This window comes from Blautia sp. St.27G3 (assembly GCF_059728505.1).
This window is the reverse complement of the sequence record NZ_BAAGFO010000005.1, coordinates 1-115,343: the sequence shown is the minus strand read 5'-3', so window position 1 is coordinate 115,343 and position 115,343 is coordinate 1. Positions and strand designations below refer to the sequence as shown.

Genomic DNA, 115,343 nt, shown 5'->3' with positions numbered 1-115,343 from the left:
AAATTTCAGAGACGGAACCGGAAAATTTTCATGCTTATCTGCCACCGGAGGTCCAGTTTGTATTTTATCTGGATGTGGAGGATAACAATGCATTTTGTCGTATTTTCGCCAGATATGGGGAAGAAGAACTGTCTGTGATAGAAGCGTCGGCATGGGATTTTAAGGGAATCGAGCCGTACCGGGATCTGGGACGTGAACAGGAGATTGTTTATCTGGCGTCTAAATGGTTTCCGGCGGTTGACTGGGATAAGATGACCATGCACTGTGACGGCAATGAAGAACGGATCTATCAGGTAATGGAAAACGGCGTTTCGAAGCTGATGGAGATCGGAGAAGTGCAGTGTACAAAGCGTTTCCTGAATTACCGTGTCGTGAAACGTGTCCGGGTATCAGTCGGCGTTTCCGTGTCTTCGGGAATGCTGGACCTGAAGATACTGACGCAGGATGTTCCGCAGGAAGAGCTTCTTGAGATGCTTTCTATGTACCGTCAGAAGAAAAAATATTATCGGATGAAGGACGGTGCTTTTGTCAGTCTGGAGGATACGTCGTTTGGGATGCTTTCTGAGCTGATGGATACGATGCATTTAAAACCGAAGGAGCTGACCAAAGAAAATTTGCAGCTTCCCATGTACCGGACGCTGTATCTTGACAAACTGCTGGAGGAGAACGCAGGCGTTTACAGCCGCCGGGACAGTCATTTCCGCGAAATGGTCAAGGGATTTAAAACCGTGAAGGATGCAGACTTTGAAGAACCCGAGAAACTTTCCGAAATCATGCGGAATTATCAGAAAGACGGTTATAAATGGCTGCGCACGCTGGAAGTCTGGAAGTTTGGCGGCATTCTTGCGGATGATATGGGACTTGGAAAGACGTTGCAGATAATTGCCGTACTTCTGGCAAGGAAGCAGCAGGAGGCAGGCAAGGAAGCGTTAGCACCGTCGCTTGTCGTGTGTCCGGCATCGCTTGTTTTTAACTGGGGTGAGGAGCTCGCGCGGTTTGCGCCGGAGCTTTCTGTATCGCTCATTACAGGGACGCAGGAGGAACGGCGCAGGAAAATCGCAGCGGCCAGGACGGCGGATGTACTTGTGACTTCTTATGACTTACTGAAACGGGATATTGCAGAATATGAGGGTCTGCAATTTCATTATGAGATTATTGATGAGGCGCAGTATATCAAGAACCATACGACAGCGGCGGCAAAGGCTGTGAAGGTTATACAGAGCCAGACGCGTTTTGCGCTGACTGGTACGCCGATTGAAAATCGTTTAAGCGAGTTGTGGAGCATTTTTGATTATCTGATGCCAGGCTTTTTGTATAGCTATGAGGTGTTTAAACGGGAGATGGAACTGCCGATTGTGAAAAGCGGTGATGAGGATATTATGAAACGGCTGCAGAAAATGGTCGGTCCGTTTATTTTGCGCAGGCTTAAAGAGGATGTGCTGAAAGATCTGCCGGAAAAGATGGAGGAAATTCGCTATGTGCGTCTGGGAGATGAGCAGCAGAAACTGTACGACGGCCAGGTACTTCACATGAAGGAAGGACTTGTAGGACAGAGCGTAGAGGAATTCAACAAAAACAAGATAAAAATTCTGGCCGAGCTCACAAGACTGCGGCAGATCTGCTGTGACCCGGCGCTGTGTTTTGAAAATTACCGAGGCAAAGCGGCGAAACTGGAGGCAGCGCTTGAATTAATGAGAAGTGCCATTGACGGCGGTCACCGTGTTTTACTGTTTTCGCAGTTTACTTCCATGCTGGAAATTTTGCAGCGGGAAATGGATGAGGCCGGGATTGCTTATTATACGATTACAGGCAGTACCCCGAAGGAGAAACGGCTAAAGCTTGTGCGGGACTTCAATGAGGGCGACACACCGGTATTTCTGATCTCCCTGAAAGCCGGAGGGGTCGGGCTGAACCTGACCGGGGCAGATGTCGTGATTCACTATGACCCGTGGTGGAACCTGGCAGTACAGAATCAGGCTACGGATCGGGCGCACCGGATTGGTCAGCAGAGGAACGTGACCGTTTATAAGCTTCTCGTAAAACATTCAATAGAAGAAAAGATCCAGAACCTGCAGGAGACCAAAAAAGATCTGGCGGAGCAGGTAATCGGAGGCGAGACAGGACGGCTTGGCGCCATGAGCCGTGAGGAATTGCTGGAGCTGCTGGTGCCGTAACATATGCATGGTTTGCAAACTCTATCATGATATAAATCAGCGCCCCGCTTATATAAACTAGCGGGGCGCTGATTTTAAGAAGGCAACTATTGTTTTATTTTACAAGCTTTACGCCGTCAATGCGAACAAAGGTGTCGCTGCTTTCCGGGTTTTTGTCTTCCAGAATCGTGAGTTTGAAGGTATGCTCGCCCGGCTCAAGATCTCTGAGAGAGTAGATACAGCAGGTGATTTCTTCTACCGCATCGTAAGTGTCAACTTCGGCTACCTGCTGTCCGTCGATCTCTACGGTAAATTTACCCTGGTCAGGACCTTTGCCGCCATACAGATCAAGGCTTGTGCCTGTGAAGGTAAATTCCATGGTAGCGCCCGGAGCATTTGCAAAGTTCATATCATTGCCATTCCAGTTGCCCCAGTTTCTGTCGCCGCCGGCGTAGCTGATTCGGCAGTTGCAGTTATCCATAAAGGATACGTCTTTTCCGTTCGGATTGTTTTTCTTTGCTGCAAGCATCACTTCATCGAGTCTTGCGGTCACATCGGCCGGGTCCATTTTCTCTACAAGGAATGCTCTTGCACCAGTCTCTTCATTCTTTTCGAATGCATCTTTTCCGTCGTCAAATACGGTTACGTTTCCGCGCTCCAGAGTCCAGTAATCCCCAAGTCCTTCTACGGCATACATAACAGCGGTCAGATCCCAACTCGGACGTGTTCCTTCACCGGTCTCGTCGGTGAGATAAACGTCGTAGCTGATACGAACCGGGTTATCCAGTTCCATTTCGTAACGGCGGGAACCTGTGCCAAGCTTTGAGCCGATTTCTCCGCCCGTATATACGATTGGAGCAGGACATTTGTCAGCAACAAGCTGTGCGGAAGCCGGGTCACACATAAAATTAAATTCAGCGGTATCAAAATCCTGGAAATTTCCGCCCATGCAGCAAACCAGTTTTACCTTCTGACGCATCAGCTCTACGCCGTCAAGATCACTGTATTGATCCGGCTCGGAGTTCAGAAGTGCTGTCAGGTTTGAGAGGAAACCTACGGATACGATCGTTACACTGTTGTCCGGCTGTGCAGAGAGTACTTCACGATATACTTCTACGGCATCTCTTGCATCGGCTCCGTCGCGCAACGTAGTTTCATATTTCATGGTTACAGGCTTACAGTAATAATAGCTGTCCGGAGTCAGTACCGCGTCTCCCTTGTACGTTCCGACCGGGATATCTGGGCGGCCATAATAAATGTTGATTGCCTCAAGACAAGATGCTCCGTAAATACAGGTACTGTTACACAGGGTTGCCAGTATGTTTGCACGTCCCTCTTCTGCATAGGAATGCAACATGGCAAGTGCTCCGGCATCGTCTACGTCGTCCGCGATGTCTGTGTCATAAATAATATTTGCCACTTCGTTGCCGGGGGCAGGCCATTCCCCTTCGTACTGTACGAATGCGGGTGCCTCTGCAGCTGCTGCGGAAGCGGGCATTGTGTTTGCAAACATTCCGAAAACAGCTGTCCCTAATACTACTACTGCTAAATTTCTTTTTTTCATACTCTGATACCTCCGTGAATAGGAATACTTCACAACAAAACTGCTAAAACTAAGGCAGTTTGCAGCATAGTACTCATTAATATAATAATTTAATTCTAAATTCAAATATTTGATCTCACCGTGACAAGAATCACGGTGAGACATGTTTGTGTGTTATTTTTAATGAAAAAACAAAAAGGAAAATTAAGAAAATCCTATTAAATCAAATAAAAGAAGCGGTAAAATAGAACAAAATCTAACAAAAATACACAAATAATAAAAATCTCCAGCTATGTAAAAGAAACGATAAGTACTGATGAGGGCATTTCTATATTCTGAAAGAACTGTCTGATCAGAATGTATGTGAAAAAGGTATGTCAGGAAGGACTTGCGGGCAATCCGTCTGTAAACAGATCTATGATTGCTTCCATCTGGGGAGAAATCCATTTGTCTCTATGATAGAGAAGCTGCGCCCACAGATCAATTTCAAAGTTTTTTACATTCAGGTAAGCCAGCTTTCCCGCACGCACAGCAGATACAGTTGCGTAGTCCGGCAGAAGCGAGATGAAGTTACCTGCTTTTTCAAGAATCCGGCAGATCAGGTCAGTGTTTCCCATTTCAAAGACAGGCTTTATCTCAAGCGATTCGCTGGCCAGCCGTTCATCCATGATACGCCGGTAGCTCATCCCTTTTTCGGTCAGGATAAAGGGTTCATGCGTCAGATCTGCGGCACTTAGTGCGGCGGCAGTTCGAAGCGGATTACCGGCGCCTGTGACGAAATGGACATCTTCCTTTTCTTCCTTTACAATAATGTAATCTGTGTTGTAGATATGGTGGTCCAGCGTATAAACAAAATCCACCTCATTCTGGTCAAGGAGGCGGAACATTTCTTTTGTTCCTGCTGTAATGATTTTTATTGTGATGCCCGGGTAGTTTGTCCGCAGATATCCGAAGAGTTTATCAGCAATCACGCCGCAGAGGGAATCTGCCATGGCAAGCCGGATGTGGCCGTGGACTTCCTGATGTGGCTGTGTGGTTTCCTGCATTTTCTGAAGCAGCTGGTTCATCTGATGCGCATAGCGCAAAACTTCAGACCCTTTGTCCGTAAGTGAAACGGTATGGCCGATACGCTCAAACAAAGAGACACCAAGCTCATTTTCGAGCTGCTTGATCTGAAAGGATACGGTGGACTGAGAGTAGCCGAGTTTTTCAGCAGCCTGCGTGAAACTGGAAAGCTCCGCAGTATAAATAAATGTGTTCAGGTTTTTAAAATCCATGAGGAACCTCCATATTTTTGATTTATTTATATGCCATGTTTCCGGAAATCCAGGTAAAGTAAAAAGACAATGCGTTTTCCAGACATTGATTTCATGACACAAAATCAGTATAATATATAATGCAGCTTATGGAAAGCTGCAACGCAGGATTTCATAAAACGTATGGAACATGCATGAATGACAGAAAAACGGTATTGAGATAAAGAGAGGGAGATGTGGGATGAAGAGAAAGAATGGAATGTTTCATAGAAGGATGTTTTGTACGGCTGTAACCGGGGCAGCTATGCTTTCCGGTATGATGGTTGTTTGTGCAGGCGCGGCAGAAGTAAAGGCAGAAACAGATACATTTACTGTTGGGATTTGTCAGTATGTGCAGCATGAGGCGCTGGATGCAGCGACAGAGGGTTTTAAGACGGCTTTGCAGGAACGCTTGGGAGAAAAGGTGATTTTTGATGAACAGAATGCGCAGGGGGATTCCCATACGTGTCCGATTATCATGAATGGATTTATTGCAAAAGAGGTAGACCTGATTCTGGCGAATGCCACGCCTGCGCTTCAGTCAGCGGTAACGGCAACGAGTGAGATTCCGATTCTCGGCACCTCTGTTACGAATTATGCGGTGGCTCTGTCGCAGGAGGATTTTGATGGTGTTGTGGGAGGGAATGTTTCAGGGACCTCAGATCTTGCGCCTCTCGACGGGCAGGCGGATATGATACAGGAACTGTTTCCAGACTGTAAAATGATAGGACTGCTCTATTGTTCGGCTGAGCCTAATTCACAGTATCAGATAGATGTGATGACGCAGGAACTTGAGACACGGGGGTATGTGTGTACCGCATATGGATTTCTGGATTCTAATGATGTCAGTTCAGTTGTGAATAAGGCAGTCATAGAGAGTGATCTCATCTATGTTCCGACAGACAATACGGCTGCAGCGAATGCGGAACTGATTGCAAATATTTGTAGTCCGGCCGGCGTTCCGGTGGTGACGGGCGATGAGGGGTGTTGCAGAACGTGTGGCGTTGCGACTCTGGCGATCAGTTATTATGAGCTTGGCTATGTGACCGGAGAAATGGCAGCAGATATTTTGGAAAACGGAGCGGATATTTCTACGATGCCGATTCAGTATGCACCGAAGTTTACGAAAGAGTATAATAAAGCAGTCTGTGAATCGCTTGGAATAGAGATTCCGAGCGATTATACAGAGCTGAAGATGAGCGGGGAGTTCTAGGTTTTTGGGAGGAGGACGCCCCGGATAAAAGAAACAGGGCAATGGGAGCCAGACAAATAAGTCACCCATTGCCCTGTTTCTTTTATCCGGGGGCTAATTTGGTAATAAAATGGCTAGGTCTCTGTTTCATGTTAGTGCAAATGAATGTTAATGACAAACGACTGTAGTAGTGTGTTGACAAAGAGAAACTACTGTGGTAGTATGAAAACGTAAAAACTACTGCAGTAGTGTAATGCAAATGTAGTGTATTGGTATGGAGGCAGTGCGCTGATACCAATGTGCTGTAATGGTGTTAATAGCCGGCGCAGGGATATGGCGCAGAAATGAAGTGAGGTGTAGGGATGGATGTGAAATTGTTTGATTCAGAACTGAAGGTAATGGATGTGTTATGGCGGAACGGTGACTGTACGGCAAAATACATTTCGGATGTTTTGAAAGAAGAAGTGGGTTGGAACATGAATACGACGTATACGCTGATTAAACGGTGTATCAAAAAAGGTGCGATTGAGCGTTCTGAGCCGAATTTTATGTGTCATGCATTGATTGCCAAAGAGACAGTGCAGGAAGCGGAGACGAATGAGTTAATTGACAAGATCTACGATGGTTCTGCGGATAAGCTGTTCGCAGCTCTGCTGGGGCGCAGGAGGCTTTCAAAAGAACAGATTGATCGGCTGCGGGAGATTGTCGGAGAATTGGAATGAGGTGAGAACTGTGAATTTGATGCAGATGAGTTTTTGTGGCAGTGTGTTGATTCTGGTGACGGTCATTCTCCGTTCCCTGTTGATTCATCAGCTGCCGAAGAAAACATTTATGGTTTTGTGGATGGTGGCGCTGTTTCGTCTGCTGGTTCCGGTGGCCTTGCCCTCTCCGGCCAGTATTTATACCTTGGTTCAGAGAAACGAACCGATGCAGGAACGGATAGATAATCATTCGAAGACAGGTAATATGGTCTTAACGAATGGTTCCATTATAGAGGGGGTGTCTGGCCTGGCGAAGGGGGATCTGTCCGAAGTGCGTGATACCGACACAGTGTATCGGGCAGAGGCTGTGAGGGGCGATGTTTCCCAAAATAGTGGGTCGGTGCTGTTTTCTTTCGCGAGAATCCTTTATTTCGCCGGAGTACTAATATGCCTGGGGTTCTTTGGTTTTACGTATTTCAGATGCTATCGGGAATTTAGTACTTCTCTTCCGGCAGTGGAAGAAAGACTGCGCAAGTGGTACGCGGCACATCCGATGCTGCGTCCACTGTCTGTGCGCCAGTCTGACCGCATAGAGGCCCCACTGTCTTATGGGATTTTGCGTCCGGTGATTCTGATGCCGAAGCGGACGGACTGGGAAGATGGAGAGACGCTTGCCTATGTGCTGGAACATGAATATGTACATATTCGAAGATATGATGGGCTGATAAAGCTTGTTATGGTGGCAGCCCTGTGCCTGCACTGGTTTAATCCACTTGTCTGGGTCATGTACATTTTGGTAAACCGGGATATGGAATTATCGTGCGATGAAACAGTTGTCCACAGATTTGGCGAGAAAGCGAAGGCTTCTTATGCCATGACTCTGATCCAAATGGAAGAGAAAAAGAGCGGCCTGACACCGCTTTGCAACAGTTTTAGCAAAAACGCAATAGAAGAAAGGATAACAGCAATTATGAAAATCAAGAAAAATTCCGTGTCTGCACTATTGGTTGCAGCAATGCTGACCGTGGGTGTGGGCAGTACATTTGCAACGTCTGCAGCGCCAGAATCTACAAATAAGACAGATACGACCAGTCAGTTAAAGGAAAATGACAGAACAGATATCACCGGTGAATTACCAGAGAATGATTCTGAGATTCGCATGGAATCATTTACGGATTTTGATGATAGCCGGAACATGTGGGAGGAGATTTTAGCGCCGTATGAGCCTTTTGGACTGATCTGGGAATATCACCCGGATGAAAGCGGTAATGGACTGAAGATGTATTTTAATGGAAAAGAAGTCCGGGGCATTTTCGACGAAAACAATGGCGTTTGGATTACGGAACATACCGGGAATTCAACCTATGGTACAGATGCAATAGAGCTTTATACGATTTATACAAATGGGGTACTTTCCGGGCTTCGACAAGCTTCAGAGGAAGAGGAGAAGAAATGGAATGTCGGAAGAAGGGCAACGTCTGTTGTAGCAGATATTGTTTCTCAGATATTGCAGGATGTGGCAGACAAAACCGCTTACCGAAATGTAGAAGATTTTCTGGCCGAGGTGATAGGTGAAGTAAAAGACCGTGTACCGGAGGCACTCGCAGAAGAATTTGGCGGAGCTGTATCAGATGAATTGTTAAAGGAAGTAAGCAATCAGATCTGGGAGGAACTGGATTTAGATGAGCTGGCAAAGATTTGGGAAGAACTGGATGGCGAACTGGAAGACCAAATGGAAGAAGCGGAAGAAGTCTGGGATTATGATTTAGAAGTTGCAGAGGAGGATTGGCTTCCGGAATTGGAGACAGAGAATGGCAGCGATCAAAATGCGGATGAGGCAGATTATGAATCTTTGTTGGTACTGAAAACACCGGATTACGAAAAACAGTCTGTGCAAGAATTTAATCAGGCGCTTCTGGATTGGGGCAATGAAAATTTTGAGCGTCATGAACGGATTTTTGAAGATATTTTCAACAATGATTACAGCGATTATCTTTCCCAGGAAGAGCAGGATTTCCTGGAACTGACCTGTGTGCTTTCAAATGAAGAAAACTTTCGCATGATTGTGAGCAGTCTGGAAAAACCGAAAACATCCGGGGAATACGGAGGAATTTTTCTATCAAAAGCACTGGAAGGAGAGACGGAAGGACTTGCATGGTGTGATTTGTGGTATCTTCTGAATTATCATATTGCAGATAACAAACATCTGACAATAGGGGAACGGGATCGCTGTATCCGCGGTGTGATGGAGGAGATCAAGTCTTTCTGGGATCAGACAGACCTGGAGACGCTTATTGCGATGACAAAGGATGAAATGGCAGCCCGGATCGGTGAAATTGCGGAAAAACACAGCAACGATCTGATTAAAATTGTAATTCCTGCGGATCAGGTGAGTTTTGAGGTAATGGATGAACGGGAGGAACTACGAAGAGAAGCGGAGATACAGTAGGGATTTGTAAACTTGACTTCCCGGAAAAGCTGAATTAAGATAGGGAAAGGCCTGTATCAAACAGTTTCCTGTGCAGCTGCTAATTTATAATCCGGAGGAGTATGCATGAAAAAAGAAGAGTGGAAAAAAATCTTTTATCAGTCACTGACCATGTTTATGTCACTGGCATTGGCGATTGTTTTGTTCTTTGTTATCTGGAATTTTGACCAGATACGAAACTCTCTGTACTGGGTGACAGGTATTCTGACCCCGTTTGTATATGGAGGTGTTCTGGCGTATCTTCTGAAAACGCCCTGTAATTTTTTGCAAAGGAGAATAGAAGCGATCTTGCCTGATAAGAAAAAAAGCATGGCAAATAACCTGGCTGTTGTGCTCGTTATAGTTCTGGCAGGGCTGGTTCTGTATCTTCTGCTTATCATGGTGATTCCGGAGGTGGCAAGAAGCATTGCAGTTCTGGCCAATACAATTCCGCAGAGCATAGAGCAGCTTTCCAAATGGCTGGCTGTAGAGCTGGAAGGGAATGAGGTGATTCAGAGCTATGTAAACACAGCGCTTCTGGATGTGGAGAAAAGACTGGAAGCATGGATGAGCACAGATCTGATGCCGCTGTTGCAGGGCATCATGGGTGGATTTGCCAATACGGTGGGATCGGTTTTCACTCTTTTAAAAAATCTTGGAATCGGTGTGATTATCTGTATTTATCTCCTTGCAGGCAGGAAAATCTTTGCGAGACAGGGAAAAACAGTGTTATATGCGACGTTGCAGCCGGAATCAGCAGATAAGATTTTAAAAGAATTTGCATTTATTGATAAAACGTTTGTCGGTTTTTTTGCAGGAAAGATTTTGGACAGTGCTGTGGTAGGCCTGATTTGTTATGCATTTTGTCTGATTATGAGCTTTGTGACAGATTTTCCAAATGCAGTACTGATCAGTGTGATCATAGGCGTGACAAATATTATTCCGTATTTCGGCCCTTTTATCGGAGCAATTCCGTCTGCACTGCTGATTTTGATCACAAGCCCCGTGAATTGTGTGATCTTTCTTATTTTCATTATTATTCTGCAACAGTTTGATGGAAATATCCTGGGACCGAGGCTGCTGGCAGGTAGCGTAGGGCTGAGCGGCTTCTGGGTTCTGTTTTCGATCACATTGTTTGGCGGTGTGTTTGGTTTTGCCGGAGTTTTGATTGGCGTGCCAGTGTTTGCAGTGATATATGATTTTATCAAGAAGCTGGTGGCAAGAGGACTGAGGCGGCATGGGAAAGCGGCATAATTAGATGATGAGGTGATCATCACAGAAGAGCGTAGGGGTTAACAGATTCTTTTAAAGTGATTCCGGATAGAAAAAGCGTGAGTCATAGAAACAGGGCTTACGCTTTTTTTGCGCAAAACGCCCTTTTTTATTCTGTCATTATGACCGACGTTATGGAGGAAACAAAAAAGAATTTATGAAATAGTGAAAGATATAGTATCCGCTTGACTTGATGGGAAGCCAGGATTAATATAATTCTATAGCTTATAAGATGCAGCAGGGGGATTCCCACAAAGGCCAGTACTTGCGGTGATCCAGGATCTTGTGAAAAAACTGGCGACAGAAGGGTTGAGACGGAAGAGCGGAATACAAAAGAGAGAAAGAGGTTATGAGATGAGGTGTTTAAAGAAATTACTGCTGGTATTTTTGACGCTGGTCACATTATTGGGGCTTCCGGTGGCGGCAGAGGCCAAGGTCAAGACAACGAATGCGAAATCCTACAGTCTGAGAAATGTGACAAAAGCAGAGGAAGTGAACGGAACCTGGGTCAAAAAATCCGGAGGCTACAAATTCAGAAAAGAGAACGGAAAATATGTGACTAGCCGTTGGATTAAAGTAGAAGATAAGATTTTCTACATCAACAGTAAGGGCTATCGCACATCCGGATGGATCAAATACAGGAACCATATGTATTACACCAGCAGGAAGGGGCCATTGTGGATAGGCTGGTTGAACCATGGAAAGTATTATCTCAAACCGACCGGAGCAAGAGCAACAGGGTTCTACACGGTGGACGGCCAGAAATATTATTTTGATGAAAAGACCGGCGTTAAGGAGACAGGATGGGTAACGATTGGGAAAAGCCGGTACTATTTTGATAAAGAGACCGGCCAGATGCAGAAAGCAAGGTGGGTCAGAGAAGGAAAATCATACCGGTATGTGGGAAAGAACGGTAAGATGCAGAAATCCTGCTGGCTGACGATCGGAACAAATAAGTACTATGTGGATGCAACAGGCGCAAGAGTAACAGGCACCTATTATATCGAAGAGAAAGGCTATTACTTTAAACGTAACGGGGTTTATGATCCTTCCGTAAAGGTAAAACCAGAAGTAGATCCAAGTAAGCCTATGGTGGCACTGACCTTTGATGATGGTCCAGGAGCTTATACCAACCGGCTTTTGAACTGCCTGGAAGAGAATAAGGCGAAAGCCACGTTTTTCATGGTGGGGTGCAGTGTCTCCAGATATAAAAATGTGGTAAAACGTATGGCCAATATGGGATGCGAGCTTGGAAATCATTCTTATAGCCATCCGGCATTTACCACGCTGTCAGTTTCTTCTATGAAGAATCAGGTAAATACCACCAACAAAAAGATTCAGGAAGCCAGCGGGAAACTGCCGACGCTATTCAGACTTCCCTACGGAGATGGTCATAATAATCATACCGTATTAAACGCGCTGGGCCTTCCGTCGATCTACTGGTCTGTGGATACCAGAGATTGGGCGAATACAGGAAACAGCCAGCATACGGTGAATGCAGTATTAAACAGCGTAAAAAGTGGAGATATTATTCTGATGCATGACATCCATCTGTCCACCGTAAAAGCCTGTGAGATCATCATTCCGGCTTTGAAAAAGAGAGGCTACCAGCTGGTAACAGTGAGCCAGCTGGCGAAATATAAGGGAAAGACTACACTGAGAAAAGGAAAGACCTACACAGGGTTCCGGTAAAACGCACGTTAGCTCCCCTAATAGGATTGCGCCATACGATTTTCGAAGAAAATGCGACAGCCGCCACTAGTACAATCGTGACGGCTGTTTGAAAATTAATTGTAAATTTACAGGAAATGACACTTTTATACGAGGTAAGAATTATAAGAAACAGCTTCACAAATTCTTCACAAAGAAATTAGCACTCACCTCTTGACAGTGCTAACAATTAGGTCTATATTGAAAACTGGAAGGGAGGTTTGCTTATGAATATCAGCAAATTTACACAGAAATCCATCCAGGCAGTGAATGACCTGGAAAAGATCGCTTATGAGTTTGGCAATCAGGAGATTGAGCAGGAGCATCTGCTTTATGCGCTGTTGCATCAGGAGGACAGCCTGATCGGCAAGCTGATTGAGAAAATGGAAATACAGAAAGAGTACTTTGAAAACCGTCTTGAAGAGCTTTTGAATGCACGGGTGAAGGTCTCAGGCGGAAATGTTTATATTGGTCAATATCTGAACAAAGCGCTGGTCAGCGCGGAGGATGTGGCAAAACAGATGGGAGACGAATATGTGTCGGTGGAGCATCTGTTTTTATCACTGCTGAATCATCCGAGTCCTTCTATGAAACAGTTCTGGAAAGAATTTGGTATTACAAAGGAACGGTTTTTGCAGGCCCTTTCTACGGTGCGCGGTAATCAGCGGGTAACGACGGACAATCCGGAGGCGACCTATGATACATTAAACAAATACGGGCAGGATCTTGTGGAGCGGGCGAGAAACCAGAAACTTGACCCGGTTATTGGAAGGGATGCCGAGATTCGGAATGTGATTCGTATTCTGTCGAGAAAGACGAAAAATAATCCGGTTCTGATCGGCGAACCAGGTGTCGGCAAGACGGCAGCTGTGGAAGGGCTCGCGCAGAGGATTGTGCGGGGCGACGTTCCGGAAGGGCTGAAGAATAAAAAGATTTTTGCGCTGGATATGGGAGCTCTGGTAGCCGGAGCGAAGTATCGCGGTGAATTTGAGGAACGTCTGAAGGCGGTTCTGGAGGAAGTGCGAAAGAGCGAGGGCGAAATCATTCTGTTTATTGATGAACTGCATTTGATTGTAGGCGCAGGCAAGACAGACGGTGCCATGGATGCCGGAAATATGCTGAAGCCCATGCTGGCCCGCGGCGAGCTGCACTGCATCGGTGCGACGACGCTGGATGAATACCGTAAATATATCGAAAAGGACCCGGCGCTTGAGCGAAGATTTCAGCCGGTGCTTGTAGACGAACCGACGGTTGAGGATACCATCTCTATCCTGCGTGGGCTGAAGGAGCGTTATGAAGTATTCCACGGCGTAAAGATTACAGATAGTGCGCTGGTGGCTGCCGCTACACTGTCACATCGCTATATTTCAGACCGGTTCCTGCCGGATAAGGCAATTGACCTTGTAGACGAGGCGTGCGCGCTGATCAAAACGGAGCTTGATTCGCTTCCGACAGAGCTGGATGGGCTTCAGAGAAGAATTATGCAGATGGAAATCGAGGAGGCTGCGCTGAAAAAAGAGACGGACAAGCCAAGCCGGGACCGTCTTGAGGTATTACAAAAGGAACTTGCGGAGCTACGGGATGAGTTCAATTCTCAGAAAGCCCAGTGGGATAACGAGAAAAAAGCGGTAGAAAATCTTTCGGCATTGCGTGAACAGATTGAGGCAATGAATAAGGAGATTGAGCTGGCAAAACGCAACTATGATCTGAACAAGGCGGCAGAGCTGCAATACGGAGAACTGCCGAAGCTTCAGCAGCAGCTTGCAATCGAGGAAGAAAAGGTGAACAGCCGTGAGATGACTCTGGTGCATGAGAGTGTGACAGAGGAAGAGATTTCTAAAATTATTTCCCGGTGGACCGGAATTCCGGTATCGAAACTGACACAGGGCGAGCGGGCCAAGATTCTGGCGCTCGATGAGGAGCTTCACAGAAGAGTAGTGGGCCAGGATGACGGTGTGTCGAAGGTGACAGAGGCAATCCTGAGATCGAAAGCCGGAATCAAGGACCCGACCAAGCCGATTGGTTCATTCCTGTTCCTGGGACCGACGGGCGTCGGCAAAACTGAGCTTGCAAAGGCACTGGCCGAGAGTCTGTTTGACGATGAGCAGAATATTGTCCGTATAGACATGAGTGAATATATGGAGAAGCATTCTGTGTCGCGGCTGATTGGAGCGCCCCCCGGATACGTCGGATACGAGGAGGGTGGTCAGCTGACGGAAGCGGTGCGCAGAAAACCGTATTCAGTAGTTTTGTTTGATGAGGTGGAAAAGGCACATCCTGATGTGTTTAATGTACTTCTTCAGGTGCTCGACGATGGACGGATCACAGACTCTCAGGGACGGACAGTAGACTTTAAAAATACAATCCTGATTATGACTTCCAATATCGGTTCACAATTCCTGCTGGAGGGGATTGAACCAGACGGCAGCATCCGTGAGGAGGCGCAGAATATGGTGATGGAACAGCTGCGCGGCAGTTTCCGTCCGGAGTTCCTGAACCGTCTCGATGAGATTATTATGTTCAAGCCATTGACCAAAGAGAATATCGGAAATATCATTGATCTGATGGTTGCAGACCTGAACAGACGGCTTGCGGCGCAGGAGATTCGTCTGGAGCTGGATTCCGATGCAAAAGGGTATATCATTGAGGGTGGCTACGACCCGGTATATGGCGCGCGACCTCTGAAGCGTTATTTACAGAAGAACGTGGAAACGCTGGCTGCCCGTCTGATTCTTTCTGGTAAAGTGGGTATGGATGATACGATTGTATTCCATGTGGCTGACGGAAATTTGAGTGCAGATGTAAAGCAGGAAGGGCAGAAGTAATCCAAGTGAGGATATAAAATCAGAGGTGGAAGGCGAAGCCTGAAGTCATATGGACAATTAGTCAATAATTTGGAAAAGGAGATAGCTATGAATTTGCCGCAGGATCCGATTATGCTGCTGAGTTATGTGAACACACAGCTTCGCGACCACTATGTTTCTTTAGATGATTTTTGCGCGAGTGTGGATGTGGAACGAAAAGACCTGGAAGAAAGACTTGCAAAAGTGAATTATGAGTATGATGAAGCGTGTAATGCTTTTGTATAAGCTGGGAAAGCATATTTTTGGAATGAGAAGAGCTTTATATAAGAGCGGACGCACTCAGATAAGAGAGACACCCCCGGAGGTTCTGACGCAGAGAAGTCACCTCCGGGGGTGTCTCTCTTATCTGAGGCGGATTGCACTCCAAACATCGGAGTGGCTAAACCTCCGGATGTCGTGTCCTGTGGGCAGAGAAGAAAGGAGGGAGTGCCAGTGATTACATACGAGGAATTGTTTTCTTTTACATCTTGTGATAAGATAATCTGCAAATAACAGGCTGGAGGTCTGAATATGAGAAGGTTTAAACGGATTTTTGTGATTGTACTGGACTCGCTCGGAGCGGGAGCACTGGCGGATGCGGCGGATTACGGAGATGCAGGGACAGATACGCTTGGACATATTTCAGAGTGTGTCGAGGAGTTTCATATTCCGAATCTGCAAAGGCTGGGACTCGCCAATTTCCATCCGCTCAGGCACGTGGAGTCGGTCGGGCAGCCGCTGGCGTACTATACGGCGCTTCACGAGGCGAGTAAGGGAAAGGATACCATGACAGGACACTGGGAAATGATGGGGCTGCATATTACGGAGCCGTTTCAGACTTTTTCAGAGCATGGGTTTCCAAGAGAACTGATCGAAGAGCTATCCAGAAGAACCGGACATGTGATTATAGGAAATAAGAGCGCAAGCGGGACAGAGATTATTGACGAGCTTGGCGAGGAGGAAATCGCGACTGGCCATATGATCGTTTATACATCTGCGGATTCTGTGCTTCAGATCTGCGGCCAGGAGGAGACGTTTGACCTGAAAGAGCTCTATCGCTGCTGCGAGATTGCCCGTGAGCTGACCATGCGGGAAGAATGGAAGGTGGGACGGGTGATAGCAAGACCGTACGTCGGAAGAAAAAAAGGAGAGTTTCAGCGCACCAGCAACCGGCATGATTATGCATTGAAGCCTTTTGGAAAAACGGCGCTGAATGCGTTGAAGGATGCAGGACTGGATGTAATTTCCGTTGGAAAAATCTACGATATTTTTGATGGGGAAGGACTGACGGAATCAAACAAGTCGAAGAGTTCTGTTCATGGAATGGAACAGACGATCGAGATAGCGGGACGCGATTTTGAAGGGCTTTGCTTTACAAATCTGGTTGATTTTGATGCGCTGTGGGGACACCGCAGAGACCCCCAGGGATACGCGGAAGAGCTGGAACGTTTCGATGAAAATCTGGGAATTTTGATGCCACTTCTTGGGGATGATGATCTGCTGATTCTTACGGCAGACCACGGAAACGATCCGACGCATACAGGCACCGACCATACGAGAGAGCGCGTTCCGTTTCTTGCCTGGTCACCTTCTATGAAGGGAAGTGGCAGGCTGGAGGAAGCCGATACATTTGCAGTTGTCGGCGCTACGGTTGCGGATAATTTCGGCGTTGCAATGCCGGAGGGGACAATCGGTTATTCCTTGCTGGATAAGCTGGTATAAAACACGAAATATAAAAAAACAGAAATATACAAAATGAAAATGTGAGAGTGGAACGACAGAAGAACGCAAAAGTGGCGGCTGAACAGATATTGAATCTGAACAGCCGCCACTTTTTTTGCAGCGAAATATGCTCAGGTATGCTGCAGGATTTTGGTATAACAGACAGTATGGCCTGAAAACAAAGCACGGTTCTTCCTGTGTTTATTCCAACGGTCGAATTTTCTGTGCGTAGATTCTGCGGAACAGAAATACAGATACCGCGAAGGATACAATCTCTGCGATCGGGAAAGACCACCAGACTGCGTTCAGTCCGAAGGTCATTGCCAGAATCCAAGCAGAAGGAAGCAGCATAAGGAGCTGACGGCAGATCGATACGATCAGACTGTAAACACCATTGCCAAGCGCCTGGAATACAGACCCGAATACGATCCCAAATGCGGCGAGCGGGAAACTCAAGCTGATTGTACGAAGCGCCTGCCTGCCGATTGCGAGAAGCTCATCCGAGGCGTTGAACATTTTCAGGAGCAGGTCCGGAACTAAGTTGAACGCTGCGAGACCAAGTATCATCATACAAAACGCCGCGATACAGCCCAGTTTCATGGTGTCCATAATGCGCTTTTTGCTTCGAGCTCCGTAATTAAATGCGATAATCGGAACAATACCGTTGTTCATTCCGAAAACCGGCATAAAGAAGAAACTTTGCAATTTGAAATATACCCCAAATACGGCTGCGGCAGTGGATGAGAACATCAGCAGAATTTTATTCATACCAAAGGTCATGACAGAGCCGATGGACATCATTAGAATAGAAGGAACACCGACAATGTAGATCATCTTGACTGTGGGGCCGTGGAAACGCATTTTCTTGAGAGAAAACTGAATTTCTTTGTTTTTTCGGAGATTGAAATAGATACCAAGGCACATAGCGACAATCTGGCCGAACACGGTGGCTGCGGCAGCCCCGGCAACTCCCATTTTTGGAAATCCGAAATAACCGAAAATCAGAATCGGGTCGAAAATGATGTTCAGAATGGCACCGACTCCCTGTGTGATCATGTTGTAAAAAGTAAGTCCGGTTGACTGAAGCAGCCGTTCCATGGTGATTTGCATAAATACGCCGAAAGAACAGATGCAGACGATACTCATATACTGATAACCAAATTCACGAATTTGCGGGTCTGGAGTCTGCGAGTTGAAAAAAAGTCTGGAGCCAAAGAGGCCGATTAGAGCAAAGATGACATAGCTGCAGATCGTCAAAAGCACACTGGTATTAGCGGCCCTGTTTGCCTGCTCATAATTTTTTTCACCGAGACTTCTGGACAGAAGCGCATTGACGCCGACACCGGTACCAGAGGCAACCGCAATAATCAGATTCTGAATCGGGAACGCCAGGGAAACAGCGGTCAGTGCGTTTTCATTGATTTGTGATACGAAAATACTGTCCACTACATTATACAATGCTTGCACCAGCATGGAAATAATCATCGGCAGGGACATGGTTACCAGGAGTTTTGGAACCGGCATGGTACCCATTTTGTTTTCGTGAGGTGCGTTGTTTTTCTGATCCATTTGTTCCATAAAAATCCTCCTTTGCGTATTGATATATATAAAACATTCCGGCAAAATACAGTATACCGGATTTGCACACAGTATTAGCTATTGTATAAGGAATAAAAAAGGATGTCAATCGGAACTTTGTACTTAGGCAAAACTTTTGAAAGGAAAACAACAATGACTTCTTAACGCAAATATGGTAAGATAGATGCGACAGAATTGTATTTGACGGAGGATGGTATATGTCAGTTCGAAAGCTTTCCAGAATGCTGTTTTTGGTAAATACGTTGCAGTTTACGCTTGGGACAGTAATTCTGTTTGCACTTTGGGGAGAAGTTTTGGTATACAGGGAAGAAATTCTGGATCTGGCTGTTTTTCTCGTGATTTTTTCCAGTCTGCTTTCCATTGCAGGGTTGTTTTTCCTGACGAGATTTCAGCGCAGGAATTATGAGGAAAGCATGGAGAATCTGGAAAATCTGAACGCAAAGCTTCGCGAACAGCGCCATGATTATCTGAATCAGGTGCAGGTTGTACACGGCCTGCTGGAGTTGGAAGAGTATGAAAGTGCGAGGGAATATCTGAGGCCGGTGTTTAAAGACATTATGAAGGTGAACCGGGCGCTTAAGACAGCGCAGCCGGCAGTGAACGCACTTTTGCAGGCTAAGCTGGAAACAGCGGAGCGTCAGGGAATTGATTTTTATCTGGAAGTGGGTACACAGCTGAAGGAACTGAAAATAGAGGCATGGGAGCTGTGTAAAATCCTTGCCAACCTGCTTGATAATGCAATCACAGCAGTCAAACAGAAAGAAGGAGAAAAGCAGATTCGTTTGCAGATGGAGGAGAATAAGTCTGATTATATGTTTCGGATTGCAAATAATGGGCCTGAGATTCCGGCGGCGCAGCAGAAATTAATTTTCGGACGCGGCTATACGACGAAAAAAGGAGAGGGGCACGGAATAGGCCTGGCAATCGTTTCTTCCATATTAAAAGAGGCGGACGGCAGCATTGAGCTGCAAAGCAATGAGACGGAAACCATCTTTTTTGTTACGCTCCCACGGTCAGTGCAGGGAAAAATATCCGGGCGCAGACAAAACCGCAGATAAGGCAGGTGCTATTGCTATCAGACAAGGATGCCCGGGCAAAGGTGGAGCAGCCTGTTTACAGTATGCCTGCTGAAGTTTGAGAAGATGCGGTGTAAGTTTACGACCGACAGATGACAATTCAGAGGTAAAAGTGTATAGATCACAGGATATGTATTTTCATTTTTCAAAAAAGATATAAAATAATTTTAGACAGACAAAGAGGCATTTAAGAACCACATGTTTTGCAATTACCTATGAACAATGAAAGGGGGAAGGATTTTGGATGCAGTAAATTTAGCGGGAATTTTGCTTCTGGTTGCGGGCTTTGTTTTGGTGGCTGTGGAAATGGTGATGCCAGGATTTTCTGCGCCGGGTGTGAGCGGAATTGTCTGCCTGGTACTTGGCGTTTTTGCTCTTGCGGATTCGGTCATGGAGGGCGCTGTGATTACCATCGGCGTGCTGGCAGTGCTGGGTATCCTGGCGGCAATCATTTTGGGGCTGCTGTCACGCGGAAAGCTGAAGCCGCCGATTATCCTTGAAGAGGAACAGAATCGGGCAGGCGGATATTTAAGTTCCAGCGACCTGAAGTATCTGCTGGGCCGTCAGGGCATTGCAGCGACGGATCTGAGGCCTTCGGGGGTAGGCACCTTTGACGACATTCATTTTGATGTGATATCAGTGGGAAACTATATCTCAAAAGGCACTTCAATTAAGATCATCAAAGTAGAAGGCTCAAAGCTGGTTGTAAAAGAAAAGGGAGGAAAAGAGAATGGTTAATATGTTGGTTAATAATATTCACTGGATTGTATTGATAGGAATTATTGCACTTCTGATTGTGTTGTTTTTTGCAGTTGTTCCTGTAGGCCTTTGGGTTTCATCCTTGGCTGCAAATGTAAAGATCAGTATTTTCAATTTAATAGGAATGCGTCTTCGCCGTGTAAAGCCTGCAAAGATTGTGATGCCGTTGATTAAGGCGAGAAAAGCAGGTTTGAATCTGGGTGTGAATCAGCTGGAAGCGCATTATCTGGCTGGCGGTAATGTAGATAATGTTGTGAATGCACTGATTGCTTCAGAGCGTGCCGGCATTGAGCTGGAATTTGAAAAGGCAGCGGCGATCGACCTGGCTGGCCGCAACGTACTGGAAGCAGTGAAAATGAGTGTTAACCCGAAAGTGATTGAGACTGCAAATGTTTCCGCAGTGGCAAAAGACGGTATTGAGCTTCTGGTAAAAGCCAGAGTTACTGTGCGGGCGAATCTGGAACGTCTGGTCGGCGGTGCAGGGGAAGCGACCGTGCTTGCGCGAATCGGCGAGGGCATTGTTACGACAGTAGGTTCGGCAGTTTCCCATAAAGAGGTGTTGGAGAATCCGGATGATATTTCCAAACGTGTACTGAGCAAGGGCCTGGATTCCGGTACAGCGTTTGAAATTCTGTCAATTGATATTGCAGATATTGATGTTGGCAGAAATATCGGTGCACAGCTGCAAAGTCTCCAGGCAGAAGCGGATAAAAATATTGCACAGGCAAAAGCGGAAGAGCGCAGAGCAATGGCTGTTGCAAAAGAGCAGGAGATGCGCGCTTACGTAGTAGAGGCGGAAGCCGAGGTACCAAAGGCAATGGCATATGCGCTGCGGGAAGGAAAGCTTGGCGTTATGGATTATTATGAAATGCAGAATCTGAAAGCTGATACGGATATGAGAGAAACCATCGGCGGAAAGGGCCTGGATAATACGATCGTCGAGTAACATATTTGAAAATTCGGAAAGGAGCGAAGCATGAGCGGAAAACAGATAAAAGAGAGTCTGAATCTGATCAGTATGCAGATGAACGGGCTTCGCGGTGCCGGAGAGTTTGGAAAATTTGGCGCGGAGATGTTCCGAACCGTGTCACAGGAGTGGCAGAAGGCTGAAAAGAAAAAGAATAACAAGAAAAAATCGACAGATATAAATAAAAAAGATCTGAAGGGGAAAGGAAAAAAGAACGACAGGAAAAAAAGCGAGACGGAAAAGAATGGAACGTTTCAGGAGACATCCAGGGCGATGGTGGCGGGAAATATCGCCACCGCGCCGGATACCGGAAACAAAAACGGACGTCGGACGTCGGAGAACACTTTGCGTGTGAATGGCAAACAGTTGTCCGAGAAACGTTTACAGGAGGCATTTGTCTGGGCTGAGATTCTGGGAGAGCCGATGGCTCATAAAAGACGAACAAGAAGGGTGAATCAGAGGTATGGCAATCAGAGTAATGCTGATCGAAGATGAGGAAGGAATACGGCTTCTTTTGAGAAAAATCATTGAGAAGCACGGGGGCTTTGAGATCGTTGGCGAGTGTGATGAACTGACAGAGTCGGTGATTCTGTTTCAGCGGCAGAAGCCGGAGGTTGTATTTCTGGACATTGGGATTAAGGGACAAAACGGGATCGAATGTGCAAAGATTTTGACAGAACTTGATCCGAAGGTAAAGATTATTTTTGCGACAGCTCACGCTGAATATATGCCGGAAGCATTTGAACTGTATGCGTTTGATTATCTTGTGAAGCCGTTCGCAGTAGACCGAGTCAATAAAACACTGGACCGCATCGCACTGCTGGGGCAGAACAGTCAGAAGTTTGAACCAGAGGAAAAAATTGTCAGGCCGGAACATCGACATGACAGGTTGCTGGTAAAGGGAAAGGAAAGCATGAGCTTTATCTCAATTCCTGATATTATTCTGATTCAGCGTGAAAACAATGCGACTGTGATCTATACGGAAAAAGACAGCTATGTGACCTCGGCAAGTCTGGCAGAACTGGAACGCAGGCTGGACCCAGAACAGTTTCTGAGAAGTCATAAATCGTATATTATCAATCTTGGACGCGTCCGCAGGATAGAGCCGTATGGCCGCTGGACTTATGTCGTTCATTTTCAGGGACGAAAAGAAGACGCACTGCTGACCGCGGAGAAGTTTGAAGAAATTAAACGCAGATTTACGTAAAAGGAGACATCCCCCTCTGCATTAAAAGAAGGGGATGTCTTTTTCTTCGAAATACTTTGTCGCACCTGCATGATATGGTACAGTAAAAATCGAGGCCGCAAACTCGGGGTCAAGCATGGCTCCTTTTTGGTGAGCATCTGTGATGGTGTCCGTGTTTTCGAAAATGGAAGAGATGAAATTGTAAATATCATCTTCCGGTGTATCATTACGGGTGATGATAACAGCGCTGACTGCAACGGTATTTACATCCGTTTCAAGATCGTACATACCGGCATCAATGATGCTTCTGCTGTAATAGGGATATACTTCAAGCAGCGCCTCTGTGTGGTCGTCGTCAAGACTGATGAAACGGAAATGTTCCACAGTACTTAATGCGGTAATTGCGGGGAGAGGGGCGTCTGCTGTGACAAAAGCAGCGTCAAGACTGCCATCTCTTAGGCTGTCTGCACAGTCGTCAAAGGACTCGTAAACCGGTATGATATGTTCTTCGCTTAAACCGTAAACATCAAGGATATCAATCGCGTTGAAGCGGACATTTGACGAAAGGGTACCGATGGAAACCTTCTTTCCATTCAAATCCTGGATGGATTTAATGTCGGGATTGCAGGTGACGATCTGAACCGGCTCCATGTAGAGGCTTGCTACAGCGGAAAAATCCTGAGGCATCTCATTCTCAAAAAGAACACTTCCCTCATACGCATAAGTCATAATATCAGAAGGAACGAAAGCCAGATCCGCGCTGCCGTCTGCAATGGCCTGGAGATTTTCCATGGGATCGGCAGATGCAGCCACAGTGACTGAGGTGTCGGAACCATCATTTATCTCTCGGGCAAGCACATTTCCAAATTCATAATAAGCCCCTGCCTCCTCTCCCGTCATTAGTACGAGATTGCCGGCCGAAACAGTAGGTGCAAAAAAAGTGGTCATGGTAACAGACATTAAAAAAAGAGTTGTTTTTTTCACGACATGATTCTCCTTCTCTATTCTATTTCGTATCTTCTGCAAGTAATAAAGTTCAGATACGCTTGTAAAGATTTCGCTGTCATCCGTTTATTTTACAGAAAACATTTAAACTTTTTTTCATTTTATCACAGTTTCGGGACCATGAAAATAGGCACTTTTTATGCAGGTCTTTCATGCAAAAACGGAATAAAACGCATCCTTGACAAATCTTCAGGAACTGGGCTATACTAATCGGAAAGCAATGAAGGGAACAAGTAGAAAGCAGCCGAAGAGACAGAAAGTTGCCGGGTGATGAGAGGCGCGCACGGAAGCTGTTTTTGAATACCTCCCAGAGCTTCGCACCGAACAAATCTCCGGTTCTATGACAGGACGGATGAATTTTAATAGGCTGCGGCGGAGGACAACCGTTACTGTGTCAGGGTAGAGAATACCCACAGAGGCAGTCAGTGTGAGCTGGCTGTGAAATAAGGTGGTAACACGGGATTTATGGCTCTCGTCCTTATGTGAGAATAAGGCGGGAGCTTTTTGTCTTACGGAAATTTTTGAAATTGCCTGGTAAGATCATTGTTTTAAGAAAATGCGTACTGCACGCAAAAAATGGCTGCCCGCGAAATACAAGGAGGAAGAATGATGCAGATTTATGAGGAACTGGTTGCAAGAGGACTGATCGCACAGGTGACGGATGAAAAGGAGATCCGGGAACTTGTGAACAATGGTAAGGCTACGTTTTATATTGGATTTGATCCGACTGCGGACAGCCTTCACGTAGGGCATTTTATGGCGCTTTGCCTGATGAAGCGTTTGCAGATGGCGGGGAATAAGCCGATTGCATTAATTGGAGGCGGAACCGGTATGATCGGAGATCCGTCGGGTAGAACGGATATGCGCCAGATGATGACAAAAGAGACAATCCAGCATAACTGTGATTGTTTCAAAGAGCAGATGAGCCGTTTTATTGATTTTTCAGAGGGAAAAGCTTTGATGGTTAATAATGCAGAATGGCTTATGGATCTGAATTATGTGGAGCTTCTGCGTGAAGTAGGCCCGCATTTTTCTGTAAACCGTATGCTGACAGCAGAGTGCTACAAGCAGAGAATGGAGCGTGGTCTCAGTTTCCTTGAATTCAATTACATGATTATGCAGAGCTATGATTTCTATGCACTGTTTCAGAAATATGGCTGTAATATGCAGTTTGGCGGGGATGACCAGTGGAGCAATATGCTGGGCGGCACAGAGCTGATTCGCCGCAAACTGGGCAAGGACGCGTACGCGATGACCATTACGCTGCTGCTGAATTCCGAGGGCAAAAAGATGGGCAAGACGCAAAGTGGTGCAGTATGGCTTGATCCGAAGAAGACTTCTCCATTTGATTTTTATCAGTACTGGAGGAATGTGGGGGATGCCGATGTACTCAAGTGCCTGCGTATGCTGACCTTCCTGCCGCTGGAGCAGATTGATGAGATGGATCAGTGGGAAGGAAGCCAGTTGAATCAGGCTAAAGAGATTCTTGCTTATGAGCTGACCGCCCTTGTACACGGGGAAGAAGAGGCGAAAAAAGCGCAGGAGGGCGCACGCGCACTGTTTTCCAGTGGAAATGCAGCAAATATGCCGACCACAGAGCTGACAGAGGCAGATCTTGAGGATGGAGGTATTGATATCGTTTCTCTTCTTCAGAAGACCGGATTGGTACCATCTCGTTCAGAAGGCCGCCGTGCGGTAGAACAGGGCGGCGTGGCCGTGGATGGTGAAAAAGTGACTGATACCAAAACCGTGATTTCAGGTGAAAAACTGAGCGGAGACGGTATTGTATTGAAACGTGGGAAAAAGAATTTCCGCAAGGTGACGTTAGTCTGAAGACAGGAGGCGTGCTATGACAGACGAACAGAGAAGAAAAGTCCGGAACAGAGTGACGTATCTTTCAATCGCGTCACTTGTGGTGCTGCTAGCAGTATTGATTGTGCTTGGCGTGACCGACAGAGTGGAAACGATTCTTTTTCCGATTGCAATCAGCGTTTGTCTTGCAATTTTCTGGGTGGTGTCTGATGTGCTTGCTGTCATGTGGCTGAATGCCTTTGAAGGTAAGAATGATGCACAGAAAAGAGCTTACTATATCTATGCGGGGCTGGATTTCATTGGCCTTGGCGGACTCGTGTACTTTATGGTTGACTTGAAGGGCACGACAGGGATTCTGATTTATATCTGCTGCATTTTCCTGAAAAAGAGGTTCCGGGAGGAATTTAGCGGAACTGACGGCAACAGACAGGAAGAGGCAGAGGAGCCGATGGCTGATACGCAGCCAGAGATTGAAGGGCAGACGGAAAGCGAAGAAGTGGAGGAGACTGAAGCGGCGTTGGAAGTTGAAGAACCGTAGTGTCATGCTTCGCGAACCAGTATCATATAATAGAGCAAGAAAATATGGATATCTGGTAGAGCATGGAGAAGATAGTTTCTGACAGAGAAGAAAAAGAAAAGAGCGGATATCGGCGGTTATTTGTTGAGATAGGAGCCAGGATTGGAAAATCTCTGTTTTTTTGGGGAATGGCGGCAATCCTGGCATTCTCAGCTTATACGGATCTTGTGAAATTGGGGGATGCTGTGCCGATTACAGCTGCAGGAGAAGATAAGCGGATCGCGCTTACCTTTGACGATGGTCCGCATCCAGTTTATACGAAAATGCTTTTGGAAGGCCTGGCAGAGCGGAATGTACACGCGTCTTTTTTTGTGATTGGGAAAAATATTTCCGGCAGAGAGGATTTGATTGAGAAGATGTATGAGGGAGGTCATTTGATTGGGAATCATACATTTGATCATGTGAAAATCTGTGATCTGAGCGGTGAGGCAGCATGTGAGCAGATTGAAAAGACAAGTGCTCTGATAAGGGAAATCACGGGGGAAGACACCGAATTTGTCCGGCCGCCGTTTGGCGAGTGGAATAAATCAATGGAATGCTCTTTTCAGATGATTCCGGTCATGTGGGATGTAGATCCTCTGGACTGGACGACCAAAAATCAGGCGCTGGTCAAACAGCGTATTCTGGATAAAGTAAAGGCAGGAGATATCATCCTGATGCATGACTGTTATGAATCTTCTGTTACAGCGGCGCTTGAGGTTGTGGATCAGCTGCTGGCGGAAGGGTATGAATTTGTAACGGTTGAGGAACTGATACTTGAGTGAGATAATAGAACAGGCCATACTTCAAAAAGTAATAACATATGACGCAGTTTTGAGTGAACAGGAGCAGAAATGGATTTATTTGAGTATGCAAGAACAAAAACTATGAAAAGTGAGGCGCCTCTGGCGTCGCGTATTCGGCCAAGGACGCTGGAGGAGGTTGTCGGCCAGGCGCATATTATTGGGAAAGATAAGCTTTTGTACCGGGCAATCTCGGCGGATAAGCTGAGTTCGCTGATTTTCTATGGTCCTCCGGGAACCGGAAAAACCACGCTGGCGAGAGTCATTGCAAATACGACCAGTGCGGAGTTTACGCAGATTAATGCTACGGTGGCAGGCAAAAAAGATATGGAAGAGGTGGTGAAGGCCGCAAAGGATAATCTTGGCATGTACGGAAAAAAGACGATCCTGTTTGTGGACGAGATTCACCGTTTTAATAAAAGCCAGCAGGATTATCTGCTGCCATTTGTCGAGGACGGCACGTTGATTCTGATCGGAGCAACGACGGAAAATCCATATTTTGAGGTGAACAGTGCTCTGATTTCACGGTCTGTAGTTTTTGAACTGAGGCCTTTGGAAAAAGAGGATATTCGGGTATTGATTAACCGGGCCGTTTATGATACAGAACGCGGGATGGGAGCTTACAATGCGGCGATTGATGAAGATGCGGCGGATTTTCTTGCAGATATTTGCGGCGGGGATGCCAGAGCAGCTTTGAATGCGGTGGAGCTCGGCGTGCTGACGACGGCGCCGGGAGCGGACGGAACGATTCGTATTACCCTGGATGTGGCTTCTGAATGCATTCAGAAACGGGCTGTGCGTTACGATAAAAACGGCGACAGCCATTATGATACAGTTTCGGCGTTTATTAAAAGCATGCGCGGTTCCGATCCGGACGCCGCGGTTTATTACCTTGCGCGGATGCTGTATGCAGGCGAGAGTGTCACATTTATTGCGCGAAGGATTATGATCTGCGCTTCAGAGGATGTCGGGAATGCCGATCCTCAGGCGCTTCAGGTGGCAGTCGCTGCGGCGCAGGCCGTGGAACGGATCGGGATGCCGGAAGCACAGCTTATTTTGTCGCAGGCGGTATTGTATATGGCCTCTGCGCCGAAGAGCAATTCTGCGGATAAAGCGATTGCAGAGGCAATGAGAGCAGTGAGAGAGCGACCGGCTGCTGTTCCGGTGCATTTGTGTGACAGCCACTATAAAGGAGCGGCAAAGCTTGGCAGGGGAATCGGCTATGAATATGCGCATGATTACCCTAAGCATTTTTCCAAGCAGCAGTATTTGCCGGATGAGCTGGTTGGCAGACGGTTTTATGAGCCGTCAGAAAATGGTTATGAACGAACTATCCGTCGTTATCTCGAATGGCTTCATGAAGAATAGGGAAATATGTTTCAGAGGTATCTATGCAGGAGAAAGTAGAACCTGTTCGGAATAAGATAAGAAGTATAAAAACTAAGGAAAAGGGGATGAACAAAAATGGGTATTTTGGAATTGTTTATTCTGGCTGTGGGATTGTCGATGGATGCGTTTGCTGTTTCGGTTTGTAAGGGTCTTGCTATGGAAAAATGCAATTTCAAACATGCAGCCATTTGTGGTATATGGTTTGGAGGCTTTCAGGCGCTTATGCCTTTAATCGGATATTTGCTTGGCTATCAGTTCCGGGGGTATATTACGGCAGTGGATCACTGGATTACATTTGTGCTGCTGACGCTGATCGGCGGGAATATGATCCGGGAAGCCGTCAAGCAAGAAGAAGGGGAAACAAGCGGCTCCACGGATGTTAAGACTATGTGTTTACTTGCCGTTGCAACGAGTATTGATGCCTTGGCTGTCGGTATTACGTTTGCATTTCTGCCGGATACGAACATTGTGGCAGCCGTCCTTTTTATCGGTCTGGTCACGTTTATACTGTCCATGGCAGGAGCAAAGATTGGCAATGCATTCGGAGCAAGATATAAGGCAAAGGCAGAGTTTGCCGGAGGTCTGATTCTGATTTTGCTGGGACTGAAAATACTACTGGAGCATCTGGGCGTATTTTGAAATCAGGTTGTTGTTTGTCTGATTTTTGAGCCGGTTTATAAAGTAGACAGAGGTTATTCCACAAGATCGCAAAACGTTGCATGGCATACTTTCTCATAATCCTGTGGAGCAAGTTCCAGCTGCACGCCGATTTTGCCTCCGCTGACGATAATTTGCGGATGGGCAAGTGCAGATTCATGCAGATACACAGGATATTGTTTTTTCATGCCGATCGCGGTGCAGCCGCCCCGGACGTATCCGGTCACTTCGTTTATTTCTTTGACATGAATCATAGAAAGCGATTTGACGGATGCTGCCCGGGCGGCTTTTTTTAAATTTAGCTCGCAGTCAATGGGAATGACAAAGACAAAATAGGCTCTGGCCGGACTGACTGTAACGAGCGTTTTAAACATGATCTCATGCGGAAAACCGAGGAGGTCTGCGGTCTGCTGGCCGTCTGTAAATTCTGTACATTCATAGGTATGTGTATTATATGGAATTTTCATGCGATCGAGAATCCGCATGGCATTTGTCTTGATTTCTTTTCCCTTGGACATGGTTGCTCTCCTTTTACGTACGCTGAAATAATTACAAAATCTTATTTTACTACGGATGAACAGAAATGCAAATGAAAATTTATTTCCTTTTGCCTCTCTTGTCATATAATATAAGGAACAGAAAAATGAGAGGTCAGTTATGTATTATTACAATACAGGCAAAGGGCAAGGGCAGGACAGCAGACGGAGAAGAACCATGGCGGTACGAAGCGCATTTATGAGAGCGGAAGAGATTGATCAGGAGCGGGAAAGAAGCGGATGGAATCCTTACGAAGGCGAGGAAGAGCTTCCGCAGGAGCGCAATGAAAGAGCGGCGTGGGGAATGAATGGCGATACGGCATGGGGAATGCCGTCAACTGGAAGAGGTGTTACACGAGAGACGGCTCCAATGGCAAATGAGGGTGTGCAGGAGATGCCGTCCGGGATGAGCGGGAAAACAGGACAGGAGATGACAGTTCAGGGGGAAAGGCAGGAAGGACAATCAGAACTGCCTCCGTATTTTACAATGCCAGATTACGCGGGTGTGATGGAAGAGCAGAAAATGATGGAACGCGATCTGCGCAGACTGCAGTCCATGTATCCTGATACGGTAAAACGGATGCTCCCATATATAGAGGAGGAATGTGACAAGATGGAGTATGAGGGCAGCGCGATGTACGACGAGCATCCCGATCATACAACGGTACAGCAGATTGTACAGCGGATTCTGGAAGAGATGCGAGATGAACTTCCGCCGGAAATGCTGGAGACAACACAGAGCACAACAAAAGAAGTAGACGAGATGTTATCTATGCAGTACCGCGGACCAGGAAGAAGGCCGGGAAGAAACTGGGCGGATGATTTGATTCGTGTTTTGCTGTTGCAGGAAATGCATCACAGACGATGCAGGCATCGTGGATGCAAGAGAGCGGCACAGTATCGATAAAACGCCAGAAAAGCCTTGTTCAATCAGAACAGGAATAGTATACTGATAAAAAGCAGATGGAAAATAAGGGAATAAGGCAATAAATAAGGAAATAAGGGGATAAAGCATGGAAGAACTGAGAACATTACTGGAAACATGTCTGAATGAAGAGCTGCTGCATATTGTGATAAGCGGGCAAAAAGTGATGACGGATGCGATTCAGAAAATCAAAGTGCGGCCGCTGCAGGGCCGGGGCCAACTGATATTTCAGGCAGCTCTTTGGGATGGCAAAAAAGAATTTCATAAAAATTATGAAGAGAAAGAGATGATTTCCGCGCTGCTTGCCTGGATGAGCCGTGATTTCAAACAGATGCAGCTGGAGACAACGAAAGAAACGGTGACGGTTCTGGTCAGCAAAAAGGGGAAAGTGACCATTCGTTCCAAACGTTGCGCGCAGAGGCGGGAAAAAGCAGATTTGCGTCATAACCGTACAAAACAATATCTTTTGCAGGAAGGCATTCCAGTTCCTTTTCTTGTAAAGCTTGGCGTTATGACGCCGGAGGGAAAGGTGGTTCGGGCGAAATATGACAAGTTCCGGCAGATCAATCGTTTCCTGGAATTCATCGAGGACGTCTGCCCGGTTCTGGAAAACGGCCGGGAGCTTACGGTGATTGATTTTGGCTGTGGCAAATCGTATCTGACTTTTGCCGTTTACTATTATCTGCATGAGAAAAAGGGGTACGATCTGAAGATTATCGGGCTTGATCTGAAAGAAGATGTGATACGGAACTGTAATCATCTGGCAGAGGAATTTGGCTATGAAAAATTGCATTTTCAAACTGGCGATATTGCTGACTACGAGGGGCCAGATCAGGTAGATCTTGTCATTACACTGCACGCCTGTGATACGGCAACCGATTATGCGCTTGCAAAAGCCGTTCGCTGGAATGCAAAAGCAATCCTCTCCGTGCCGTGCTGCCAGCATGAGTTAAATGGGCAGATTGAAAATGAAATGCTAAAGCCGATTCTGAAATACGGGTTGCTGAAGGAACGGATATCCGCGCTGGTTACGGATGGTTTGCGGGCAGAGCTTCTTGAGCAGGCTGGGTATCACGTGCAGGTACTAGAGTTTATTGATATGGAACACACGCCCAAAAATATATTGCTCCGGGCAGTGTGGGAGGATAAGAAAAAGACAGAAAAATCAGGGGAGAGCCTTCGCGGCTGCATGGATTTTCTGCACGTGCAGCCGACGCTGGCTGCGCTGCTTTCGGACAGGCCAGGGATGCCGTCAACCAGTTTGTACAAAGAGATAGGAGACAGATAATATGCAGGATAGATTATCGACAGTAAAAAATATACTGGTTCACGTTGCTGTACTGACGGTGATTTTTATCATTTCCGTGATTGGGTTTGCGCGCTGGGTGAATCAGACGGCGCCGAGTACGGCACAGGCAATGGAATATTCTACGTTTCCGCTTGTTTATATGCAGAATAAGGGTGTGAATTATAATTGTCTTCATGGATATGCAAGGGAGATGGATGTAAACTATATTCGTGATACAGTGACGGTTCTTCCGGAGAGCCATAGCCTGAATGTGTCGATTCAGCCGTTTGACACAAATATCGAGAGCGTTTCTTATGAGGTGGTGAAACTGGATGGGAGCCAGTCTCTCGAGAATACGAATGTAATCCGATTTGAAGAAAAAGATAACTATCTGAATGCAACGCTGCAAATTCAGAATCATATGCTGCTGGAACAGGAATATATTTTAAAGATTCAAATTACGGCGGGCGGCCGGGAAATCTATTATTATACAAGGCTATTACTGGAAGATGGACTTCATCTGGAGGATTATCTCAATTTTGTGACAGGATTTTATGAAAAATGTGTCAATAAGACAGATCAGGAATCCCTGGGCGCGGTCGTAGAGCCGAATGAGAGGACGGGAAAATCGAAATCGCTGGCATATATGGATATTCATGACAGTGTTTACCAGCTCATGTGGGGGGATGTAAATCCGCAGATTTATTATAAACCTACGCCAAGCCTGGTGGATATCAATGGTACAACGGCTTCGTTTGTATTAAATTATCGCGTTTCAGCTGTAAATCAGGCAGGCGTGAGCGATATTTACAATATCGAAGAGTTTTATCGTCTCCGCTATACAGACACGCGTGTGTTCCTTCTCGATTTTACGCGGAGGACACAGGAAACATTTCGTCCGGATCAGGGGGTTCTGGAAACAGCCGGAATTAACCTTGGCATCTCAAATACGGATGTGGAGTTCAAATTTGATGAGAAGAAAAAGACCGTAGCCTTTGTACAGGAAAATGAACTGTGGGAGTATCGGATCAATGGAGGAAAGCTGACACGTATCTTTGGTTTCCCGCAGCAGGAAAATATGGATTACCGGGATTTTTATGATCAGAATAATATTAAGGTGCTGCGGGTAGAAGAATCAGGAAATATTCTGTTTGCAGTATCTGGTTATATGAACCGTGGCAAACGCGAGGGAGAGAACGGTATCGGTTTTTATTCTTATGAAGAGGCGTCCGCGACAGTAGAGGAAATTCTGTTTGTTCAGACAATGGAATCCTACGATATGCTGAAGCTGGATATTGACGCACTGGCATATGTCACGGACAATCGTGAGAACTGTTATATTCTTCTGGAAGGGATTATTTATCGCATTAATCTGAATACCCGGGAGTATGAACGTGTGGTAGACGGAATCCGAAATGGATGTTATGCAAGTTCTGAGAGTAACCGTTATTTCAGCTGGTTGAAGGAAGGGGAACGCTATGATTCCAGAACGCTGTATACGATGGATTTTGAGACAGGCTCCGTGAGAGAGATGACCTGTGGCGAGGATGAGAGAATTCGCCCGATTTGCTTTATGGGAGAGGATCTTGTTTACGGTAGCGCGCGTACCTCGGAGATTAACACTACGGATGTGGGAAATGAAGTATTTCCTATGTACCGGTTGGCAATTGTGAATAAAGAGGGCGAGGAAATCAAGAATTATCAGCCGAGTGGAATTTATGTCATGTCTACAGAGCAGACGAATAATATGCTGAGGCTGAAGCGCGCGACGGGACAGGCCGGTGTTTATACAGAGACAACGGAAGATCAGATTGTGAGCACAAGTATGGAAGAGGATGTCGTTTATGGTGTTGCGACAAAGGAGGACAGCATAAAACAGACGGAAATTCTCCTGCGGGTAGGTACAGAGATAAGAGACAAAAACCCACAGCAGGTGAACAGTAAGGTACTTGTTTACGATAATTCACGTACGGTTTTCATTCCTGGAAATTCAGACCGGGAAAATCTGTATTACGTCTATGCAGGCGGTAAGCTCGAGAGTCAATGGCCAACTGCGGCAGAGGCGGTCCGCAGAGCAGATGAGCAGGTAGGTGTTGTGATTAACAATGCGAAAGAGTTTGTCTGGGAGCGTGGAAACAAACCGGCTGTCAGCAAGATTAAGGTGGAGAATATTCCGGATATTGTGAAGACTGGTACAATGGATATAGAGGCACTGGAGGCATCGCTTGGCAGGGATGCAATCGGCCTGACCGGCTGTACGTTGGAGCAGGTACTGTACTTTGTAGGGCAGGGGCATCCGGTGATCGGAGCAATGCCGGGCAAAGTGGTAATCATCACAGGGTATGATGATTACGGAAATCTGATTTTACTCAATCCGGGAGAGACGGAGACATATTTCTGGGGACCGGAAGACAGTAAGAGAGATTTTGAGGCTGCGGGAAATCGGTTTGTGTCGTATCTGGATACTGAAATCAGATAGTTTGCATAATTGTCTGTGAATTGTATGGTTTTGTTTGTCAGAGGACTGGGAAAAAAGGAAATGTAAAGGAAATCTGCACAAAATTGGAGGAGATACTTTTGAAGAATCCGACAGAGACTGACAAAATATCCGCAAGTTATCCACAAGTATAAGCGTTGAAAAAAGCGATGAAATGGAATTATGCACCGACTTATCCACATTATCCACATTTTTGGTGGTGTATAAGTCGGTTTACATAGTTTTTTGAAAGAACGGACGTTTTGTGTAATGTGATAAATTGTTAAAATGTGAGGGGAAAATGAGGAAAAAGGTTGACAAGTGTGTTTTGAGCAAATTTGATATATTGTCAGAATAATCAGAATATACATGGGCATTTCTACTGGAATATTCTTCTAATACCTGAGAGTTCCTACGAAAAGGGGGATCATTCAATCACTAAATTAGATGATTGAATGATCCCCTTTTATAAACATAACTTACAAGAATCATTTTCGAACGAAGAGATCAGATTCAGCTCCAGTAACGTACGGCACGGATTGGAGTCTGGTAATTGTAGTTCGATACTTTAATGCCGCCCTGTGGATACGGCTGTGAATTGCTGGCATGAACGATTTTTCCATCACCCATATAGATTGCAACGTGCGATGCATAGTTTGCGGAGCCATAGAAGAGAAGATCTCCCGGCTGGATGCTGGAAATATCCACAACTGTTGCATATTTATATTTCATCTGGTCGTCTGCAACACGTGGTGTCGAGATGCCGAAGTATTTGAATACCTGCTGTACAAAACCAGAACAGTCCACTCCATCTGTCAGACTGTTTCCGCCATATACATAACGGTTGCCGACGAATTGAAGCGCGTAGTTTACAATCTGGACTCCCTTGGTGCTGCCGGATACTTTAATGCTTTCCTCCTTGGTGACTACGCCGTTTGCGTTCACTGTGTACTGTTTTGTACCGAATACGATCGTAGTGGAGGTGACAAGGCGTCCGTCGCTGTAGAAACAGTATTTCTGACTGCCGATCATCTGAATACCGGAAAACATTGCGCCGTTTGTATTGAAGTAATATGTGCTTCCGTTGATCGTCTGCCATCCGGTTAGCATAGTTCCATTGCTGTCAAAATAGTACTTTACACCGTTAAACGTGTTCCATCCGGTCTTGCGTACCTGATTGGTCCGCACTCCGTTTGCGTCGACGAAATACTGACCTACCCAGGTATTCTTCGCCATTTTGCCGTTGCTCTGGAAATAGTAGTATTTGGAACCGATTGTAATCCATTTATTTATAGCTGCAGTACCGTCGCTCTGAAAATAGTAGGAGTCGGTACCAATTTTTTTCAACGAACTGGTAAGCTTCTTACCGGTCGTTGTATCAAAGTAATAAATCGAACTGCCGACTGCGTTCAGGCCTTTTAAAACGGCTCCGGTAGTTGTAGCATAATACTTTCCGGACCACAGCCAGCGACCTTTCTGAAGGCGACCTTTTGAATTCAGATAGTACCGCTGCCCGTCTACGGTAATCCAGCCGGATTGCATCAGGCCATTTTTCGGATTGAAGTAGTAGGTGTTTTTACCAATATTTATCCATCCAAGTGCTCTCGTACCGTCTGCGGTTACATAATACTTTTTGGTCTTGGACTTATTTGTAACCCACTTCTTTTTCAGCATGACGCCTTTATTGTTAAAGTAGTAGTATTTTTTATTGATTTTAAGCCAGCAACTTTTTTTCTGTGTGCCGTCGGAGGTAAAGTAGTAAGTGTACTTTCCGATCTTTGTAACCCCGACTGCCATGGAACCATCCTCTGTCAGGTATTTACCGCTTTTCCATTGGGAGGTTAATATTGCGCCTGTACTGGAATGTGCGTAATATTTGCGGCCACCAACCGTAATCCATCCTTTCATCAGGACACCGGTACTGGGATTGAGGTAATATTTCTTGCCGCTTAGGATCAGCCAGCCTTTTACTGGTTGAAGATTCAAATCATAGTAGTATGTTTTACTTCCTTTTTTGACCCAGCCGTTATTGTAGACTCCGGTAAATTTTCCGTCAGGACCCACCCATTTGCCATTGACCCATGTATTAACAGCCATGGAGCCGTCGGCTTGCAGGTAGTATTTACCTACCCATTTTTTTGTGGCGACAACGCCATTTTTATTTGCGTAATATTTTTTGCCGTCGGGTGTCATGAACCATCCGGTCACCAACCTTCCATGCGATTCAAAATAGTAAAGCTTTTTTTTGATCTTCTGAAATCCTTTTTGTAAAATACCCTTCGAGTTGAAGTAATATGTGTATTTCTTGATGGTTTTCCAGCCGGTCACATAACCCGGTGATGCTTTCTGGGTATACATGGTATTTTTCCCAGCTGCGGTACTTTTCCATTTAGCGCTTACAGAAAGTGCGGGAGCGCCGATGGTTAAAAGTCCGGACAGCATCACGAGTGCAAGTACCTTATGCTTTTTCATGATATCATATCCCCTCAAAATATCTTCTATAATTATATTACCGACATAAGCATGCGGGTAGAATAAAGATTACAATTTTTTTACATGTTAGTTAAAATATTACTCGATATTTAATAAAAAGTCAATAAGTCCAGCTTGACTTTTTTCGAATTTCTGAGAAAATATCTAGGATAGAAACGTGTAATGTGAGAGAAATGTGAAGCAGTTAACAGAAAAGTAATTTTTCATAAATGGAGAGATGAGATGAGACTGAGAAATATACCAGGGTCACGGGAAACGATTGCAGCAAGCGAGTATGTTGTTCATGAAGATGTAATGAAAGAGAAAAGGGGAAAGTGGAATACTGTTTTTGGCAATGATCATCCGGTATATCTTGAAGTTGGGATGGGAAAAGGCCGCTTTATTACAGAGCTGGCTGCCTTGTATCCCGAGCGCAATTACATTGGCATCGAAAAATATTCCAGTGTACTTTTGCGTGCTTTAGAAAAACGTGAACAGCATGAGGAGCTTACCAATCTGTTCTTTTTGCGGATGGATGCGGAAGAATTGCCGGAGGTGTTCGGACCGAATGAGGTTTCCGGAATTTATCTGAATTTTTCAGATCCGTGGCCAAAGGACCGCCATGCGAAACGTCGTTTGCCGAGCAAGGAATTTCTCGCGCGATACAGCCAGATTTTGAAGCCAGAGGGCCGGGTGGAGTTTAAGACAGATAACCGCCCGCTGTTTGACTTTGCGCTCGATCAGGTGAAAGAGACGGACTGGAGGCTGGAGGCATGTACCTTTGATCTGCACCACGACAAAAAAATGATGCAGGGCAATATTATGACAGAATATGAAGAGCGTTTTTCCAGTCAGGGGAATCCTATTTTTAAAATGGTAATTTCCAGGTGTCATTCTGACAGAGCTGACCGGTAAAAAACGAAGAACCAGGGGAGTTGGTCTTTCATAATATATATTTATGAGAGACAATCAAAACTGGGGGGAATTGTTTGCGCTTGAATGGTATTCAGAGAAAGTTGTATCATATTACATACGATAAACCTGCTTTAAACAAAAAGGCATTGCAGTTGCGCACTTCGCTTGATGAGGTAAAAAAAATACTTGGGACCTCGAGTCCCAAAAAGAAATGAGGAGCTGGATTAATCATCCAGCTCCAAATTTTTTAATGCGCCGTCTATCATAGCGTCGGTAATGCTTTTCTTTCGGAGGCGGTGGTCAAGATAGCGATCCAGAAGATAGCTGAGGAAGGCAACCAGAGGAACTCCCAGAAACATACCGATCACGCCGGCAATACTGCCGCCAATCGAAATGGCAAAGATAATCCAAAGAGGCTTCATGCCAGTGGAATCCCCCAGAATTTTGGGCCCGAGAATCAGACCGTCAAACTGCTGCAATGCCAGGATTAAAATGGCAAAACCTACGGCGCGCAGGGGGCTGATGAACAGTATAATGAGGATTCCAGGAATTGCACCGATAAATGGGCCGAAATAAGGAATCATATTTGTCACGCCGACAATCAAACTGATAAACAGCGTGTAAGGCATTCGGAAAATCGTCATCAGGACAAAACACAGGATACCGATAATCAGAGAGTCGATAAATTTACCAACAACAAAGCTGCTGAAAAGGCGGTTGCATTCAGCAACAATCTCTTTGCACAGCGGAATATACTTCTGAGGAAGAAACGCATAAATCATCTTCCAGCAGACCCGCATGATCCGGCGTTTGTCATACAGCATATAAATGGATACAATAATGGTGATAAAGACATTGACAATCCACCCTGCAATGGAGACCGACAGAGAATACAGTGCAGGCAGCATATCTGCGGCGAGACTTTGCAGTGTATTGATCAGCTGCGGAACGGTGTCGGAAACCGGTTTGATGATACCATTCAAATCAAGGGACGGAAAACGTTCCTGAAGCTGAATCAACAGATCCATCAGTGTGTTGTAGGCGGTTGGAATGTAATTTACAAAATCAACGATGTTCTGTATAATTTCCGGAAGGACATAGACAAGTGCCAGTACCACAAAGCTGATAACGATTACATATGTAATCAAAATAGAGATAATCGTGTGCGGCTTGTGTTTGAGGCGGATTCTGGTTCTGTCACAGAGCCGGCCAATTGTCCGATAGAACATATGAACCATCGGGTTCAGTACGTAGGCCAGAAGAGCGCCAAAAATAAAAGGGCTGAGCATTGTCAGGATCTGTCCAACCCAGGCTTTTGTCTTTTCAATATCAATGATACATTTAAAGATGATGGCGCAGATTACCATCATGACTGCCGCGTAAATGCAGATGGTAAAGTATTGATTGTTTTTGATAAAGCGCTGGCTTTTGCTCCTGGGTAGAGGATCTGTTGTCAGGTCCCGAGCATTTTTCTGTGGCTTTTCGTTCATGCAGATGTGTCCTTTCCTGTCGGTAGTTATCCTAAATTAATAACATATTTATATAAAGTATAGAAGATTTTATGAAGAGTTTCAAGAGTATGAAATGTTAAAAAAAACTAAACCGGGACATAGAAACTGACTGGTCTTTGCTTCATTCATTTAAGAAAAATTAAAAAAATATAAAAAAGGACTTGCATTTTATAAAACCTTGTATTATAATGAGCCTTGCTTGTGAGAGAAAAGCAAGAAAAATGTATAAAAGCGCGATTAGCTCAGTTGGTAGAGCACCTGACTCTTAATCAGGGTGTCCAGGGTTCGAGCCCCTGATCGCGCACTGAAAGTACTGTTTTTGCGGACATGGATTCCGTGGGGACGGTGCTTTTTTTGTGTTTGAAAATCTGTTTGGTAAAACACAACAAAAAGCTTGTTAAAAGCGAAAAGATAATATATAATGACCTTTACAAGCATATTTTGCTTGTGATATACTCAGGGAACAGACAAAGGAGGATACAGCGATGAGTATCAACGAACGCATCCGATATCTAAGAAAAGAAGTTATGCATCTCACGCAGCAGGAGTTTTCATCTGTAATAAAATTATCCCGTTCGAATCTGGGGAATATTGAGACAGGTGAGGTTTCTGTGACGGACAGAGTGATTTCCTCGATCTGCAATGAGTTCGGTATTAACGAAGCATGGCTTAGAAATGGGGTTGGAGAGCCGGTTCTATCCAGAACAGGGGAGCAGTTGATTGCGGATTTTGCCGGTGATTTAATCAAAGAGGGGGATACTTTTCGAAGACGTCTGGTAGAGGGGCTTGCAAAGCTTGATAAGGAGGAGTGGGAGATTCTAGAGGGTATTGCAGCGAAATTGTTGAAAAATGAAGAAGCGTACATCGGAGCGGCTCAGCTCTGAACAGAAGGGGAAAAACCTCTCCGATGTATTTTATAGAAGGAGTTTTCTTCAGCTCAGAATTTTTTTACAAAAACGATATACAAGTTCAAGTAACTTGTTATTATCCGATTGCATGACCAACTCGACAATTTGTCTCTTGTAATCCATCTGGGTACCTCCTCTCGCAGCGTGCCTTTCTTTTGGCATGTGTTATATTTTATATGACGTGGAAGGGAAGAAAAAGGTATCGACTTTTTTCGACTTTTTAGCTGTTCTCTTGCTGCAATTTTCTCGGAAGGGTAAATTATGAATCGGTATTTCGAAAAATTGTATATACAGAATAAGGATTTAGTATATCGTACGGCATACAGTATACTGAAAAATGAGTCAGACGCGGAGGATGTCTCCGCAGAAGTATTCTGTAAACTGTACAGTTATTTAAAGGCGAACAGGAATATCCGAAACATTTCCGGATGGCTCAGGATAACAGCAAGAACGACGTCCATTGATCTGTTGCGAAGAAAATGTTCTTCTGGTTATCTGATACAGTCGGATTTGTATGAGAAGGATTTTTCTGATACGGTGGTTGATAGGGCGTTTGCCAATCAGATTCTGGATGTCTTATATCGCAAGAATCCGAAATGGTTCGCGTATATTACTATGCACTATTTGCTTGAAATGAGCTATTCTGAAATTGCAGAGGCGACCGGGCGGACAGAGGCTTCTGTAAAAAATGCAGTTGCAAGGACAAAGAAATATATTGCCGAATACAGAAAAAGATTTATAATGAAAGAAGATGATTGAACACAGATCGGAATGAAGGGTAATAAAAGACCGGCAAAAGGCATAACAGGAGGATGGACATGCAAAAAATCAAGCTTGGCACAATCGGTACGGGATTTATTGTGCGTTATATTTTAAACGGAGTGAAGGTGACTGACGGTATCTGTTGTGAAGCCGTATATTCAAGGACCCGGGAGAAGGGCTGTGAATTGGCGGAGCATTATGGCGTACAAAAGGTATATACAGATCTGGATGAAATGCTGCGGGATGAAGAGATTAACTGTATCTATATTGCTTCGCCGAATAACCTGCATTATGAACAGACAAAAAAAGCGTTGCTTTCCGGAAAGCATGTGATCTGTGAAAAGCCGTTCTGTACAGGGGAGAAACAGGCCAGAGAGCTGATTGGGCTGGCAAAAGAACGGGGATTGTTTTTGGTGGATGCAACGCCAACCGCCTTTCTTCCGAATTTTGAAATTTTGAAAAGAGAGCTGTCCAAGGTAGGCAGGGTACGACTTGTTCTGAGTTCGTACAGTCAGTATTCCAGCCGGTATGATCAGGTGCGGGAAGGAAAGCTGCCCAATGTGTTTAACCGGGAGTTTGCGGGGGGCTGTCTGATGGACATCAACTATTATAATGTCTATCTGAATGTGGCGCTTTTTGGCAGGCCCGTTCAGACCGCATATTATCCGAACATTCCGGAAGGGCTTGCAGATACGTCCGGCATCCTGATGATGCAGTATGAGGATTTTGTCAGTGAGTGTGCGGGAGCTAAGGATACCTGGGGCGTCAATTCCGTACAAATTCAGGGAGAGAAGGGATATATTTATGTAGAAGGGGGGAGCAATGGAATTACTTCGCTTAAGGTAGTGACAAAAGATGGCGAGGCAGTTTTTGATGAACAAAACGGTGCGGATCACTGGATGCTCGAAGTGCGCGAAATTACGCGGCTCATGTTGACAGACGACCACGCAGCCATGTACCAGAGGATGGATACCATGGCAGACGTGATCGGTGTCATTGAGGAAGCGCGCCATAGGGCAGGAATCTGGTTCCCGGGAGAAGAAAGTCAGGGGTAGGGTGAACAGCTGTGCCGGACAGCATAAATGTGGTGTGCATCATGACGGAGGCAGCCCTGAATCGTCTGCTTAGACGTCATATTCATCAATGCAGATGGTTTCTCCAAGTACTTCGCGCATGGCATAGAGGGAAAGGTCGTCACGAGTACCGACACTCCACTTGACAAGCGTGATACAGCGGTTTTGAATTTCAATACCTGTAATGCCTGCGGGATGGACACAGCTGCCCGTGTTGCAGTAAGGAGCTTCTTTCGTCCCGATCATAGGGCGGTGTGTGTGTCCAGTAATCAGCAGGCGGTTGTTTTTGACCGCCCAGTCAGTCAGCAGTTTTTCGGAATGTTCTTTTCGGGTGTTGTTTTTGGCGGCGCTGGTTGGATCTGGGATACCGAGTTTTTCCAGAGGGCGCCAGATATAACGGACCAAAAATCTGGAAAGCGGCCAGAGAGTGCTGTTGAGGAGATCTGCCTGGTGTCCGTGAGTCAGACAAATATCTTTTTTCTTGTGTGCATCCTGCAGAATAATGCCGGAATAGAACGTAATGCCGGGACAAAGCGCGTGTTCACGGTGCTGTTCACAGCGCCAGGTGCGAAAATTTTTACGTAGATAGGCCGGATTTCTTTTTACAATATCGTGATTGCCGTATACGGCGTACATGCGGCCTTCCTGATAGTATTCTGCGATGGTGGAAAAGCTCTGTGGATGTACGTCCTTGATTTTTCGAAAGGAGCGGTTTTCCCACAGTTCGTCGCCATCTCCAAGTTCCAGGTAAGTAAAGTTTTTCTGAAAATAATGATGCAGAGCCGCAAGGTACAGAAATTCGTTTTTCATGAAATTATCTCCTGCGTTTCCACAGCCGCGGTGACAGTCGCTGAAAAGAATATAGCGAGAGTGGTCGTTGAGCGGAAGCCGTAACGGGTGCTCAAAGGCCTGTGAAATCCGCTCATGAGCTTTCATGAGTACCTCCTGGATGCAGATTTCCTGTGTTTATAGTATTTTCTTGGCTTCAGCATACGCCGGAAGGCAAAGGGCAGGAAGTAGTAGAGGTAAAGCATACGGTCAGGCGTACAGGTAAAGGGACGTGTAATCCAGAGAAACAGCCGGCAGAAGATACGGTTTTTCCACTGGGCAAAGCGCCGGAGCATGCGGTTTTTCCACGCGATAAGGCAGTGGAAAAGCCGATTTTTTTTGCCATCGTGACAGGGCTTGCAGGAGGCATCAAAAGCGAAGGAGGCAGTAAGGGAGCATCTGCAGCCGCAGGTCTGAACTTCGTGACATCCTTTTCTGTGGACGGCTTCTGCAAAGCGTTGAAGCATTTCTTCATTTGGAAAGGTAATCACAGCTTGGAGCTCGAGGTCTTCGGGTTCGCTGTACGCTCCCATTCGGAATCCGGTGAGCCACCAGTGAATTCTTTCAATAGAAAACAGCTTTTGATTTTTGCGCTGTAATTCCATACGAAGACCGAGCATTTCCTCTGACGGAACCCCATGGAACAGCGCAGTGGAATACTGGCTGGGCAAAAGCAGGGAATTTGCACGGTAGACGCCGATTTCGGCTCCAGTGTTGATGCCGTACTGCCCTTTCCAGAATTCAATCAGCCAGGTTCGATCGTTGTAATCAAAATAAACAGGCTCACAGTCGAATACCATGTTGAAGTGAACAGCAGCATCGTCAAAGGCTGCGCAATAGCCAAATTCTTTTTGCCAGCTGTCATAGGTAGATGTAAAAATATCCTGATCTGGCAGGTATTCAAAGCCGAACGGCTGTGCCAGTTCGTTGAGCAGACAGCATTTTTCTGCATCACTCATACAACAGATTTTTCGGATAATATGTCGTTTCCGGCAATGATTAATCACATAAAATAAAACGCACAGAGCGAACAAAATACCAATTAACAAATACATGATTTACTCCAATCAAAAATTTTCTTTCTATTTATAATATGTCAATAGAATCAAGAGGTCATAATTCCACAGACAGGATTCCGATAAAGTGGGACTCAGTTTTTTAGTTTTATTTCCAGAAACGGGACATATGATAATAATAAGAATTTTTGATAGTGGGGAATGTCGTGAGTGAGAAAAAAATACCGGAGGAAATGAATCAGACGGCAGGACATTTTCATGTTTTCTGGAAGATGATGCAATATGTTATGCTGGTGGTACTTTTTGTTGCGGCCATACTTCTGCCGGTGTACGGAGGAAGACTGGATGTTAAGGAGAGCGCCGGACAGCAGGCAGATAAGGCAGCTGGCGAAAATAACTCTGGCAGTAATGGGGGGTCAGAGGGGGCTTCCGGAACGAAAGGAACGATCGTTCTCGATGCGGGGCATGGGGGCTTTGACCCTGGAATGACAGGGGCTAGTGGGATTACAGAGAAAGAACTGAATCTTATTTATGCAAAGAAGCTGGAAGTGCTTTTGTCGGAAGCGGGGTATCACGTTGTACAGACCCGGACAACAGAAGCTGGACTTTACGATGAAAATGAGACGCATAAAAAGGCGCAGGATATGCAAAGACGGGTTGCGGTAATTGAACAGGAAAAGCCGGTCGTAACGATCAGTATTCATCAGAACAGCTATCCTCAGGATGCGTCGGTGTGCGGTCCGCAGGTGTTTTATTTTGAGCATTCGGCGGAGGGAAAAGAGCTGGCGACGAGCATCCAGAATTGTATCAATACGCAGCTTCAGGTGGAACGGCCGCGCGTACCGAAGGGAAATGGCTCCTATTACATATTGAAACGTTCCGCAAGTACGACGGTGATTGTTGAATGCGGATTTTTGACGAATCCGGCAGAAGAGGCAAAGCTGCAGGAGGAAGCTTATCAGGATAGTATGGTTCGGGCTGTCTGTGACGGGATTTTGCAGTATCTTGGAAGCAGTACCGCGGCGTGACAGAAGAAGTCTCAAAAATGTAGTATTGCCTGTAGAAAACTGGAAACAAAGAAACAGACGGAGCCTGTTGCGGGTTCCGTCTGTTTCGATAAAAAGGATTATGCGATAACCTTCGGTTACTGGGATTAGAGTCTGATATTTTTGAACAGGGAAGCGAGTGTGGTAGTTGCTTCTTCTGTTTCTGGCATTTCGAATACTTCTTCTTCGATCTCTGTTGCGGCTACATCCTCAAGCGCCTTCATGCTGAGGCTGATCTTACCGTCTTTGACAGCCGTGATCTTGACTTTGACAGTCTGTCCTTCCTTCAGGACAGCTCCCGGATGCTTGATGCGTTGCTGACTGATCTGAGAGACGTGAACGAGACCAGAAAGGCCGTTTCCAAGGTCAACGAATGCACCGTACGGCATCAAAGATTCTACTTTTCCTTCTGTTACAAGACCGACCTCAATGTTAGAGATTCTTGTTTTGCGTTCTTCTTCCTCTTTTTCTCTTAAGATATCTTTGGCGGACAGTACGAGGCGTTTTTCTTCCGGATCAGCGGTGATGACACGTACCTCGATTTCTTTTCCTACATATTCATCAAGATTTTCTACATAATTTAAAGAAAGTTTAGAAGCCGGAATAAAACCGCGGATGCCCTCCACGAAAGTGGTTACGCCACTTTTGACTGCCTCGCTTATTTTTACTTTAATATTGGACTGATCCTTTTCGAGCTGCAAAAGCCGTTCCCATCCGAGTACAGCAGCTGCGGCTTTCAGGGAAAGCTGAATTCTGCCCTGTGCATTATCGCGGCGAATAACGGTTGCAGAAATTTCCTGACCAACCTCCATATCGCGGAACGTAAAGGAAGGATCATCACTGGCATCTTCCAGACGGATGACACCGTCAGTATAAATACCAAGGTCAATCGTCAGTTCTTCATCAGAAACGCCGATGATGGTGCCGGAGAGGATATCCCCCTCGTGGATTGGTTTCATGGAGGCAGTGATGGCATCTTCGTAATCGGCCATTGTTTCTGCAGGAGCTTCTGCTTCCTCTGCTTTTTCATCAGAAACTACTGCTTCGTTTGCTGCTGTTTCATCAACTGGATTTTCCAGAACTGTCTCTTCGTTTTCTGCTGATGCTGTTAAAATTTCTTCGCTCATAATACCCTCCATTTTGTAAAAATTCACACATTTTGTTCTTAACGTCAGAACTCTGCGCAATTACAATTATTTTAACACAGTATTTTTATTTTGAATACTGCAAAAAGGTGAAAAAAGCAGAAAAAGGTTCCAAAAAAAGAACGAAAGTGTTATACTATGTCCGAAAGGCAGGAGGATACAATGAGGACAGTCATGGAATGTATGCGTGACGGAATAGACGAAGAAATAATCGGTTGCGCTGGTGAGATACTGAGACGGGGAGGGCTTGTAGCTTTTCCGACGGAGACTGTTTATGGCTTGGGGGCCAATGCCCTGGACGAGAAAGCTGCCGCGAAGATATACGGTGCGAAAGGGCGTCCTTCCGATAATCCATTGATCGTACATATTGCCGACTGGGATGCCATTGAAAAAATAGCGGTGGATATTCCGGTGGAGGCAAAGCTTCTGGCTGATGCATTCTGGCCGGGGCCGCTTACCATGGTGCTGAAAAAATCCGATGCAGTTCCTCTTACTACGACGGGAGGTCTTTCTACGGTGGCAGTGCGTATGCCGGGACATGAGGTGGCGCGTGCACTGATTCGTGCCGGAGGCGGTTATATTGCAGCTCCCAGTGCAAATACATCAGGACGTCCGAGTCCGACAAAGGCAGTACACGTGGCGGAAGATATGGATGGCGTGATTGATATGATTATTGATGGCGGAGATGCAGAGATCGGTCTGGAATCTACGATTGTCGACCTGACGGGGGATGTTCCGATGATTCTGCGTCCCGGTTATATCAGCCAGAGAATGCTTTCCGGAGTGCTGGGGAGCGTAGAGACAGACAGGGCGCTGATTTCCGATGATTCGAATATCAAGCCAAAGGCACCTGGGATGAAATACCGTCATTATGCACCGAAAGCAGATTTATTTATTATTGAAGGCAGTGAACGGAAGGTGCGGGAGAAGATCAATATGCTTGTAGCAGAGCAGATGGATGCCGGGCGCATTGTCGGTGTGATAGGAACGGATGAATCGTTCGGATGCTATCATGGCGGCGTGATAAAATCAATTGGCTCGCGTGCGGATGAGATTACGATTGCACAGCATTTGTACAGTATCCTGAGAGAGTTTGATGAGATGGATGTATCAGCCATCTATTCAGAGTCTTTTGATACACCGCAGATGGGACAGGCGATTATGAACCGGTTGATAAAAGCAGCTGGTCATCAGATCATCACTGTCTGAAGTATGGCGTCTGCACGCAAATATTACAAAAAGAAAAACCGACTGCTGCAGCCAGATTTTGGGGGATTGCCTGCAGGGAAGGGATAAGGAGCAGATACGATTGAGAAGGTATGACAAACTTATTTTTGTGAGCAATAGTGATACGGCGATGGGGCCCATGGCAGAGGCCATTTTACAGAGCAAATATTTGCTGGACGAGCTTACAATTATGTCCAAAGGTGTAGTAGTGTTGTTTCCGGAGCCAATTAATCCAAAAGCGGAAGCCGTTCTGGTGAGCAATGGGTTAACGATGAAGGAACATATGAGTGATCCGCTGACAAAAGAGGATTTCGAGGAGCGAACGTTGATTCTGGCCGTTGATGAGACGGTGAAACAGAAAGCGCAAAATGAGATTGCGCCGGAAGGGGAAGAGATTTGTGCTCTTTGCGAGTATGTGGGTGAAACACAAGATGTGATCAACCCATATGGAGGGGCTCTGGCGGAATACGGCCAGTGCTATGCCCAGCTTGATGCGTTGATCAAGAAGCTTGTGGTACAGTTGAATGAAGAGGAGCTTCTGCGTTAAGAATATTAAGTGGATCGCGGGGCAAAGCTTTGTGCTTGCGATAGAGGAGAAAACTAAAAAAAGAATGCAGGCGAGAAATCGCTGCTGATAAAGTGAAAAACAAAGGCCATAAGGCTGCTGAAAAATGTGGGAGGTAACAGATGCAAAAGATAGTTATTATGGATCATCCGTTGATCCGACACAAAATTGGTCTGATTCGGAGAACAGATACAGGTTCTAAGGATTTTCGGGCGTTAATCGGTGAAATAGCAATGTATATGTGTTATGAGGCAACGAGAGACCTGAAGCTTCGGGATATTGAGATTGAGACGCCGATTTGCCGGACGACGGTCAAAGAACTGAGCGGGAAAAAGCTGGCTGTTGTACCGATTCTCCGTGCCGGACTCGGAATGGTAGAGGGCATGCTGGCGATGATTCCTGCTGCGAAGGTTGGTCATATTGGGTTGTATCGTGATCCGGCTACATTGAAGCCGGTTGAATACTACTGTAAACTTCCGGCAGATACGGATGAGCGGGAGGTATTTGTGGTAGATCCGATGCTGGCGACCGGTGGTTCTGCTGTGGCGGCAATTCAGATGCTGAAAGACAAAGGCGTAAAAAATATTCGTTTTATGTGTATCATAGCGGCGCCGGAAGGTGTAGAGGCCATGAAAAAAGCACATCCGGATGTAGATATTTACATTGGAGCACTGGATGAATGTCTGAATGATCATGGATATATTGTGCCTGGGCTTGGGGATGCCGGAGATCGTATTTTTGGAACGAAATAGACCGGGTATCTGTGGATAGAATAGATAGCTCCCTGGTGTCAGTTCAGTTTGAGCTGGCGCCAGGGAGTTTTTATGTTTCAAAAACAGATGAAAGACAGATTCTTATCATGACTTACATTCTCAAAGTACGGTATCTTCCAGATCAATGAGCCAGACATTCCCGGCTTCTGCGGCAGCCTGGGTAAGCTCTGGTGTAAAACCTGCCGTGGAAAAGATACAGAGATACCGTTCTTTATCTGCAAAAGGCTCCAGCGGCATGTTCAGGCTTTCCAGATAGGACAGGTCAGCGGGAACCTCGCTGGCGTGACAGATTCCAAGAACCGTATGCGTTTCGTCCACAGCGACAAGCGGAATACGGAAAAAAGGTTCACGTTTTGTCCCTCCGCACCACCAGGAACCGGTATGATGGTAGGAAAAAGGTGCTTCTTGTGTGTCGACAAGCCGTTCCAGATACTCTGTACATACTGTTTCAAAAACAGGCAGAGCGTATTCGCTTAGCTTTGGATATACTTCCTGTTCATAGAGGGTACGGCCCTGACCGAACAGGATTGTGCTTATATTTGGGTATACAAAACGATACCAGAAGCGAAGCATGTGATCTACGAAAACGTAACGCACTTTTTTTTGTGTATCTCCAACTGCCGGAAATTCTTTCGTAAGAATGCCGAGGCTTATGAGGATATTGAGATATTTAGCACACTTATTTGTACCAATGGATGCATCTGATGCGATATCGGCCAAACGATTTCGTCCCGATGCGATGATTTCCAGCAGGAAATTGTAGGTGGAAATTTCGCGCAGTTCCCGGTGCAGATATTTTAGCGGTTCGAAAAGCAGAGGAGAATCCTTCTGGAAAAACAAAGAAAGGACATTTTCTCTGCCAGTGGCTTCCGGTCGCAGCATATTTATATAGGAAGGAAGTCCTCCTGTAATGCCGTACAGACAAATCTGCTCCAGCGGGGGAAAGGTGGATAAATAAGGCCGGCACGTATAAAATGGAACAGCGTCCAGAAATGCACGTGCGGAGATATGATGAAAGGGAGAAGGTGCTTTCTCCTGCATCATCTGTCTTGCGTATCCGACGGAGGAGGTTGTTATAGCAAGAAAAATTTTTCCGGCTGGAAAATCGTGTTCCATTGCATTTTGGAATGCTTCCATAAAATCTGGTTGATGAACCGGCAGGTTTTGGAATTCATCCAGTACGAGTACAAGACGATGGGAAAAGGAAACGCTGGAAACCCAGGAGAAAGCCTGTTCCCATGTAGTAAATTCCTGCGGGATCTGGTGGGGGGAAATGCAACGGACGGCTTCCTCCCAAAATGCATGCAGCTGTCTTCGTGGTACAATTTCTGTGGCAGAATAGAAGATCGTTCTTTTGTTTTGACAGAATTCCCGCAGAAGTTCTGTTTTTCCGGTACCGTCCCGTCCATAAAGGAACAGGAAGGAAAACTGCATACGATTATATAATGTATTTAATTTTTTTAGTTCTGAGGCAAAAAGTGTCTCCATAATGGCCTCCTTGTGTAAATCGGTGTTATTTCATAGGAGAAGTATAATCCTGGTTTAGTGAAATGTCAAATCAAGTTGCCAATCTATAAGATGGCAGAAAAAATGTCATTTTTTTAAGAAATTTCTTATTTACGAGAAGAAATAGATGTATTATACTATAAGATGATTTATAGTTTTTATTATGTTTTGTTGTATTTCTTATGATATAAGAGATATTACAAAAAATAAGTAAGAGCAAAATAATAAGGAAATGATCAATCAGAAAAAGAAACAATCCAAGAAAGAAAAATGTGTTGATCAAGAAAAATTAATAAGGGGAGGCTTTTTACTTATGCATAGGAAATTCAGAAAAGTTGCAGCTATTATTTTGACATCAGCAATGTTGATGCAAAGCTGCGTAGCGGGAATGGCAGCGGAAAGTCCAGCTGTACCGGCAGAGACGCAGACCGAGGCACCGACGGAAGCACCTACCGAGGCGCCGACGGAAGCACCTACTGAGGCGCCAACAGAAGCACCGACGGAAGCACCTACCGAGGCGCCAACAGAAGCACCGACGGAAGCACCTACCGAGGCGCCGACGGAAGCACCTACTGAGGCGCCGACAGAAGCACCTACCGAGGCACCGACGGAAGCACCTACCGAGGCGCCAACAGAAAAAGAGACTAAGAAAGAAACAGAAAAAGAGACGGAAAAAGAGACGGAAAAAGAAACCAAAAAAGAAACAGAAAAAGAGACGGAGCGTTCAGAGCGTGTGAACGACGGGCAGAAGTTTTCCTATTCAGATCTCGCGTCTTCACTGAATACGGCACTTCCATATTTGTTTGCGGCAAAGAATGTAAACGGTCCGGAGGATCTTTTGAAAGATCAGGAAATAGCCGATGAAGATTTGGGTGCAGGGATTGTTTCAGGGCTTACAGATTTTTCCAAGAAGCTTGCGAACGGCGTGTCTTCTTCCACGGTTGAAGTAGTAAATCTTTACGCAGATAAAAATGGCAAGCTGGATATGGCGCAGCTTGACAAATTATATAAAGATCATGTAATTGATGTTACGGAAAAGTATTATGTTGTCAATGTGATTGCAGATCATGCAGATCAGAATTTGGATTTTTCCGGATATGATCTGACTCTTTCCGGAGAACGTGTTACATATAGCGAGGAAACTGAGCCGGGAGATATTCTCTATAACTTTGCGGCATTGGAGGGAGACAAACTTCAGGCATATAAGGGAACCCTGACACTAGCAAATGGCGCAGGGCTGCAGGGAACTTATCTTGCACCGGAAGCGTCCGTTCAGGTAAATTCCAGTCTGTCCGGTGCAGTTTATGCAGAACAGATTACGGTATCAGGTTCAGCCACGGAACTGTTGCAGATCGCTTTCGTAACAGGCCTTGAACCAGATGAAACGCAGACAGAACTTTCGACGGAAGCAGAGACAGAAACGGAAGTCCTGACAGAAGAGGTGACGGAAACCCAGACGGAAGCTTCTACAGAAAAAGAAACGGAAGCTCTTACTGAAGTAGCAACAGAGACGGAAATAGAAACAGAAATAGAAACAGAAATAGAAACGGAAGCTCTGACAGAAGCAGTTACAGAAGCGGAAACAGAGACAGAAGCTTTGACAGAACCAGTTACAGAGGTTCCTGTGGAATCTGAGACGGAGATTTCGACAGAGGCGATAACAGAGATTACAGCAGAACCGGAGACAGAAGCATTTTCTGAGACGGAAGCATCTGGAGAGATTGCTGTAGAACAGGTTATTGATACCCTTTTGTTTGCAGGCAGAGCGTCTGTACTGTATTCAAATGATAACGTTGATTTGCGCGTAAGTGTGGTACAGGAAACTGACGCAGGTGTATCTGTTGCAGAAGGTGTTGGTATCGCTGTAAAGGCAGCAGAAAATGTTGTGAATGAAGATGGAACGATCAAATTTGCAAAAGATTCTGTAATTACAGAGGTTGAGAGTACCAATGCAGAAGTGAGCATCGGAAAGGATCTTACAAAGGGTGGTCAGTACTATATTGAGCTTTCAAAAATTCCGGCTGATTTCTGCGGTGTGCAGCGCATTTATTTTACAGTGAATGAAGAGGGCAAGCCGGTTCTCGACAGTACCGCATTCGGTACAGTAGAGAGTGGACTTCTGACTATTACACTTTACAGCAGTAAAATTACTGTGAACGGATCCGTGATCCTTAAAGTTGTAAAGGATGATATTGCAGAGAGTCCGATTACGAGTGCTGCTTTTGTGGTGAAGGATAAAGACGGCAATGTATTGAAGAATGTGGAATCGGAGGATCCGTCCTGTTACATTCAGTACACAGGGGTTCCGATTCGTTTGACCGGACTTCCGGCAGGCGAGTATCTGCTGTCACAGATTTCCACAGAGACAGGATATAAGATTGCGGAGGATCAGCCGTTTACCGTAGTCGCAGATACAAGCAGTGAGCTGGTTGTAAAAAATGCAGCAATGGCTGGACTCAACACTTTGAATGTTACTGCGCAGGCATTTTGTAACAACGTGCTCCTGACGGCGGAAAAAGCCGGAGAGGCGATGGAGACAGAGTATTATGCAGCACTGTTTGCGGACAAGGATCTGAAGCAGAGAGTCAGTGCGGTGACAGCGCTTAACTTTGAGCAGGGAAAGACGGCAAGTGTACAGAGCGTTTTCGGAGGACTTGAAAAAGGTTCTTATTATCTTGCACCGACGAATGAATTTGGAGAAATACTGGAAGTAAAACAGTACCAGATCGTCGACAATGCAGGAGCGGTTTTATCTGAGCTTATTTTTAAAGATGGAGAGACTGCTGCGCAGAATGCAGTAATCAATTATCAGTATGTAGCAGATGCTACGGAAAACACGTATCCGGACGGAGATTTCTCCTATCTGGCGGATCTCACTCTGACCAAGAAGCTTTTAAATGGAGACGGAAGTGAGCGTATCGGTGAAGAGAGTGATGAATTCACAGTAGACCTGTATCAGGATGCGGAGAGAACGAAAAAAATAGAGGCTGCACCAGTTGTCTTCAAAATGTCAGGAATTGCAGCAAAAGAACAGAAGATTCAGGTAAAGATGACTGCTGGTACAGCAGATCTGTATCTGACAGAGAAAGACAAAGACGGCCAGATAATTGGCGCAGATGCCAACAATAAATCTCAGTATACGGTAAGCTATGCTCCGGACAATACCGGTAAGATCACGGTGATCTGCGGTACACCGGTCAGTGCTGAGATTCTTAACCAGATGAACAATTCTGTTGTGAAGCTTGCACTGAGAGATACATCCGGCAAATATGTTCCGGGCGTGACGATGGTTGTAAAAGACAGCAATGGTCAGGTTGCTTATGACAATGGTAAAGCTCTGGTATTTACTTCCGGTGAAACAGATCATGTATTACAGGATGTTCTTACACCGGGCCAGACTTATTACCTCTCCCAGGTATCAGCGGCATCGGGCTATGGACCGGCAGCTGATGTGGCATTCAAAGTAAAAGAACACGGCGAGACGGTGGTTGAGATGGTATGCCATGCGGCAAAGAGCACGAGCTATTCCGTTACGGTTGCAAAGCAGGTATATTGTGGCGAGAACCAGGTATATGCACAGGATACAACCAACAAGGAACATGCTGCAAAGGGCAGATATACTTTCTATGTAGCACTGTTTGCGGACTCTGCATATCAGCAGAAGGTCAGCAATGTTCAGAAGATTACCGTTAAGGGGCTGAATGGCTCCACAACGTTTAAGAATCTGGAAAAGAATGCAACGTATTATGTTTCAGAGACAGACCAGTACGGTGTACCGCTTGTTTCCGATAACAACCGAACCATTCGTTATGCAGCGGGCGGTAAGGTGACGATGTCATCACAGAGCCGTACCAGCGTGATTCAGAATATTTACAAAAATCTTCCGGCCGGATATCGTCATACGGCAAGACTTACAGTTACGAAAAATGTAGTGAAGGCTTCCGGAGAGGAAGTAAATGTAACGGATACGTTCTACGCAGGTATTTTCCGTAAAGCGGATTACAGCGATACGCCGACCATTGTAAAACTGGATCTGAAAGCAGCTACTTCGGCATATACGACTCTGAGAATTTTGCTTCCGAACAGCGGAGAGCAGACATATTACTTTGCAGAGGTAAATGCAGATGGCAGCCGCGTGCAGGAGGATTCCTTTGCATATGAGATTGAAATTGACAATCCGTCCATGAAGGTGACGAGCGGCAGCTCTGCTTCCGTTACGATTACAAACAGAGAGAAATCCTCTAAAGTAACGCTTTATCTGACGAAAAAGGTATATCAGGGAACGGCACAGAAAGCAGTAAATGAAACCTTCTATGCAGGTTTGTTCAAGGATAAGAACTTTACGGAGCTTTATACGAAGCCGGTTCCGCTGAAGCTGGAGAATAAGAGTGAAGTAACACTGAAGCTCTCCTTGAATCTTGGGACTACCTCAGATGCGACGATCTATATTGCAGAGGTTGACCAGAACGGAAGAGTGATCAAGAATGAGCGTGATTTTGGATATGAGATCAAGATGGTCAATTCAAATGCAGCGTTCACAAAGCAGACGCGTGAGATTCAGACAATTCTTCTGAACTCTGTATATGGCAGTGTGACGAATAAGGATTGGAATGATATTCTTCATTCGGATGACAATTATATGGGAAGCGATGGGGTGGTATCCGGAAACGGTGAGCTTGGTGAGGCAGCGCAGACGGGTGATGAAACACCGATTGCACTCTATGCGTCACTGATGGGCGTGGCGATTCTGTTGATTGTGATCCTTGTTGTTCTGAAAACGAGACGTAAAAAATAAGAGTTTCGAATAAGTAACAGGAAAGGGACTGTTGCAAAATAGCGAATCCATTCAACATATGGCTTAGATGTAAAAGGCATCGAAACCATATGTTGGAGGAATGCTGTATTTTGCTACAGTCCCTTTTTACGTAGACTCATACAAAGGATTATTGATGTCGGTTTAATACTTCATCTGTCAGTTTTTTTGTACAGGTGATAGCAATAGCGCCGTCTCCGATATGACAGGCTACGCTCAGGGAGAGCGGGTCCATGGTGATGTTGTGCGTAGGGTAGACCTGCTGTACTTCCTGCTTCCAGAGATTGGGCTCTGTCAGATCTGTACCGGAATAAGCCAGCATAAAATGCATATTGGAAGCCGTTTCATCGGAACCGAAACGCTCTGTACAGTCTTTGTGAATTGCTTCGAGCATTGTGGTCTTGGCAGCCTTGAGCGTACGGCTTTTTGCGTAGGCGTCGAGCTTGTCTCCCTGAATCTGAAGTACCGGTTTCAGGCGAAGGAGCGTGCCCAGTGCTGCCGCTGCCGGTGTGATGCGGCCTCCCTTTTTCAGGTAATATAGAGTGGCCAGTGTGATGTAAATACTGGAATCAGCGGCGGTGTCCTCGAGATAGGTTTTGATTTCAGCGGCGCTCCATCCGGCTTCTGCGAGGGCCTTTGCGTCCAGGGCAGACTGCTTCTGAGTAACGGAAATACGTCGGTTGTCAACGACAAAAACTTTTCCTTCGTATTCCTGCGCGATCATCTGCGCCGCGCTGCAAGAACCGGAAAGTCCGCTGGACATCGGAATATGAACGATTGTCTCATAATCATTCAGTAAACGATCCCATAAGTCCGTGACATCTGTGAGGGATGGCATGGATGTGGAAATCGTTGCGTCATTTTTCAAGAATTCGTAAAAGCTTTTTTGATCTAAGGTAATATCTTCGTAGTAAAGGGTATCATTTACATAAAAGGGCATTGGGATTACGAAAATTCCCAGCTCCTTGCTTTCTTTTTGGGTAATGCCGCTATTACTGTCTGTTACGATTGCTATTTTTCCCATTTTTGCCTCCTTGCTTGTGATTTTCATATAAATTGCGGTGTTTGTATACCGGATTTTACAGATTCTCGTAACTTTTACTATAACACAAACAGAGATGCGCCGCAATTTAATTATAAAAATCAAAAGTGAAAAGGAATGCCTTTGGCTGTTGGAAAGGAAGTTTTTGCTTGCCATTCTCTTCGTTTAAAGCTATACTTAGAAAAAAAGCGCAGGAAAGGATTTGTTTATGGAACTGTTAGAGGTTATTCTTGATTCGTTTGTCAACGTTGCGATGTTGCTTTTTGAATATATCGGAGTCGGTGTTATTACGTTTTCAGGCATTCAGGGCTTTGTCAATTATATCCGCCGTTCACCCGACACGAGACTGGTTCTGGCGAAAGGACTGGCGATGGGGCTGGAGTTCAAGCTGGGAAGCGAAATTTTGCGTACTGTTATTGTGCGGAATCTTCAGGAGATAGGCATTGTGGCAGGAATTATTCTGCTGCGGGCAACGCTCACCTTCCTGATTCACTGGGAGATTCGCAATGAGGAAAATGACGGACATGCGAACCAGGAAGCAGCGAAGACCGTTCAGATGGGAGAAGCAGTGAAGTCATCTGAAGTAACCGTTCAGGGAGCAGAAGGAATACAGGAAGCTGGAGCAGTGAAAGCGTCGGAAGCAGCCCAGACAACAACGCATGGTTCAGCCAGCCATCAGGAGGATTCTGAACAGAAGTAACTTTTCTATTTTTATCTGCCGGTTCAGTGCATCCATCCGGCCAGTATCACACTGGCCGCAATTCCGGCAAATGTGGCAAGAAGCGCGCCAGGCAGGGTATGGCGCGTTTTTTTGATGCCTGCCGTCATGAAATAGACGCTCATAGTATAAAAGATTGTTTCTGTACAGCACATCATCAGAGAGGCAATCAGTCCAATGTGTGAGTCGCAGCCAAATTCTTTGTAAATGTCCAGCAGCAGCCCGGTTGCGGCGCTGCTGGAGAACATGCGCAGAATGGTGAGCGGAACAAGGTCGCCGGGGAAGGAGATCAGGGCGGAAAACTGGCCGATGGCTCCGGCAAGGAAATCAAGAAAGCCGGAAGCACGGAGTACCCCTGTGGCGATCATCAGGCCAATCAAGGTCGGTACAAGTTTTACGACTGTTTTCAGGCCGTCATTTGCACCTTTGATGAAGCTGTCATAAACCGGAACCTTCATAAGAAGCCCGTAACCGATCACATAAAAGATCACAAAGGGTATAATCATCTGTGAAACATAAAGAATAAAATCCATGAGACCTCCTGCCCCGTGGTCTGCGGGGACTGATTTAGGAATTCAATGTTTTCTGGAGCTGCTTTCGCAGAATATCAAAAGGCGCGGGTCCGGTTTCCAGTACCATGCGGTGGAATTCCCGCAGAGAAAAACGATCCTTTTGCGCAGCACTTACCGCATCCCGCAGATCACAGAAATTCAGGTAGCCGACATAATACTTGAGATAGTTGGCCGGAGCCTGCAAGATACTATTGTAGAGAGAGGCGGCGGTGTCTGTGCCGAATCCCAGTTTTTGCAGAAAGGCGCTGACCTCTTCCAGGGAATAGCCGCGGTAATGGATTCCGATGTCCAAAAGGGAAGCCAGCCCGAGTGTAAAGGAACGGTTTTTCTGGGAGATGGATGCATAAACCGGATCGTCTTCCCACAGTGAATAGGAATACATTTCAACATAGGTCGCCCATCCTTCCGTGTATCCTCCGGTGTCCATCAGACAGCGCAGCAGATCGGGTTCCTGTGCAGTAAAATATACGTTTTGATACAGATGACCCGGATAACCTTCGTGCGCCAATGTTGTGAAGAGTTCGAGCGTGTCGTAATTGCTGGCCCGGTTGATGTAGATGACATTATTTTCATAGTCATCAATAGCCGGAGTCAGATAAAAGGCAGGACTCAGATAGTTTTCCAGCGATGTATGTACATATTTGATATTACAGGAAACATTCGGGGGCATTGGAAAGTCTTCTGTGATTTTTTCGCGGAGCTGAGAAAGCAGCGCTGCCGGTGAAGCTGTCGTACCGGTACCGGAGGGGGTGAGGATTCCTCCATTTTGCGCAGAGAGTTTCTGGATATCAGAAAAGTCAGCTACCATCTGCCTCTTGATTGCTTCTTCAATCGCTTCGATCTCCCTGCTGTCACCCACGGTGCTTTGTACCAGATAGCGATAATACTCACGGCCCTGCGGAAGGTAGGAGAGCCCTTTATCGTTTTTTCCGGAATTAGCAAGCGCGCTGAGCCCGGAGCTTAAGGTTTCGTACGCTGGAATCACATATGCATCGAGGATGGACTGGTTGCGGCTTTTGTAAGCAATTTTTTCGTCAGAAGTCAGGTTGGAGATTTCATCAATTTTTTCGTTGAATATCCCGATTAGATAATTTTGCTTTGGATCAGCAATAAAGGTGTTGCACTGGCTGATCACATCCGCAGCACAGGCACGGCTCATGAAAAGGCCTGCGTTTGCTTTGTCGCGTTCAAACGATAAAATAGAGGAAAAATAATCCGGAATCTGTGTGAGCAGAGCCAGATAATCTTCAATATCTCTCTTTGTGCGGAATGTGTATTCTGCAAGCAGGATTGGCAGCTGTGCCTGCACACCGAGTGTCGGGCTGAGTGGTTCATCGTACAAAAGATAATCAGCGCCTTGCAGCTGCGTATTCAGATAATCTGCAAAAATATCATAAGTCAGCTGATGCTCATCAGAAAGTTTTTCATAGTCAAATTTTTTCAGAGCATTGAGGTAATTTTCTGCGGAAGCACACGATTTTTTTCGCGCTTCGAGACTGCCGTTTCCCAGTGTGACTTCCCCTTCTTTGATATGGAAGGAATCCGGTTGGGCTATGGTATAGTGCCTGTTGAGGGTATTGCCGCTCATCTCTTCGCAAAATACTTCCTCTGCAAATTTACGAAATTTTCTGTCCTCTGAATGAAACGGAATCGGAACGGACAATCCGAAGAGCCGTGCGACCAGGAGACACAAAATAGCGCCGAGGAAGAGAATGAGACAACCGGACAGCGTTTTGTGAGATGTGTGTTTCTGCGGCGCAGCAGCCTGGGCGGTCCCCATGCTGGCAGCAGAAGGTGTCTGAAGTTTTGATGAAAGCTGAGACATATGAGTGCTCCATATGAATACTCTTATCGTATTTTATGCACAGAATAAGAAAACATGTAAAAAACATGCCATCGCCTTGACAGAAAACGGTCCTTGTGTTAAGTTAAAAATCAGAAATGTATCTGGCAGACGGACAGATGAGGCTGTCAAATGCCGGAAGAAAATCCTGTGATGAAGAGAGTACGTGTGCGGAAACGGTACAGAGAATCTCCCGTTGCTGAGAGGGAGAGCGCAGATGTATACGGAAAATGGCTTCGGAGGGGCGTGGCTGAACCGGAAGTAAATAAAGGTAAGGCTGCGACAGGTCCGCCTGTTATAGCGGTTGGGTATTAACGTACCTGCAAAGGTCTGTGCCGTGAGGCTCAGATGAAAAGAAGTGGTAACACGGGAACGCTCGTCTTCTTATTTAATGAGAAAGGAAGGGGCGTTTTTTTATTCCCATCAGGAATGAACCAGGCAACCACGTGAAGTTTCCTTCGGGAATGCGGGATTTTTTGATTTAGTTTAAGGAAGGAGCATTAAAAAATGAACAAACCAAAGTTTTATATGACTACTGCGATTGCCTATACCTCCGGCAAGCCGCATATCGGAAATACGTACGAAATTGTTCTGGCCGACAGCATTGCTCGTTTCAGAAGAGAGCAGGGATACGATGTGTTTTTCCAGACCGGAACGGATGAGCATGGGCAGAAGATTGAGCTGAAGGCACAGGAGGCAGGTGTGACGCCGAAAGAGTTCGTGGACGGCGTGTCAGGAGAGATCAAACGGATCTGGGATCTCATGAATACGTCGTATGATAAGTTCATCCGGACCACAGATGAGGACCACGAAAAACAGGTACAGAAAATTTTTAAAAAGCTGTATGATCAGGGCGATATTTACAAAAGCTCATATGAGGGACTGTATTGTACGCCGTGCGAGTCCTTCTGGACAGAATCGCAGCTGGTAGACGGTAAATGTCCGGACTGCGGCCGTGAAGTGAAACCGGCAAAAGAAGAGGCTTATTTCTTCCGTATGAGCAAGTATGCGGATCGTTTGATTGAGCACATCAATACCCATCCGGAATTTATTCAGCCAGTATCACGCAAAAATGAGATGATGAATAATTTCCTGCTTCCGGGCTTGCAGGATTTGTGCGTTTCGAGAACTTCTTTTCAATGGGGAATTCCCGTTACGTTTGATCCGCGCCATGTGACGTATGTGTGGCTGGATGCACTGACAAACTATATTACAGGAATCGGTTATGACTGTGACGGGGAAGGTACGGAGCAGTTCCGGAAAAACTGGCCGGCAGAGCTGCATCTGATCGGAAAAGATATTATCCGTTTCCATACAATTTACTGGCCTATTTTCCTGATGGCGCTGGATCTTCCGCTGCCTAAACAGGTATTTGGCCACCCGTGGCTGCTGCAGGGCGACGGAAAAATGAGCAAGTCCAAAGGAAATGTGCTCTATGCGGATGATCTTGCAGATGTATTCGGTGTGGATGCGGTGCGTTATTTTGTACTGCATGAGATGCCGTTTGAAAATGACGGTGTAATTTCCTGGGAGCTGATGGTAGAACGATTGAATTCCGATCTTGCTAATACGCTCGGAAATCTGGTAAACCGGACAATATCCATGACGAATAAATATTTCGGCGGAATCGTGCGGGATGGCGGCGTGGCAGAGCCGGTGGATGAGGAGCTGAAAGCAGTAGCTCTGGCAGTTCCGGAACATGCAGCGAAGAAAATGGATGATCTGCGTGTGGCAGATGCGATCAGCGAAATTTTTACACTGTTTAAACGCTGCAACAAATACATTGACGAGACAATGCCGTGGGTGCTTGCGAAAGATGAGACCAAGCAGGACCGCCTGGCTACAGTACTCTATCATCTTACAGAGTGTATCGCGATCGGCGCATCGCTGCTGGAATCCTTTATGCCGGAGACTTCCGGGAAAATTCTGGAGCAGCTGCATGCAAAGAAACGCACTCTGGAAGAGATGAAGCAGTACGGCTTGTATGAGTCGGGTACAAAGGTAACAGATAAACCGGAGATTTTGTTTGCCCGTCTCGATCTGAAGGAAGTGCTTGCAAAAGCAGAGGAAATTCAGAAGGCACAGTTGGCGGCAGCGGGGCAGAGCGCGGACAGTCAGGGTACAGCGGAAAAAGAGGACGCAGGTGTGATTGATGTTGAGGCGAAGCCGGAAATTTCGTTTGACGATTTTGAAAAGCTGCAGTTCCAGGTAGGTGAAATTATTGCGTGTGAAGCAGTGAAGAAGTCGAAGAAGCTGCTCTGTTCACAGGTAAAGATTGGAAGCCAGATAAAACAGATTGTATCAGGAATTAAAGCGCATTACACACCGGAGGAAATGGTAGGCAAGAAGGTTATGGTTCTTGTAAATCTGAAGCCGGCGAAGCTGGCCGGTGTGCTTTCCGAGGGAATGCTGCTGTGCGCAGAGGATGCAAGCGGCAATCTGGCGCTGATGAAACCGGAAAAAGAGATGCCGTCCGGGGCAGAGATCTGCTGATCGTACCGCTTCTTGCAAAGAAACCGGAAGTCCGAATGAACTCTGGAAAAAAGTTTGCAATCGGTAAGGTGAATGGCAGAATAGGAGGTAAAAAATATGGAGCATAAAAATGCGTGGAGAACGTATACAAAAGAGCAGACAGAGGAACTGGAAGCGTTATCTGTACGCTACAGGGCTTTTCTGGATGCAGGAAAAACGGAGCGTGAGTGTGTGAAGGCGGCCGTACGGCTTGCCAGAGCAAGTGGTTACGTCAGTCTGGAAGAAGCAGTTGCTTCCGGAAAAACGCTTGCAGCCGGGGACAAGGTATATGCAGTATTTATGGAAAAGGATATTGCGCTGTTTCATATCGGAGAAAAGCCTTTTGCGCAGGGAATGCGTATTCTTGGGGCGCACATTGATTCTCCGCGTCTCGATCTGAAACCAAATCCGCTTTATGAGGATGCAGAACTGGCATATCTTGACACACACTATTATGGCGGAGTCAAGAAATATCAGTGGGTGACGATTCCGCTTGCCATTCATGGCGTTGTGGCGAAAAAAGACGGGTCTGTGCTTGAGGTCTGTATCGGCGAGAAGGAGGATGATCCGGTTGTATTTGTGTCGGATCTCCTGATTCATCTGGCCGGCGAACAGCTTGAGAAAAAGGCGCGAGTGGTGATTGAAGGTGAAAATCTGGATCTTTTAGTCGGAAGCCGCCCGGTTGCAGATGGGAACGAAGAAGGAAAAGAAAAAGGAAAAGAAAAAGAAAAAGACGCGGTAAAAGCAAATATCCTCGCAATTTTAAAAGAACAGTACGGAATCGAGGAAGAGGATTTCCTGTCTGCTGAGCTGGAAATTGTTCCGGTGGGGAAAGCCAGAGATTGCGGCCTTGACCGCAGTATGATTATGGCTTACGGACAGGATGATCGTGTCTGTGCTTACACGTCTATGGAGGCACTGCTTGCAGCAGGCACACAGGAATATACATGCTGCTGCCTGCTGGTTGACAAGGAGGAGATCGGAAGCGTAGGCGCAACCGGAATGCAGTCGCGGTTCTTTGAAAATACGGTGGCAGAGCTGATGAACTGTGCAGGCGAATACAGTGAACTCGAGCTGCGCCGGTGTTTAAGCCGCAGCCGTATGCTTTCTTCAGATGTGAGCGCAGCGTATGATCCGCTTTATGCGTCGTATTTTGAAAAGCGAAACAGCGCTTATTTCGGAAAAGGAATGGTCCTTTGCAAATACACGGGTTCCCGCGGCAAAAGCGGAAGTAATGACGCAAATGCGGAATATGTCGCAGCAGTGCGGGCAGCGCTGGAGAAGCATCACGTGGCATATCAGACCGCAGAGCTTGGAAAAGTGGACGTCGGGGGAGGCGGAACCATTGCTTATATTTCAGCTCTGTACGGAATGCAGGTGATCGACAGTGGCGTTGCAGTGATGAATATGCACGCACCGATGGAGGTGACAAGCAAGGCCGACGTTTATGAGGCAGAGAAGGGCTATGAGGCTTTCTTAAAAGAGGCGTAAAGATGCACATGCCGGAACATACGGCATAGCATAAAGGGAGGATTTTTGAATGGGGAAGATGCAGATGAAGGAACGGCAAATCAGCTCCATGGAGCAGACAGCCATGCGCGTATCAAAGATCAGCATTGTTGTGAATGTTCTGCTTTCTGCCGGTAAGCTGGCCGCTGGAATTCTGGCCTCTTCAGGCGCGATGCTTTCGGATGCAGTTCACTCGGCTTCCGATGTGTTCAGTACGATTATTGTGATGATCGGAATCCGCATGTCAGGCAAAGCAGCAGACCGAGAGCATCCATACGGCCATGAGCGAATGGAATGCGTCGCCGCCATTCTTTTGGCAGTCGTACTTGCGCTTACAGGTTTTAAAATAGGGGCATCCGGACTGGAAAAAATCAGTTCAGGAAATTATGGAGAGCTGGCGGTACCGGGGATACTTGCTCTTGTGGCGGCGGTTGTGTCTGTTCTTGTAAAAGAATGGATGTACTGGTATACGCGCTTCTATGCGAAAAAGATCAAATCTCCCGCACTCATGGCGGATGCCTGGCATCATCGTTCGGATTCGCTTTCTTCGATCGGTGCATTTATCGGTATTCTCGGCGCCCGGCTTGGATTTCAGGTAATGGACCCGGCAGCAAGCGTTGTGATCTGTCTTTTTATATTAAAAGCGGCTTATGATATCTTTAAAGATGCAATTGATAAGATGCTGGATACCGCCTGCGACCCGTCTCTTGAAAAAGAACTGCGGGAATTTGTACTGATTCAGAGCGGCGTTCAGGGGATTGATCTGCTTCGCACGCGAACCTTCGGCAGCCGGATTTATGTAGACGTAGACATCCGGGCAGACGGTTCCATGTCACTGCGGGAGGCACACGGGATTGCGGAGCATGTACACGATGAGATAGAAGGACAGTTTGAACAGGTGAAGCACATTATGGTGCATGTAAATCCGGCATAAAACAAGGCAGGCCAATGCGTTTGAAAGGGTGTAATCTGCCAGAAAACGGAGGACAGGCGAGTGAAACGACAAGTAAGTTTGGAAGAAATTTCTGACGGCAGATTATACAGCCGGAAAGATATGGTAAGAGCCGGCTGTGGAGGCTGCAAAGGCTGCTGTGAATGCTGCAGCGGAATGGGAACATCCGTAATTCTCGACCCGTTTGACGTATATCGTCTGACGGCAGGACTGTCCTGTACGTTTGAAGAGCTGCTGGTGAATAAAGTGGAACTGAATGTCGTGGATGGGATCATTCTGCCTAACCTGAAAATGAAAAGTATTTCCGATACCGGAAAAGCAATGTCTGATACGGATATGACAGGTACGGTTACAGAGGAAGCCTGTGCATTTTTAAATGAGGAGGGGCGCTGCAGCATTCATGCATGGCGCCCCGGAATCTGCCGCCTGTTTCCGCTTGGCCGCTATTATGAAAAGGAAAAGCGCAGTTTTCGTTATTTTTTACAGATTCACGAGTGCCCCATGCCGGCCAAAACAAAAGTAAAAGTGGAAAAATGGCTGGACACACCGCAGTTGTCACGTTATGAGACATACATAAACGACTGGCACTATTTTCTTGAAGATGCAGAAATGAAGTTTGCAGATGGCATGAGTGACGATGACAGAAAAAATGCAAACGTTTTTCTGCTCAAACTATTTTATTTCAAACCATACAATACGTCAGAGGATTTTTACTCTCAGTTTGAAAATCGCCTGCGAATCGCGCAGGAAACTCTTTTTTGACCAGCCGGGAGCCAGCGCCCCTGATTCGTCCGATTTTCAAAAGATAAAAATGGAGGACACAACATGCAGTTACTAAAGGATAAAATCCGCAAATATGGAAAAGTCAAAGAAGGCAATGTACTGAAGGTAGACAGCTTCCTGAACCATCAGATGGATGTCAGTCTGTTTCGTGAGATGGGGAAAGAATTTAAAAAGCGTTTTGCCGGAGAAGAAATCAACAAAATTTTGACCATTGAGGCATCCGGAATCGGTATTGCATGTCTGGTGGCAGAGGAATTACAGGTGCCTGTGGTTTTTGCGAAAAAGACGCAGACCAAAAATATTGCTGGCGACGTGTACACCTCAAAGGTAGAATCCTACACACACGGACGTGTCTATGATATCATTGTGTCAAAAGAATTTCTTGGAGAAGGGGATAAAGTGCTTTTGATTGATGATTTTCTCGCAAACGGAAAAGCGCTTGAGGGATTGTGCGCCCTAGTAGAGGCCTCCGGAGCAGAGCTTGTGGGAGCCGGGATTGCAATTGAGAAAGGCTTCCAGGTGGGAGGCGAGATTCTCCGTTCAAAAGGAATCCATCTGGAGTCATTGGCGATTGTGGATGGAATGGATGAAAAAACGGGAGAAATTATGTTCCGAGAATAAGCAATGCTTTGAAAAACAGCTGCAAAATAAATTTTTTACGGCCGGGGTTCACCCGGCTGTATTATTTTTATTTTGCAGCTGTTTTTTATTTGGAAGAGACGAGAGGACCTCAGTCTTTGTTTTTTCAAACCAGAGCATGAGACATTGCACTTGAGGCGCAAAATAAATGGTAGAGAAAAATATCAGGCTGGTGTCCGGAAATAACGTCCCCTGTATTTTTGTACCAGATACAGCGATAAAAACAGTGTGGCAAACTCTGCGGCCGGTACAGAAAGCCATACGCCTGTCACGCCGAGGAGCTGCGGGAGGAGCAGGATGCTCACTGCGATAAAAACAAAGGTCCGCAAAAAGGAGATGACGGCGGATATGATCCCGTTATTGAGGGCAGTAAAGAGTGCGGATGAAAAAATATTCAGGCCCGCAAACATATAATTAAAAGAGAAGATAAAAAATCCTGTTTTTGCAATTGCATACGTCTCTGTCTGCGGAGGAGTAAAAATTCCGACAATGGCGGGTGTGGCGGCGAGTGCCGTCGCAGTAATAAGGGCAGAGGAAACGATGGTGAACGCAAAACAGATTTTTGTCACGCGCCGCAGGAGAGAAATGTTTTTCCTTCCGTAATTGTAGCTGATGACAGGCGAGACTCCCATCGAAAACCCCATGTAAAGCGCATTAAACAGGAACTGGCTGTACAGGACAATCGTAATGGCAGCTACGCCAGGTTCTCCGAGAAAACGGAGCATAACAAGATTGAAAAGGTAAGTGACCACAGCGTTTGAAACATTTGTCACCATTTCGGATGAGCCATTGAAAACGCTTTTCAACAGTGCTCCCGGATAAAATCGCGGCTTCACAATGTACAGCAGGTTTTTCCGGACAAGTGTAAAATAAAGAAGCCCGGCAATGGCGGGAACTGACTGGCCAAGTCCGGTGGCAAGCGCGGCGCCCGAGACGCCGAGTCCCAGTGGCCCCATAAAAATATAATCGAGAATCATGTTCGCGATTCCGCCTGCTGCGGTCAGAGCAAGGCCAAGGCCAGGCTGCCCTGCTGTGACAAAAAAGGTCTGAAAAAAGAGCTGCAAAACACAGGCCGGGGCAAAGTAGAGGGATATTTCTAGGTAGGATGCACAGTCCTGATACAGAAGATCTGTAGAGCCGAGCAGGAGGATCAGCGGGCGCAGAAACAGTTTGCCGCCAAGCAGCAGCAGGACTCCTAAAAGGAAAGTGGCCAGTAAAAGCATGGAAAAAATTTCTTTTGCCTCACGGTCAGCTCCCTCCCCGAGCCGTTTGGCTGTGAGCGCGCTTCCTCCTGTGGACAGCATGACGCCGCAGGCGATCACAAGGCTTAAAAACGGATACACAATATTCACAGAGGAGAGTGCGTTACTGCCAACGAAACGGGAAATAAAAATGCCGTCAACAATGGTATAAAGGGACATGAAAACCATCATGATAATGGTAGGGAATGCAAAGCGCAGGAGGGATGGAAAACGAAAATCCTGTGCAATTGAATTATTTGACATAAAACCTCCTTTTTGGATTTGGTGTGAAATGTGTTGGCGGGACGCCCTGCGAGAACCTCCACATAAACGGGGGGGGTGGCAATGGGGATGGGGCAGGGTTGTCAAAGGGACAAAGGGTATGATAAAGTATGGGGTAACACAATAGTCAAGATTTTTTGAGACAGACAGGAGGAAAACAGTTGAAGAGGGCGGGGAAATTTACGACAGGGGAGTTTGCAGGGCTGGCTGGGGTTTCAAAGGATACGCTGTTTCATTATGACCGGATTGGGCTTCTGAAGCCGGAGACGGTGGAAGAAAATGGGTATCGGTATTATTCGCTCGCTCAGGTGGATGTCTGTGATGTGATTCGGGTGTTGAAAGAACTTGGCATGCCGCTGGCTGAGATACGGGAATATCTGGAGGAACGGACTGTTCCGTCGCTGCTGGAGCTCTTTGAAAAAGAGGAAAAGGTACTGCTGGAACGGATATGTCATCTGGAACGGAGCAGGAGTTGGCTTTTGCACAAAAAGGAGACTCTGGAGCAGACATTAAAGCTGGATTTTGAGAAAATAACAGTGGAGGAACAGAAGGGGAAGTATTATATCAGCAGGACAGTGAATACAGCGGATGAAGCGGTATGGGTCAAAAAGGCGGGGGAGCTGCTTGCGGACTGTGAGGCAAATGGAATCCGGAGCTCGTATGGATTCGGGTATCGGATAAAGATGAGAATGGCGGAAAAAGCGGCTGTGGCACAACAGGAGGGGAAAACAGAGCCACTCAGATACGATATGGTGTATCTGCTTCTGGATGAAAGGCCGGAGACATTGTCTTATAGGGAGCGGAAGGCCGGGGATTATGTGGTGCTTTATCATGTCGGTGACTGGAGACGGATTGGGCTGGCATATGGACGGCTTTTGACATATGCGAAGGAGCGGGGATTGATTTTAGGCGAGCACTGTTTTGAGGATGCAGTGATCGACGGATTGACGGAAAAAGATCCGGAAAATTATGTGACCAGGATTTTGTGTGAGGTAATAAGGAAGGTACAGATCTGAAAAGTTGATAATTAATTGATATATGTTTGAGAAAATAAGTGGTCAATACAGGCAGGCGACTAAAATCAAGACATTATTTTGATCTATGTAAAAACAGGGAGGCACTGGCAATGCAGGACAAAATTTTAATTGTAGACGATGAAGCAGATATTGTGGAAATGCTTCGGGATTATTTTACTTATAATGGATATGAGGTGATGACGGCATGCTGCGGGGAAGAAGCGGTGCTGAAAGCAGAACGGCAGCCGGATTTGATTTTGTTGGATATCAATATGCCGGGAATGGATGGTCTGGAGGTTTGCCGGTTGATTCGATATTTTGTGAACTGCCCGATTTTATTTCTGACAGCGCGCATTGAGGAGAGCGATAAAATCCGCGGTTTTGGTATCGGCGGGGATGATTACATTGTAAAGCCGTTTTCAATTGAGGAGCTTGGCGCAAGGGTAGAGGCGCATCTTCGCAGGGAAAAGAGGCAGAGAGGCCTTGCTGTCGTAAAATTCGGCGGTTCGGTGGTCATTGATTATTCAGAGCGGCGTGTCTATTTTGAAGGGAATGCGCTGCCGTTTGCGAAAAAGGAGTTTGACATCATTGAACTGCTTTCGCTTCATGCGGGGCAGGTGTTTGGCAAGGAACGGATTTATGAGCTGGTTTGGGGGTATGACAGCGAGGGAGAAAGTTCTGTGGTAGCAGAACACATCCGTCGGATTCGTGCAAAGTTACAGAAGGCAGGAGCGGAAAGCTGTATTGATACGGTCTGGGGAGTGGGATACAAATGGAAAAAAGAAAACGGATAAACAAAAATTCGGTGTGCTGGAAAATGGTGCCCTACCTTCTTGTTATGGCAGTTGCACTGCTCCTTGGATATGCAGTGCTTGGGCTGACCGCGAATATGGTACAGGATCAGCTTGTGCTGAACTTTGCAGAGATAAATGAGGAGGTATATTATGAGAAGATGTATACGGAAAAGGGAGAACAATTGATTTTAAGCGGTATTGGGTCTATCTATGACTGGGATGATGATTTTTATAAAGAGCTGTTTGATATTGCAAGTATCAGTCAAGTGCTTCTTGCTATTCCATGGACCCTGGCCTGTCTTTTGATTCCTGGAACACTGTTTTTTCGCAGGCATTTGAAAAAACCATTGCAGCTTCTGATCAACGGGGCACAGCAGATCGGTGAAAATAATCTGGACTTCAGCGTGTATTATGAAGAGGCGGATGAGATGGGACAGCTTTGCAATGCATTTGAGAAAATGAGGCTTTCTTTGCAGGAAAATAATCTGCAAATGTGGCGCCAGATAGAGGAACGGAAAAGGTTGAATGCGGCATTTGCGCATGATTTGCGTACACCGCTTACTGTATTAAAGGGACAGGCGGATATGCTGCTTCGGTTTGTACCTCAACAGAAAATGTCGGAGGAAAAGATCGTTGCTGCGGCTGCGACCATGAAACGGCATATCGGGAGGCTTGAAGAGTATGTGCAGACGATGAATCATTTGCAGAGACTGGAAGATATTGAGGTTCGGAAAGAAGAAAGTTCAACGACCGAATTTGTAATGCGTCTTCTTGAGAGCGGTCAGGCTATTTGTGGGGAAAAAGTACAGTTTGACCTTGACGCTTCAAGGCTAAAGAGAAATACGCAGCTTCTTGATATGCAGCTTGCCATGCAGGTCTGCGACAATCTGATTTCCAATGCAGCCTGCTATGCGGTCAGCCGTGTGACCGTTGCTCTGACGGATGAGAACGGCTTTTCAGTCATTGTCACGGATGATGGCAAAGGCTTTTCAAAAGAAGATCTGGAACGTGCGGTAAATCCGTTTTACCGGGCAAAGCAAAGCAACGGAACTAATGAAGATGAGGTGTCCGTGAACAAACAGGAAGAGCCCTTTGTTGCCAAAACAAAAACAGAAATGACAGAGCATATGGGAATGGGGCTCTATATTTGCAAGGTGCTGTGTGAGAAACACGGCGGTTATCTCCATCTGTCTAATGGCAGGAAAGGTGCGTGTGTGCGTGCTGGATTTTAAATAGGGCAGCGGTAATTAATTTTATTTAATTGATAAAAAGTAGAAATTTATCCATTACGCTTACAGAGACAGGTCATTTTGCAAGTACTTGCAGGTTTTGTAAAAAGAGAGGAGCGAGATGGATGGACGAGAATAAAATTATTATAACGGGCCTGAGCAAGTCTTATTGGAATAAACGGGCTCTGGATCAGGTGGATTTGGTGATTGAGCAGGGGATGTTTGGGCTGCTTGGAAGAAATGGTGCGGGAAAAACGACATTGATGAAAATATTGGCAACGCTGCTGCCAAAGGGAGAAGGAAAAATCAGTGTTTGTGGCGTGCCGATTGAACATACGAAAGAAATCAGGAAAATTACGGGGTATCTGCCGCAGGATTTTTCGATGTATCCTTCCATGCGGATTGAAGAGGCGATGGATTATCTGGGCATTTTGTCCGGCATCGAGACAAAGGAACGGCGTGCCCGCACAGAACAACTTCTTCGCAGAGTAAATTTGCTGGAACACAGAAAAGAAAAGGTGAAAGCGCTCTCAGGGGGTATGAAACGACGGCTTGGGATTGCACAGGCCCTGTTGAATGACCCAAAGGTGCTGATTGTAGATGAACCGACGGCAGGGCTTGACCCGGAGGAACGCATTCGATTCAGGAATCTTCTGTGCGAGGTGGCAGAGGAGCGGATCGTGATTCTGTCCACGCATATTGTCGGAGATATTGAGGCCACATGTGAGAAGATTGCTATTTTGAACGAGGGGCAGCTTCTATATAATGGAACAGTAGATGAACTCCTGGAAAAAGCACGGGGGCAGGTATATACGAAGGAAGCAGACAGGCGGGAAGTTCCGCGGCTGAAAAAGGAATTTCGCATCACCAGCATGCATACACAGAACAACCGTGTTTATCTGCGTTTCCTGTCCGAAACACCAGTACCAGGAGCACAGGTGTGCGAGCCGAATATTGAGGATGCATATATGCTGTATCTGTACCGAAACGGCGTTCGAAGTCTGGACGACGGATTGGGAGGTGAAAGCTGATGTTGTTTTGGCAGGAAATAAAAAAACTTGCAGGTTCTGTGGTGTACGTTCTGTTTGTCGCGGTACTGATTATGGAACTGTCTTCACAGGGGGTATTTTCTTTTCATGACAAGTTGGAGGAACCGCAGCCTGGCGAAAACTACGGCATACACAATGAAGAAATACCGGAGCTTGTGATGCCGGCTGCAATTAAGGAGCTGTTCCAGGAATATACCTGGAATCAGTACACGACGTATCCCATCGGTCTGTATAAAAACGTAAAATTAAAGGAAAAAGAAAAAGCACAGATGGCAGAAATCCTATCGGAGCTTACAGGTATCAAAGCAGAACGATTTTCTGTGGAAAAGGACGCTGAGCTTCAGAAGGGGATTTCGGAGCATGAGATAGCGCCACGTGCAGATCTTACTTACGAGGAATTTAAAGCCTGCATGGAACGGGCGGACCGGCTGCTTGGCGGCGGTTCGGATTATGCGCCAGATGCACTGATCGGGTTTGGAAAAGTGCCGGTTACGTATGAGGATGCACGGGTGGAATACCAGCTTGTAAAGGATAAAGACCAGTTTACCGGCGGGTATGCAAGGCTTTTTTCGGATTATGCAGGCGTTATGGCAATGGCGATTCTTCCGGTGTTTTTGTCAGTTGCTCTTTGTCTGAAAGATCGACGCAATAAAATGTCACAGCTGGTGTACAGCAGAAAAGTGTCCTCCGCGGTACTTGTGGGTGTGCGCTATGCGGCAATTTTGACAGTTGTAATGGTTCCGGTGGTGATATTGGCTTATTATTCAAACAGTAAGGTTTGGAATCTGTATGAGGGTATGCAGCTGGATTATCTGGCGCCGCTGAAATACGCCTTTGGCTGGCTTTTGCCGTCTGCCATGGTAAGTGCGGCAGTCGGGATGTTTTTTACCGAGCTGACCGGGACGCCGATTGCGATCGCCGTGCAGTGTTTCTGGTGGTTCTTGGATTTAAATGCGGGCTATAAGAACATCAGCAGTTCCTATGGATTGTTCCGGCTTGCACCGCGTCATAATGCTGGAACGCTGAGTCGTTTTCGCGTTCTTGATTTCACGTCAAATTTCGACCGTCTTGTGCAGAATCGACTGCTGATGGCAGGGCTTGCTCTGGTGCTTGTAGTACTAACTATTTTTGCTTATGATTGGAAAAGGAGGGGGAAAATTGGTGAAAGGTTTAAAATCCGCAGCGTCTTTGCAGCTGCTCCAGATCGCAAAAATAAATCTGCAGCATAATTTTATAATGCATATCCTGGTTGGGGCGTTGGTATTGTTTCTGACACCGGTATTGTTTGGAATTACAGATCTGGACCGGTTTGCCAGTGCAGTTCCGTTGGAACGTTTTGTGGCGCTTCTCGGTCCGATTTTGCTGACACCGATTTTTGGACCGGAGCAAAGCAGTGAAATTGATGATGTTGTGTCCGCAAAATATATTGGCAGAAGCGTTGTCTGTGCGGTCAGAATTTTTTGCCTGACCGGTATTATGGCAGTGATGATTCTTGTTTTTGCCATTTATATGAGGGAGTCCGGCTGTGAGATTCCACCGGTTCTTGTCACCGGGACGATTGCAGACGCTGTATTCCTTGGCTCGCTCGGTATGCTGGCAGGCGCGATCTCCGGAAATGTGGCAGTGGCCTATATGCTTCCGGTCATGTATTACACGCTCTGTATGGGAATGGGGAATAAGCTGGGCAGCTTTTATCTGTTTGCAATGGAGGAAGGAAATTATGCGGGAAAACCGCGGATGCTGATCATCGGCATTTTGTTGGCTGCGGTTTCTGTCTGGATACGGGAGATGAAAAAAAGATAAAAAATAAAAACAGGAGCTGCTGCATGATGGATATCCGTGCAGCAGCCCCGGAAGGAATTGTTTTTCAAAAGCCCCTTATTTTGGGGCTTTTTTGTCGTTCATGACTTTTACCATCAGATTGATGTTTGCAGCTTCGTAGTCATTCATGACGTTGGTATCAAAATCAGCTGCTTCGATTGTACCACTGTACCAGGATTTGGTATTGAAATAGTCCTGAACCTCTTTCAGAACGAATTTGCGGTGGTGGCGCGCATAAATTTCATTGATGGCCATCTGAATCCGGTCTGCGTCAAGCAGAACCAGATCACTCTCACTCAAATAGGAAGTGGAGCTTTGCGGAAAAATGTAATCTCCTTCAATTACGATGGGAGACTCATTGGAAAGTACGATGTGCTCTTTCACCCACGGCATATCGTTTGTCATCTGCATGTATTCGCCGTAGGCTTCGGCATCTTCGGTGTAAGCCTGTAAATCGGTCGGGAAGGTTGCATAGTAGGTGCCGCCGTCCGGCCCCTGGCCAATTGTCTGGTAGTTCGGATTGTCCAGGTAATCATCGTCGAGGGTGTAAGAAATACTGAAAAGCCATCCACCGTTTGGAGATCCGAGTTTTTTGGTCCAGAGCTGACGGGATTTGGTCTGGTAGAAGGAAACACCGTCGGTTCCGACGCCCATCTGGCATTTGCCGGACCAACTGTCCGGTAGGAGCAGCCAGAGATCCTGGAAATCAATGCGGATATCGTTGTCTTCATTTCTGGAAGTCGTGTTTTTCCAGCGGTCTTCGGATGCAAACGCGGGAACAGATGCGCATGCAACCATACAGACGGTAAGAATGGTCATCAGGCAGCGTAGACAAGTTTTCTTTTTCATAGATTTTCCTCCTTGCTAGATATAAAAATTCGAGCTGAATGTCAGTGTGTTCTGACGTTTTATCTGCCCATATCTTACCACGACTGGCAACAAAAAGAAATGAAAAGATTCTTAAGAGGAGGCGAAGGAATTTGTAAAAATATATTGCAAATCTATATAATAAATGGTACACTGTAAAAAGTTAAAGCGTCAACGTGGCAAATAACACAGCAGTAAAATAAAACAGGGTGGCCACCTGGAAAAAGGCAGGGGTCTCGTTGTTTTCTTGTTTTAGAAATAAACTGTTTGAGAGGTGTTACCATAAAGAAAAGGGGGATTTTGATGAGGGACGAAAAGCTGCTCAGAGAGCTGACGCAGCTGTGGGGTGTTGCAGGATATGAAAAAGAAGTACGTAATTATATAGAAGAAAAGGCAGCCCCGTATGCGGATGATATGATGACGGATGCAGTCGGCAATCTGATTGTACATAAAAAAGGAACCGGTGGTGCGAACGCGAAAAAACTTATGTTTGCGGCGCATATGGATGAGATTGGTTTTATGGTAAAGAAGATCGAACCGGACGGCAGGCTCAGGGTATGTAACCTTGGATGGAACTGGACAGGTTCGGCGTATAATGGCAGGGTACGTTTTCGCAATGGCGTAAGCGGTGTGGTCAGCTGCATGGGGCCGATTGAAGAAGCGAAAAACGATCCGGGAAAGCTTTATATTGATATTGGCGCATGCTCGAAAGAGGATGCGGAAAAGTATGTAAAACTCGGAGATGCCTGTGGATATCATGGCGAATATCTCGAGCTTGTGAATGACAGAATCTGTGCAAAGACGCTGGACAACCGGATTGGCTGTTATCAGCTTCTGGAAGCGCTGAAACAAAATGACGGTACCGGGCCAAATGATATTTATTATGTATTCTGTGTGCAGGAGGAGCTTGGATGCCGCGGCTCTAAAGTGGCGGCAGAGCGGATTCAGCCTGATATCGGAGTTGCGGTAGATATTACACCGGCGCATGATTATCCGTGTGATCTTGAGGGCAGCAACGAGGTAGACGGTGGTATTGGCATCAAAATCTGTGACCCTTCTGTGGTATGCGACGAAGATGTGGTGGCAGCGATGGTGGAATGCTGCGAGAAGGAGCAGATTAAATATCAGAGAGAGGTTATCGACAAGGGTGGTACGGATGCTTCGAGTATGAATCTTTCTGGTATGGGCGTGAAGGCAGGCGGTATTGTAGTGGTGACACGCTACCCGCATTCGCAGAGTGCGGTGGCCTCCAAGGCAGATATTGAAGCCGGCGTTGACCTGATTCATGCGTTTTCCAGGAGGGAATTCACATGAACACAGGAAATATCATTTTAAAGAATGCGGATATTCTGACCATGAATGACGGTCCGGTACTTAAGTATGGAGATCTGTGGATTGCAGACGGCAAAATTCTCCGTGTAAAAGAGAACGCGAAAGAGACGTCTGCTAATGAAAAAATAGGTAGAGCAGCGTTTGCCGGGACTCCGGTAATCGAAGGGCCTGACAGAGTATTTCTGGCGGATGCGCAGGTGATTGACTGTACCGGCTGTGTGGTTATGCCAGGACTGATTGATTCCCACGTGCATTATGACGAGAGCTATATGGGAGATTTTTTCCTGGCAAGCGGCGTCACCTCTGTCCGGAATATGCGTGGCTTTGATGGACATGCCGTGTGGAGAGACGAGATTTTATCAGGTAAACGCAGAGGACCGTATCTATATTCAAGCGGTCCGGTGTACGATGGGGAGGACCCGACCATTCCGGATAATACAAATGTGATTATTCGGACCGAGGAAGATGTGGAGGAGGCAATCCGGTACACAAAAGGCCTGGGATTTCTCTGGATGAAAACATACCCTTCCATTGAGCCGGCGTTATATCAATATCTGATGAGCCGGTGTAGGGAAGAAAAGCTTCCGATGTGCGGACATATGACAAAGCGTATGGACCATAAGATTCTGGCAGATCAAGGATATGTCTGCTGCGAGCATACAAGTTCACTACCCTCAGACCCGGAAGTGATCGCCTATCTTGCGGAGTGCGGAATGTGGTTCTGTCCGACGCATGTAGTTTGCGAGACGCTGCCAGATTATGTGTGGAACGGAAAACAGCTGAAAGATCTGCCGCATTATGAAGATTTGCCGTCATGTGTACGGGAAAAATGGGAGGCAGAAAACGAGGTAATTATCCAGAATTATCGCAAGCTGAACGTACATCCCGACTTTCAGACAATTATAGACCGGGGGACCGCTTTCCTGAAGCATTCGGACCGTGTCATGGCCGGAACTGATTGTCCGTATCCCGGTATTATTCCCGGAATTGCAATGCCAGAGGAGCTGGAGAAGCTTGTAAAGGTCTATGACATGACCGTTTATGACGCATTGCGTGCGGCGACCGTAAATCCGGCGGAGCATATCGGTATTGCCGGAGAAAAAGGCAGAATTTTGCAGGGAATGGATGCTGACGTGATTGTGCTTGACGGCAATCCGCTCGAGGCGATCGGAAATATCAGAAAGATTCGTTTTGTTTTCCAGGGGAAACAGTATTGGAGCAATGAAATGTTGCAGGGATTCCTGAAAGAAGCAGGCAGGCTGAAACAGGAGGAAATTGAGATTATCACAACAAGGGAAGGGAAGCCGCTGTTCTAATGTGAGGGCATGCGTGCAGTAGAACAAACCTGAAAGAAACAGACCAATCATACAGAAAAGAATATACTGAAAAACGACCATGAGAGGAGATTTGTGATGAAGAAGACACTTACTTTACTGGCAGCAATTTGCGGACTTTCGATGTTCGCATCTTTTAGCGCGTATGCGCAGGAGGGAAAAACAGATATTATAATCGCTGTTGATGCAGACGTTGAGACATTGCATCCGACGGATTTCTCCACCACTGTGGAAATGACAGTTCTGAATCAGATTTATGACACACTGCTGTATGTCAACCCGGATGGAAGTGAAGATCCGGAACCGAGAATTGCCGAGAGTTATGAAATCAGTGAGGATGGTCTGGACTATACCTTTAAGATCAGAGATGACGTGACCTTCCATGACGGTACCCCTGTGACCGTGGACGATGTGGTATTTTCGATTGAGATGTACAAGGCTTCTCAGTATCAGGGCTCTCAGATTTCAGTGCTGAGCAGTGTGGAAGCAGTGGATGATAGCACAGTAGTCTGCCATCTGGATACACCGTACGCGCCGTTCCTTCTGGGAATCAGTTCTCCGAATATCAGTTCCAAGGACTATTATGAGGAAGACCCGGACGGCTTTGTAACAAATCCGATCGGAAGCGGTCCATATAAGTTTGTGAGCCGTACGGTAGCAACTTCCCTAGAGCTGGAAGCGAATGAAGACTATTACCGAGGAGCACCGGCGATCAAAAACGTAACCTTCCGCGTACTTCCGGAAATCGCTTCCCGCGCACTGGCACTTCAGACCGGTGAAATCAATTTCGCAGAAATTGACGCTTCCGTTCTGGCACAGCTTGAAGCAAACCCGGCAGTTACGATTTCCGAGGTGCCGACCTCAAGCTTTGCGTATGTCTGCATGAACATAGAAAAAGAACCGTTCAATAACCCGCTTGTGCGTGAGGCTGTAAACTATGCGATCGACCGTGAGAACCTGGTAAATGTCTGCTATGACGGAAAAGCAGAAGTAAACTCCAACCTGTGTGCAAAACACCGCTTTGGATATTCCGAAGATCAGCCGCAGTACACGTATGACCCGGAAAAGGCAAAAGAACTGCTCGCTGAAGCCGGAATCGAGACACCGTACAATCTCGGCACACTTCTTGTTGCGGAAAAATATGCGAACCTGGCAACGGTTGTACAGAATGATCTGCGGGCAATCGGCTTTGAGATGGAAATTGACACAAGAGAATTTAATTCCTACATTGGCAGCCTGACATCCGGCGATTACACAATCACAACACTGAACATGACGCTGGAAGGGGACACACAGACACTCGAAATGGCATTTACCACCGATTACATTGGTATGGCAAACAATGCAAGATACTCTGATCCGGAGATGGACGAGCTGTTTAACCAGACAAGAAGCGAAGTAGACACAGAAAAGAGAGAAGCGCTGTTTGACCAGATTCTGACCAAAGCACAGGAAGAAGCAATCTATGCACCGATGTGCAACCCGCTGACTCTGTATGCATACAACACCGACCTGAAAGCTCCGGAGTTCGTTCTGGAAGGAAACTACTATCTGTACGATTTTGCCTGGTAAGAAAAACGACTACAGCCTGTAAGCTGCACAGGGACGAATCGCTTAGTCGCATTTCAGGACTACATGAAAACTGAAAACCGACAAAAAGGGGCTGGAGCAGGACAATCCTGCAACACCCCCTTTTTCGCAGATCTTTCAAGGTTCGTTTTTCAAAGCCAGTCCCCTGGCCGTAAATACAAAATAAGGGGTAACTTGTTTGCTGGAACCCCGTTTTTGTATTTACGGCCAGGGGACATCCTCTATTCAAAAAACTTTGCAATCCCTTATTTAGAAAAAGGAGGCATCACTTATATGTCGAAATACATTGTCAAGCGGCTCCTATACATGATTCCGGTGCTGCTCGGAGTGGCCTTGCTGGTGTTTACGATTCTTTCGCTAACACCCGGAGACCCCGGCTCCATTATCCTTGGCATTACCGCCAAAAAAGAAGACATTGCGGCTCTGAACACACAGTTCGGATATGACCAGCCGTTTTTTATCCGTTTTTTCAATTATGTGGGCGATATTATTTTTCATTTTGATCTCGGAACCTCTTATGCGACGAGGCAGCCGGTTATGGACAGTATTCTGGCAAGATTTCCGAATACCCTTCTGCTGGCAGTGCTCTCGATGTGCCTTTCTGCGATTCTGGGAATCAGTATGGGTATCTTTTCAGCAGTACGTCAGTATTCGGTAATGGATCACGTCTGTATCGTGGTGGCTCTTGTGTTTGCCTCGATGCCTGGTTTCTGGCTTGGTCTGATGATGCTGATCCTGTTTTCTCTGAAGCTAGGTCTGCTTCCTTCCTTTGGAGCTGATTCCCTCCGGCATTTTATTTTGCCTGCGCTGACGCTTTCGTTACCTTCCGCGGCGGGCCTTTTGCGGCTTACGCGGGCATCCATGCTAGAAACGGTCCGGCAGGAATACATACGTACGGCACGTGCGAAGGGAGCATCCAATAAGCGTGTGATCTGGAGACATGCACTGCGCAATGCACTGCTTCCGGTAGTGACGACGCTCGGCAGCGGTTTCGGCGCATCGCTCGGAGGAGCGATCATCGCAGAGACGGTGTTTGCAATGCCCGGAATGGGTACGCTTATGACAACGGCGATCCGGCAGAAGGATGTGCCGATGGTCATGGGGGCTACGCTGTTCCTGGCTGTTCTTTTTGGCCTTGTCATCCTGGCCGTGGACATCATGTATGCATTTATTGATCCGAGAATTAAGGCGAAATACCAGAATGGAGGGAAGGGACGTGAGTAAGAGCAGAAAACACGCGCAGCTTTCTGAGTTCTGGCGGCGTTATAAAAAAAATAAAACAGCGGTCATGGGCCTGATCCTGCTTGTCATGATTGTGGGAATGGCGCTTTTTGCAGATCTGATTGTACCGTATGAGAAATGTATCGAGCAGGTTGGAGCAGACCGGCTTCAGGGGCCAAGTATGGCACACTTTTTCGGAACCGATGAATTTGGACGGGACTTGTTTGCACGTGTGGTACACGGTTCCAGGTATTCGCTTTTGATCGGACTGGCAACCAGCCTGATGGCGCTTGCGATCGGCGCAGTGCTAGGTGCGAGTGCCGGCTATTTTGGCGGCGTGGTGGACAATGTGATCAGCCGTATTATAGATGTCTTTATGTGCGTACCTCCAGTTCTGCTTTCTCTGGCCGTGGTGGCTGCGCTTGGAACGAACCTGCGCAACCTGATTATTGCAATTACGGTTTCCTGTATTCCGGGAAATGTCCGGCTGATCCGTTCTGTTGTGCTTACGACAGCAGAGCAGGATTATGTGGAAGCGGCAAAGTCGTACGGAACTTCGAATGCCAGAATTATTTTCCGGTATGTGCTGCCAAACGCGATGGGACCGATTATTGTAAATACCACGATGAGTATTTCCACTATGATGCTTTCAGCGGCAGGTCTCAGTTTTATCGGTATGGGAATTCAGCCTCCGTCGCCGGAGTGGGGCGCGCTTTTGTCAAATGCACAGACCTACCTGTTTGCAGCGCCGTATATGCTGCTTTTCCCGGGTATTTTTATCCTGCTGTCGTCGATGGCCTTTAACCTTGTGGGTGACGGACTTACAGATGCACTGGACCCGAAGCTGAAGGACTGAGGAAGGAGGAGATACGCATGGATGAAATAGTAAAAGATGGAACATTAAAGGACGAAGTTTCCGAACTCTTAAAAATAGAAGATTTGTCGATTCAGTATAAAACAGATCTGGAAACAGTCTATGCTGTGAATGGCATCAGTTTTTCTTTGAGGCAGGGAGAGACAATGGGACTTGTGGGCGAGACAGGAGCAGGGAAGACAACGACAGCGCTCGCAATTCTCGGGCTGCTTGCGGAGCGGACTGCAAAGGTGACATCCGGCAAGGTTTTGTTTGACAGCCAAGATGTCTGCAAAATGTCAGAGCACGAGCTGCAAAGGCTGCGCGGAGAAAAAATTTCGATGATTTTTCAGGACCCTATGACTGCGCTCAATCCGGTGCTGACTGTGGGAGAACAGATCGGAGAGGCGCTTTATCTGCATAATGAGAAGGAGCTTTCCAAAAAGGAAATTGACCGGAAGGTGGAAGAGACGCTTGAGATGGTAGGAATTCCGCGGGAACGGAAAGCAGAATATCCCTATCAGTTTTCCGGCGGAATGCGCCAGAGAGTTGTGATTGCAATTGCGCTTGTCTGCAATCCAAAACTGCTGATTGCGGATGAACCGACCACTGCTCTTGATGTGACGATTCAGGCACAGATTCTGACTATGATCTGCGATCTTCAGAGAAAATACGGAACCTCTGTGATTATGATTACGCATGATCTGGGCGTAGTAGCAGAAACGTGCGACAAGGTAGGTATCATGTATGCCGGGGAGATCGTGGAATATGGCACGCTGGCTGATATTTTCACGGGCGATTGTCATCATCCCTATACGGAAGGTTTGTTTGGCTCAATACCGAGTCTGACAGAGGATGCGCGTCGTCTGCATCCAATTGAAGGCCTGATGCCAGATCCGACTGAACTGCCGGAGGGCTGTAAATTTGCGCCGAGATGTACGAAGTGTATGGAGATCTGCAAAACGTGCCAGCCAGGGGTATGGGAAAAGAACGGCCATCAGATCCGGTGCCACCGGTTTACAGAAAACGGGGAGGTGAAGAAATGACGGAAATACTGTTAGAGGTTAAAAACCTGAAAAAGTATTTTAAAACACCGTCCGGAATGCTTCATGCGGTAGATGATGTGAGTTTTTCAATTCCAAAAGGAAAGACGCTCGGCGTGGTCGGAGAGTCCGGCTGCGGAAAATCAACCCTGGGCAGAACGGCACTGCAGCTCTATGAGCCGACAGGAGGAGAAATTCTCTTTCATGGACAGAACATTGCGAACCTGTCGAAAAAAGAATTCCGCCAGGTACGCACAAAAATGCAGATGATTTTTCAGGACCCGTATTCGAGCCTGAACGGACGAATGACGGTGCGTCAGCTGATTGCAGAACCGCTGATTGTCAACAAAGTGTGCAAAAATAAAAAAGAGATCGAAGAGCGGGTAAGAAAAATCATGGACACGGTAGGGCTTGCGAGCCGTCTTTCTATGGCGTACCCGCATGAGCTGGACGGCGGCCGCAGACAGAGAATCGGCGTTGCGCGCGCACTTGTACTGGAACCGGAATTTGTTGTCTGCGACGAGCCGGTATCAGCCCTGGATGTTTCCATTCAGGCACAGATTTTGAACCTGCTGATGGATCTGCAAGAACAAAGGGGCTTTACGTATCTGTTTATCACTCATGATCTGTCTGTGGTAAAGCACATTTCGGATGAAATTATGGTAATGTATCTCGGAAAATGCGTCGAGTACGCATCCGCTTCGGAGATGTTTAAAAATCCGGTACACCCATACACGAAGGCTTTGCTCGGTTCCATTCCGATTCCGAGTGTGGAGTCCTGTCACAAGAAAAGACAGCTGATTCAGGGCGAGGTAACAAGTCCGGTCAATCCGAAACCCGGCTGCCGTTTTGCCGCCCGCTGTCCGCATGCGACAGAACGCTGCCGCCAGGGAGACATCCCGCTCCGCGAAGTAACCCCAGGCCACTTTGCCGCATGCCACCTCATGTAAACAAAGTAAATTTTGAATTTTTTGAAGTCAGACCCCGGGGAGAGGATGCAAAATAAGGGGTAACTTGTTTGGTCGGCACCCCGTTTTGCATCCTCTCCCCGGGGTCGTCCGATAAACACACAAAGTTTCCCCAACAGAAAGGTAAAAGAAAATGGTAGAGGAAAAATATTCCTGGCCTTACGGAAATGAGGTCGGACAGGAAGAGACAATAGAAAGTGACGTGCTGGTTCTTGGCGGCGGACTTTCCGGATGCTTTGCCGCAATTGCGGCTGCCAGAAAAGGACTTTCCGTGACTCTGGTGGAAAAAGGTGCAGTCGAGCGCAGCGGCTCCGCAGGGACAGGATTTGACCACTGGGAATCAGCCTGTACAAATCCCTGTTCCAAAGTGACGCCAGAGGAGATCGCAGAGGCGTATGTGGATGAACAGGACTGGTACAGCAATGGCATTGCGCATTACATCGAATGCCGCGAGGGCTACGACCGTCTGCTTGATCTGGAAAGTTTTGGCGGAAAAATCCGCGATACAGAGGATGAGTTTGTGGGCGCAGAGTTTCGGGATGAGAAAACGAAGCTGATGTTTGCCTATGATTACGAAAATAAGTTTACAATCCGTGTGTGGGGTTCCACATTTAAGCCCGCGCTTTACAGAGAACTGAAGCGCCTGGGCGTGCGGGTGATGGACCGGACAGAGGCAACGGCGCTGCTTGTGGAGAAAATGAGTGGCGGCAGCCAGGAAATACAGGAAGAAAAAACAGTTACGGGAACGAAGGAGAAATCTGGAAATCCGGTGCGGCGTGGAATTGGCGCAATGGGCATGAATGTCCGAACCGGGAAGTTTTATGTGCTGCGCGCAAAGGCCACGGTGATGGCGATGTCGCGGCCTGCGCGCGTGTGGCTGTTCAGCGCTGATACAACGGGACTTTGCGAGTTCCGGCCCATGCAGAGCATTGGAAGCGGCCATGCAATGGGCTGGCGTGCCGGGATGGAATTTACAATGATGGAAAAGACGGTGCGCGCAGAGTTTTCAGCGGCAGGCAGGAGCTTTCCGCCTTATGGCGCAGGCAATAATCACAACACCTGGTATGCGGCGACGATGGTAGATGCCAGAGGTGTGGAGATTCCGTATGTAGACCGTGACGGCAGGGAGTTGAAAACGGTGTCCGAGCGTTACTATCCGGCGCCAGGACAGAAGTTTTTCCTGAAAGGCGGTGTCATTGATAATCCGAAATATGAGTACCGCGGTCCGGAGACGCTAGATTTTGAGGAGCTGATGAAGCGCGGTTATCAGCTTCCGTTTTACGCGGATTTAAGCCGGATGCCGGAACAGGAGCGCCGTGTGATCTGGGGCATGATGGTAGGCGAGGAGGCAAAAACAAAGATTCCGATTTATCAGAATTATACGGATCGTGGGTTTGACCCGGAACAGCATATGTTGCAGAGCTATGGTACCGGATGGCAGTCGGCGAATTTCCTAGAGCAGGAGCGCCAGTTTTTTGGAGCGCCGGGCGGCGTGATGCACGACTGGGATTTAAAAACGAATCTGGAGGGCGTTTATGCGGCAGGTGACCAGCTTTATGCGTCCGACTGTGCCGGATTTGCGTGTGCGACTGGTTATTATGCGGGACGTAAGGCAGCAGAATACGCGAAAACTGCTGCGCTTGGTGAAGTTTGCCGCGCTGATGTGGAGACAGAGCAGGAGCGGCTGTATGCGCCGCTTTACGTGTCTGGGGAGGACGGAGTTTCCTGGAAGGAACTGAATATGGCGATCTCCAAGGCCATGCAGAATTACTGCGGCGGCGTGAAATGTGAGGCGCTTTTGAAGGAAGGACTTGACCTGCTTGAGAGCTTTGAACAGGAAATTGTGCCGAAGCTTACGGCAGCAAACCCGCATGAGCTGATGCGTGTCCATGAGGTGCTTGATATTTTGACCGTTGCAGAGCTTGTGTTGCATGCGTCGCTGGCGCGAAAATCTAGCTCCGTGCCGCTTTGCTTTAATCGCAGCGATTATCCGGAGCTTGACCCGGTAAACGACCGGAAGCACATCGTCATCCGCCGGGAAAATGGCGCGGTCATGACGCGGGATGTTTCGCTTGGATTTTTTGGAAAATTGCAAGCGGAATATGAAAAACGAAATCAGGATTATATACAGGAGGTGGCTGCACGTGAAAAAGGTTGAATTTACAGTAGAGCAGGCGCCGTGCAGCACGGCTCCTCTGAAATACGATGAAACGCTGTGCATCGGCTGCAACCGCTGTGCGGAGGTCTGCCAGTGCGATATCCTTCTTCCGTCTGCGGAAAAAGGGAAGCATCCGATTGTGATGTATCCGGGCGAGTGCTATTACTGCGGAGCCTGCGTGATGGTCTGCCCGCGGCCCGGGGCAATCCGGCTTTCGCATCCGCTGATGAATCGGGCAAAATTTGTGCCGGTGAGAAAAACAGAGGAATAACAGAAACATATTTTGGAGTGCTGCTGTGCTTTCTGCATGACCAGGGAAAAGCTGATTATAGCGTTTTCCTTGCCGAGGATTCTGAGAAAACAATGATTTATCAGCGTCTTCTTGGATTATTATGATTGAAATTATAATAATCTGTAGTATAATCTAAACAGAAAGAGAGGTGTCACCGTGGAAAAATTTATTGATCGCGAAGCGGAAATGGAAACTTTGCAGAACGAATATGAACGGAACGGCAGTTCACTGGTCGTACTGTACGGGCGTCGCAGGGTGGGGAAAACGACGTTGATTTCTGAATTTATCAGGGATAAAAAGGCGTTGTTCTTCCTTGCCAGTGAGGAGTCTGAAGTACAAAACCGGCGGGTATTCAAGGAAAAGGCGGCGGAGTTTATCGGCAGTGATTTGCTGCAAAATGCAGACGTAAAAAAGTGGGATGTCATCTTCAAAGCACTGATGGATACGCCTTTTGAAAGCAAGCCGATTATTGTGATAGATGAATTTCAGTATATCGGGAAGGCCAATCCTGCATTCCCGTCCATTTTCCAGCGGATATGGGAGGAAATTCTGAAGGACAAATCCGTCATGGTAATTCTCTGCGGTTCGCTTATTTCCATGATGGAATCACAGACGCTTGCTTACAGCAGCCCTCTCTACGGACGGCGGACGGCACAGATCCGGTTGACACAGATTCCATTTAAGTATTATTCTGAGTTTTTTCCTGACAAGAATCGTCGCGAACTGATTGAAATGTATGCCATAACAGGCGGTGTTCCCAAATATATCGAACTGTTTTCGGAGAGCAAGGATATTTATACTGCCATCTGGCGCAATGTGCTGAATCGTTCCGGCTATCTGTATGATGAACCGAATTTCCTGCTTCAGCAGGAGGTTTCGGAAATCGGCAGTTATTTTTCTGTTATTAAAGCGATTACTGCAGGCAACAGGAGGATTTCTGCGATTGCCACTGTGCTGGAAGTGAAAGCGACTAGCCTGACAAAGTATCTGAAAACACTAATTGACCTTGATATCCTGGAACGTGAAGTGCCTGTTACGGAAGAAAATCCGGAAAAAAGCAAAAAAGGCCTTTACAAGATTAAAGATAATTATATCCGGTTTTGGTTTGGTTTTGTGTATCCGAATCGGAGTTTGATTGAAAGTGGCAACGGTGAGGTGGTTATGGGCAAAATCCGTAAAAGCCTGGTCAGAAGCCATATTGCCTACGTCTATGAGGATGTATGCCAGGAGCGGATGTGGGACATGAATGCCAGGGACTGTTGGCCGTTTCATTTTTCACAAATCGGGCGCTGGTGGGATTCTAAGGATGAAATTGATATCGCAGCAATTGACCCGGAGGGGAACCATCTGATACTGGGTGAATGCAAGTTCTGGCAGGAACCAGTGGATATTGGCGTGCTGCACCGTCTGGAAGAAAAGTCTGAGCGCGTGGGGTGGAGAAAGAACACAAGGCGTGTGTGGTATGTACTTTTTGGCGCATCAGGTTTTACAGAGGAACTGAAACAGGTGGCTGCAAAGCGGGATGATTTACTGCTCTGTGATGATTTTGGGTGATAATTATGAAAAAGGTGGCTGTCGCTTTGATATGCTCCCTTCTAGGTAGACAAGTGAAATAATAAAACTTGCTGCTTAGGAGGGAGCATATCATTGTTTGCACAGGAGCTGAGCGAGCATACAGGCGTTCCGCTGGATGCGATATTTTATACTGCAACGCATGCGCATGCGGCGCCGGAAATTACAAATGAAATTGATATGAGCTATCTTACCTTTGAAGAAGATGAGGAAGTGGACAATCTTCAGAAATGGGGACGTCTCGTATATGACCAGATGATGGATGCGGCAGATGAGGCGCTGGCGAACCTGGAGCCTGTTACAATGGGAATCGGTTATTCGAACTGTTATATGAATGTGAACCGGAATGCTAAGTACACGAAGGCAGACGGAACGTATTACTGGGCGCAGGGCGATAATTTTGAGGGATTTTCAGATAAAACGCTTGCAGTGATGCGTTTTACGAGTGTTGAGACTGGAAATGCGGATCTTGCATTTGAATACGGCCAGACAATGATACCATCTTCTGAGGCGGGAGAATATCCGGTGGATCTTCAGGTTCTACGTATCGGAAAGGTTGCGCTTGTCGGATTTCCGGGAGAAATGTTCAATGAGATTGGCGCGGGCGTAATCAGCCAGTCTCCGGTGGACGATACTCTGTGGGTAAATCTTTGCTGGACCAGAGATAATCAGCAAACAGGATATCATTCCACGGATCTGATTACTGTGGAAGGCGGCCAGGGAAGCAATAAAAAGTACCTTCCGGGATATCTGGAAGATGCGGCAGCGGAGCTGACACGGAAGCTTGTCGCAGAGAGCCTGTATTTTAATCAGTAAAAATTGTCTGTCTGAAAAAGATATCCTGTGACAGATATCATGATATCCGGGAGTTTCTCATATACTTTAGTAAGAAACTTCAGGACGGATAACAGATGGAGAAAGAGAAATATCAGATTGCATGGTACCGAATGAGGGGACTTGGGCTGGTTTGCCTGTGTTCCCTCGTGTTTTTTATGGGGGCGTACGTGACGAATCAAAGGACAATAACGACGAGCAGTACGGTAAGTGGCTGGAAGGGGCCGGTGTGCTGCGTACAGACGCAGGAAAAAAAGGCGGCGCTTACGTTTGAGGCGTCTTTTGGTACAGGACAGATAGAGCCGATTTTGAATATATTGGATAAATATGGTGTTAAAGCTACCTTTTTTGTGACAGGAAACTGGGTGGACCAATATCCGGAATATGTCAAAGAAATAGCGGCAAGAGGACATGAGCTGGGAAACCGCAGCCAGAATCACACAGATATGGGGAAACTTTCCAAGGCCGAGATACAGGCAGAGCTTCAGCAGGTACACAGCAGCGTACAGCAGCTGACCGGCAAGGAGATGAAGGTATTCCGGGCGCCGTATGGAGATTATAGCGGAGAACTGCTTGGAACGGTGAAGCAGAGCGGGTACCTTCCCATAGAATGGAATGTGGACACAGAGGACTGGAAGGATTACGGAATCGAATCCATAATTAAAAAGGCAACAGAAGATCCGCAGCTCTCAGGAGGTTCTATAATTCGCATGCACAGCGACGCGAATTATACGGCGCAGGCGCTGGAAACTGTGATTTGGCGGCTTCAGGAGCAGGGGTATGAACTGGTTCCGGTTTCAGAGCTTGTATATTGGAGCGATTATTTGATTGATGCGCAGGGAATGCAGGTTTTGGAGCGGGAAATGTAAAAGCTGGTTTTTGTGTATTATGATATTTTGATTAAAAATAAAAAGGATTTACTTGCAGATTTGTCTTCTTTATGGTATCCTCTTGTATATTGTTTAAAATTAAACAAATATTGCTGCATAACAGAGACAAGATTTTGAAGTCCTGTTATGCAGCGATCCGGGAGGAAACGATGGAAGGACCGATTGAGGTATTGCTTCATGGAAGAGAGTACAAGCAGCTTCTTGAGAGCAGAGCTGCTGTGTTTCGGGAACAGTATGGTTTGCGAAAGATTGATGTGGAGATTCTGTATTATCTTCATCGCTTCGGGGGAAGCAATACGTCAAAAGAGCTGCGGCAGGCGTACAAGCTGACGAAAGGGCATATTTCCCAGTCCGCGGAGCATCTGGCCGGTCTTGGGCTGCTTGCGTTTGTTCCGGATGAAAAGGACCGGCGCAGTGTACATTTTGTGCTGACTGCGCAGGCAGAAGAGATTGTTCGCTCCATTGAAAAAATGTGGGAGGACATGACTGCTGTGGTTTTTGACGGGATCACGCAGGAGGAGAGACGTGTGTTGTATGAGGTAGCGGTAAAGATGACGCAGAATATGGAGTGCGCATCCGATCTGCGCAGGAATCAAAGGAGGCAGATGCGAATGAATTATGAAGAGAAGATGACAGGCTACGCGGAGAGACAGAAAGAAATTTGTCAGAAGAATGATACGATTTCGGACCAGCTTTACCAGGATTACGGCGTATACCGCGGGCTTCGTGACCAAAATGGAAAGGGCGTCCTGACAGGTCTTACCAATATTTCCAGGATTGAATCGTTTGAGATGAAAGACGGTGTAAAGACACCGTGTGACGGAAGACTCTGGTACCGGGGGTACCCGATTGAGAGTCTGGTGCAGGAGCTGGATGAGGACAGCTTTGGATTTGAAGCAACGGCATACCTGCTGTTGTTCGGGGAAAAGCCGAATCATCAGGAGCTGTTGGAATTTAAAAAAGTACTGGCTGAAGCATGCCATCTTCCGACAAACTTTACGAGAGATGTGATTATGAAGGCGCCGAGCAGTGATATTATGAATTCCATGACGAGAAGTATTCTGACGCTTGCTTCGTATGACAACCGTGCAACCGATACGGAGCTTGGAAACAGTCTGCGCCAGTGCATTCAGTTGATCAGTACATTCCCGATGCTTGCCGTGTATGGGTACCATGCGTATAATCACTATGAGCAGAATGACAGTATGTATATTCACCGGCCGGATCATGACCTGTCCACAGCAGAAAATATTCTGCTTATGCTGCGCGCGGACAGGCAGTACACGAAGCTGGAAGCAAAGGTACTTGATACGGCGCTGATGCTGCATATGGAGCACGGCGGCGGTAACAATTCGACCTTCACTACGCGTGTTGTCACATCCTCCGGCACGGATACGTATTCCGCGATTGCAGCTGCGATGTCCTCGCTGAAGGGGCCGAAGCACGGTGGTGCGAATATTAAGGTTATGGAAATGATGGAAGATATCCGGACAAATGTCCGTGATTTTGAAGATAAGGATGAGATCGAGCATTATCTTGCAAAGCTGTTGGCCGGCGAGGCATTTGACGGGAAGGGGCTCATTTATGGAATGGGACATGCCGTGTACTCGCTTTCCGATCCGAGAGAGCGCATTTTTAAGAAATTCGTGGAAATGCTTGCAGTAGAAAAGCACCGCCAGGTCGATATGGCGCTGTACAATAATATCGAAGAGATTGCACCGAAGCTGATTGCAAAACAGCGCAAAATTTTCAAGGGCGTGAGCCCGAATGTGGACTTCTACAGCGGCTTTGTGTATCAGATGCTCGGGATTCCGGTTGAATTATACACACCGATTTTTGCGATTGCCCGCATCGTGGGATGGAGTGCGCATCGCATTGAGGAGCAGATCTGCATGGGTAAGATTATACGTCCGGCCTACATGAGCGTGATGGAAGTCAAGGAGCAAACAGAAAAATAGGCCGGATATTTGGGTATAGTATTTAAACGGATTTTGTAAAAGTTATCCTTTCGGCAGCACAAGCGTAAAGGTGGCTCCTCCGCCCGGCGTATCAGAAAGCAGAAGACGTCCTTTATGCAAAACCGCGATTTCTTTCGCGATACAAAGGCCAAGGCCGAAATGAGATTTATCACGCCGGGAGGCGTCAAGGCGCTGGAACCGTTCAAAGACAGCGCCTTTTTGATTGTCTGGAATACCGGGGCCATTGTCGCTGACGGAGATAAAAAAAGAACTTGCAGGGCGGGCGTCCGCGGCATTTTTGGACAGTGACAGGCGCACAGTACCGCCTTCCGGAGTATAACAGAATGCATTATCGATGAGAATCGATAGAAGCTGGCGGATTCGCTGCGGGTCACAGGTACAGCGGGGAACTGCATCTTCGGGCAGCGTGATTTCCCAGCGCAGCTGCCTGGTAGTCGCCATGGATTCAAAGTTTTCCCAGGTCTCAAGCAGGAGTGTATCCAGTTCCACAAGGGAAGGCTGCATGCTCCAAGTATGATTGTCCGCGCTGGCAAGCTGTAACATATCCGTGATCAGACGGGACATTCGGTTTCCTTCCGAATAAATCGTATTTAAGAACTGATGGTCATTTGGCAGTATGCCGTTTTTTACTGCTGCCACGTTGCTGAGTATGACGGTAAGCGGCGAGCGCAGCTCATGGGAGGCGGACGCGACAAACTGCACTTGCTTTTTCTGGTTTTCGCGTAGCGGCCGTATCATACGTGACGTAAAAAGCCAGTAAAAAATTCCGAGCAGGACAAGAGCGGCCAGGTCAGCGGCGAGAAACGCGATTCTCTGTCGCAGAATCCGCTGGTTCATAGCAGAGAGCGGATGAAGAATGATAACGCCGATGCTTCCGCCGGAGCGGGGGATCAGGGCAACGGAGGCTGAGTAAGCCTCCTTATTTTTATCCCTGATGGTAAATTCCCTGTGTTGCGCCAGAACGCCCAGCGTAGCAGGTTCGTTGAGATTAATGCCGTAGTCGGTAAGCGCCTTTTCTCTGGTCTGTTCCCAGAGGGATTCCGGAATATCGGACCGGTCCAGGGACTGAAAGAAAAGCGGAGTGCCGTTGTCGAAAATCTGTAAAGATACATGATAGTTGTATTCCATCTGGCGAATCCAGTTATGTGACAGAGAAACCTGCTGCTCCAGATTTTGGTACATAACGTTTAGATTTGACTCAAACGACAAGTCCTCGGCGCTGCGAATGCCGGATTCAGAAATAAAAAGGCAGACTGTCGTAAGGACAGCAAGAATCAGTCCGGTAATAGAAATACATAATGCAGTAAGCTGCAAGTGAAGTTTCGAGAACATGTCAGGCTCCTTGTGTAGTCGTAAGGCAGTATCCTACGCCGCGTACGGTTTTCAGCTGTACGCTGGTATCTATGGATTTTAGACGGCGGCGCAGAAAGTGAATATAGTTGTCGAGATTGCCGTCCTCAATTTCTGAATCCGGACCCCAGACACGCAGCAAAATGGTAGCGCGCGGCAAGATCTGCCCGGTATTTTTCAGGAAAAGAGACAGAAGATCGCCCTCGCGCCTGGAGAGGGTACAGCTTTTATCCCTGCAGGAAAGCAGGTTCTGATTCGGATCGTAGGCGAGATCCCCGAAGGAAAGGCAATTTGATTCGGTCAGTCGCTGCGGTCTGCGGCAGATACAGCGAATGCGGGCCATCAGCTCTTCAAAGGCAAAAGGTTTTACAATGTAGTCATCTGCACCGCAGTCCAGTCCAGTAATACGTTCATTTAAAGTGCCCAGAGCGGTCAGAAAAATGATCGGCACAGTGACGTGTTTTTTCCGGGCCTGGCGCAGCACCTCAAGTCCGTCCAGTTCGGGCAGCATCCGGTCCAGCAGAACCAGATCATGTGCATTTTCCAATATATAAAAAAGTCCTTCTTCGCCGTCGTTTGAAACAGTGACAGAAAATCCTTCCTGTTGGAGCATCAGGCTCAAAGAACGGCAGAGGGCGAGATCGTCTTCGATTAACAGTATGCGCATAATTATTTCACCTGATTTTTATTTTTGTCAATTCTTTTCTTAACTATATCATATAAAATAGAGGAAAAAACTCTATAATTCCTCTAAATTTCATAATTCATTTAGATAATTTTTAGAGGAACAGATGTTAGGCTTGGTACAGTGCAGCCAGAAGGGCTGTGTGTCGCAGGGGATGATTTCAGCTAAGTTTTTACATTTACCTGTGACAAATGAGGGGATTTTGTGATGTGTGGAGAAAAGAATGTGAGGAGGAATATTATGAATCAGATTTTAAGACGTTTCAGAAAAGGAGTCTGCACAGTTACGGCTTTCGCCTGTGTGCTTGCCAATTTGTTGCCAGTGACACCGGCGCTGGCGCAGGAAGAGGAGGCTGCAATGGGGCGTTACCTGGAAACGCAGGTGCAGCTTCCGGAAGAGTTTTTTATCAGGGATATTGTGCGCACGAGTGAGGGCTGCCTTCGGATGATCGGAACGGATGAGGAAGGGTATGCAATGTATGACAGTTGCGACGGAGGCGTGACCTGGGAAAAAGCTGCCGGGCTTTCGGAGGTAAGTGGGGATGATTATTTTTTAAGTATGATTTTAAATCCGGTAGGAGGCGGAGCCGGTATTTTGCTGGAAGGGTCGGACGATGGCGGGGCAGAGTCAGAGGCTGACTTAAACTGCAGCTTTGTGTCTTTCGATGCGGAGGGAAATACGCAGAAAACGCCCATGGATGACGGAATTGGTATGATTCTTCGTTTTTCCGGACAGGGGCAGCTTCTCGGTCTTTCTTATAACAGCGGGGTCAGTGTTCTGGACGGAGAAACGGGGGCGATAAGCAGTACGATTACATCGGCAACTGTCGATATGATCGGCGCCTGTGGAAATGAAGTGCTTTTATTGGGAGAGTCCGAGTTACTTAGGTATGATATGACGACCGGGGAACCGATTATGAGAGATGATGCACTGGATGAAGCACTGTACGCACAAGGCGGCAGTTATATGGTAGCTACGACGTTTGGAACAGCGATCGCCATGACGGAGGACGAAGAGGGCAGACTGTGTTACAGTACACGGAACGGAATTTTCTCGCATATGATGGGCGGCAGTGTCGTAGAACAGGTGGTGGATGGAAAACTCAGTTCCCTTTCAGACCCGAATGTGTTATTCCTTGGAATGGCTGTTCTGAATCAGAACTTTTATGTGGCTGTAGCAAACGGATCGGAGACGCAGCTGCTGCGTTATGAATATGATGCGGATGTACCAAGTACGCCACAGAAGGAGCTGAATGTTTATTCACTGCGTGAGAGTGGTGCGGTACGTCAGGCGGCAGTGTTGTTTCAGAAAAAATATCCGGATGTCTATGTGAATTATAAAATCGGAATGACAGGAGACGATGGTGTGACAGTGTCAGATGCATTGCGCACATTGAATACGGATATTTTGGCAGGAAACGGACCGGATGTGCTGATTCTTGACGAGATGTCAGTCGATACATACGTCAGACAGGGACTTTTGGCAGATCTGAGTGACATTGTATCAGAAATTCAGGGGAGTGATGGAATTCTGGAGAATGTGGCAAGAGTTTATGAATCAGATGGCATTCTTCCGGCTGTTCCGGCAAAGTTCGGAATGCTGGTAGCGGCTGGCGATCCGGAAATGATCGGCTCTGTTGAAGGGTTTGACTCTCTTGCAGGTCTCGCTGCGCAGGCAGGTGTACTGGCTACGTATGACGTTGTGAGCATGGGGGAAATTCTGTATCGAAACTGTGCGGGAAGCTGGAAAAATGAAGATCAAACCATCAATCAGGAAAAGCTTTCTGAGTTTATCAAAGGGGTAAATACAATTGCACGGGTATATAGGGAAAACGCGTCTGAAAAAACATTGGAAAAGATTGATGGATACCAGAACGGAATATATGCGACTTGGGTGATGATGGATCATTATTCTAGCACTATGGCAGATGATATTTCATTGGGGATTCTTGATCTGCTTTCAGAAACAAAAGTGAAACTTGGTTCTTTAAACAGTACAATGGCTTATGCAGGATTGTGTTCCATCAACCAGAAGACAGGGGCCTGCAAGGCGTCATTGCTTTCTGTACAGCAGTCAGATGTATTTCTTCCGTATTGTGTAATGGGAATTCTGAATACGGCAAAAGAGCAGGAAAGCGCAAAAGATTTTGTAAAATATATGCTGTCGTTTGAAGGCCAGATGCAGAACAAGAATAACGGTTTTTCCGTAAATGTAAAATCACTGGAAGAAGAAATTTATACGAATACGTACGGAATTGACGATAACGGCGGCTATACGGTGTCCAGCAGCCAGATTGATGAAGAAGGTATGATGATGGATATTGAGCTGACTTATATCTGGCCGTCCGTTGAGGAGCTGGACGCTTTATATGAGATGGCAAAACAGGTCAGCGTTGCGGCAGATCTTGAGCGTGTGCAGCATGACGTAATTATAGAAGAACTGGAACGCTGCTTAAACGGCGAGATTGGAGAGGATGAGGCAATCAATACGATTATGCAGAAAATGAACCTGTATCTTGCAGAGTAATACAGGAAAAGGGTGGTGTCATGCTTGCAAGGAAACGGAGGGCAGGCAGGAAGAAAATGGCGGGAGTCTGTTTTCTCCTGCCAGGGTTTCTCGGAGTTTTGTTTTTTACGCTGCTGCCGTTTATCGAAGTGGTGAAGCGATCGTTTCAGAGCGCGATTACGTTAGATTGGGTAGGATTTAAAAATTATAAGGAAGTGTTTTCCAATACGGCTTTTCGGATGGCAGCGGGAAATACGCTTCGGTTCACACTGATCTGTATTCCGCTTCTTGTAGTAGTATCTCTGATCCTGGCAGTTATTTTACAGAGGTTGAAATTTGCGAAAAATTTACTTAAGAGTGGATTCCTCATACCCGTGGCGGTTCCGGCCGCTTCGGTAGTACTGGTGTGGAAGGTTTTGTTTCATTCCAGTGGGTTGATCAATGGTTTGATTGAAAAAACGGGTCAAGCGAAGATTGCTTGGATGACGAGTGACGCGGCGTTTCTGGTACTGGTTATCAGTTACCTTTGGAAAAATATCGGATACGATATGATTCTTTGGATGGCGGGACTTGCCGGAATCCCGAATGAGATATATGAGGCGGCGCGGGTGGACGGAGCCGGGGAGTTGCGGTGTTTTCGAAGTATTACGCTGCCGAATTTGTTGCCGTCGCTGTATACGATTACGGTACTTTCCTTTCTGAATTCCTTTAAGGTATTCCGAGAGGCATGGCTGGTGGCCGGAGATTATCCGCATCAGAGTATGTATTTGCTTCAGCATTTGTATAATAACTGGTTTCGTGAGTTGTCGTTTGATAAGATTTCGGCGGCGGCGGTGATTAATGCGGCAGTGGTGCTTGTATTGATTCTGGTGCTGCAAAGGTCATGGGAACGAGAGTGAGAAGGACGGAAGGGTTGATTAGCGGTCCAATAAATGAAAGTTTGGATTTGAAAATTTTGAGTGAAAACAGGAAACAGACAGGGAGGGTGAAGGGTATGGTAAAAAAAGGATGGGTACAGGAAAGAAGGAGAACAAGCAGAAAAAGGCTTGTGGCTGGAGCGTTGATTTTGGGGCTTGCGGCGGGGACACCTGAACCTTTGGATGCAGCACAGAGCGGGGCTTCTGGGCGGTATTTGGAAACAGATGTGAATTTACCTGAAACGCAGGGGCGTTTGGAGCTTTATGATATTAAGAGACTGGATGACGGGAAGCTTCGGCTTCTTGGTTCGGATGAGGAAAACGGAATGTCAGCATGGGACAGTGCAGATGGTGGTGACACCTGGGAACTCGCCGTTTCGCTTCCACAGGAGTATGAAAATCTGTATTTTACAGAAGCAACATTGCGTGCAGATGGCGGAGGAGCCGGGCTTGCAATGGAGAATCTGGGAAGTTCTGAGGAGCAGTATTGTTTTGTCTCATTTGATGCACAGGGGAATGCGGTGTGTACAGAAGAAGAAAGACCAACATTTGGACAGCTGAAGTTCTTACAGGACGGATCGCTGGTCTGGATGTTGGCGAACGGTGAGGTGTATTCCGTAAGTCCAGAAAATGGTGAGTCAATAAATCTGCTTGGAAGCGGGGCGGATATCATTGCCACCTGCGGCAGTGAGGCGCTTCTTTTGATGGACAACGGCGTGCAGAGAGTCGATGTGGCAAGCGGGGAACCGATTGTGCGGGACGACGCGCTGGAAGGAGCGCTGTTTGCTGGGAGTGTAAGTTATGAGATCAATTCTTCCAGTGGGTATCCGATTCTTTTTACAGAGGATGAGGAGGGAAGATTGTATTACTGTACATCAGAAGGGATTTTTTCACATGTAATGGGTGGAGGTGTGCTGGAACAGATTGTGGACGGTTCCTTGAATGCCTTATCTGATCCGAGCAGATCTTTGGTGGCCATGGAAATTGCAGATCAGAACTTTTACGTGATCTATTCAGATGCGGACGGAATGCACAAACTGATGAAGTTTTTGTATGACCCGGATATTTCCAGCGTGCCGGGAAAAACGCTGACCATCTATTCTTTGAGAGAAGATCAGGGAATCCGTCAGATGATCGTTTTGTTTCAGAAAGAGCATCCCGATATTTTTGTAAAATATGAAGTGGGAATGAGCGGCACAGATGGGATGACTTCTTCGGATGCACTGCGCACACTAAACACGGAAATTCTTTCAGGCGGTGGGCCGGATGTGCTGATTCTGGACGGAATGCCGGTGGAATCTTATGCAAAGAAGGGTGTTTTGGCAGATCTTAGCGGTATTTTAGATGAAGTAAAGGCCGAAGACGGGCTGCTGGAGAATATTGCGTATACGTATCAAACGGAAGACGGAGTTCCGGCAGTGCCTTCCCGCTTTGGAGTTCCGGTTGCGTTTGGAGAAACAGAATTTGTCTCACCGCTTTCTGATTTGGTATCTTTGGCAGACGTTCAAAAGCAGGGTGCGATGAGTATTACAAATATTCTTCTACTACCAGAAATTCTGTACTCGGCGAGCGCTGCGAGCTGGAAAAATGAAGACGGGACGATCAATTCAGAAAAATTATATGAGTTTATTCATGTTCTGAGAGGGATTTATTCGGATATGAGGGAAAATGCCTCACCGGAAACATTGACATGGGTGGATACGTACCGCGCAGAAATGAAAAAATTCAAACAAGAGGAGAATCTTGAGCTGAAAGATCTTGTCTTTTATTATATGGGGCTGCTAGATAAGGATTTAAGCGGCAATACGGCGCAGTTATGTACTGGTACATTGTATTCCATCGATGAACTTTCCGGCATTTCATCCATATGTCGTCAGAAAGAATCCTGTGAAATGAACGTGTATGCGGGGCAGGGTGACGGTGTATTTCAGCCGGTTGCCACGCTTGGCATATCGGCGGCATCGAAAGAACAGGAGGCATCGCTTATTTTGGTTAAATATCTGTTGTCGCAGGAAGCCGGCATACGAAATGGCGGACTGGGATTCCCTGTGAATGCAGCTGCTTTTACTTCTGTTTTGTATGATGCAAAATGGGGCGAGGAAAATGGTCCTTCTTACGGTTTTAGCTATGAAGGCTCTGAGGAAGGATTTCGTATTACGTTTTCCTGGCCGACCCAGGAAGAACTGGAGCGGTTTTCTGAAATGGTAGCAGAGCTTACTGTGTGTGCCGATACGCAGCTTGTACAACAGGAGGTTGTTCTGGAGGAGATTCAGAATTGTATGGATGGACTGATTGGTGAGGAAGATGCTGTAAATAGAATTATGCAGAGAATTAATTTGTATCTGATGGAGTAGCAGGTCAGGTCCGGGCATAAAATAGAAAATGCCCGGGCTTTTCTATTTACATTTTTCGAATATACTTTTATAGTAGTGATATACTAAAATAAAAAAAGTGAGGTTTTTATATGCCTGCAATGTATGCGCATGACCGTTTTGGAGCAGATGTTTCAAAGCGGGTAAGGGAAGATTTAAAAAATATCATTCAAAAATACTATCCGCAGTATCAAATTGGTTTGCAGGGACCGGATTTGTTTTTCTTTTACCGGCCCTGGGGGCACAATCCGGTAAATCGTTATGGAGTTCATTTACATGGCGTTTCGGCACTTCCATTTTTTGAACATGCGTGCAAAGTAATTCGGTATAAAGGGCGTGACAGCATGGAATATGCGTATCTGCTTGGTTTCATCTGCCATTTTATTCTTGACAGCGAGTGCCATCCTTATGTGCAACAGATGATAGAAAAGACAGGAGTGCAGCATCTGGAAATTGAGGAGGAGTTTGAAAAAAAATTGATCCGTATGGATGGAGGCGACGCTGTTTCTTATCCTTTGGCAAAACTTGTACCCACAGATCGCGAGACAGCGGAGGCAATCGTTCCGTTTTTTGCAAAAGGAATCACTGTGGAAATTGTGGAGCAGTCTCTGAAAGATTTGAGGACGGTCAAACGGCTGTTTACAAGACCGGGCGCTTTCGGGCAGTTTGTCATAAACACGTTGATGAAGCTGGCCGGACAGTACAAGGAAATGAAGGGCCTGATGCTTCAGCGCCGGGATAATCCGGCCTGTATCGCAAGCAGTGAAGGACTGATGCAGCATTATGATGCGGCGATCCAGGAAGCAGTCCGGATGATGGTGAATTTTGATGCGGCACTGTATGGCGCGTGTGCATTGGACGCGAGGTTTGATCGAACATTCGAATGACATTTGCCGTAAAAAGAGATTTTTATTTTTGAAAAGGGAGAATGGGAGGAAGTTATGAATCGCGAAAAAATGACAAAATTAGAGAAATACTGGATTTTGTATGATGTGGGGAATTCGGCTTTTATTATGCTGGTGTCAACGATCATACCGATTTATTTTAATTATCTGGCAGGGAATGCAGGAATCTCAGAGGTGGATTATCTGGCTTACTGGGGATATGCCGCATCGGTGGCAACGATTCTGGTGGCGCTGATTGGTCCGGTGCTGGGTACGATTGCCGATACGCAGAATTATAAAAAGCCGCTGTTTACGATCAGTATGATGGTGGGAGTCCTGGGCTGTGCGGCTTTATCAGTACCGACGTCCTGGATCGTATTTCTTGCAGTGTTTGTGATTGCAAAGGTTGGATATAACGCGAGTCTTATTTTTTATGATTCGATGTTGGTCGATATCACGCAGCCAGAACGCCTCGACATGGTTTCGTCAAACGGCTATGCCTGGGGATATATTGGAAGCTGTATTCCTTTTGTAATTTCTCTTGTTTTTGTGCTTATGTACGAAAAAATTGGCATTACCATGGGATTGGCAATGACGATCGCGTTTGTGCTGAATGCGCTATGGTGGCTGGTTGTGACGATTCCGCTTCTCAAAATGTATGAACAGAAGAATTATATTGAGATGCCGAAAAAGCCGATTCGAAGCAGTTTCTCCCGTCTTGGCGCGACGTTAAACGATATCAGTGGACAGAAAAATATATTTATGTATCTGCTGGCTTTTTTCTTTTTTATTGATGGTGTGTATACGATTATTGAGATGGCGACAGCTTATGGCAGTGCGCTGGGACTTGATTCTTCTGGCCTTCTTTTAGCGTTGCTTGTCACCCAGCTTGTGGCATTTCCGTGTGCATTAATTTTTTCCAGACTTTCCAAAAAATACAGGACTGAATTTTTGATAAAGGTGTGTATTCTAGCTTATACGGGTATTGCATTGTTTGCAATTCAGCTGGATAAGCAATGGGAGTTCTGGCTTTTGGCTGTCCTTGTCGGTATGTTTCAGGGAGCAATTCAGGCATTGTCACGTTCCTATTTCGCCCGGATTATTCCGCCCGAAAAATCCGGAGAATACTTTGGTATTTATGATATCTGCGGGAAAGGCGCTTCCTTTATGGGAACGATGCTGGTGGGTTTTGTAGCGCAGCTTACAGGTGTTGCGAACATTGGTGTTGCAATCATTTCTGTGATGTTTATGATTGGGTTTGTTTTGTTTGTAAAGGCAGCGAAGTTGAACAAATGACGGAACTGCTTTGAGGGGGTCCGGATTCCTGAAAACGGATTCCTGTGCTCTTTAAAACAGACGGATTTCCAGAGCTTTGGAAAGAAGGTATCGCATATCCTTCAGTGAAAAGCCCTGGAAATCCGTCTGTTTATTTGAAAAGGAATTATAGTTGGATGTGAAATCCTATCGTTCCCATCTTCCTGAAGCTCCGCACGGAAGGATCAATTTACTTTGGGTGACGGGCAGTCCGATTTCCTGTGATTCAACATGTCCGTTAAATTTTTTCAATTCTGTAGCAATCATGTAGGTAAGAACTGCCGGCGCGAGACCGGTTGTATAAGAATTCACGAGAAAGAAAAGCGGATCATCACTGAGCAGCTTTGCAGTCAGCTGGATAAATGGATGGATGGATTCCTCAATTTTCCAGATCTCGCCTTTGGGGCCGCGGCCGTAGGAGGGGGGGTCCATGATGATTCCGTCATAGTGGTTCCCACGGCGGAGTTCACGTTCTACAAACTTAACGCAATCATCGACAAGCCAGCGGATGGGTGCATCTGCAAGACCAGATGCTGCGGCATTTTCCTTGGCCCAACCGACCATACCCTTTGAGGCATCTACGTGTGTGACGGAAGCCCCCGCTGCGGCTGCCGCGAGTGTGGCGCCTCCGGTATAGGCAAAAAGATTCAGCACCTTAACGGGACGTCCGGCACTGCGAATTTTTTGGGAAAACCAGTCCCAGTTGGTAGCCTGCTCGGGAAACAGTCCGGTATGCTTAAAGCTGAATGGTTTGAGATGAAAGGTCAGATTCTGGTATCGAATGCTCCACTGTTCGGGCAGATCAAAAAATTCCCATTCTCCGCCGCCTTTTTTGCTGCGGTGGTAGTGGCCATTTGGTTTTTTCCAGCCAGAATGCTGGCGCGGGGTATTCCAGATCACCTGCGGATCGGGACGAACCAGCAGATAGTCACCCCAGCGTTCCAGTTTTTCTCCGTTTGATGTATCAATGACTTCATAATCGTTCCAGTTGTCGGCAATCCACATGTTCGTGTCGTGTCCTTTCTACTACAATATATTTATGGTTAATATCCCTATGCTATCAATTCGTAATGTAATGTAATGTAACAGAAAAATAAGCATCTGACGGGCAGGTGCTTATTTTCTGTTTTATGTGTCCTGCTCTTTAATTTTGCAGGATTTCTTCTTTTGTGCTATTGTGTGCACGTGCGTTTGCGTTATTGTGTAAATGTACGCATATAGTAGTTGATGTCTGCTGTATTCCGTCTGGTTTCCATAGAAATCAAGAGTCAGGGCATAATTCCTGGTTACAGACGAGTCAATGCGTTTGAGCTGAGCATCCATTTCATTCATGCGTACGTCCATCTGATCAAGCCGTGCATTCACTTTATCGAGTTGTTTGTAGATTGGCTGGAGCTTTATGTCCAAGAGTTCAGACAGCGCCTGCAAATCATCTTTGCTGAGTGCCATACGATCACCTCCGCTGAAACAACACGCTTTTATATTTAGTATGAGCTGTAGAAGAATCCGCCGGGCCCTGAAAACGACAGGATTCGCTGCTATGTAAATTCTACCATAGGTGACAGAGAATGTCTAACAAAATATACAGGCCGTATTTTCAGTTTTTCAAAAACTTATGTCCTGTAAGCGTTACTGCCATCATAATGTTTTTGTTTCTTTATTTTACATTATAAAAACTTCCTAAGCTGACTACTTGCGAAAAAACCAGTAAAATCAATACTTTTAAAAGCGGTTAGAAGTGGTAAAAAGCAGGGAAATGTATGTAAATCATATATTATTCCTGCACCACTCCTATACCAATATTCCTACACAAAAGACATTCTATTTTATTTTTTCTATTTCCTCTCTCAGCCAGTCAAACTCTCTTGCTGTGTACACTTTTTCAGTGATGTCAGAAATCTTATGTCCGACCATATATTTGATGGCGTATTCATCGATGCCATATTTTTTTGCCATACTCACAAAATGCTTTCGTCCATCATGTGGCCTACAATCTGTTTTGTCACTGTTTATGGTATCATAAAACTCGTATCACGACATAAAAGCAGGAAGGAGTCCTAACAAGGACTCTTTCTTTTTATCCTAGCTTAGAAATCCAGTACGCAGGTGACGGAAAAACGTGGTATTTTGATATCTGAAAAATTCCCGGGTGGAAGATTCTGAAAAACATTTTGAAAGGAGAACTCTATGGAACTTATAATCATCTTTGCAATCGGTATCGTGGTTGGCTCGATTATAACCAGAATGGTAACCAAACCTTTGGATTTTGGCACTTTACGGATCGATACCTCTGACCCGGATGGACCATTTATGTTTCTGGAACTGTCCAAGGATGTAGATGCCGTAGCATCCAAGAAGTATGTAATTCTTAAAGTCAACCTCAAAAGTTATATTTCGCAGAAATAACAGTTCCTTTTATGGAAACTGATAAAACCGAGTGAAAGGAGAAAAACAAAATGGAAGAAATCCGCAACTTATTGGACGAGGAGATTAAAGCAGAAATCGAAGCATTATCTTCTATGCAATTCGGGAGCAAAGAACATTTGACAGCGACAGAAAATCTGGCAACGTTGTACAAGCTGAGGGTCGATGAGACTAAAACAGCACTGGACTTCGAGGAGAAATCAGAAAATCGTAAAAACGATGATGAGTTTAAGAAGAACCAGTTAGCTGAACAGGTCAAAGACCGATACTTCAGGCTTGGTACGGCAGCGGCCGAGTTAATATTGCCGTTGATGTTCTATGCAATCTGGATGCGCAGGGGATTTAAGTTCGAGGAAAGCGGAACATACACCTCAACAACATTCAGAGGATTATTTAACCGTTTTAGACCGACGAAGAAATAAGGAATTTGAGAGTTTCGGAACGAGAGGACGTGTGAAAAGCATGTCCTTTTCGTTTTTCTACGTGATTTTTACAGTCCCTATTATGGAATGGAGATGCAAAAGAGCTCTTTATCTCTTGACTTAATATAGAGAGTAACCGTACAATAATGCTGTTACTTTCGGATTATCAAGGAGGTAATGACTTTATGAGCCAAAAAATTATCAGACCCGAAGGTATGGAATTGGTAGAATACCTGAATAACGGGTATGCGATTTGCAACAAATGTGGGGCTGTAATGGACCGCAGAGAAGATCTAAACGGTGGATGTGATATTTACGCCTGCCCATCATGTGGATGGGAAGTGGATGAAATGGAATATGAGTACGAAGATGACGAAGAAGTAGAATGGACATCAAGCGTACATAAGAGTTTTGGAGGTGATATTCCACCGGCAGGATGCAGAGCCTGCGGAGGTCCATATCCGCATTGCAAAACGTCATGTAAACTATTTGACGATTAAAGAATTATCAACACAAGAGGGAGTCCTGACGAGGGCTCTTTCTTTTGCTTTTGGGAGGCTGGCATGAGATACCATTACAAAAAGCCTGCTATTTATCTTTCGATGTATGGTAAACTTTATATTTGTGAACATCCAGTTTATAACAGTTGCACTCTTTTTCAGATTAGTGATAAAGGATTAGCCGTCATTCAGCAACGATATGACTCAGAGACAAAGAGTACGTGGTGGAGTGAAGTTGACCCATGGCTGACAGATGATTTATATTTGCATCCGGGATTCAAGAAATACTTTGACGAACGAGCTGGAGAATGTAAAGATGGTCTCTACCCTACTGTTACCATCCGGCAGATTATGTGGGCGTTGAAGATGAAGCCAATTGCGAGAGAACGGTGGGAAACGGTCTTTGACAGACGTGATATTTAGACGCAAAATTTACAGCTCCTTTTATGGAAAATTATGCATTTATGAAAGGAGAAAAAAAGTGAGCAAAACAGAAAAGCATTTAAGCAGTAAGATACGCATATTTGAGGATATGCTGCTACGAAGTAAAAATGTCTATGAAATGGAAACACTCAGAAGTGAACTTGCAAAGATGCGTATATCATTACAGAAATTACAGTATGAGAGAGAGTCCTAACAAGGGCTCTTTCTTTTTGCGCTTAAAATACAACCCCCTTTATGAAAAACCAACGTTTGGAAAGGAGAAAAAGGAGTATGGACGAAATGAAAATCAACTCAAAATTCTTGAGGAACTTGATTGCCAAGTTTGTAAAAAGAGAGGTAAAGAAAAAAGCCGGATATGAAGTGGATATCCAGTTGAATGAATTCACCGCAACGGTTACAGACGGAACGGCTCATGTTCACTTGAATATAGATGCGGAATTGGGAAAAGATGAGCTTACAAAGCTCCTGGCAGCGATTGGTTTATAAAGAGTTGAGACTGTGGAAACACGGTCTCTTCGCTTTTACATACGCAAAATTTACAACTTCTTTTATGAAAAAAATAGAAGGAGGATGAAAGTATGCTTACTATTATTTTATTGGTTACGGGGATTCTTATTTTGGGGACGCAGTTTAAAATCGTAAGAATGCTGAAACAAATTGGGAAAGAAATTAACCAGATCGAAGGATGGAACGGTATACCGAAAGAACACTATTTTTAACAGGAGTGGAGTCCTAACAAGGGCTCTTTCTTTTTGCGCGATATTTACATTGCGTATTATGAAAGGATGGTGAAGAGTTATGACTTTATTAGGATGTGCACTGATTTTGATTGGGGTGTTAATTCTGATAAAAGGTAGAAACGATACCAACGATTAGCAAAAATGTAAAAAGGGAATGCGTTTAAACGGGTTCTCTTTTTTCTTCGCATAAAATACAACTTCTTTTATGAAAAAAATAGAAGGAGGATGAAAGTATGCTTACTATTATTTTATTGGTTACGGGGATTCTTATTTTGGGGACGCAGTTTAAAATCGTAAGAATGCTGAAACAAATTGGGAAAGAAATTAACCAGATCGAAGGATGGAACGGTATACCGAAAGAACACTATTTTTAACAGGAGTGGAGTCCTAACAAGGGCTCTTTCTTTTTGCGCGATATTTACATTGCGTATTATGAAAGGATGGTGAAGAGTTATGACTTTATTAGGATGTGCACTGATTTTGATTGGGGTGTTAATTCTGATAAAAGGTAGAAACGATACCAACGATTAGCAAAAATGTAAAAAGGGAATGCGTTTAAACGGGTTCTCTTTTTTCTTCGCATAAAATACAACTTCTTTTATGAAAAAAATAGAAGGAGGATGAAAGTATGCTTACTATTATTTTATTGGTTACGGGGATTCTTATTTTGGGGACGCAGTTTAAAATCGTAAGAATGCTGAAACAAATTGGGAAAGAAATTAACCAGATCGAAGGATGGAACGGTATACCGAAAGAACACTATTTTTAACAGGAGTGGAGTCCTAACAAGGGCTCTTTCTTTTTGCGCGATATTTACATTGCGTATTATGAAAGGATGGTGTAACGATATGATATTATTTACGGTGTTATTGATTCTGTTACTGGTATTTAGTGTATGTGCTATTTTCACGATTGGAACATGTGGAATAGTATTTATACTGATGTTTGGTGATGTGATTATATGTATCGGTCTAATAGTTATCATTATTAGATACATTATCAAGCGAAGGAAGTGAGCCGCTAACAACGGCTCTTTTTCTTTTTACGCGAAATTTACAGGTTATATTATGGAGAGACAGTAGCTCAATTGGTAGAGCGCCACACACCCGTGGAAGTTATAGGTTCGAGTCCTATCTGCTTCTCTTAAGTTTGGAGTCGGCAACGGCTCTTTTATTTTTGCCAAAAATGAAAGGAGAAAACATATGGGCAAATTTACAATGGGGTTGCGACGATCATCCCCGACAATCCTAACTGCTTTAGGAATCGTCGGCGTTGTTGGTACGGCTGTAACGGCAGTACGAGCAACACCTAAAGCATTGCGGCTTATTAAAGCCAAGAAAGATGAGCTGGAAACGGATAAGCTTACACCTATGGAACTTGTACAGACGACTTGGCAATGTTATATTCCGTCAGTCTTGATAGGTATTGGCACCGTTACGTGTATTGTTGGTATTGGTGTAATGGACAAGCGCAATCAGGCGGCTTTGACGAGCGCATACGCTATGCTTAACGAATCCTACAAGCAGTACCAACAAGCAGCCAAAAAAGTTTATGGCGAAGATGCTGATAACAAAATCCATGCTGAAATAGCTAAAGAAACCTATATTTCGGCTGACGGGTTAGGTGTCTATTCGGCGGATATGGACTCGGAAAGCGAAAAAATTCTTTGTTATGACATGTTTTCCAAGAGATATTTTACTGCAACAATGGCCGCCATAGTGAACGCTCAGTATCATATAAATCGAAATCTTCAACTTCGAGGCTATACAACTATAAATGAGTTCTATGATTTCCTTGGTCTTGACGGAATCAAATACGGAGATGAAATAGCCTGGGCTATGGACGATCTTATGGAAGGTGGAATTATGTGGCTTGACTTTGAAAATCATCGCACTGTGATGGAAGACGGTTTGAAATGTTGTGTGATATCCGCTGTCTGGGACCCTAACAAATTTGATGGGAAATTGGATATTTCTTAGTTCGCAAAAATTGCAAGTTCTATTATGAAAAGGAGGTAATCGCTTTATGGCTACTAAGAGTAAATTGATTAAAGTTCTTGGTCTGGCGGCGACTTTTATAGGAGTGGCGGCAACGCTTGTAACCGATTGGGTCAACGAGCAGAAGATGGATGAAAAAATCGAAGAAAAAGTAAACGAAGCACTTGCCAAAAGAGATGACGAAATTGAGGAGTCCTAACAGGGACTCTTCTTTTCTGTTATAAGGGGAGAGCTATGTCTAAGTATGAACAGGTTATTTTGATTATTGAGGATTATATTTTCGATTTCACAGAACCACAACGAAGTTGGGATAAGCATTGGTTCAAGGAAGTTAGTTATCAACGATGGGCTGGAAACGAACTCTTGAATTGTATTCGCAAAAATCCGGAACAAGACCCAATTGATATCATTTCGGACTTCGCAACAAAGACACGAGAATTTTCTATGAAAGACCACGCTGATAAAAGAGACAGGCAGATATTTAATGTTGCCTATGAAATAGCAACAGACATCTTGGAAATTACAAGATGTTTGAAATAATTAGCCAAAATTGAAAGGAGAAAAAAATCATGAAGGTAGCAAGAAAGGTGCTGTTCAAGACAAACGAAATTTGTGTAGGAGATCAGATTACGGTGAGGCTGAGCGGCTTCGGAAAGTTTACGGCCACGGCTCAGAGAGTGACGGACAAGGGAATTCTTTTCCTGTTTGACGAGGTTATCGCCCGGCATCCGATGAATGAGACCAACACCAATGAGGGTGGTTTCGATAAATCGGATATGTGCAGGTGGCTCCGCGAAACGGTTCTTCCGGAAATGCCGGAAAAGCTGAGAACCAGAATCCGCGAGATTACGCTTCCTACATACGGGGAGATTTTCGGCCATGACGATTTTTACGAAAACTTTGAGCCGGATAATGATGAACAGTTCGAGCTTATGAAGCGGCGCGGAAACAGAGTCTGTGATTTTGAGGATGACTGGTGTTGGTGGTGGCTCCGCAATGCTACTAAGAAAAACATTTCTTCGGCTTATTTCGCTCGTGTGAGCGCCGGTGGCTATACGGGCTCCGGCGGCGCTTCGGCCTCTGGTGGGGTTCGTCCGGAGTTCTGGTTGGTTAAATAATCGCCGCCCCTTGTGGGCGGTTTTATATTTTTGAAAGGGGATGCGCTTATGTGCGACCAGAATCGAAAGGAGAACATCAATGGACAAAAAAACAATAGCGGCAACTATTCGAAACATGCAAACTGCCGTGAAAAAACACAGTCCGGAAATTCTAACCGGAATCGGGATTGCCGGAATGATTACAACAACCGTACTGGCGGTCCGGGCTACACCAAAGGCTTTAATTCTTATTGAAGAAAAGAAAGATGAGCTGGAGGTAAATGAACTTACACCGAAAGAAACCGTTCAGGCTGCATGGGCTTGTTATATTCCGACGGCTGTTATAGGAACTGTTTCGATAGCTTGTTTAATCGGAGCCAGTTCAGTAAATATGAGGCGTCGGGCTGCTCTTGCCACGGCTTATACACTCTCGGAGTCCGCTTTGAAAGAGTATCAGGAGAAAGTAGTAGAGACCATCGGAGAGAAGAAAGAACAGAGTATACGGGATGCGGTCGCCAAGGACAAAATCGAGAAGAATCCAGTAAGCAATCGTGAAGTGGTTATCGTTGAGCGAGGAAATACTCTTTGCTACGATACCGTGTCTGGACGATATTTTAAGTCGGATATTGACAAGATCAAGAAAGCTGTCAATGAACTTAATCTCCGGATGCGGGACGAGATGTATATTTCCCTGAACGAGTTCTATTATGAAATCGGTTTGAACGGGACTCTCCTTGGCGATGAACTCGGCTGGAATATTGACCAGGGATATATTGATGTGTCATTCAGCTCTCAATTGGCTGACGATGGGACTCCCTGTCTCGTAATTGAGTATCATATTGCTCCGAGATACGATTTCAGCAACGGCTAATACGCGAAAAAAACAATGTCTTTAATGGAAGAACCACCTATTTTTCTAACTATGAAAGGAGAACAAAAATGGAAGCTAATGAAATTATGACGAACGAAGAGGTTATGGAAACCACTACTGAGGAAATCGTTAAAGCAAGTTCCGTGAGCGGATTTAAGACCGCGGCTGTTTTCGGATTGGTGTTTATCGCCGGCTATGTGGCTGGTAAGTACATCATCGACCCGACGATAGCACGTATCAAGGCCCGCAAGCTGAACAAGCAGACGGTTATGCAGGACGACTTCGATGACTTCGAGGAAGCAGCTATCGTAAGCGGAGAAAGTGTTGAAAATCCGGAATAAGGATTAGAAAACAGGGTTCGGACGAGGGAGAGTGCCTGAAACAAGGTGCTTTCCCTTTTCCTTTTTGCAAGGAGGTGCTATATGAACCAGTATGCGTATGATGGACCGGTTATGGAATTTGAAAACTGTGTAGCGCATCGTTGGAAATCAACCACCTATGCCGTGTCTGAGAAAAAAGCAAGGAGTAACCTTGTATATCAATTTAAAAAGCAGCACAACAGACTTCCTAATACGAAAATTACGTTACCTGGGAAGCTGATTGCTGTCTAGGGAAAGGAGAAAGTAAATGGAGGAGTACAAGCCGAATTCTCATAAATCAAAAGAGGAACAGCGAGAATCCGATGCTTTGCCTGAGAAAAAAGTGGGGAAAGTAATCACCGGCTCTGCGAAATCAAAAAAGAAAGGTGAAATGCAGAAGTTCGCAGATGTCTTTATCTCCGAGGATGTCGGGAATGTCAAATCTTATATCATTATGGAGGTGCTGGTACCGGCGGTAAAGAAAGCCATCTCTGATATAGTGACAAACGGGATTGACATGATTCTGTATGGAGAAACGGGCCGCACCAAGAAAAATTCAACCGCTTCCAAGGTATCCTACGGAAAATTCTATGACAGGGAATCGGACCGGAGGCGGGATTATCGCTCGTCTGGAACCCGAAGCGGGTATGACTATGATGACATTATATTTGAAACCCGTGGGGATGCGGAATCCGTTCTCGATGCCATGAATGACATTATCAGTCAATACGGAGTTGTCAGTGTTGGAGACCTGTATGACCTCGCTGATGTATCAACAAACAATTATGCCGTGAATAAGTACGGCTGGACAGATATTAGCGGATGCAAGCCTGTTCGGGTGAGAGATGGTTATATTCTCAAATTACCTAAGGCACTGCCACTGAATTAAGGAGGGGTTATCATGTATGAATCAAACGATAAAATGGTATCCCATCCGGATCACTATCAGTCGGAAACAGGTCTGGAAGTGATTCAGGCGATAGAGGCTTTCACATTTGATCTCAAGGGTATCGAAGCAGTGGATACCGGTAACATCATCAAATATGCGTGCCGCTGGAAGAAAAAGAACGGAATCCAGGATTTAGAGAAAATCATGTGGTACACGCAGCATCTTATCGATCATCTTAAAAATTTGGAAAAGGAGACTATTTAACCATGAAAAAAGAAGAGATTGTGACGAAGGTAAGCGGAACCTTCAATAAAGTCGGATTTCAGTTGAAGAAACACAGCCCGGAGATTCTCATTGTGGCGGGTATCGTTGGAACGGTGGCAAGTACAGTTATGGCGTGCCGGGCGACAACGAAGGTCGGAAAAATCATCGACAAGACTAAGAACGACGTGGATGAGATCCACGATGCAACAGAAAAGGGCGTAACAAAGGCTGGCGAGGATTACTCAATCGAGGATTCCAAAAAGGATCTGTCGGTTGTCTATCTTCAGACCGGGGTAAAATTGGCTAAGCTGTATGCTCCGGCTGTAGCTCTTGGAACTTTATCCATCACCAGCATTCTGGCATCGAACAATATTCTTCGTAAGCGGAATGTAGCGCTGGCAGCGGCCTATGCGACAGTGGACAAGAGCTTCAAAGAATACCGGAAACGGGTTATTGAGCGCTTTGGTAAGGAGATTGACCGGGAACTAAAGTATAACATCAAGGCGGAAAAGGTAAGCGAAACCGTTATTGACGAGGAAACCGGCAAGGAAAAGAAAGTGAAGAAGACCGCTTTTGTCGTGAATCCGTCTGATGTAAGCGGATACGCCCGGTTCTTTGAGAAGTATACGATGGATGAAGACGGAAACAGTGTCCTGAACCCTCATTGGGAAAGCAACAATGAATACAATCTGATGTTCCTGAAAGCACAGGAGAAGTATGCCAACGATTTGCTCCGGGCAAAGAAGCGCCTTTTCCTGAACGATGTTTATGACATGCTGGGACTGCCCCCGACAAAGGCCGGCCAGGTTGTTGGATGGGTTTATGACGCCGAACATCCCATCGGCGATAACTATGTTGATTTTGGTTTGTATGCGGATAATCTGAGCTATTCGGACTTTGTAAACGGCGCTGATCCGGCTATCCTTCTCGACTTCAATGTGGACGGAAACATCTGGGAATTGATGTGACTGACAGATGGATTGGATGGTTTTGGCTCAGGAAATCCATATCGGGACATGACTGACTGCCCTTGGTTTGGTTCTAAAGACTGGCGGAGGGCAGCCGGATATTTTTAAGGAGATGTACATGAAAAAAATAACTGCAATAGCTACGGCTTTTTCTTTGTGTATGATTCTGATATTTTCAATCACTACACACTCTGCCGGAAGTGAAATCCCTGCTGATTCACAGGCAATAGAAATCATTCCGGTATCTATGCCGGTGGTTACTTATATTCCGATAGAGGGAATCTCAGAGTCAAATGTGGAAGAAGTTACAAAGGAAGAACTTTTATCGGAGGAAGATATTTCGCTGATAGCGTTAGTAACGATGGCAGAGGCTGAAGGAGAATGCGAAAAAGGAAAGCGATTGGTAATCGACACCATACTTAACCGTATGGACTCAGAGTATTTTCCTGATACAACCTATGATGTTATTTATCAGCCGTATCAGTTTTCTTCAATGTGGAACGGACGTGTAGACCGCTGTGAAGTAAGGGAGGATATTTGTCAGCTTGTCCAAGAAGAACTGGAGGTTCGGACAAACTACGATGTTATATTCTTTACCGCTGGTTGCTACAGCGATTACGGCGTTCCCATGTTTCAGGTAGAAAACCATTATTTTTCGAGTTATGAATGAAAGGTGATTCTTATGAACGGTTTTTTAACATTGGTATCTTATACACTGGCTGCTATGGCCGGAATCTGTTTTGTCGGTGGGCTTGCCGTATTATCCGGCGGAAAGGAGCAGTAATCGTGGATGGTATTGGGAATTTGATATCCATGCTCGATTATGTGCTGGATACAAAAAGAAAAAGGCACATTACCGGCGGTATTCTGCTGAGCGTTTCCTTACTCTTCGGAGGACTGGCGCTTACGGTAATGACTATCAAAAACGAGGAGGACGAAGAAAATGAGTAAAGCAACGGGGTTCGTGATGTTTGTTTTGGGCGCGGCTATTGGCTCCATAGTAACCTGGCAGTATACCAGGAAAAAATATGAACAGATTGCCCAGGAGGAAATTGATTCGGTAAAGGAGATATTTTCCAGACGGGAATCGGCTGCGGATGTTGAAATTACAGCTCCTAAGCCGCAGACGGCAAAGATTGGTAAGCCGGAGGAAAAACCGGATATTACCGAATATGCTGCAAGGCTGGAACGGGATGGGTATACCAACTATTCAAACGTGGGCGCCGAACAGAAAAAAGAGGAGCAGGAAACGATGGAGATTAAACCCTATGTAATCTCACCGGAAGAATTTGGCGAGTTTGAGGATTATGAGAGAATCAGTCTCAGTTACTATGTGGACCAGGTTCTGGCAGATGAAGACGATGAAAAGGTAGACGATGTGGATAATGTTGTAGGTCTTGAATCTCTGACCCATTTCGGGGAGTTTGAGGACGATTCGGTATTTGTCAGAAATGACAGGCTGAAATGCGACTATGAAATTCTTCTGGACCAGAGGACTTATTCAGACGTTATGAAACAGAGGCCGCATCAGATGGAGGTATGATGACAAGGAGCGAGCTGAATAGCGAATACTTCGATTGGATGTGTCGGCTCGTATGCAACCGCCGGTATACCAGAGGTCTGTCCTATCAAAAACTTTTGCGGTTTCTTCGTAACGTGGATTTTAATTACACGATTGAAATGGATGGAAACCGGGAAGAAGATGGGATAGATCTCCGGTATCGGTTTGGCTACGAGAATTCATACGAAAACGCCATGATTTCAAGCTATTTGGATAATAGTCCCTGTAGCGTTTTGGAAATGATGATTGCCCTCGCTATTCGTTGTGAAGAACATATTATGGACGACCCGGATATCGGGAATCGGACCGGACAATGGTTCTGGGGTATGATTGAGAATCTTGGTTTAAGGAAACTGACCGATGCGAGATTTGATGAGGATTATGCGGAGGAAATCGTTCAAAGATTCTTAGACCGGAGATACAAACGAAATGGAGAGGGCGGCCTGTTTACGGTGGAACATTGCCGACGGGATTTAAGAACGGTTGAAATCTGGTATCAGATGTGCTGGTACTTAGACGAAATCGTATAGTTTGGGAGGTTTCGTATGACTCACAACGAAGTGTATAAATGGTTTGAATTATATTTTCCGCTTTATGCGGGCGAGAACGCCGCCGCATGGTTTCCAAACGGTAAAAACAGCATTCGGGTCAGACAGACCAATGGAGCAGAGTTTATATTTACCTATGGCGGCAAAGACGATTGGCGGTTTGAAACCGTTAAAAGTTTTATCAAGGACATGAAAGGAGGAAAAGGCTGATGTGCGAAATGCTTGGTTATATTTTTGGAAATTTACGGTCATCGGAAACGGCGATTAAAGAAATTCGCAGAACACTCAAGTATCAGAGCAGGTTTAACCGCAATGTTGGGATTTGGGTCGGCGCCATCACTGCTTATGTGGTTATTACGGAACTGGACCGCCGGGAACAGAACAAAAAAATAAAGGAACTCAGAAATGAGATTGAGGAATTAAAGCGCTCGGAAGGAGAGTAAAAAATGCGATGATCGACTTTTTGATGATTTCAACACGTAGTACAAAGCGTGGTGTAATAGAAATCTATCCGAAGTTCATTATTAAAAAAAGCTCCGATCTGATGATTCGAGGTGGTGACTTCTACGCTATCTGGATTGAGGAACGTGGTTTATGGTCTACGGACGAGCAGGATGCTTTGCAGCTCATTGACTGCGAACTGGATAGATATGCAGAAGAAAACCGCCGGCGCTTTGACTCCGATATAAAAGTCCTGCATATGTGGGATGCAGAATCCGGAATGATTGATTCTTGGCACAAGTATTGTCAAAAACAGATGCGGGATTCATTTCATATGCTGGACGAAAAACTTATATTTTCCAACACAGAGACCAACAAAAAAGATTACGCCAGTAAAAAGCTGAATTATCCGCTTGAAGCTGGCGATTTGTCTGCTTATGAAAAGTTGATGTCAACTTTATATTCTGAGGAAGAACGGCAGAAGATTGAATGGGCGATTGGTTCGATTGTGTCTGGAGAATCCAAACGGTTGCAGAAATTCATGGTGTTATATGGAGCCGCAGGAACGGGTAAATCCACAGTGCTGAACATCATTCAGCAGCTCTTTGAAGGGTATTACTCGGTATTTGATGCGAAAGCACTGGGTTCATCCAGTAATTCTTTTGCGTTGGAGGCGTTTAAGAGCAATCCTCTTGTGGCGATCCAGCATGACGGCGACTTGTCCAGAATTGAAGATAACACAAGGCTTAACAGTCTGGTTTCTCATGAACTTATGACGGTGAACGAAAAGTTTAAATCGACCTACTCCAACCGGTTCAAGTGTTTTCTCTTTATGGGGACAAATAAACCGGTGAAGATTACGGACGCGAAATCCGGTTTGATTCGGCGATTGATAGATGTTTCGCCAACAGGTAACAAACTGAATCCGAACGATTACAAAGACATTGTGAAGCGGGTTGGGTTTGAACTGGGGGCGATTGCGTATCACTGTCAGGAAGTATATTTATCCGCGCCGGGTATGTATGACGATTATATTCCGATTGCCATGCTTGGGGCGTCCAATGATTTCTATAACTTCATTGTTGATTCATACCATGTGTTCAAAAAAGAAGACGGGACGACAATGAAAGCGGCATGGGAGATGTACAAGACTTACTGCGACGAAGCAAAGGTATCTTTTCCATTCTCCCAAAGAATCTTTAAGGAGGAATTGAAAAACTATTTTCGGGACTATAAGGAACGGTTCAATCTTGAAGATGGTTCGCGGGTTCGCAGTTACTATTCCGGATTTCGGACTGAGAAATTTGAAACCGAAAAAAATCCGGCAGGTGAAAATGCGGAAACAAAACCAACATCCATCGAGTTCAAAGAGCAGGAATCTGTTTTCGACAAGGAATGTGAAACCTGCCCGGCCCAATACGGAACAGATGCTGGTACGCCTGGGAAAAAGTGGGCGAATGTCAAAACAACCTTGGCCTCTTTGGATACTTCACAATTACACTATGTCAAGGTTCCCGAAAACCATATCGTAATTGATTTTGATATTCCGGACGAGGAGGGAAATAAATCTTTTGAAAGGAATGTAGAAGAAGCAAGTAAATGGCCGCCAACTTATGCGGAACTCAGTAAAAGCGGATGCGGAGTGCATCTGCATTATATTTATACGGGAGATCCGGCAAGACTGAGCCGCATTTATGATGACCATGTAGAAGTTAAGGTGTTCACAGGCAACAGTTCATTAAGACGAAAAGTGTCGAAATGCAACAACCTGCCTATCGCGACAATTAGCTCTGGTTTACCGCTGAAAGGAGAAAATAAAATGGTAAATTTTGAAGCAGTTCAAAGCGAGAAAGGGCTTAGAACACTGATAAAACGTAATCTCAACAAAGAGATTCATCCGGGTACTAAGCCCAGTATCGACTTTATTTACAAAATACTGGAGGATGCATATTCCAGTGACTTAAAATATGATGTCACGGATATGAGGAATGCAGTATTGGCATTTGCAGCGAACAGTTCTCATCAGGCTGATTACTGTATCAAGTTGGTAAACAAGATGCAGTTTAAATCTGCCGACACGTCCACAGCCGTGAAAAATGAGAATGCGAAACTGATATTTTATGACGTTGAGGTCTTTCCCAACCTGTTTCTTGTAAACTGGAAAATCGAAGGTGAGGGAAAGCCGGTTGTACGGATGATTAACCCGACGCCATCTGAGATAGAGGACTTAATGAGGTTCCGTTTAGTTGGATTTAATTGCCGCAGGTATGACAATCATATTCTGTACGCCCGGCTTATGGGATATTCAAACGAGCAGCTCTATAATCTGTCCCAGAAAATTATCAATGGCAGCGCAAATTGTTTA

108 protein-coding genes, 2 tRNA genes and 2 pseudogenes (1 of these 112 running past the window's edge) are annotated in these 115,343 nt (G+C 46.0%); 91 read left to right on the top strand and 21 right to left on the bottom strand.

Annotated elements, in window-relative coordinates; all coding sequences use genetic code 11:
- Positions 1-2,174: the 3' portion of a DEAD/DEAH box helicase gene (locus tag AC6I2O_RS19145; protein ID WP_120393154.1), read on the top strand. Its footprint begins 1,261 nt before the window's first position; the window shows 2,174 of its 3,435 coding nt (coding positions 1,262-3,435); its start codon lies beyond the left edge, outside the window; its stop codon occupies positions 2,172-2,174.
- 94 nt (positions 2,175-2,268) lie between these two features.
- Here AC6I2O_RS19145 and AC6I2O_RS19140 read toward each other — a convergent pair whose 3' ends face one another.
- Both AC6I2O_RS19140 and AC6I2O_RS19135 read right to left on the bottom strand, forming a co-directional pair.
- Entirely contained in the window at positions 2,269-3,717 is a 1,449-nt protein-coding gene (locus AC6I2O_RS19140; RefSeq protein ID WP_497743496.1) for a nucleoside hydrolase, read from the bottom strand.
- 356 nt (positions 3,718-4,073) lie between these two features.
- Complete coding sequence (locus tag AC6I2O_RS19135; protein ID WP_497743495.1) at positions 4,074-4,973, bottom strand: LysR family transcriptional regulator; 900 nt, start codon at positions 4,971-4,973, stop codon at positions 4,074-4,076.
- A gap of 220 nt (positions 4,974-5,193) precedes the next feature.
- On the opposite strand from AC6I2O_RS19135, the gene AC6I2O_RS19130 reads away from it, so the two are divergent.
- The 8 genes from AC6I2O_RS19130 to AC6I2O_RS19095 all read left to right on the top strand — a co-directional run bounded on the left by AC6I2O_RS19130 (position 5,194) and on the right by AC6I2O_RS19095 (position 16,898).
- Positions 5,194-6,204, top strand: a complete 1,011-nt coding sequence (locus AC6I2O_RS19130) for an ABC transporter substrate-binding protein (protein WP_497743494.1) — start codon at positions 5,194-5,196, stop codon at positions 6,202-6,204.
- Positions 6,205-6,545: 341 nt separating this feature from the next.
- Positions 6,546-6,905: a BlaI/MecI/CopY family transcriptional regulator gene (locus AC6I2O_RS19125; protein WP_120393151.1), complete on the top strand. Its 360-nt coding sequence runs from the start codon at positions 6,546-6,548 to the stop codon at positions 6,903-6,905.
- Between the two features lie 19 nt (positions 6,906-6,924).
- Positions 6,925-9,333: a M56 family metallopeptidase gene (locus AC6I2O_RS19120; protein ID WP_497743502.1), complete on the top strand. Its 2,409-nt coding sequence runs from the start codon at positions 6,925-6,927 to the stop codon at positions 9,331-9,333.
- Between the two features lie 105 nt (positions 9,334-9,438).
- Positions 9,439-10,605, top strand: coding sequence for an AI-2E family transporter (locus AC6I2O_RS19115; RefSeq protein WP_120393150.1), 1,167 nt, complete (start codon positions 9,439-9,441; stop codon positions 10,603-10,605).
- Positions 10,606-10,977: 372 nt separating this feature from the next.
- Positions 10,978-12,315, top strand: a complete 1,338-nt coding sequence (locus tag AC6I2O_RS19110) for a polysaccharide deacetylase family protein (RefSeq protein ID WP_497743493.1) — start codon at positions 10,978-10,980, stop codon at positions 12,313-12,315.
- A 245-nt stretch (positions 12,316-12,560) separates the two neighbouring features.
- The gene (clpB, locus tag AC6I2O_RS19105; RefSeq protein ID WP_120393134.1) at positions 12,561-15,158 is read left to right on the top strand and encodes an ATP-dependent chaperone ClpB; all 2,598 of its coding nucleotides are present in this window, start codon (positions 12,561-12,563) and stop codon (positions 15,156-15,158) included.
- Between the two features lie 87 nt (positions 15,159-15,245).
- Positions 15,246-15,422: a DUF4250 domain-containing protein gene (locus AC6I2O_RS19100; protein ID WP_120393133.1), complete on the top strand. Its 177-nt coding sequence runs from the start codon at positions 15,246-15,248 to the stop codon at positions 15,420-15,422.
- Between the two features lie 285 nt (positions 15,423-15,707).
- Positions 15,708-16,898, top strand: a complete 1,191-nt coding sequence (locus AC6I2O_RS19095) for a phosphopentomutase (protein WP_497743492.1) — start codon at positions 15,708-15,710, stop codon at positions 16,896-16,898.
- Positions 16,899-17,099: 201 nt separating this feature from the next.
- On the opposite strand, the gene AC6I2O_RS19090 is transcribed toward AC6I2O_RS19095, so the two are convergent.
- The gene (locus tag AC6I2O_RS19090; RefSeq protein ID WP_497743491.1) at positions 17,100-18,476 is read right to left on the bottom strand and encodes an MATE family efflux transporter; all 1,377 of its coding nucleotides are present in this window, start codon (positions 18,474-18,476) and stop codon (positions 17,100-17,102) included.
- A gap of 218 nt (positions 18,477-18,694) precedes the next feature.
- Here AC6I2O_RS19090 and AC6I2O_RS19085 point away from each other — a divergent pair, with 218 nt between their 5' ends.
- The 5 genes from AC6I2O_RS19085 to AC6I2O_RS19065 all read left to right on the top strand — a co-directional run bounded on the left by AC6I2O_RS19085 (position 18,695) and on the right by AC6I2O_RS19065 (position 22,506).
- Positions 18,695-19,555 carry a sensor histidine kinase gene (locus tag AC6I2O_RS19085; protein ID WP_497743490.1) on the top strand — a complete coding sequence of 287 codons (861 nt, stop codon included), beginning with the start codon at positions 18,695-18,697 and terminating at the stop codon, positions 19,553-19,555.
- A 258-nt stretch (positions 19,556-19,813) separates the two neighbouring features.
- Positions 19,814-20,311, top strand: a complete 498-nt coding sequence (locus tag AC6I2O_RS19080) for an NfeD family protein (protein WP_497743489.1) — start codon at positions 19,814-19,816, stop codon at positions 20,309-20,311.
- Positions 20,304-21,278 carry a flotillin-like protein FloA gene (gene floA / locus AC6I2O_RS19075; protein WP_120393128.1) on the top strand — a complete coding sequence of 325 codons (975 nt, stop codon included), beginning with the start codon at positions 20,304-20,306 and terminating at the stop codon, positions 21,276-21,278. The genes AC6I2O_RS19080 and floA overlap by 8 nt, the downstream gene beginning before the upstream one ends.
- Before the next feature lie 30 nt (positions 21,279-21,308).
- Positions 21,309-21,794, top strand: coding sequence for a hypothetical protein (locus AC6I2O_RS19070; protein WP_120393127.1), 486 nt, complete (start codon positions 21,309-21,311; stop codon positions 21,792-21,794).
- Positions 21,763-22,506, top strand: a complete 744-nt coding sequence (locus AC6I2O_RS19065) for a LytR/AlgR family response regulator transcription factor (protein ID WP_497743488.1) — start codon at positions 21,763-21,765, stop codon at positions 22,504-22,506. The genes AC6I2O_RS19070 and AC6I2O_RS19065 overlap by 32 nt, the downstream gene beginning before the upstream one ends.
- 21 nt (positions 22,507-22,527) lie before the next feature.
- Here the strand turns inward: AC6I2O_RS19065 and AC6I2O_RS19060 are convergent, their stop codons facing one another.
- The gene (locus AC6I2O_RS19060; RefSeq protein WP_497743487.1) at positions 22,528-23,469 is read right to left on the bottom strand and encodes a TAXI family TRAP transporter solute-binding subunit; all 942 of its coding nucleotides are present in this window, start codon (positions 23,467-23,469) and stop codon (positions 22,528-22,530) included.
- Between the two features lie 630 nt (positions 23,470-24,099).
- Between AC6I2O_RS19060 and tyrS the strand changes: the two genes are divergently transcribed.
- The 5 genes from tyrS (at position 24,100) to AC6I2O_RS19035 (ending at position 28,689) form a co-directional block, all read left to right on the top strand.
- A complete protein-coding gene (tyrS, locus tag AC6I2O_RS19055; RefSeq protein WP_120393762.1) occupies positions 24,100-25,323 on the top strand; it encodes a tyrosine--tRNA ligase in 1,224 nt (407 codons plus the stop codon).
- A gap of 16 nt (positions 25,324-25,339) precedes the next feature.
- Positions 25,340-25,840, top strand: a complete 501-nt coding sequence (locus AC6I2O_RS19050; RefSeq protein WP_120393761.1) for a hypothetical protein — start codon at positions 25,340-25,342, stop codon at positions 25,838-25,840.
- A gap of 62 nt (positions 25,841-25,902) precedes the next feature.
- Entirely contained in the window at positions 25,903-26,643 is a 741-nt protein-coding gene (locus AC6I2O_RS19045) for a polysaccharide deacetylase family protein (protein WP_497743486.1), read from the top strand.
- Positions 26,644-26,712: 69 nt separating this feature from the next.
- Positions 26,713-28,029 (top strand): replication-associated recombination protein A, encoded by a 1,317-nt coding sequence (locus AC6I2O_RS19040; protein WP_120393760.1) that lies wholly within the window; start codon positions 26,713-26,715, stop codon positions 28,027-28,029.
- A 96-nt stretch (positions 28,030-28,125) separates the two neighbouring features.
- Complete coding sequence (locus tag AC6I2O_RS19035) at positions 28,126-28,689, top strand: manganese efflux pump MntP (RefSeq protein ID WP_120393759.1); 564 nt, start codon at positions 28,126-28,128, stop codon at positions 28,687-28,689.
- Positions 28,690-28,742: 53 nt separating this feature from the next.
- Here AC6I2O_RS19035 and ybaK read toward each other — a convergent pair whose 3' ends face one another.
- The gene (ybaK, locus tag AC6I2O_RS19030; protein ID WP_120393758.1) at positions 28,743-29,225 is read right to left on the bottom strand and encodes a Cys-tRNA(Pro) deacylase; all 483 of its coding nucleotides are present in this window, start codon (positions 29,223-29,225) and stop codon (positions 28,743-28,745) included.
- 139 nt (positions 29,226-29,364) lie between these two features.
- On the opposite strand from ybaK, the gene AC6I2O_RS19025 reads away from it, so the two are divergent.
- The 3 genes from AC6I2O_RS19025 (at position 29,365) to AC6I2O_RS19015 (ending at position 33,935) form a co-directional block, all read left to right on the top strand.
- Positions 29,365-30,150, top strand: a complete 786-nt coding sequence (locus tag AC6I2O_RS19025) for a hypothetical protein (RefSeq protein WP_120393757.1) — start codon at positions 29,365-29,367, stop codon at positions 30,148-30,150.
- A gap of 106 nt (positions 30,151-30,256) precedes the next feature.
- Positions 30,257-31,456 carry a class I SAM-dependent methyltransferase gene (locus AC6I2O_RS19020; RefSeq protein ID WP_120393756.1) on the top strand — a complete coding sequence of 400 codons (1,200 nt, stop codon included), beginning with the start codon at positions 30,257-30,259 and terminating at the stop codon, positions 31,454-31,456.
- Position 31,457: 1 nt separating this feature from the next.
- Positions 31,458-33,935, top strand: coding sequence for a hypothetical protein (locus tag AC6I2O_RS19015; protein WP_120393755.1), 2,478 nt, complete (start codon positions 31,458-31,460; stop codon positions 33,933-33,935).
- A gap of 510 nt (positions 33,936-34,445) precedes the next feature.
- On the opposite strand, the gene AC6I2O_RS19010 is transcribed toward AC6I2O_RS19015, so the two are convergent.
- Positions 34,446-36,404, bottom strand: a complete 1,959-nt coding sequence (locus AC6I2O_RS19010) for a C40 family peptidase (RefSeq protein WP_497743485.1) — start codon at positions 36,402-36,404, stop codon at positions 34,446-34,448.
- Between the two features lie 243 nt (positions 36,405-36,647).
- Between AC6I2O_RS19010 and trmB the strand changes: the two genes are divergently transcribed.
- Positions 36,648-37,319 (top strand): tRNA (guanosine(46)-N7)-methyltransferase TrmB, encoded by a 672-nt coding sequence (gene trmB, locus AC6I2O_RS19005; RefSeq protein ID WP_120393753.1) that lies wholly within the window; start codon positions 36,648-36,650, stop codon positions 37,317-37,319.
- A 224-nt stretch (positions 37,320-37,543) separates the two neighbouring features.
- Here trmB and AC6I2O_RS19000 read toward each other — a convergent pair whose 3' ends face one another.
- Positions 37,544-38,809, bottom strand: coding sequence for an AI-2E family transporter (locus tag AC6I2O_RS19000; RefSeq protein ID WP_120393752.1), 1,266 nt, complete (start codon positions 38,807-38,809; stop codon positions 37,544-37,546).
- Positions 38,810-39,061: 252 nt separating this feature from the next.
- Between AC6I2O_RS19000 and AC6I2O_RS18995 the strand changes: the two genes are divergently transcribed.
- The 4 genes from AC6I2O_RS18995 (at position 39,062) to AC6I2O_RS18980 (ending at position 41,555) form a co-directional block, all read left to right on the top strand.
- Positions 39,062-39,134, top strand: a tRNA-Lys gene (locus AC6I2O_RS18995).
- Positions 39,135-39,315: 181 nt separating this feature from the next.
- Positions 39,316-39,714, top strand: a complete 399-nt coding sequence (locus tag AC6I2O_RS18990) for a helix-turn-helix domain-containing protein (RefSeq protein ID WP_120393751.1) — start codon at positions 39,316-39,318, stop codon at positions 39,712-39,714.
- A 285-nt stretch (positions 39,715-39,999) separates the two neighbouring features.
- Positions 40,000-40,497 carry an RNA polymerase sigma factor gene (locus AC6I2O_RS18985; protein WP_120393750.1) on the top strand — a complete coding sequence of 166 codons (498 nt, stop codon included), beginning with the start codon at positions 40,000-40,002 and terminating at the stop codon, positions 40,495-40,497.
- 59 nt (positions 40,498-40,556) lie between these two features.
- Positions 40,557-41,555 carry a Gfo/Idh/MocA family protein gene (locus tag AC6I2O_RS18980; RefSeq protein ID WP_120393749.1) on the top strand — a complete coding sequence of 333 codons (999 nt, stop codon included), beginning with the start codon at positions 40,557-40,559 and terminating at the stop codon, positions 41,553-41,555.
- Between the two features lie 69 nt (positions 41,556-41,624).
- Here AC6I2O_RS18980 and AC6I2O_RS18975 read toward each other — a convergent pair whose 3' ends face one another.
- Both AC6I2O_RS18975 and AC6I2O_RS18970 read right to left on the bottom strand, forming a co-directional pair.
- Positions 41,625-42,509 (bottom strand): metallophosphoesterase, encoded by an 885-nt coding sequence (locus AC6I2O_RS18975; RefSeq protein WP_120393748.1) that lies wholly within the window; start codon positions 42,507-42,509, stop codon positions 41,625-41,627.
- Positions 42,506-43,456 carry a DUF4474 domain-containing protein gene (locus AC6I2O_RS18970; RefSeq protein WP_120393747.1) on the bottom strand — a complete coding sequence of 317 codons (951 nt, stop codon included), beginning with the start codon at positions 43,454-43,456 and terminating at the stop codon, positions 42,506-42,508. The genes AC6I2O_RS18975 and AC6I2O_RS18970 overlap by 4 nt, the downstream gene beginning before the upstream one ends.
- 167 nt (positions 43,457-43,623) lie before the next feature.
- Here AC6I2O_RS18970 and AC6I2O_RS18965 point away from each other — a divergent pair, with 167 nt between their 5' ends.
- Entirely contained in the window at positions 43,624-44,445 is an 822-nt protein-coding gene (locus AC6I2O_RS18965; RefSeq protein WP_497743484.1) for an N-acetylmuramoyl-L-alanine amidase, read from the top strand.
- Positions 44,446-44,570: 125 nt separating this feature from the next.
- Here AC6I2O_RS18965 and AC6I2O_RS18960 read toward each other — a convergent pair whose 3' ends face one another.
- Positions 44,571-45,590, bottom strand: coding sequence for a S1 RNA-binding domain-containing protein (locus AC6I2O_RS18960; protein WP_497743483.1), 1,020 nt, complete (start codon positions 45,588-45,590; stop codon positions 44,571-44,573).
- 180 nt (positions 45,591-45,770) lie between these two features.
- Here AC6I2O_RS18960 and AC6I2O_RS18955 point away from each other — a divergent pair, with 180 nt between their 5' ends.
- The 3 genes from AC6I2O_RS18955 to upp all read left to right on the top strand — a co-directional run bounded on the left by AC6I2O_RS18955 (position 45,771) and on the right by upp (position 48,152).
- On the top strand, positions 45,771-46,817 hold the full coding sequence (locus tag AC6I2O_RS18955; RefSeq protein WP_120392545.1) for an L-threonylcarbamoyladenylate synthase: 1,047 nt from the start codon (positions 45,771-45,773) through the stop codon (positions 46,815-46,817).
- Between the two features lie 100 nt (positions 46,818-46,917).
- Positions 46,918-47,382, top strand: a complete 465-nt coding sequence (locus tag AC6I2O_RS18950) for an arsenate reductase/protein-tyrosine-phosphatase family protein (RefSeq protein WP_120392544.1) — start codon at positions 46,918-46,920, stop codon at positions 47,380-47,382.
- Between the two features lie 140 nt (positions 47,383-47,522).
- A complete protein-coding gene (upp, locus tag AC6I2O_RS18945) occupies positions 47,523-48,152 on the top strand; it encodes a uracil phosphoribosyltransferase (protein WP_120392543.1) in 630 nt (209 codons plus the stop codon).
- 120 nt (positions 48,153-48,272) lie between these two features.
- Here the strand turns inward: upp and AC6I2O_RS18940 are convergent, their stop codons facing one another.
- Complete coding sequence (locus tag AC6I2O_RS18940; protein WP_497743482.1) at positions 48,273-49,661, bottom strand: ATP-binding protein; 1,389 nt, start codon at positions 49,659-49,661, stop codon at positions 48,273-48,275.
- 331 nt (positions 49,662-49,992) lie between these two features.
- Between AC6I2O_RS18940 and AC6I2O_RS18935 the strand changes: the two genes are divergently transcribed.
- Positions 49,993-54,474: a hypothetical protein gene (locus AC6I2O_RS18935; RefSeq protein ID WP_497743481.1), complete on the top strand. Its 4,482-nt coding sequence runs from the start codon at positions 49,993-49,995 to the stop codon at positions 54,472-54,474.
- Positions 54,475-54,622: 148 nt separating this feature from the next.
- Here AC6I2O_RS18935 and AC6I2O_RS18930 read toward each other — a convergent pair whose 3' ends face one another.
- Positions 54,623-55,516, bottom strand: coding sequence for a DegV family protein (locus AC6I2O_RS18930; RefSeq protein ID WP_497743480.1), 894 nt, complete (start codon positions 55,514-55,516; stop codon positions 54,623-54,625).
- A 226-nt stretch (positions 55,517-55,742) separates the two neighbouring features.
- On the opposite strand from AC6I2O_RS18930, the pseudogene AC6I2O_RS18925 reads away from it, so the two are divergent.
- Positions 55,743-56,048, top strand: a pseudogene (locus AC6I2O_RS18925) (DUF1622 domain-containing protein); the annotation flags it as partial.
- Between the two features lie 209 nt (positions 56,049-56,257).
- On the opposite strand, the gene AC6I2O_RS18920 reads toward AC6I2O_RS18925, so the two are convergent.
- Both AC6I2O_RS18920 and AC6I2O_RS18915 read right to left on the bottom strand, forming a co-directional pair.
- Positions 56,258-56,785: a spore maturation protein gene (locus tag AC6I2O_RS18920; protein ID WP_120392539.1), complete on the bottom strand. Its 528-nt coding sequence runs from the start codon at positions 56,783-56,785 to the stop codon at positions 56,258-56,260.
- Between the two features lie 34 nt (positions 56,786-56,819).
- A complete protein-coding gene (locus AC6I2O_RS18915) occupies positions 56,820-58,649 on the bottom strand; it encodes a DUF885 domain-containing protein (RefSeq protein ID WP_120392538.1) in 1,830 nt (609 codons plus the stop codon).
- A gap of 150 nt (positions 58,650-58,799) precedes the next feature.
- Between AC6I2O_RS18915 and AC6I2O_RS18910 the strand changes: the two genes are divergently transcribed.
- From AC6I2O_RS18910 to AC6I2O_RS18885, 6 genes are all read left to right on the top strand, one after another.
- Positions 58,800-58,982 (top strand): hypothetical protein, encoded by a 183-nt coding sequence (locus AC6I2O_RS18910; RefSeq protein WP_497743479.1) that lies wholly within the window; start codon positions 58,800-58,802, stop codon positions 58,980-58,982.
- A gap of 192 nt (positions 58,983-59,174) precedes the next feature.
- Positions 59,175-61,160 (top strand): methionine--tRNA ligase, encoded by a 1,986-nt coding sequence (metG, locus tag AC6I2O_RS18905; RefSeq protein WP_497743478.1) that lies wholly within the window; start codon positions 59,175-59,177, stop codon positions 61,158-61,160.
- A 96-nt stretch (positions 61,161-61,256) separates the two neighbouring features.
- Positions 61,257-62,669 carry an aminopeptidase gene (locus AC6I2O_RS18900; protein WP_497743477.1) on the top strand — a complete coding sequence of 471 codons (1,413 nt, stop codon included), beginning with the start codon at positions 61,257-61,259 and terminating at the stop codon, positions 62,667-62,669.
- A 49-nt stretch (positions 62,670-62,718) separates the two neighbouring features.
- A complete protein-coding gene (locus AC6I2O_RS18895) occupies positions 62,719-63,621 on the top strand; it encodes a cation diffusion facilitator family transporter (RefSeq protein ID WP_497743476.1) in 903 nt (300 codons plus the stop codon).
- A 60-nt stretch (positions 63,622-63,681) separates the two neighbouring features.
- Positions 63,682-64,401: a YkgJ family cysteine cluster protein gene (locus AC6I2O_RS18890; protein WP_497743475.1), complete on the top strand. Its 720-nt coding sequence runs from the start codon at positions 63,682-63,684 to the stop codon at positions 64,399-64,401.
- A 63-nt stretch (positions 64,402-64,464) separates the two neighbouring features.
- A complete protein-coding gene (locus AC6I2O_RS18885) occupies positions 64,465-65,043 on the top strand; it encodes a xanthine phosphoribosyltransferase (RefSeq protein ID WP_120392533.1) in 579 nt (192 codons plus the stop codon).
- Positions 65,044-65,225: 182 nt separating this feature from the next.
- Here the strand turns inward: AC6I2O_RS18885 and AC6I2O_RS18880 are convergent, their stop codons facing one another.
- Positions 65,226-66,566 carry an MATE family efflux transporter gene (locus AC6I2O_RS18880; RefSeq protein ID WP_120392532.1) on the bottom strand — a complete coding sequence of 447 codons (1,341 nt, stop codon included), beginning with the start codon at positions 66,564-66,566 and terminating at the stop codon, positions 65,226-65,228.
- A 179-nt stretch (positions 66,567-66,745) separates the two neighbouring features.
- On the opposite strand from AC6I2O_RS18880, the gene AC6I2O_RS18875 reads away from it, so the two are divergent.
- The 6 genes from AC6I2O_RS18875 (at position 66,746) to AC6I2O_RS18850 (ending at position 72,475) form a co-directional block, all read left to right on the top strand.
- Positions 66,746-67,600, top strand: coding sequence for a MerR family transcriptional regulator (locus tag AC6I2O_RS18875; protein ID WP_497743474.1), 855 nt, complete (start codon positions 66,746-66,748; stop codon positions 67,598-67,600).
- Positions 67,601-67,710: 110 nt separating this feature from the next.
- Positions 67,711-68,394: a response regulator transcription factor gene (locus AC6I2O_RS18870; protein WP_120392530.1), complete on the top strand. Its 684-nt coding sequence runs from the start codon at positions 67,711-67,713 to the stop codon at positions 68,392-68,394.
- Complete coding sequence (locus AC6I2O_RS18865) at positions 68,373-69,626, top strand: HAMP domain-containing sensor histidine kinase (RefSeq protein ID WP_120392529.1); 1,254 nt, start codon at positions 68,373-68,375, stop codon at positions 69,624-69,626. Before AC6I2O_RS18870 ends, AC6I2O_RS18865 begins: the two co-directional genes overlap by 22 nt.
- A gap of 122 nt (positions 69,627-69,748) precedes the next feature.
- Positions 69,749-70,654, top strand: coding sequence for an ABC transporter ATP-binding protein (locus tag AC6I2O_RS18860; RefSeq protein ID WP_120392528.1), 906 nt, complete (start codon positions 69,749-69,751; stop codon positions 70,652-70,654).
- Positions 70,654-71,901 carry an ABC transporter permease gene (locus AC6I2O_RS18855; protein ID WP_120392527.1) on the top strand — a complete coding sequence of 416 codons (1,248 nt, stop codon included), beginning with the start codon at positions 70,654-70,656 and terminating at the stop codon, positions 71,899-71,901. Before AC6I2O_RS18860 ends, AC6I2O_RS18855 begins: the two co-directional genes overlap by 1 nt.
- On the top strand, positions 71,834-72,475 hold the full coding sequence (locus AC6I2O_RS18850; RefSeq protein WP_147412295.1) for a hypothetical protein: 642 nt from the start codon (positions 71,834-71,836) through the stop codon (positions 72,473-72,475). Before AC6I2O_RS18855 ends, AC6I2O_RS18850 begins: the two co-directional genes overlap by 68 nt.
- Before the next feature lie 75 nt (positions 72,476-72,550).
- On the opposite strand, the gene AC6I2O_RS18845 is transcribed toward AC6I2O_RS18850, so the two are convergent.
- On the bottom strand, positions 72,551-73,342 hold the full coding sequence (locus AC6I2O_RS18845) for a YARHG domain-containing protein (protein ID WP_120392525.1): 792 nt from the start codon (positions 73,340-73,342) through the stop codon (positions 72,551-72,553).
- A 321-nt stretch (positions 73,343-73,663) separates the two neighbouring features.
- On the opposite strand from AC6I2O_RS18845, the gene AC6I2O_RS18840 reads away from it, so the two are divergent.
- The 14 genes and pseudogenes from AC6I2O_RS18840 (at position 73,664) to AC6I2O_RS18775 (ending at position 89,405) form a co-directional block, all read left to right on the top strand.
- The gene (locus AC6I2O_RS18840; RefSeq protein WP_120392524.1) at positions 73,664-74,674 is read left to right on the top strand and encodes a M42 family metallopeptidase; all 1,011 of its coding nucleotides are present in this window, start codon (positions 73,664-73,666) and stop codon (positions 74,672-74,674) included.
- Entirely contained in the window at positions 74,671-76,008 is a 1,338-nt protein-coding gene (locus AC6I2O_RS18835; protein ID WP_497743473.1) for an amidohydrolase family protein, read from the top strand. Before AC6I2O_RS18840 ends, AC6I2O_RS18835 begins: the two co-directional genes overlap by 4 nt.
- Positions 76,009-76,104: 96 nt before the next feature.
- Positions 76,105-77,598: an ABC transporter substrate-binding protein gene (locus AC6I2O_RS18830; RefSeq protein ID WP_120392522.1), complete on the top strand. Its 1,494-nt coding sequence runs from the start codon at positions 76,105-76,107 to the stop codon at positions 77,596-77,598.
- Between the two features lie 291 nt (positions 77,599-77,889).
- Entirely contained in the window at positions 77,890-78,840 is a 951-nt protein-coding gene (locus AC6I2O_RS18825; protein WP_120392521.1) for an ABC transporter permease, read from the top strand.
- A complete protein-coding gene (locus AC6I2O_RS18820) occupies positions 78,833-79,693 on the top strand; it encodes an ABC transporter permease (RefSeq protein WP_497743472.1) in 861 nt (286 codons plus the stop codon). The genes AC6I2O_RS18825 and AC6I2O_RS18820 overlap by 8 nt, the downstream gene beginning before the upstream one ends.
- Positions 79,694-79,710: 17 nt before the next feature.
- Positions 79,711-80,736, top strand: coding sequence for an ABC transporter ATP-binding protein (locus tag AC6I2O_RS18815; RefSeq protein ID WP_120392519.1), 1,026 nt, complete (start codon positions 79,711-79,713; stop codon positions 80,734-80,736).
- Entirely contained in the window at positions 80,733-81,683 is a 951-nt protein-coding gene (locus AC6I2O_RS18810; RefSeq protein WP_120392518.1) for an ABC transporter ATP-binding protein, read from the top strand. The genes AC6I2O_RS18815 and AC6I2O_RS18810 overlap by 4 nt, the downstream gene beginning before the upstream one ends.
- Positions 81,684-81,834: 151 nt before the next feature.
- Positions 81,835-83,859, top strand: coding sequence for an FAD-dependent oxidoreductase (locus AC6I2O_RS18805; protein ID WP_497743471.1), 2,025 nt, complete (start codon positions 81,835-81,837; stop codon positions 83,857-83,859).
- A complete protein-coding gene (locus tag AC6I2O_RS18800; RefSeq protein ID WP_497743470.1) occupies positions 83,846-84,130 on the top strand; it encodes a 4Fe-4S dicluster domain-containing protein in 285 nt (94 codons plus the stop codon). The genes AC6I2O_RS18805 and AC6I2O_RS18800 overlap by 14 nt, the downstream gene beginning before the upstream one ends.
- A gap of 177 nt (positions 84,131-84,307) precedes the next feature.
- Positions 84,308-85,705 (top strand): ATP-binding protein, encoded by a 1,398-nt coding sequence (locus tag AC6I2O_RS18795; protein ID WP_120392515.1) that lies wholly within the window; start codon positions 84,308-84,310, stop codon positions 85,703-85,705.
- Between the two features lie 93 nt (positions 85,706-85,798).
- Positions 85,799-86,539: a hypothetical protein gene (locus AC6I2O_RS18790; protein ID WP_497743469.1), complete on the top strand. Its 741-nt coding sequence runs from the start codon at positions 85,799-85,801 to the stop codon at positions 86,537-86,539.
- Between the two features lie 95 nt (positions 86,540-86,634).
- On the top strand, positions 86,635-87,426 hold the full coding sequence (locus AC6I2O_RS18785; protein WP_120392513.1) for a polysaccharide deacetylase family protein: 792 nt from the start codon (positions 86,635-86,637) through the stop codon (positions 87,424-87,426).
- Positions 87,427-87,497: 71 nt separating this feature from the next.
- Positions 87,498-87,875 (top strand): annotated as a pseudogene (locus AC6I2O_RS18780) (helix-turn-helix domain-containing protein); the annotation flags it as partial.
- A gap of 183 nt (positions 87,876-88,058) precedes the next feature.
- Positions 88,059-89,405, top strand: coding sequence for a citrate/2-methylcitrate synthase (locus tag AC6I2O_RS18775; RefSeq protein WP_497743501.1), 1,347 nt, complete (start codon positions 88,059-88,061; stop codon positions 89,403-89,405).
- A gap of 42 nt (positions 89,406-89,447) precedes the next feature.
- Here AC6I2O_RS18775 and AC6I2O_RS18770 read toward each other — a convergent pair whose 3' ends face one another.
- Both AC6I2O_RS18770 and AC6I2O_RS18765 read right to left on the bottom strand, forming a co-directional pair.
- The gene (locus AC6I2O_RS18770) at positions 89,448-90,758 is read right to left on the bottom strand and encodes a sensor histidine kinase (RefSeq protein ID WP_120392511.1); all 1,311 of its coding nucleotides are present in this window, start codon (positions 90,756-90,758) and stop codon (positions 89,448-89,450) included.
- Between the two features lies 1 nt (position 90,759).
- On the bottom strand, positions 90,760-91,443 hold the full coding sequence (locus tag AC6I2O_RS18765; protein ID WP_120392510.1) for a response regulator transcription factor: 684 nt from the start codon (positions 91,441-91,443) through the stop codon (positions 90,760-90,762).
- Between the two features lie 258 nt (positions 91,444-91,701).
- Here AC6I2O_RS18765 and AC6I2O_RS18760 point away from each other — a divergent pair, with 258 nt between their 5' ends.
- The 5 genes from AC6I2O_RS18760 (at position 91,702) to AC6I2O_RS18740 (ending at position 99,435) form a co-directional block, all read left to right on the top strand.
- Positions 91,702-93,987, top strand: coding sequence for an extracellular solute-binding protein (locus tag AC6I2O_RS18760; RefSeq protein WP_497743468.1), 2,286 nt, complete (start codon positions 91,702-91,704; stop codon positions 93,985-93,987).
- Positions 93,988-94,043: 56 nt separating this feature from the next.
- Positions 94,044-94,865, top strand: coding sequence for a carbohydrate ABC transporter permease (locus tag AC6I2O_RS18755; protein ID WP_497743467.1), 822 nt, complete (start codon positions 94,044-94,046; stop codon positions 94,863-94,865).
- Between the two features lie 95 nt (positions 94,866-94,960).
- Complete coding sequence (locus AC6I2O_RS18750; protein ID WP_497743466.1) at positions 94,961-97,237, top strand: extracellular solute-binding protein; 2,277 nt, start codon at positions 94,961-94,963, stop codon at positions 97,235-97,237.
- A gap of 110 nt (positions 97,238-97,347) precedes the next feature.
- Positions 97,348-98,142 (top strand): zinc dependent phospholipase C family protein, encoded by a 795-nt coding sequence (locus AC6I2O_RS18745; RefSeq protein WP_497743465.1) that lies wholly within the window; start codon positions 97,348-97,350, stop codon positions 98,140-98,142.
- A 54-nt stretch (positions 98,143-98,196) separates the two neighbouring features.
- Positions 98,197-99,435, top strand: a complete 1,239-nt coding sequence (locus AC6I2O_RS18740) for an MFS transporter (protein WP_497743464.1) — start codon at positions 98,197-98,199, stop codon at positions 99,433-99,435.
- Between the two features lie 165 nt (positions 99,436-99,600).
- Here AC6I2O_RS18740 and AC6I2O_RS18735 read toward each other — a convergent pair whose 3' ends face one another.
- From AC6I2O_RS18735 to AC6I2O_RS18725, 3 genes are all read right to left on the bottom strand, one after another.
- Positions 99,601-100,458: a class I SAM-dependent methyltransferase gene (locus AC6I2O_RS18735; protein ID WP_497743463.1), complete on the bottom strand. Its 858-nt coding sequence runs from the start codon at positions 100,456-100,458 to the stop codon at positions 99,601-99,603.
- 123 nt (positions 100,459-100,581) lie between these two features.
- On the bottom strand, positions 100,582-100,902 hold the full coding sequence (locus AC6I2O_RS18730; protein ID WP_497743462.1) for a hypothetical protein: 321 nt from the start codon (positions 100,900-100,902) through the stop codon (positions 100,582-100,584).
- Positions 100,903-101,274: 372 nt separating this feature from the next.
- On the bottom strand, positions 101,275-101,415 hold the full coding sequence (locus AC6I2O_RS18725; protein WP_497741533.1) for a hypothetical protein: 141 nt from the start codon (positions 101,413-101,415) through the stop codon (positions 101,275-101,277).
- 225 nt (positions 101,416-101,640) lie between these two features.
- Here AC6I2O_RS18725 and AC6I2O_RS18720 point away from each other — a divergent pair, with 225 nt between their 5' ends.
- From AC6I2O_RS18720 to AC6I2O_RS18590, 27 genes are all read left to right on the top strand, one after another.
- Positions 101,641-101,859, top strand: a complete 219-nt coding sequence (locus AC6I2O_RS18720; protein WP_497741534.1) for a hypothetical protein — start codon at positions 101,641-101,643, stop codon at positions 101,857-101,859.
- Positions 101,860-101,909: 50 nt separating this feature from the next.
- On the top strand, positions 101,910-102,299 hold the full coding sequence (locus tag AC6I2O_RS18715) for a hypothetical protein (protein WP_120484274.1): 390 nt from the start codon (positions 101,910-101,912) through the stop codon (positions 102,297-102,299).
- Between the two features lie 185 nt (positions 102,300-102,484).
- The gene (locus AC6I2O_RS18710) at positions 102,485-102,799 is read left to right on the top strand and encodes a hypothetical protein (protein WP_120484275.1); all 315 of its coding nucleotides are present in this window, start codon (positions 102,485-102,487) and stop codon (positions 102,797-102,799) included.
- A 63-nt stretch (positions 102,800-102,862) separates the two neighbouring features.
- Positions 102,863-103,222, top strand: a complete 360-nt coding sequence (locus AC6I2O_RS18705; protein WP_120484276.1) for a hypothetical protein — start codon at positions 102,863-102,865, stop codon at positions 103,220-103,222.
- Between the two features lie 58 nt (positions 103,223-103,280).
- Positions 103,281-103,436, top strand: a complete 156-nt coding sequence (locus AC6I2O_RS18700) for a hypothetical protein (protein WP_497741535.1) — start codon at positions 103,281-103,283, stop codon at positions 103,434-103,436.
- Positions 103,437-103,513: 77 nt separating this feature from the next.
- Complete coding sequence (locus AC6I2O_RS18695; protein WP_120484277.1) at positions 103,514-103,729, top strand: CTP synthase; 216 nt, start codon at positions 103,514-103,516, stop codon at positions 103,727-103,729.
- A gap of 92 nt (positions 103,730-103,821) precedes the next feature.
- Positions 103,822-103,962, top strand: a complete 141-nt coding sequence (locus tag AC6I2O_RS18690; protein WP_158604885.1) for a hypothetical protein — start codon at positions 103,822-103,824, stop codon at positions 103,960-103,962.
- 254 nt (positions 103,963-104,216) lie between these two features.
- A complete protein-coding gene (locus AC6I2O_RS18685) occupies positions 104,217-104,357 on the top strand; it encodes a hypothetical protein (protein ID WP_158604885.1) in 141 nt (46 codons plus the stop codon).
- Positions 104,358-104,611: 254 nt separating this feature from the next.
- On the top strand, positions 104,612-104,752 hold the full coding sequence (locus tag AC6I2O_RS18680; RefSeq protein ID WP_158604885.1) for a hypothetical protein: 141 nt from the start codon (positions 104,612-104,614) through the stop codon (positions 104,750-104,752).
- A 303-nt stretch (positions 104,753-105,055) separates the two neighbouring features.
- Positions 105,056-105,125 (top strand) — tRNA-OTHER (locus tag AC6I2O_RS18675).
- 60 nt (positions 105,126-105,185) lie between these two features.
- Positions 105,186-105,962, top strand: coding sequence for a DUF6353 family protein (locus tag AC6I2O_RS18670; RefSeq protein ID WP_497741536.1), 777 nt, complete (start codon positions 105,186-105,188; stop codon positions 105,960-105,962).
- A 46-nt stretch (positions 105,963-106,008) separates the two neighbouring features.
- Entirely contained in the window at positions 106,009-106,179 is a 171-nt protein-coding gene (locus AC6I2O_RS18665) for a hypothetical protein (protein ID WP_166545148.1), read from the top strand.
- 35 nt (positions 106,180-106,214) lie between these two features.
- Positions 106,215-106,520 (top strand): hypothetical protein, encoded by a 306-nt coding sequence (locus AC6I2O_RS18660; RefSeq protein ID WP_120484280.1) that lies wholly within the window; start codon positions 106,215-106,217, stop codon positions 106,518-106,520.
- Between the two features lie 29 nt (positions 106,521-106,549).
- Positions 106,550-107,098 carry a DUF6273 domain-containing protein gene (locus AC6I2O_RS18655; protein ID WP_497741537.1) on the top strand — a complete coding sequence of 183 codons (549 nt, stop codon included), beginning with the start codon at positions 106,550-106,552 and terminating at the stop codon, positions 107,096-107,098.
- Between the two features lie 79 nt (positions 107,099-107,177).
- Positions 107,178-107,948, top strand: a complete 771-nt coding sequence (locus tag AC6I2O_RS18650) for a DUF6353 family protein (RefSeq protein WP_497741538.1) — start codon at positions 107,178-107,180, stop codon at positions 107,946-107,948.
- A gap of 68 nt (positions 107,949-108,016) precedes the next feature.
- On the top strand, positions 108,017-108,289 hold the full coding sequence (locus AC6I2O_RS18645; RefSeq protein ID WP_497741539.1) for a hypothetical protein: 273 nt from the start codon (positions 108,017-108,019) through the stop codon (positions 108,287-108,289).
- 81 nt (positions 108,290-108,370) lie between these two features.
- Positions 108,371-108,559, top strand: coding sequence for a hypothetical protein (locus tag AC6I2O_RS18640; RefSeq protein ID WP_130435793.1), 189 nt, complete (start codon positions 108,371-108,373; stop codon positions 108,557-108,559).
- Between the two features lie 16 nt (positions 108,560-108,575).
- Positions 108,576-109,196: a hypothetical protein gene (locus AC6I2O_RS18635; protein WP_130435794.1), complete on the top strand. Its 621-nt coding sequence runs from the start codon at positions 108,576-108,578 to the stop codon at positions 109,194-109,196.
- A gap of 12 nt (positions 109,197-109,208) precedes the next feature.
- Positions 109,209-109,460: a DUF3310 domain-containing protein gene (locus tag AC6I2O_RS18630; RefSeq protein WP_130435795.1), complete on the top strand. Its 252-nt coding sequence runs from the start codon at positions 109,209-109,211 to the stop codon at positions 109,458-109,460.
- A gap of 2 nt (positions 109,461-109,462) precedes the next feature.
- Entirely contained in the window at positions 109,463-110,428 is a 966-nt protein-coding gene (locus tag AC6I2O_RS18625; protein ID WP_497741540.1) for a DUF6353 family protein, read from the top strand.
- Positions 110,429-110,546: 118 nt separating this feature from the next.
- Positions 110,547-111,098, top strand: coding sequence for a cell wall hydrolase (locus AC6I2O_RS18620; RefSeq protein WP_497741541.1), 552 nt, complete (start codon positions 110,547-110,549; stop codon positions 111,096-111,098).
- 116 nt (positions 111,099-111,214) lie between these two features.
- Positions 111,215-111,379, top strand: a complete 165-nt coding sequence (locus tag AC6I2O_RS18615; RefSeq protein ID WP_130435798.1) for a histidine kinase — start codon at positions 111,215-111,217, stop codon at positions 111,377-111,379.
- The gene (locus AC6I2O_RS18610; protein ID WP_497741542.1) at positions 111,372-111,971 is read left to right on the top strand and encodes a hypothetical protein; all 600 of its coding nucleotides are present in this window, start codon (positions 111,372-111,374) and stop codon (positions 111,969-111,971) included. Before AC6I2O_RS18615 ends, AC6I2O_RS18610 begins: the two co-directional genes overlap by 8 nt.
- Complete coding sequence (locus AC6I2O_RS18605) at positions 111,968-112,519, top strand: hypothetical protein (protein WP_497741543.1); 552 nt, start codon at positions 111,968-111,970, stop codon at positions 112,517-112,519. The genes AC6I2O_RS18610 and AC6I2O_RS18605 overlap by 4 nt, the downstream gene beginning before the upstream one ends.
- A gap of 15 nt (positions 112,520-112,534) precedes the next feature.
- Positions 112,535-112,747 (top strand): forkhead box protein, encoded by a 213-nt coding sequence (locus AC6I2O_RS18600; RefSeq protein ID WP_130435800.1) that lies wholly within the window; start codon positions 112,535-112,537, stop codon positions 112,745-112,747.
- Complete coding sequence (locus tag AC6I2O_RS18595; protein WP_497741544.1) at positions 112,747-112,980, top strand: hypothetical protein; 234 nt, start codon at positions 112,747-112,749, stop codon at positions 112,978-112,980. Before AC6I2O_RS18600 ends, AC6I2O_RS18595 begins: the two co-directional genes overlap by 1 nt.
- 8 nt (positions 112,981-112,988) lie before the next feature.
- Positions 112,989-115,343 (top strand): DUF5906 domain-containing protein (locus AC6I2O_RS18590; RefSeq protein ID WP_497743461.1); only part of this gene is annotated, 2,355 nt, incomplete at its 3' end.

Bases quoted from the DNA above. Each gene is read 5' to 3' on its own strand.
- AC6I2O_RS19140 (WP_497743496.1), bottom strand. From the start codon at position 3,717: ATGAAAAAAAGAAATTTAGCAGTAGTAGTATTAGGGACAGCTGTTTTC.
- AC6I2O_RS19135 (WP_497743495.1), bottom strand. From the start codon at position 4,973: ATGGATTTTAAAAACCTGAACACATTTATTTATACTGCGGAGCTTTCC.
- AC6I2O_RS19130 (WP_497743494.1), top strand. From the start codon at position 5,194: ATGAAGAGAAAGAATGGAATGTTTCATAGAAGGATGTTTTGTACGGCT.
- AC6I2O_RS19125 (WP_120393151.1), top strand. From the start codon at position 6,546: ATGGATGTGAAATTGTTTGATTCAGAACTGAAGGTAATGGATGTGTTA.
- AC6I2O_RS19120 (WP_497743502.1), top strand. From the start codon at position 6,925: ATGCAGATGAGTTTTTGTGGCAGTGTGTTGATTCTGGTGACGGTCATT.
- AC6I2O_RS19115 (WP_120393150.1), top strand. From the start codon at position 9,439: ATGAAAAAAGAAGAGTGGAAAAAAATCTTTTATCAGTCACTGACCATG.
- AC6I2O_RS19110 (WP_497743493.1), top strand. From the start codon at position 10,978: ATGAGGTGTTTAAAGAAATTACTGCTGGTATTTTTGACGCTGGTCACA.
- clpB (WP_120393134.1), top strand. From the start codon at position 12,561: ATGAATATCAGCAAATTTACACAGAAATCCATCCAGGCAGTGAATGAC.
- AC6I2O_RS19100 (WP_120393133.1), top strand. From the start codon at position 15,246: ATGAATTTGCCGCAGGATCCGATTATGCTGCTGAGTTATGTGAACACA.
- AC6I2O_RS19095 (WP_497743492.1), top strand. From the start codon at position 15,708: ATGAGAAGGTTTAAACGGATTTTTGTGATTGTACTGGACTCGCTCGGA.
- AC6I2O_RS19090 (WP_497743491.1), bottom strand. From the start codon at position 18,476: ATGGAACAAATGGATCAGAAAAACAACGCACCTCACGAAAACAAAATG.
- AC6I2O_RS19085 (WP_497743490.1), top strand. From the start codon at position 18,695: ATGTCAGTTCGAAAGCTTTCCAGAATGCTGTTTTTGGTAAATACGTTG.
- floA (WP_120393128.1), top strand. From the start codon at position 20,304: ATGGTTAATATGTTGGTTAATAATATTCACTGGATTGTATTGATAGGA.
- AC6I2O_RS19070 (WP_120393127.1), top strand. From the start codon at position 21,309: ATGAGCGGAAAACAGATAAAAGAGAGTCTGAATCTGATCAGTATGCAG.
- AC6I2O_RS19065 (WP_497743488.1), top strand. From the start codon at position 21,763: ATGGCAATCAGAGTAATGCTGATCGAAGATGAGGAAGGAATACGGCTT.
- tyrS (WP_120393762.1), top strand. From the start codon at position 24,100: ATGCAGATTTATGAGGAACTGGTTGCAAGAGGACTGATCGCACAGGTG.
- AC6I2O_RS19050 (WP_120393761.1), top strand. From the start codon at position 25,340: ATGACAGACGAACAGAGAAGAAAAGTCCGGAACAGAGTGACGTATCTT.
- AC6I2O_RS19045 (WP_497743486.1), top strand. From the start codon at position 25,903: ATGGAGAAGATAGTTTCTGACAGAGAAGAAAAAGAAAAGAGCGGATAT.
- AC6I2O_RS19040 (WP_120393760.1), top strand. From the start codon at position 26,713: ATGGATTTATTTGAGTATGCAAGAACAAAAACTATGAAAAGTGAGGCG.
- AC6I2O_RS19035 (WP_120393759.1), top strand. From the start codon at position 28,126: ATGGGTATTTTGGAATTGTTTATTCTGGCTGTGGGATTGTCGATGGAT.
- ybaK (WP_120393758.1), bottom strand. From the start codon at position 29,225: ATGTCCAAGGGAAAAGAAATCAAGACAAATGCCATGCGGATTCTCGAT.
- AC6I2O_RS19025 (WP_120393757.1), top strand. From the start codon at position 29,365: ATGTATTATTACAATACAGGCAAAGGGCAAGGGCAGGACAGCAGACGG.
- AC6I2O_RS19020 (WP_120393756.1), top strand. From the start codon at position 30,257: ATGGAAGAACTGAGAACATTACTGGAAACATGTCTGAATGAAGAGCTG.
- AC6I2O_RS19015 (WP_120393755.1), top strand. From the start codon at position 31,458: ATGCAGGATAGATTATCGACAGTAAAAAATATACTGGTTCACGTTGCT.
- AC6I2O_RS19010 (WP_497743485.1), bottom strand. From the start codon at position 36,404: ATGAAAAAGCATAAGGTACTTGCACTCGTGATGCTGTCCGGACTTTTA.
- trmB (WP_120393753.1), top strand. From the start codon at position 36,648: ATGAGACTGAGAAATATACCAGGGTCACGGGAAACGATTGCAGCAAGC.
- AC6I2O_RS19000 (WP_120393752.1), bottom strand. From the start codon at position 38,809: ATGAACGAAAAGCCACAGAAAAATGCTCGGGACCTGACAACAGATCCT.
- AC6I2O_RS18990 (WP_120393751.1), top strand. From the start codon at position 39,316: ATGAGTATCAACGAACGCATCCGATATCTAAGAAAAGAAGTTATGCAT.
- AC6I2O_RS18985 (WP_120393750.1), top strand. From the start codon at position 40,000: ATGAATCGGTATTTCGAAAAATTGTATATACAGAATAAGGATTTAGTA.
- AC6I2O_RS18980 (WP_120393749.1), top strand. From the start codon at position 40,557: ATGCAAAAAATCAAGCTTGGCACAATCGGTACGGGATTTATTGTGCGT.
- AC6I2O_RS18975 (WP_120393748.1), bottom strand. From the start codon at position 42,509: ATGAAAGCTCATGAGCGGATTTCACAGGCCTTTGAGCACCCGTTACGG.
- AC6I2O_RS18970 (WP_120393747.1), bottom strand. From the start codon at position 43,456: ATGTATTTGTTAATTGGTATTTTGTTCGCTCTGTGCGTTTTATTTTAT.
- AC6I2O_RS18960 (WP_497743483.1), bottom strand. From the start codon at position 45,590: ATGAGCGAAGAAATTTTAACAGCATCAGCAGAAAACGAAGAGACAGTT.
- AC6I2O_RS18955 (WP_120392545.1), top strand. From the start codon at position 45,771: ATGAGGACAGTCATGGAATGTATGCGTGACGGAATAGACGAAGAAATA.
- upp (WP_120392543.1), top strand. From the start codon at position 47,523: ATGCAAAAGATAGTTATTATGGATCATCCGTTGATCCGACACAAAATT.
- AC6I2O_RS18940 (WP_497743482.1), bottom strand. From the start codon at position 49,661: ATGGAGACACTTTTTGCCTCAGAACTAAAAAAATTAAATACATTATAT.
- AC6I2O_RS18935 (WP_497743481.1), top strand. From the start codon at position 49,993: ATGCATAGGAAATTCAGAAAAGTTGCAGCTATTATTTTGACATCAGCA.
- AC6I2O_RS18930 (WP_497743480.1), bottom strand. From the start codon at position 55,516: ATGGGAAAAATAGCAATCGTAACAGACAGTAATAGCGGCATTACCCAA.
- AC6I2O_RS18920 (WP_120392539.1), bottom strand. From the start codon at position 56,785: ATGGATTTTATTCTTTATGTTTCACAGATGATTATACCCTTTGTGATC.
- AC6I2O_RS18915 (WP_120392538.1), bottom strand. From the start codon at position 58,649: ATGTCTCAGCTTTCATCAAAACTTCAGACACCTTCTGCTGCCAGCATG.
- AC6I2O_RS18910 (WP_497743479.1), top strand. From the start codon at position 58,800: ATGCCGGAAGAAAATCCTGTGATGAAGAGAGTACGTGTGCGGAAACGG.
- metG (WP_497743478.1), top strand. From the start codon at position 59,175: ATGAACAAACCAAAGTTTTATATGACTACTGCGATTGCCTATACCTCC.
- AC6I2O_RS18900 (WP_497743477.1), top strand. From the start codon at position 61,257: ATGGAGCATAAAAATGCGTGGAGAACGTATACAAAAGAGCAGACAGAG.
- AC6I2O_RS18895 (WP_497743476.1), top strand. From the start codon at position 62,719: ATGGGGAAGATGCAGATGAAGGAACGGCAAATCAGCTCCATGGAGCAG.
- AC6I2O_RS18885 (WP_120392533.1), top strand. From the start codon at position 64,465: ATGCAGTTACTAAAGGATAAAATCCGCAAATATGGAAAAGTCAAAGAA.
- AC6I2O_RS18880 (WP_120392532.1), bottom strand. From the start codon at position 66,566: ATGTCAAATAATTCAATTGCACAGGATTTTCGTTTTCCATCCCTCCTG.
- AC6I2O_RS18870 (WP_120392530.1), top strand. From the start codon at position 67,711: ATGCAGGACAAAATTTTAATTGTAGACGATGAAGCAGATATTGTGGAA.
- AC6I2O_RS18865 (WP_120392529.1), top strand. From the start codon at position 68,373: ATGGAAAAAAGAAAACGGATAAACAAAAATTCGGTGTGCTGGAAAATG.
- AC6I2O_RS18860 (WP_120392528.1), top strand. From the start codon at position 69,749: ATGGACGAGAATAAAATTATTATAACGGGCCTGAGCAAGTCTTATTGG.
- AC6I2O_RS18855 (WP_120392527.1), top strand. From the start codon at position 70,654: ATGTTGTTTTGGCAGGAAATAAAAAAACTTGCAGGTTCTGTGGTGTAC.
- AC6I2O_RS18845 (WP_120392525.1), bottom strand. From the start codon at position 73,342: ATGAAAAAGAAAACTTGTCTACGCTGCCTGATGACCATTCTTACCGTC.
- AC6I2O_RS18840 (WP_120392524.1), top strand. From the start codon at position 73,664: ATGAGGGACGAAAAGCTGCTCAGAGAGCTGACGCAGCTGTGGGGTGTT.
- AC6I2O_RS18835 (WP_497743473.1), top strand. From the start codon at position 74,671: ATGAACACAGGAAATATCATTTTAAAGAATGCGGATATTCTGACCATG.
- AC6I2O_RS18830 (WP_120392522.1), top strand. From the start codon at position 76,105: ATGAAGAAGACACTTACTTTACTGGCAGCAATTTGCGGACTTTCGATG.
- AC6I2O_RS18825 (WP_120392521.1), top strand. From the start codon at position 77,890: ATGTCGAAATACATTGTCAAGCGGCTCCTATACATGATTCCGGTGCTG.
- AC6I2O_RS18815 (WP_120392519.1), top strand. From the start codon at position 79,711: ATGGATGAAATAGTAAAAGATGGAACATTAAAGGACGAAGTTTCCGAA.
- AC6I2O_RS18810 (WP_120392518.1), top strand. From the start codon at position 80,733: ATGACGGAAATACTGTTAGAGGTTAAAAACCTGAAAAAGTATTTTAAA.
- AC6I2O_RS18805 (WP_497743471.1), top strand. From the start codon at position 81,835: ATGGTAGAGGAAAAATATTCCTGGCCTTACGGAAATGAGGTCGGACAG.
- AC6I2O_RS18785 (WP_120392513.1), top strand. From the start codon at position 86,635: ATGGAGAAAGAGAAATATCAGATTGCATGGTACCGAATGAGGGGACTT.
- AC6I2O_RS18775 (WP_497743501.1), top strand. From the start codon at position 88,059: ATGAATTATGAAGAGAAGATGACAGGCTACGCGGAGAGACAGAAAGAA.
- AC6I2O_RS18770 (WP_120392511.1), bottom strand. From the start codon at position 90,758: ATGTTCTCGAAACTTCACTTGCAGCTTACTGCATTATGTATTTCTATT.
- AC6I2O_RS18765 (WP_120392510.1), bottom strand. From the start codon at position 91,443: ATGCGCATACTGTTAATCGAAGACGATCTCGCCCTCTGCCGTTCTTTG.
- AC6I2O_RS18760 (WP_497743468.1), top strand. From the start codon at position 91,702: ATGAATCAGATTTTAAGACGTTTCAGAAAAGGAGTCTGCACAGTTACG.
- AC6I2O_RS18755 (WP_497743467.1), top strand. From the start codon at position 94,044: ATGGCGGGAGTCTGTTTTCTCCTGCCAGGGTTTCTCGGAGTTTTGTTT.
- AC6I2O_RS18750 (WP_497743466.1), top strand. From the start codon at position 94,961: ATGGTAAAAAAAGGATGGGTACAGGAAAGAAGGAGAACAAGCAGAAAA.
- AC6I2O_RS18745 (WP_497743465.1), top strand. From the start codon at position 97,348: ATGCCTGCAATGTATGCGCATGACCGTTTTGGAGCAGATGTTTCAAAG.
- AC6I2O_RS18740 (WP_497743464.1), top strand. From the start codon at position 98,197: ATGAATCGCGAAAAAATGACAAAATTAGAGAAATACTGGATTTTGTAT.
- AC6I2O_RS18735 (WP_497743463.1), bottom strand. From the start codon at position 100,458: ATGTGGATTGCCGACAACTGGAACGATTATGAAGTCATTGATACATCA.
- AC6I2O_RS18730 (WP_497743462.1), bottom strand. From the start codon at position 100,902: ATGGCACTCAGCAAAGATGATTTGCAGGCGCTGTCTGAACTCTTGGAC.
- AC6I2O_RS18720 (WP_497741534.1), top strand. From the start codon at position 101,641: ATGGAACTTATAATCATCTTTGCAATCGGTATCGTGGTTGGCTCGATT.
- AC6I2O_RS18715 (WP_120484274.1), top strand. From the start codon at position 101,910: ATGGAAGAAATCCGCAACTTATTGGACGAGGAGATTAAAGCAGAAATC.
- AC6I2O_RS18710 (WP_120484275.1), top strand. From the start codon at position 102,485: ATGAGCCAAAAAATTATCAGACCCGAAGGTATGGAATTGGTAGAATAC.
- AC6I2O_RS18705 (WP_120484276.1), top strand. From the start codon at position 102,863: ATGAGATACCATTACAAAAAGCCTGCTATTTATCTTTCGATGTATGGT.
- AC6I2O_RS18695 (WP_120484277.1), top strand. From the start codon at position 103,514: ATGGACGAAATGAAAATCAACTCAAAATTCTTGAGGAACTTGATTGCC.
- AC6I2O_RS18690 (WP_158604885.1), top strand. From the start codon at position 103,822: ATGCTTACTATTATTTTATTGGTTACGGGGATTCTTATTTTGGGGACG.
- AC6I2O_RS18685 (WP_158604885.1), top strand. From the start codon at position 104,217: ATGCTTACTATTATTTTATTGGTTACGGGGATTCTTATTTTGGGGACG.
- AC6I2O_RS18680 (WP_158604885.1), top strand. From the start codon at position 104,612: ATGCTTACTATTATTTTATTGGTTACGGGGATTCTTATTTTGGGGACG.
- AC6I2O_RS18670 (WP_497741536.1), top strand. From the start codon at position 105,186: ATGGGCAAATTTACAATGGGGTTGCGACGATCATCCCCGACAATCCTA.
- AC6I2O_RS18665 (WP_166545148.1), top strand. From the start codon at position 106,009: ATGGCTACTAAGAGTAAATTGATTAAAGTTCTTGGTCTGGCGGCGACT.
- AC6I2O_RS18660 (WP_120484280.1), top strand. From the start codon at position 106,215: ATGTCTAAGTATGAACAGGTTATTTTGATTATTGAGGATTATATTTTC.
- AC6I2O_RS18655 (WP_497741537.1), top strand. From the start codon at position 106,550: ATGAAGGTAGCAAGAAAGGTGCTGTTCAAGACAAACGAAATTTGTGTA.
- AC6I2O_RS18650 (WP_497741538.1), top strand. From the start codon at position 107,178: ATGGACAAAAAAACAATAGCGGCAACTATTCGAAACATGCAAACTGCC.
- AC6I2O_RS18645 (WP_497741539.1), top strand. From the start codon at position 108,017: ATGGAAGCTAATGAAATTATGACGAACGAAGAGGTTATGGAAACCACT.
- AC6I2O_RS18640 (WP_130435793.1), top strand. From the start codon at position 108,371: ATGAACCAGTATGCGTATGATGGACCGGTTATGGAATTTGAAAACTGT.
- AC6I2O_RS18635 (WP_130435794.1), top strand. From the start codon at position 108,576: ATGGAGGAGTACAAGCCGAATTCTCATAAATCAAAAGAGGAACAGCGA.
- AC6I2O_RS18630 (WP_130435795.1), top strand. From the start codon at position 109,209: ATGTATGAATCAAACGATAAAATGGTATCCCATCCGGATCACTATCAG.
- AC6I2O_RS18625 (WP_497741540.1), top strand. From the start codon at position 109,463: ATGAAAAAAGAAGAGATTGTGACGAAGGTAAGCGGAACCTTCAATAAA.
- AC6I2O_RS18620 (WP_497741541.1), top strand. From the start codon at position 110,547: ATGAAAAAAATAACTGCAATAGCTACGGCTTTTTCTTTGTGTATGATT.
- AC6I2O_RS18610 (WP_497741542.1), top strand. From the start codon at position 111,372: ATGAGTAAAGCAACGGGGTTCGTGATGTTTGTTTTGGGCGCGGCTATT.
- AC6I2O_RS18605 (WP_497741543.1), top strand. From the start codon at position 111,968: ATGATGACAAGGAGCGAGCTGAATAGCGAATACTTCGATTGGATGTGT.
- AC6I2O_RS18600 (WP_130435800.1), top strand. From the start codon at position 112,535: ATGACTCACAACGAAGTGTATAAATGGTTTGAATTATATTTTCCGCTT.
- AC6I2O_RS18595 (WP_497741544.1), top strand. From the start codon at position 112,747: ATGTGCGAAATGCTTGGTTATATTTTTGGAAATTTACGGTCATCGGAA.